The organism is Alphaproteobacteria bacterium (assembly GCA_004295055.1).
Taxonomy (GTDB): Bacteria; Pseudomonadota; Alphaproteobacteria; order SHNJ01; family SHNJ01; genus SHNJ01.
In genome coordinates this window covers 115,343-230,685 of the sequence record SHNJ01000031.1, presented here as the reverse complement: position 1 = coordinate 230,685, position 115,343 = coordinate 115,343, and the positions used below count along the sequence as shown (strand labels likewise).

113 protein-coding genes and 3 tRNA genes (2 of these 116 running past the window's edge) are annotated in these 115,343 nt (G+C 48.6%); 34 read left to right on the top strand and 82 right to left on the bottom strand.

The window, feature by feature from the left end:
- The 4 genes in view from EYC62_08715 to EYC62_08700 are tightly spaced (at most 9 nt apart) and all read left to right on the top strand, a layout consistent with a single transcriptional unit that may run on beyond the window.
- Window positions 1-80, top strand: the 3' end of a protein-coding gene (locus EYC62_08715) for an SDR family NAD(P)-dependent oxidoreductase (protein ID TAH32803.1). The gene continues 643 nt to the left of window position 1, outside the view; the window shows 80 of its 723 coding nt (coding positions 644-723); the start codon falls outside the window, past its left edge; its stop codon occupies window positions 78-80.
- A gap of 9 nt (window positions 81-89) precedes the next feature.
- Window positions 90-1,247, top strand: coding sequence for an FtsX-like permease family protein (locus EYC62_08710; protein ID TAH32802.1), 1,158 nt, complete (start codon window positions 90-92; stop codon window positions 1,245-1,247).
- A gap of 4 nt (window positions 1,248-1,251) precedes the next feature.
- On the top strand, window positions 1,252-1,959 hold the full coding sequence (locus EYC62_08705) for an ABC transporter ATP-binding protein (GenBank protein ID TAH32801.1): 708 nt from the start codon (window positions 1,252-1,254) through the stop codon (window positions 1,957-1,959).
- An 8-nt stretch (window positions 1,960-1,967) separates the two neighbouring features.
- A complete protein-coding gene (locus EYC62_08700) occupies window positions 1,968-2,858 on the top strand; it encodes an efflux RND transporter periplasmic adaptor subunit (protein ID TAH32800.1) in 891 nt (296 codons plus the stop codon).
- Between the two features lie 220 nt (window positions 2,859-3,078).
- On the opposite strand, the gene EYC62_08695 is transcribed toward EYC62_08700, so the two are convergent.
- Entirely contained in the window at window positions 3,079-5,436 is a 2,358-nt protein-coding gene (locus tag EYC62_08695; GenBank protein ID TAH32799.1) for an OmpA family protein, read from the bottom strand.
- Window positions 5,437-5,639: 203 nt separating this feature from the next.
- On the opposite strand from EYC62_08695, the gene phaC reads away from it, so the two are divergent.
- On the top strand, window positions 5,640-7,400 hold the full coding sequence (gene phaC / locus EYC62_08690) for a class I poly(R)-hydroxyalkanoic acid synthase (GenBank protein TAH32850.1): 1,761 nt from the start codon (window positions 5,640-5,642) through the stop codon (window positions 7,398-7,400).
- Between the two features lie 83 nt (window positions 7,401-7,483).
- Here the strand turns inward: phaC and EYC62_08685 are convergent, their stop codons facing one another.
- The 5 genes from EYC62_08685 to EYC62_08665 form a co-directional block, all read right to left on the bottom strand.
- Window positions 7,484-8,068: a nucleosidase gene (locus EYC62_08685; GenBank protein TAH32798.1), complete on the bottom strand. Its 585-nt coding sequence runs from the start codon at window positions 8,066-8,068 to the stop codon at window positions 7,484-7,486.
- The gene (locus tag EYC62_08680) at window positions 8,069-8,590 is read right to left on the bottom strand and encodes a gamma carbonic anhydrase family protein (GenBank protein ID TAH32797.1); all 522 of its coding nucleotides are present in this window, start codon (window positions 8,588-8,590) and stop codon (window positions 8,069-8,071) included. It abuts the gene before it with no gap.
- A 72-nt stretch (window positions 8,591-8,662) separates the two neighbouring features.
- Window positions 8,663-9,151 carry a 30S ribosomal protein S9 gene (locus EYC62_08675; protein ID TAH32796.1) on the bottom strand — a complete coding sequence of 163 codons (489 nt, stop codon included), beginning with the start codon at window positions 9,149-9,151 and terminating at the stop codon, window positions 8,663-8,665.
- The gene (locus tag EYC62_08670; GenBank protein TAH32795.1) at window positions 9,151-9,624 is read right to left on the bottom strand and encodes a 50S ribosomal protein L13; all 474 of its coding nucleotides are present in this window, start codon (window positions 9,622-9,624) and stop codon (window positions 9,151-9,153) included. The genes EYC62_08675 and EYC62_08670 overlap by 1 nt, the downstream gene beginning before the upstream one ends.
- A 137-nt stretch (window positions 9,625-9,761) precedes the next feature.
- Window positions 9,762-10,082, bottom strand: coding sequence for a divalent-cation tolerance protein CutA (locus EYC62_08665; protein ID TAH32794.1), 321 nt, complete (start codon window positions 10,080-10,082; stop codon window positions 9,762-9,764).
- A gap of 84 nt (window positions 10,083-10,166) precedes the next feature.
- Here EYC62_08665 and EYC62_08660 point away from each other — a divergent pair, with 84 nt between their 5' ends.
- The 4 genes from EYC62_08660 to EYC62_08645 all read left to right on the top strand — a co-directional run bounded on the left by EYC62_08660 (window position 10,167) and on the right by EYC62_08645 (window position 13,360).
- Complete coding sequence (locus EYC62_08660; protein ID TAH32793.1) at window positions 10,167-11,267, top strand: response regulator; 1,101 nt, start codon at window positions 10,167-10,169, stop codon at window positions 11,265-11,267.
- A gap of 53 nt (window positions 11,268-11,320) precedes the next feature.
- A complete protein-coding gene (locus EYC62_08655; GenBank protein TAH32792.1) occupies window positions 11,321-11,821 on the top strand; it encodes a hypothetical protein in 501 nt (166 codons plus the stop codon).
- Between the two features lie 234 nt (window positions 11,822-12,055).
- A complete protein-coding gene (locus EYC62_08650; protein TAH32791.1) occupies window positions 12,056-12,490 on the top strand; it encodes a hypothetical protein in 435 nt (144 codons plus the stop codon).
- Between the two features lie 33 nt (window positions 12,491-12,523).
- Entirely contained in the window at window positions 12,524-13,360 is an 837-nt protein-coding gene (locus tag EYC62_08645; GenBank protein TAH32790.1) for a hypothetical protein, read from the top strand.
- 5 nt (window positions 13,361-13,365) lie between these two features.
- Here the strand turns inward: EYC62_08645 and nuoI are convergent, their stop codons facing one another.
- From nuoI to EYC62_08575, 14 genes are all read right to left on the bottom strand, one after another.
- On the bottom strand, window positions 13,366-13,848 hold the full coding sequence (gene nuoI, locus EYC62_08640; GenBank protein TAH32789.1) for an NADH-quinone oxidoreductase subunit NuoI: 483 nt from the start codon (window positions 13,846-13,848) through the stop codon (window positions 13,366-13,368).
- A gap of 73 nt (window positions 13,849-13,921) precedes the next feature.
- Window positions 13,922-14,935 (bottom strand): NADH-quinone oxidoreductase subunit NuoH, encoded by a 1,014-nt coding sequence (gene nuoH / locus EYC62_08635; GenBank protein ID TAH32849.1) that lies wholly within the window; start codon window positions 14,933-14,935, stop codon window positions 13,922-13,924.
- Entirely contained in the window at window positions 14,935-16,974 is a 2,040-nt protein-coding gene (locus EYC62_08630) for an NADH-quinone oxidoreductase subunit G (GenBank protein TAH32788.1), read from the bottom strand. The genes nuoH and EYC62_08630 overlap by 1 nt, the downstream gene beginning before the upstream one ends.
- Window positions 16,975-16,977: 3 nt before the next feature.
- The gene (gene nuoF, locus EYC62_08625; GenBank protein TAH32787.1) at window positions 16,978-18,264 is read right to left on the bottom strand and encodes an NADH-quinone oxidoreductase subunit NuoF; all 1,287 of its coding nucleotides are present in this window, start codon (window positions 18,262-18,264) and stop codon (window positions 16,978-16,980) included.
- A 1-nt stretch (window position 18,265) separates the two neighbouring features.
- The gene (nuoE, locus tag EYC62_08620) at window positions 18,266-18,865 is read right to left on the bottom strand and encodes an NADH-quinone oxidoreductase subunit NuoE (GenBank protein ID TAH32786.1); all 600 of its coding nucleotides are present in this window, start codon (window positions 18,863-18,865) and stop codon (window positions 18,266-18,268) included.
- On the bottom strand, window positions 18,862-19,299 hold the full coding sequence (locus EYC62_08615) for a hypothetical protein (GenBank protein ID TAH32785.1): 438 nt from the start codon (window positions 19,297-19,299) through the stop codon (window positions 18,862-18,864). Before EYC62_08615 ends, nuoE begins: the two co-directional genes overlap by 4 nt.
- A 35-nt stretch (window positions 19,300-19,334) precedes the next feature.
- Window positions 19,335-20,552: an NADH-quinone oxidoreductase subunit D gene (locus EYC62_08610; GenBank protein ID TAH32784.1), complete on the bottom strand. Its 1,218-nt coding sequence runs from the start codon at window positions 20,550-20,552 to the stop codon at window positions 19,335-19,337.
- Window positions 20,552-20,890, bottom strand: a complete 339-nt coding sequence (locus EYC62_08605) for a hypothetical protein (GenBank protein TAH32783.1) — start codon at window positions 20,888-20,890, stop codon at window positions 20,552-20,554. Before EYC62_08605 ends, EYC62_08610 begins: the two co-directional genes overlap by 1 nt.
- Complete coding sequence (locus EYC62_08600; protein TAH32782.1) at window positions 20,890-21,324, bottom strand: hypothetical protein; 435 nt, start codon at window positions 21,322-21,324, stop codon at window positions 20,890-20,892. Before EYC62_08600 ends, EYC62_08605 begins: the two co-directional genes overlap by 1 nt.
- Window positions 21,324-21,965, bottom strand: a complete 642-nt coding sequence (locus tag EYC62_08595; GenBank protein ID TAH32781.1) for an NADH-quinone oxidoreductase subunit C — start codon at window positions 21,963-21,965, stop codon at window positions 21,324-21,326. The genes EYC62_08600 and EYC62_08595 overlap by 1 nt, the downstream gene beginning before the upstream one ends.
- A 10-nt stretch (window positions 21,966-21,975) precedes the next feature.
- Entirely contained in the window at window positions 21,976-22,449 is a 474-nt protein-coding gene (locus tag EYC62_08590; GenBank protein TAH32848.1) for an NADH-quinone oxidoreductase subunit B, read from the bottom strand.
- 74 nt (window positions 22,450-22,523) lie between these two features.
- A complete protein-coding gene (locus EYC62_08585) occupies window positions 22,524-22,889 on the bottom strand; it encodes an NADH-quinone oxidoreductase subunit A (protein ID TAH32780.1) in 366 nt (121 codons plus the stop codon).
- Window positions 22,890-23,292: 403 nt separating this feature from the next.
- Window positions 23,293-23,369, bottom strand: a tRNA-Asp gene (locus EYC62_08580).
- A gap of 86 nt (window positions 23,370-23,455) precedes the next feature.
- Window positions 23,456-24,772 (bottom strand): replication-associated recombination protein A, encoded by a 1,317-nt coding sequence (locus EYC62_08575; protein ID TAH32779.1) that lies wholly within the window; start codon window positions 24,770-24,772, stop codon window positions 23,456-23,458.
- A 131-nt stretch (window positions 24,773-24,903) separates the two neighbouring features.
- On the opposite strand from EYC62_08575, the gene EYC62_08570 reads away from it, so the two are divergent.
- Window positions 24,904-24,979: transfer RNA gene (locus tag EYC62_08570), tRNA-Val, on the top strand.
- Between the two features lie 96 nt (window positions 24,980-25,075).
- Here the strand turns inward: EYC62_08570 and EYC62_08565 are convergent.
- The 10 genes from EYC62_08565 to EYC62_08520 form a co-directional block, all read right to left on the bottom strand.
- The gene (locus EYC62_08565; protein TAH32778.1) at window positions 25,076-26,161 is read right to left on the bottom strand and encodes an adenosine kinase; all 1,086 of its coding nucleotides are present in this window, start codon (window positions 26,159-26,161) and stop codon (window positions 25,076-25,078) included.
- Between the two features lie 11 nt (window positions 26,162-26,172).
- The gene (locus EYC62_08560; GenBank protein ID TAH32777.1) at window positions 26,173-26,445 is read right to left on the bottom strand and encodes an HU family DNA-binding protein; all 273 of its coding nucleotides are present in this window, start codon (window positions 26,443-26,445) and stop codon (window positions 26,173-26,175) included.
- 292 nt (window positions 26,446-26,737) lie between these two features.
- Window positions 26,738-29,170: an endopeptidase La gene (locus EYC62_08555; GenBank protein TAH32776.1), complete on the bottom strand. Its 2,433-nt coding sequence runs from the start codon at window positions 29,168-29,170 to the stop codon at window positions 26,738-26,740.
- Between the two features lie 92 nt (window positions 29,171-29,262).
- Window positions 29,263-30,525, bottom strand: coding sequence for an ATP-dependent Clp protease ATP-binding subunit ClpX (gene clpX / locus EYC62_08550; GenBank protein ID TAH32775.1), 1,263 nt, complete (start codon window positions 30,523-30,525; stop codon window positions 29,263-29,265).
- Window positions 30,526-30,884: 359 nt separating this feature from the next.
- A complete protein-coding gene (locus EYC62_08545) occupies window positions 30,885-31,397 on the bottom strand; it encodes a hypothetical protein (GenBank protein TAH32774.1) in 513 nt (170 codons plus the stop codon).
- Between the two features lie 181 nt (window positions 31,398-31,578).
- Complete coding sequence (clpP, locus tag EYC62_08540) at window positions 31,579-32,232, bottom strand: ATP-dependent Clp endopeptidase proteolytic subunit ClpP (GenBank protein ID TAH32847.1); 654 nt, start codon at window positions 32,230-32,232, stop codon at window positions 31,579-31,581.
- Window positions 32,233-32,270: 38 nt separating this feature from the next.
- Window positions 32,271-33,695 (bottom strand): trigger factor, encoded by a 1,425-nt coding sequence (locus tag EYC62_08535; protein ID TAH32773.1) that lies wholly within the window; start codon window positions 33,693-33,695, stop codon window positions 32,271-32,273.
- An 18-nt stretch (window positions 33,696-33,713) separates the two neighbouring features.
- Window positions 33,714-33,950, bottom strand: a complete 237-nt coding sequence (locus tag EYC62_08530) for a GIY-YIG nuclease family protein (GenBank protein TAH32772.1) — start codon at window positions 33,948-33,950, stop codon at window positions 33,714-33,716.
- A 129-nt stretch (window positions 33,951-34,079) separates the two neighbouring features.
- Window positions 34,080-34,164 (bottom strand) — tRNA-Leu (locus tag EYC62_08525).
- Between the two features lie 107 nt (window positions 34,165-34,271).
- Window positions 34,272-34,628, bottom strand: a complete 357-nt coding sequence (locus EYC62_08520) for a septum formation initiator family protein (GenBank protein ID TAH32771.1) — start codon at window positions 34,626-34,628, stop codon at window positions 34,272-34,274.
- A 163-nt stretch (window positions 34,629-34,791) separates the two neighbouring features.
- On the opposite strand from EYC62_08520, the gene EYC62_08515 reads away from it, so the two are divergent.
- On the top strand, window positions 34,792-35,988 hold the full coding sequence (locus EYC62_08515; protein ID TAH32770.1) for a hypothetical protein: 1,197 nt from the start codon (window positions 34,792-34,794) through the stop codon (window positions 35,986-35,988).
- A gap of 4 nt (window positions 35,989-35,992) precedes the next feature.
- Here EYC62_08515 and EYC62_08510 read toward each other — a convergent pair whose 3' ends face one another.
- The 8 genes from EYC62_08510 to secG form a co-directional block, all read right to left on the bottom strand.
- Window positions 35,993-37,276: a phosphopyruvate hydratase gene (locus EYC62_08510; GenBank protein ID TAH32769.1), complete on the bottom strand. Its 1,284-nt coding sequence runs from the start codon at window positions 37,274-37,276 to the stop codon at window positions 35,993-35,995.
- Between the two features lie 77 nt (window positions 37,277-37,353).
- The gene (locus EYC62_08505) at window positions 37,354-37,815 is read right to left on the bottom strand and encodes a hypothetical protein (protein TAH32768.1); all 462 of its coding nucleotides are present in this window, start codon (window positions 37,813-37,815) and stop codon (window positions 37,354-37,356) included.
- A 341-nt stretch (window positions 37,816-38,156) separates the two neighbouring features.
- Complete coding sequence (locus EYC62_08500) at window positions 38,157-38,996, bottom strand: 3-deoxy-8-phosphooctulonate synthase (protein TAH32767.1); 840 nt, start codon at window positions 38,994-38,996, stop codon at window positions 38,157-38,159.
- Between the two features lie 107 nt (window positions 38,997-39,103).
- Window positions 39,104-39,991, bottom strand: coding sequence for a transporter substrate-binding domain-containing protein (locus tag EYC62_08495; protein ID TAH32766.1), 888 nt, complete (start codon window positions 39,989-39,991; stop codon window positions 39,104-39,106).
- A gap of 7 nt (window positions 39,992-39,998) precedes the next feature.
- Window positions 39,999-40,904 (bottom strand): transporter substrate-binding domain-containing protein, encoded by a 906-nt coding sequence (locus EYC62_08490; protein ID TAH32765.1) that lies wholly within the window; start codon window positions 40,902-40,904, stop codon window positions 39,999-40,001.
- Between the two features lie 3 nt (window positions 40,905-40,907).
- Window positions 40,908-41,918, bottom strand: coding sequence for a transporter substrate-binding domain-containing protein (locus EYC62_08485; protein ID TAH32764.1), 1,011 nt, complete (start codon window positions 41,916-41,918; stop codon window positions 40,908-40,910).
- Window positions 41,807-43,441: a CTP synthase gene (locus EYC62_08480; GenBank protein TAH32763.1), complete on the bottom strand. Its 1,635-nt coding sequence runs from the start codon at window positions 43,439-43,441 to the stop codon at window positions 41,807-41,809. Before EYC62_08480 ends, EYC62_08485 begins: the two co-directional genes overlap by 112 nt.
- 67 nt (window positions 43,442-43,508) lie before the next feature.
- Window positions 43,509-43,844, bottom strand: coding sequence for a preprotein translocase subunit SecG (gene secG, locus EYC62_08475; GenBank protein TAH32762.1), 336 nt, complete (start codon window positions 43,842-43,844; stop codon window positions 43,509-43,511).
- Between the two features lie 242 nt (window positions 43,845-44,086).
- Between secG and EYC62_08470 the strand changes: the two genes are divergently transcribed.
- Window positions 44,087-44,668, top strand: coding sequence for a hypothetical protein (locus EYC62_08470; GenBank protein ID TAH32761.1), 582 nt, complete (start codon window positions 44,087-44,089; stop codon window positions 44,666-44,668).
- Here the strand turns inward: EYC62_08470 and EYC62_08465 are convergent.
- The gene (locus EYC62_08465) at window positions 44,665-45,414 is read right to left on the bottom strand and encodes a triose-phosphate isomerase (GenBank protein TAH32760.1); all 750 of its coding nucleotides are present in this window, start codon (window positions 45,412-45,414) and stop codon (window positions 44,665-44,667) included. The two genes, EYC62_08470 and EYC62_08465, sit on opposite strands and share 4 nt — an antisense overlap.
- A gap of 165 nt (window positions 45,415-45,579) precedes the next feature.
- Between EYC62_08465 and EYC62_08460 the strand changes: the two genes are divergently transcribed.
- The 3 genes from EYC62_08460 (at window position 45,580) to EYC62_08450 (ending at window position 49,626) form a co-directional block, all read left to right on the top strand.
- Window positions 45,580-47,472 carry a hypothetical protein gene (locus EYC62_08460; protein ID TAH32759.1) on the top strand — a complete coding sequence of 631 codons (1,893 nt, stop codon included), beginning with the start codon at window positions 45,580-45,582 and terminating at the stop codon, window positions 47,470-47,472.
- Window positions 47,473-47,528: 56 nt separating this feature from the next.
- Window positions 47,529-48,248, top strand: coding sequence for a hypothetical protein (locus tag EYC62_08455; GenBank protein ID TAH32758.1), 720 nt, complete (start codon window positions 47,529-47,531; stop codon window positions 48,246-48,248).
- Window positions 48,249-48,327: 79 nt separating this feature from the next.
- Window positions 48,328-49,626, top strand: coding sequence for a hypothetical protein (locus EYC62_08450; protein TAH32757.1), 1,299 nt, complete (start codon window positions 48,328-48,330; stop codon window positions 49,624-49,626).
- A 175-nt stretch (window positions 49,627-49,801) separates the two neighbouring features.
- On the opposite strand, the gene EYC62_08445 is transcribed toward EYC62_08450, so the two are convergent.
- The 4 genes from EYC62_08445 to EYC62_08430 all read right to left on the bottom strand — a co-directional run bounded on the left by EYC62_08445 (window position 49,802) and on the right by EYC62_08430 (window position 54,306).
- On the bottom strand, window positions 49,802-50,386 hold the full coding sequence (locus EYC62_08445; protein ID TAH32756.1) for a hypothetical protein: 585 nt from the start codon (window positions 50,384-50,386) through the stop codon (window positions 49,802-49,804).
- A gap of 76 nt (window positions 50,387-50,462) precedes the next feature.
- Window positions 50,463-51,428 carry an acetyl-CoA carboxylase carboxyltransferase subunit alpha gene (locus EYC62_08440; GenBank protein ID TAH32755.1) on the bottom strand — a complete coding sequence of 322 codons (966 nt, stop codon included), beginning with the start codon at window positions 51,426-51,428 and terminating at the stop codon, window positions 50,463-50,465.
- Window positions 51,429-51,475: 47 nt separating this feature from the next.
- Window positions 51,476-52,468, bottom strand: coding sequence for a site-specific tyrosine recombinase XerD (gene xerD / locus EYC62_08435; protein ID TAH32754.1), 993 nt, complete (start codon window positions 52,466-52,468; stop codon window positions 51,476-51,478).
- A 2-nt stretch (window positions 52,469-52,470) separates the two neighbouring features.
- The gene (locus EYC62_08430) at window positions 52,471-54,306 is read right to left on the bottom strand and encodes a hypothetical protein (GenBank protein TAH32753.1); all 1,836 of its coding nucleotides are present in this window, start codon (window positions 54,304-54,306) and stop codon (window positions 52,471-52,473) included.
- 412 nt (window positions 54,307-54,718) lie between these two features.
- On the opposite strand from EYC62_08430, the gene EYC62_08425 reads away from it, so the two are divergent.
- Window positions 54,719-56,044 (top strand): HlyC/CorC family transporter, encoded by a 1,326-nt coding sequence (locus tag EYC62_08425; GenBank protein TAH32752.1) that lies wholly within the window; start codon window positions 54,719-54,721, stop codon window positions 56,042-56,044.
- 177 nt (window positions 56,045-56,221) lie between these two features.
- The gene (locus tag EYC62_08420; GenBank protein ID TAH32751.1) at window positions 56,222-56,680 is read left to right on the top strand and encodes a CBS domain-containing protein; all 459 of its coding nucleotides are present in this window, start codon (window positions 56,222-56,224) and stop codon (window positions 56,678-56,680) included.
- Window positions 56,681-56,716: 36 nt separating this feature from the next.
- Here the strand turns inward: EYC62_08420 and EYC62_08415 are convergent, their stop codons facing one another.
- Together EYC62_08415 and EYC62_08410 are read right to left on the bottom strand one after the other, a co-directional pair.
- Entirely contained in the window at window positions 56,717-57,064 is a 348-nt protein-coding gene (locus tag EYC62_08415; GenBank protein ID TAH32750.1) for a hypothetical protein, read from the bottom strand.
- A 232-nt stretch (window positions 57,065-57,296) separates the two neighbouring features.
- Entirely contained in the window at window positions 57,297-57,554 is a 258-nt protein-coding gene (locus tag EYC62_08410) for a BolA family transcriptional regulator (GenBank protein TAH32749.1), read from the bottom strand.
- A gap of 77 nt (window positions 57,555-57,631) precedes the next feature.
- Here EYC62_08410 and EYC62_08405 point away from each other — a divergent pair, with 77 nt between their 5' ends.
- The 3 genes from EYC62_08405 to EYC62_08395 are packed head-to-tail and all read left to right on the top strand — an operon-like array spanning window position 57,632 to window position 61,012.
- On the top strand, window positions 57,632-58,234 hold the full coding sequence (locus EYC62_08405) for a J domain-containing protein (protein ID TAH32748.1): 603 nt from the start codon (window positions 57,632-57,634) through the stop codon (window positions 58,232-58,234).
- 9 nt (window positions 58,235-58,243) lie between these two features.
- A complete protein-coding gene (locus EYC62_08400; protein TAH32747.1) occupies window positions 58,244-59,209 on the top strand; it encodes an AAA family ATPase in 966 nt (321 codons plus the stop codon).
- A gap of 15 nt (window positions 59,210-59,224) precedes the next feature.
- A complete protein-coding gene (locus tag EYC62_08395) occupies window positions 59,225-61,012 on the top strand; it encodes a cobaltochelatase subunit CobT (protein ID TAH32746.1) in 1,788 nt (595 codons plus the stop codon).
- 1 nt (window position 61,013) lies between these two features.
- On the opposite strand, the gene EYC62_08390 is transcribed toward EYC62_08395, so the two are convergent.
- The 4 genes from EYC62_08390 to EYC62_08375 all read right to left on the bottom strand — a co-directional run bounded on the left by EYC62_08390 (window position 61,014) and on the right by EYC62_08375 (window position 63,705).
- Window positions 61,014-61,424 (bottom strand): hypothetical protein, encoded by a 411-nt coding sequence (locus EYC62_08390; protein TAH32745.1) that lies wholly within the window; start codon window positions 61,422-61,424, stop codon window positions 61,014-61,016.
- 61 nt (window positions 61,425-61,485) lie between these two features.
- Entirely contained in the window at window positions 61,486-62,136 is a 651-nt protein-coding gene (locus EYC62_08385; GenBank protein TAH32744.1) for a uracil phosphoribosyltransferase, read from the bottom strand.
- Entirely contained in the window at window positions 62,137-63,336 is a 1,200-nt protein-coding gene (locus tag EYC62_08380) for a tRNA guanosine(34) transglycosylase Tgt (GenBank protein ID TAH32743.1), read from the bottom strand. It lies immediately after the preceding gene.
- A gap of 66 nt (window positions 63,337-63,402) precedes the next feature.
- Window positions 63,403-63,705 (bottom strand): 50S ribosomal protein L28, encoded by a 303-nt coding sequence (locus tag EYC62_08375; protein TAH32742.1) that lies wholly within the window; start codon window positions 63,703-63,705, stop codon window positions 63,403-63,405.
- A 299-nt stretch (window positions 63,706-64,004) separates the two neighbouring features.
- Here EYC62_08375 and EYC62_08370 point away from each other — a divergent pair, with 299 nt between their 5' ends.
- Window positions 64,005-64,625 (top strand): hypothetical protein, encoded by a 621-nt coding sequence (locus EYC62_08370; GenBank protein ID TAH32741.1) that lies wholly within the window; start codon window positions 64,005-64,007, stop codon window positions 64,623-64,625.
- A gap of 59 nt (window positions 64,626-64,684) precedes the next feature.
- A complete protein-coding gene (locus tag EYC62_08365) occupies window positions 64,685-65,431 on the top strand; it encodes a hypothetical protein (GenBank protein TAH32740.1) in 747 nt (248 codons plus the stop codon).
- A 2-nt stretch (window positions 65,432-65,433) separates the two neighbouring features.
- Here the strand turns inward: EYC62_08365 and EYC62_08360 are convergent, their stop codons facing one another.
- On the bottom strand, window positions 65,434-66,591 hold the full coding sequence (locus EYC62_08360; GenBank protein ID TAH32739.1) for an EAL domain-containing protein: 1,158 nt from the start codon (window positions 66,589-66,591) through the stop codon (window positions 65,434-65,436).
- Entirely contained in the window at window positions 66,592-67,677 is a 1,086-nt protein-coding gene (locus EYC62_08355) for a quinone-dependent dihydroorotate dehydrogenase (protein ID TAH32738.1), read from the bottom strand.
- Window positions 67,678-67,953: 276 nt separating this feature from the next.
- On the opposite strand from EYC62_08355, the gene EYC62_08350 reads away from it, so the two are divergent.
- Window positions 67,954-68,178 (top strand): hypothetical protein, encoded by a 225-nt coding sequence (locus EYC62_08350; protein TAH32737.1) that lies wholly within the window; start codon window positions 67,954-67,956, stop codon window positions 68,176-68,178.
- Between the two features lie 4 nt (window positions 68,179-68,182).
- Here the strand turns inward: EYC62_08350 and EYC62_08345 are convergent, their stop codons facing one another.
- Genes EYC62_08345 through EYC62_08335 form a run of 3 tightly spaced genes read right to left on the bottom strand, consistent with a single transcriptional unit; the run spans window position 68,183 to window position 71,822 of the window.
- Window positions 68,183-69,583, bottom strand: a complete 1,401-nt coding sequence (locus EYC62_08345; GenBank protein TAH32736.1) for a phosphomannomutase/phosphoglucomutase — start codon at window positions 69,581-69,583, stop codon at window positions 68,183-68,185.
- Entirely contained in the window at window positions 69,576-70,925 is a 1,350-nt protein-coding gene (locus tag EYC62_08340; protein TAH32846.1) for a UDP-glucose/GDP-mannose dehydrogenase family protein, read from the bottom strand. The genes EYC62_08345 and EYC62_08340 overlap by 8 nt, the downstream gene beginning before the upstream one ends.
- 6 nt (window positions 70,926-70,931) lie before the next feature.
- Window positions 70,932-71,822: a UTP--glucose-1-phosphate uridylyltransferase gene (locus tag EYC62_08335; protein ID TAH32735.1), complete on the bottom strand. Its 891-nt coding sequence runs from the start codon at window positions 71,820-71,822 to the stop codon at window positions 70,932-70,934.
- Window positions 71,823-72,047: 225 nt separating this feature from the next.
- Here EYC62_08335 and EYC62_08330 point away from each other — a divergent pair, with 225 nt between their 5' ends.
- Window positions 72,048-73,133 carry a Glu/Leu/Phe/Val dehydrogenase gene (locus EYC62_08330; GenBank protein TAH32845.1) on the top strand — a complete coding sequence of 362 codons (1,086 nt, stop codon included), beginning with the start codon at window positions 72,048-72,050 and terminating at the stop codon, window positions 73,131-73,133.
- A gap of 59 nt (window positions 73,134-73,192) precedes the next feature.
- On the opposite strand, the gene bfr is transcribed toward EYC62_08330, so the two are convergent.
- From bfr to EYC62_08300, 6 genes are all read right to left on the bottom strand, one after another.
- Window positions 73,193-73,675, bottom strand: coding sequence for a bacterioferritin (bfr, locus tag EYC62_08325; GenBank protein ID TAH32734.1), 483 nt, complete (start codon window positions 73,673-73,675; stop codon window positions 73,193-73,195).
- Window positions 73,676-73,726: 51 nt separating this feature from the next.
- The gene (gene putA, locus EYC62_08320) at window positions 73,727-76,900 is read right to left on the bottom strand and encodes a bifunctional proline dehydrogenase/L-glutamate gamma-semialdehyde dehydrogenase PutA (GenBank protein ID TAH32733.1); all 3,174 of its coding nucleotides are present in this window, start codon (window positions 76,898-76,900) and stop codon (window positions 73,727-73,729) included.
- Window positions 76,901-76,918: 18 nt separating this feature from the next.
- On the bottom strand, window positions 76,919-77,164 hold the full coding sequence (locus tag EYC62_08315; GenBank protein ID TAH32732.1) for a hypothetical protein: 246 nt from the start codon (window positions 77,162-77,164) through the stop codon (window positions 76,919-76,921).
- 97 nt (window positions 77,165-77,261) lie between these two features.
- Window positions 77,262-78,230 carry a nucleoside-diphosphate sugar epimerase gene (locus tag EYC62_08310; GenBank protein ID TAH32731.1) on the bottom strand — a complete coding sequence of 323 codons (969 nt, stop codon included), beginning with the start codon at window positions 78,228-78,230 and terminating at the stop codon, window positions 77,262-77,264.
- Window positions 78,227-79,903: a thiamine pyrophosphate-binding protein gene (locus tag EYC62_08305; GenBank protein ID TAH32730.1), complete on the bottom strand. Its 1,677-nt coding sequence runs from the start codon at window positions 79,901-79,903 to the stop codon at window positions 78,227-78,229. The genes EYC62_08310 and EYC62_08305 overlap by 4 nt, the downstream gene beginning before the upstream one ends.
- A 45-nt stretch (window positions 79,904-79,948) precedes the next feature.
- Entirely contained in the window at window positions 79,949-80,557 is a 609-nt protein-coding gene (locus EYC62_08300; protein ID TAH32729.1) for a hypothetical protein, read from the bottom strand.
- Window positions 80,558-81,067: 510 nt separating this feature from the next.
- Here EYC62_08300 and thiO point away from each other — a divergent pair.
- The 5 genes from thiO to EYC62_08275 all read left to right on the top strand — a co-directional run bounded on the left by thiO (window position 81,068) and on the right by EYC62_08275 (window position 85,152).
- Window positions 81,068-82,183 carry a glycine oxidase ThiO gene (gene thiO / locus EYC62_08295; protein TAH32728.1) on the top strand — a complete coding sequence of 372 codons (1,116 nt, stop codon included), beginning with the start codon at window positions 81,068-81,070 and terminating at the stop codon, window positions 82,181-82,183.
- Between the two features lie 9 nt (window positions 82,184-82,192).
- Window positions 82,193-82,405, top strand: a complete 213-nt coding sequence (gene thiS, locus EYC62_08290) for a sulfur carrier protein ThiS (GenBank protein ID TAH32727.1) — start codon at window positions 82,193-82,195, stop codon at window positions 82,403-82,405.
- Complete coding sequence (locus tag EYC62_08285; GenBank protein ID TAH32726.1) at window positions 82,406-83,188, top strand: thiazole synthase; 783 nt, start codon at window positions 82,406-82,408, stop codon at window positions 83,186-83,188.
- 244 nt (window positions 83,189-83,432) lie between these two features.
- A complete protein-coding gene (locus EYC62_08280) occupies window positions 83,433-84,770 on the top strand; it encodes a citrate synthase (protein TAH32725.1) in 1,338 nt (445 codons plus the stop codon).
- A gap of 136 nt (window positions 84,771-84,906) precedes the next feature.
- Complete coding sequence (locus tag EYC62_08275; protein TAH32724.1) at window positions 84,907-85,152, top strand: hypothetical protein; 246 nt, start codon at window positions 84,907-84,909, stop codon at window positions 85,150-85,152.
- 9 nt (window positions 85,153-85,161) lie between these two features.
- On the opposite strand, the gene lpxB is transcribed toward EYC62_08275, so the two are convergent.
- The 13 genes from lpxB to EYC62_08210 form a co-directional block, all read right to left on the bottom strand.
- Complete coding sequence (lpxB, locus tag EYC62_08270) at window positions 85,162-86,442, bottom strand: lipid-A-disaccharide synthase (GenBank protein ID TAH32723.1); 1,281 nt, start codon at window positions 86,440-86,442, stop codon at window positions 85,162-85,164.
- Window positions 86,439-87,272: an LpxI family protein gene (locus EYC62_08265; protein ID TAH32722.1), complete on the bottom strand. Its 834-nt coding sequence runs from the start codon at window positions 87,270-87,272 to the stop codon at window positions 86,439-86,441. Before EYC62_08265 ends, lpxB begins: the two co-directional genes overlap by 4 nt.
- Window positions 87,273-87,283: 11 nt before the next feature.
- The gene (locus EYC62_08260; protein TAH32721.1) at window positions 87,284-88,117 is read right to left on the bottom strand and encodes an acyl-ACP--UDP-N-acetylglucosamine O-acyltransferase; all 834 of its coding nucleotides are present in this window, start codon (window positions 88,115-88,117) and stop codon (window positions 87,284-87,286) included.
- A 4-nt stretch (window positions 88,118-88,121) separates the two neighbouring features.
- Window positions 88,122-88,610 (bottom strand): 3-hydroxyacyl-ACP dehydratase FabZ, encoded by a 489-nt coding sequence (gene fabZ, locus EYC62_08255; protein TAH32720.1) that lies wholly within the window; start codon window positions 88,608-88,610, stop codon window positions 88,122-88,124.
- A 52-nt stretch (window positions 88,611-88,662) separates the two neighbouring features.
- A complete protein-coding gene (gene lpxD / locus EYC62_08250) occupies window positions 88,663-89,697 on the bottom strand; it encodes a UDP-3-O-(3-hydroxymyristoyl)glucosamine N-acyltransferase (GenBank protein TAH32719.1) in 1,035 nt (344 codons plus the stop codon).
- A 5-nt stretch (window positions 89,698-89,702) separates the two neighbouring features.
- Window positions 89,703-90,287, bottom strand: coding sequence for an OmpH family outer membrane protein (locus tag EYC62_08245; protein ID TAH32718.1), 585 nt, complete (start codon window positions 90,285-90,287; stop codon window positions 89,703-89,705).
- A gap of 2 nt (window positions 90,288-90,289) precedes the next feature.
- Window positions 90,290-92,641, bottom strand: a complete 2,352-nt coding sequence (gene bamA / locus EYC62_08240; protein TAH32717.1) for an outer membrane protein assembly factor BamA — start codon at window positions 92,639-92,641, stop codon at window positions 90,290-90,292.
- A gap of 27 nt (window positions 92,642-92,668) precedes the next feature.
- Window positions 92,669-93,799: an RIP metalloprotease RseP gene (rseP, locus tag EYC62_08235; GenBank protein ID TAH32844.1), complete on the bottom strand. Its 1,131-nt coding sequence runs from the start codon at window positions 93,797-93,799 to the stop codon at window positions 92,669-92,671.
- A 45-nt stretch (window positions 93,800-93,844) separates the two neighbouring features.
- On the bottom strand, window positions 93,845-95,050 hold the full coding sequence (locus EYC62_08230) for a 1-deoxy-D-xylulose-5-phosphate reductoisomerase (protein TAH32716.1): 1,206 nt from the start codon (window positions 95,048-95,050) through the stop codon (window positions 93,845-93,847).
- On the bottom strand, window positions 95,028-95,720 hold the full coding sequence (locus tag EYC62_08225; protein ID TAH32715.1) for a phosphatidate cytidylyltransferase: 693 nt from the start codon (window positions 95,718-95,720) through the stop codon (window positions 95,028-95,030). Before EYC62_08225 ends, EYC62_08230 begins: the two co-directional genes overlap by 23 nt.
- Window positions 95,713-96,471 carry a di-trans,poly-cis-decaprenylcistransferase gene (gene uppS, locus EYC62_08220; GenBank protein ID TAH32714.1) on the bottom strand — a complete coding sequence of 253 codons (759 nt, stop codon included), beginning with the start codon at window positions 96,469-96,471 and terminating at the stop codon, window positions 95,713-95,715. The genes EYC62_08225 and uppS overlap by 8 nt, the downstream gene beginning before the upstream one ends.
- A 77-nt stretch (window positions 96,472-96,548) precedes the next feature.
- Window positions 96,549-97,103, bottom strand: a complete 555-nt coding sequence (locus tag EYC62_08215; GenBank protein ID TAH32713.1) for a ribosome recycling factor — start codon at window positions 97,101-97,103, stop codon at window positions 96,549-96,551.
- A gap of 12 nt (window positions 97,104-97,115) precedes the next feature.
- A complete protein-coding gene (locus tag EYC62_08210) occupies window positions 97,116-97,859 on the bottom strand; it encodes a UMP kinase (GenBank protein ID TAH32712.1) in 744 nt (247 codons plus the stop codon).
- A 164-nt stretch (window positions 97,860-98,023) separates the two neighbouring features.
- Between EYC62_08210 and EYC62_08205 the strand changes: the two genes are divergently transcribed.
- Window positions 98,024-98,644 carry a hypothetical protein gene (locus tag EYC62_08205; protein ID TAH32711.1) on the top strand — a complete coding sequence of 207 codons (621 nt, stop codon included), beginning with the start codon at window positions 98,024-98,026 and terminating at the stop codon, window positions 98,642-98,644.
- Window positions 98,645-98,823: 179 nt separating this feature from the next.
- Here EYC62_08205 and EYC62_08200 read toward each other — a convergent pair whose 3' ends face one another.
- The gene (locus EYC62_08200) at window positions 98,824-99,753 is read right to left on the bottom strand and encodes an elongation factor Ts (protein ID TAH32710.1); all 930 of its coding nucleotides are present in this window, start codon (window positions 99,751-99,753) and stop codon (window positions 98,824-98,826) included.
- A gap of 108 nt (window positions 99,754-99,861) precedes the next feature.
- Window positions 99,862-100,632 carry a 30S ribosomal protein S2 gene (gene rpsB, locus EYC62_08195; GenBank protein TAH32709.1) on the bottom strand — a complete coding sequence of 257 codons (771 nt, stop codon included), beginning with the start codon at window positions 100,630-100,632 and terminating at the stop codon, window positions 99,862-99,864.
- A 258-nt stretch (window positions 100,633-100,890) separates the two neighbouring features.
- Between rpsB and EYC62_08190 the strand changes: the two genes are divergently transcribed.
- The 3 genes from EYC62_08190 (at window position 100,891) to EYC62_08180 (ending at window position 103,745) form a co-directional block, all read left to right on the top strand.
- Window positions 100,891-102,099, top strand: coding sequence for a hypothetical protein (locus EYC62_08190; GenBank protein ID TAH32708.1), 1,209 nt, complete (start codon window positions 100,891-100,893; stop codon window positions 102,097-102,099).
- Between the two features lie 4 nt (window positions 102,100-102,103).
- Window positions 102,104-103,153: a hypothetical protein gene (locus EYC62_08185; GenBank protein TAH32707.1), complete on the top strand. Its 1,050-nt coding sequence runs from the start codon at window positions 102,104-102,106 to the stop codon at window positions 103,151-103,153.
- A gap of 316 nt (window positions 103,154-103,469) precedes the next feature.
- Window positions 103,470-103,745: a hypothetical protein gene (locus EYC62_08180; GenBank protein TAH32706.1), complete on the top strand. Its 276-nt coding sequence runs from the start codon at window positions 103,470-103,472 to the stop codon at window positions 103,743-103,745.
- Window positions 103,746-103,800: 55 nt separating this feature from the next.
- On the opposite strand, the gene EYC62_08175 is transcribed toward EYC62_08180, so the two are convergent.
- Entirely contained in the window at window positions 103,801-107,259 is a 3,459-nt protein-coding gene (locus EYC62_08175; protein ID TAH32705.1) for a DNA polymerase III subunit alpha, read from the bottom strand.
- 227 nt (window positions 107,260-107,486) lie between these two features.
- On the opposite strand from EYC62_08175, the gene EYC62_08170 reads away from it, so the two are divergent.
- Window positions 107,487-108,110, top strand: a complete 624-nt coding sequence (locus EYC62_08170; protein TAH32704.1) for an amino acid transporter — start codon at window positions 107,487-107,489, stop codon at window positions 108,108-108,110.
- Here the strand turns inward: EYC62_08170 and EYC62_08165 are convergent.
- The 6 genes from EYC62_08165 to EYC62_08140 form a co-directional block, all read right to left on the bottom strand.
- Window positions 108,064-108,771: an ABC transporter ATP-binding protein gene (locus EYC62_08165; GenBank protein ID TAH32703.1), complete on the bottom strand. Its 708-nt coding sequence runs from the start codon at window positions 108,769-108,771 to the stop codon at window positions 108,064-108,066. The genes EYC62_08170 and EYC62_08165 overlap by 47 nt on opposite strands.
- A gap of 105 nt (window positions 108,772-108,876) precedes the next feature.
- The gene (locus tag EYC62_08160) at window positions 108,877-110,130 is read right to left on the bottom strand and encodes a lipoprotein-releasing ABC transporter permease subunit (protein ID TAH32702.1); all 1,254 of its coding nucleotides are present in this window, start codon (window positions 110,128-110,130) and stop codon (window positions 108,877-108,879) included.
- Between the two features lie 52 nt (window positions 110,131-110,182).
- On the bottom strand, window positions 110,183-110,899 hold the full coding sequence (locus tag EYC62_08155) for an alanyl-tRNA editing protein (protein TAH32701.1): 717 nt from the start codon (window positions 110,897-110,899) through the stop codon (window positions 110,183-110,185).
- A 65-nt stretch (window positions 110,900-110,964) separates the two neighbouring features.
- Entirely contained in the window at window positions 110,965-112,275 is a 1,311-nt protein-coding gene (locus EYC62_08150) for a proline--tRNA ligase (protein ID TAH32700.1), read from the bottom strand.
- Between the two features lie 65 nt (window positions 112,276-112,340).
- Entirely contained in the window at window positions 112,341-113,669 is a 1,329-nt protein-coding gene (locus tag EYC62_08145) for a hypothetical protein (GenBank protein ID TAH32699.1), read from the bottom strand.
- A gap of 281 nt (window positions 113,670-113,950) precedes the next feature.
- A protein-coding gene (locus EYC62_08140; GenBank protein ID TAH32698.1) for a TIGR00730 family Rossman fold protein crosses the window boundary here: on the bottom strand, window positions 113,951-115,343 show its 3' portion. 110 nt of this gene lie beyond the right edge of the window; 1,393 of the gene's 1,503 nt are visible here — the last part of the coding sequence; its start codon lies beyond the right edge, outside the window; its stop codon occupies window positions 113,951-113,953.

Below are 115,343 nucleotides of genomic sequence, written 5' to 3'. Positions count from 1 at the left end.
TTTATGTGCAATTGGCGCTGGATTCTTGCACCAGCAATGGTAAAAAATACTACGCGCACAAGGATATCAAAGCCGCCTAGGATTCCATCATGAATTTAATCGCACTGAAAATGCTGATGGGCGATAAATTAAAATATTTTTCGCTGATTTTCGGCATTGCCTTTGCGACCCTATTGATTGCGCAACAAGCATCCATTTTTCTTGGCCTAATGTACAATACCGGCGCGAGCATCCGCGATACGGTCGGCCCGTATGATTTATGGGTCATGGATCCCGAAGTGCAAATGAGCGAGGAATATAAACCCCTGCCCGATACCGCGCTCGACCGGGTGCGCAGCGTTTCCGGCGTTGAATGGGCGGTGCCATTAATGCGTATCCGCACCAATTGTCGCCTGCCCGATGGCAAAACCGTGACCTGCTTGATGGTGGGCGTCGATGATGCGACACTGGTGGGTGGCCCCGCCAAAATGGTGCAAGGCAAATTGACCGATTTGCGCCGCGATCAGGCTATTATGGTGGAAATAAAGGAATTGGATCGCACGTTGAAATTAAAACCGAATCCAGATGGGTCGCAGCCAGTTTTACAGGTCGGCGATTCGATTGACATCAATGACAACCAAGCGATTATTACCGGATTTTTCGAAGTGGGCCGGAAGTTTTTCTGGGAACCTTTGATTTATACCACTTATAACCGCGCGCTTTCCTATGCGCCAAAAACGCGTAAAATGCTGACCTTTATCCTGGCCAAGGCAAAACCGGGCCAAAATATTCAGCAAGTCGCCGACAACATTCAGCAAACCACCGGATTGAAAGCATTGACACGCGAACAATTCCAGGAACTGACCAAACAATATGTGATGACCAACACCGGCATTCTGATCAATTTTTCGATTTCGATGGCGCTTGGGTTTGTAATCGGTTTGTTGGTTTGCGGACAGATATTATACAATTTCACTTTGGATAATCTTAAATATTTTGCGACATTAAAGGCATTAGGCGCGACCAATGGACGGTTGTTCCGTATTGTGGCAACCCAAGTCGTTGTCGTCGGCAGCATGGGATACGGCATTGGGCTTGGGGCGGCGGCGCTATTCGGCACGCTGATGAGCGGTTCCCGCCTCGCCTTTTTAATGGTATGGCAAATTCCGGTTGTCGCCGCTGGCGCCATTTCCATAATTTGCCTGCTGGCCGGATTTTTGAGCCTGCTAAAAGTCTTGCGCCAGGAACCTGGCATAGTATTCCGGTGATGACATGAAAGATGTAGCCGTCCGATGCCATAATCTGCAAAAAAACTTCGGCTCCGGAGAAACGAAGGTACCGGCGCTGCGCGGCATTGAACTGGAAATATACAAGGGTGAATTGTTGATGCTGGTCGGCCCGTCCGGTTGCGGCAAGACAACATTAATTTCGGTCATCGCCGGGATTCTTAACCGCGATGATGGCGAGTGCAAAGTATTAGGCGCGGACTATAAAAACATGAGCACGCGGGAAACCACCATGTTTCGCGGCAAAAATATTGGTTTCGTTTTTCAGTCGTTCAATTTATTGCCTTCGCTAAGCGCGGCGGAAAATGTGGCCGTTCCTTTATTGCTGCAAGGCATGTCCCAGTCCAAAGCGATAAAAAAAGCAACAGAAATGCTGGGTGAAGTTGGCCTTGGCGATCGTGGACGCAGCCTGCCCGGACAATTGTCCGGCGGCCAGCAGCAAAGGGTTGCTATTGCCCGGGCGCTGGTGCATCAGCCAAACATTATCGTTTGCGATGAACCCACATCGGCGCTGGACAATCAGACAGGGCAAAAAGTGATCCAATTGTTAAAACAAACCGCAGCCAATCACAACAAAACCTTGATTATCGTTACTCACGACAATAGGATTTTCCAATATGCCGACCGGATCGCGCAATTGGATGACGGACGGGTCGTGAAAATTACAACCGACTATAAAGAAATTATTCATTAGGTGCCGCCATGCGTAAATATATACTTCCCGTATTAGCCATTATTGGTGTCGTATTCGCCGCCAATTTCGTCGCCAAGCAACGCAAGGATGTCCCCAAACCCCCGGCGGAAATGTCGGAACCCGCACCGGCGCCATTCGATCAAACGATATCCGGAACCGGCATTATCGAGGCCAGCAGCGAGAATATTGAAATCGCATCGCCCATCGGCGCAATTGTAAAATATGTCAAAGTTCAAGTCGGGCAAATGGTAAAGACAGGCGATATATTATTCACTTTGGACGATCGCGAGGCGACAGCGAATGTCGATATCAAACGCGCGGCGTTGGATGTGGCCGAAGCCGAACGCCTGGACGCGCAACAAAAATTCGACCGCTGGAAGAAATTAAGCGATATGCAATCGGTCAGCAAGGAAGAATTTAAATCGCGGCAATATGCGGCCCAATTGGCCAGCGCCAATGTCAAACGGGCGCAAGCGGAACTGGCCGCCGCGCAAACAGATTTGGAAATTCGCAGTATTCGCGCCCCAATTGATGGCGAAGTATTAAAGGTCGACGTTCGGCCAGGGGAATTTGCCCCGGCGCAAGTCGCCAATAACCCACTGATTATTTTGGGCAGCACCGATTTGTTATATATTCGCGTCGATATTGATGAAAACGATGCCTGGCGGGTAAAGCCGAATACCAAGGCCCATGCCAGCCTGCGCGGCAACAAGCAAATCCAGACCGATTTGAAATTTGTGCGGATTGAACCTTATGTCGTGCCGAAAAAATCCCTGACGGGACAGAGCACCGAACGCGTGGATACACGCGTATTGCAGATCCTATATTCCTTCCCTAAAGGCGCGATGCAAGCCTATGTCGGGCAATTGGTGGATGTGCATATCGATGCCGGGAAGTAAGAACTAATTATTGTTATTATAAAAATATTCCCTCCCCCTTGTGGGGAGGGATAGCGTAGCTTATTTGCGAAGCAAATTAGCGAAGCTTGGGTGGGGGTAATTGCTATCATCGCGCACCCCCACCCAAGTTATTCTAAGACGCTATCGCGTCTAAGAATAACTAACCCTCCCCACAAGGGGGAGGGCTGTTTTGGAAATTAATAAAGACTTGGGATTTTGCTTAGAACATATCCCAATAGATCTCTACGCGGCGATTCCAAGCCTCGCCCGATGGCATCGATTCGGAATAGGCTTTTTCGGTATCGCCATGCGCGCTGACAATCACGCGGTCTTTTGGAACGCCTAATTTTTGCAAACGTTTGGCAACATTATCGGCGCGGTCTAACGATAATTTATAATTGCGTTGTTTTTGTTTGTCCGGATCCATGTCCGCGGTGCGGGCGCTGGAATGGCCCACGACTTTCAAACCGCCGCCTTTGCCTTGGAACCAATCGGTCAATTGCTTCAGAACCTTATTTTCCTCAGCGCCTAAATTGGAGTTGTCGCCGTGGAAATAAATCGTTGCAACCGGTTTATTGGTATCAAACGCACCGATTGGGGTTGGATATTGGCCGGTACCGGAAGGAATGCTGGCGGTATTCGACGCAACTTGCGTGCGATACGGCGATCTTGCACCCTGCCAGTTACCAAAACCGGAATAGCCATACGGATAATATGGAGCGCCAGTGCCAGATGTGTATGGAGCCGATTGCATCATGCGATCGGTATATGCTTGCATCGCGCCGCCATTATAGCTCCATGGGGTCGCGCCGGTAATTTCAGCCGGTGGAACCAAACCGCCTTGGCCGGTCATGTCAGACCAGGAATAATAATTGCCTTGCTGTACGGGAGGAACAAACGGAGCCGGCATATTCATAGGCGCCATTTCCGCCATATTGGTTACAGATGGCTGATATCCTGCAAATGGCGATGCGGCAATCGGTTGTTGAGCAAACGCATTGGATGGAGGTTGCAACGGCATGCCCTGCAGATTATTGGCAGAGTTATAATAGCTGTCGCCAACCCAAGATGGTTGCGCCATGGCCGGTGCCGGAGTGCCTTCGGCCGTCATCATCAGACTTAGATCGCGTGGATTCAAATATGGAGTCGCGGGAGTCATCGCGGCGGCATTCGATGCCGGCGCTGCCGCTGGCGCTGTCCAGTTTTGTTGTGCCGTTACCGGTGCATCCGGCTGCGCATTGCGTTGATAGGAATCGCCTGTGGTGATGTACACATTGCCATAGGAAATAATCGACGGTTGTTGCGATGTTGCCTGTTGCTGCATCGAAGCCGATGGCGCAACTGGTGTTGTCGCTGGCGGCACTTCGTTCCAAGCCAGATCATTCGCGCCTTGATAAGAATTCTGGCTGTATGGCGTCGTTGGTGGAACCAGCGGCGTGTTATTATCAAAACCGCTGTTATTTTCCATCACGTATAATGGCGTTTTTGGCCAGTTTTGCGTATCGGCATTATGGACCGTTGGCGCGTTGGATGCCTGCGGCGATTCCGAACGCACTGGTTGCGCGGCACGGTAGGAATCAACATTTTGCTGGGTCACTGGCGTTGCCATTTTTTGTGGAACCGGAACAGCCGTTTGCGACCAATTTGGCGTTGCCGCCGGCATTTCGGCTGGCGATGGCGCTAGGGCTTGTTGTGGAACCATTGGGAATTCTTGGATGTAATCGTTCGACGGCTGTGCCCAGTCTTGTTGCATGGCTTGTTGCGCGGCCGCGTGATCGGCTTGCAATTTACGCGCCCATTCGCCGCTGGATTGATCCTGCAATGGCTGCATCGGCACGGACGACAAATTTGGATAGGAATTCATCGGCGCGGTTTGCGCTGGCGCGCGCAAAGGTTGTTCGACAGGAGCGCCAGCCGCGCGTTTTTGCGATTGGTTGAAATAATCCTGCTGGCTGGCTGGATTCAATGCCGGGGCGGTCGATGCGGATAAAGACGGACCTGCGTTATTATTCTGGGCATTCGCATTGTAATCCGATGGCGGCGTTAAAGGCATCGAAGAAAATGCATTGTTTGGCGCAGCCGCTTGCGGTTTTTGTGCAGGCGGTGTGATCGGATTCCAATTAGGGGTATTCTGAGCTGGTGGAGCATATTCCGAAAATTTTGGCGGCGCGAATCCAGGGATTGCAGCCTTTGCCGGTTCCGATATTGCGGCCGGTGCGGCTGTCTTTACCGGAGGCAGCGGTGTCGCGGCGCTTACTGGAACTGGTTCGCCTTCGTTACGAAAGAAATTCTGCGCCTTGTTATACCAAGCTGGCGCATTGGCGGACGGTGGTGCGGACATCGGCTTATTTGCTGCGATGTTATTTACAGCTGGGGAGTTTTGCTGCGATGCAGCATTTTGCGGCTTGATTTGATAGGAAACGCCGCTATCGCCAAAAGCCAAAGCCGAGTTAGTTTGCAGGTGCAAAAAAACTGCCGCTAACAACATACAAACCGAGATACGCCATAGTGTCCGAGACATCGCTAAACCCTTTGATTCTATTGCCTTTATTGAATTGACTATTTTCCCAAGGGGCATATATGGTATAAATACCTTCCCCCAAAGGCGTAGTTATGCATCACTGCCTGTGTAATTGCAACTAACCTTTTATTCACTTCTATGCGCTATCCTGAACATCTCTAAGTCCTTGTTTTTTCCATTGTTTTCCTGAGGTTATTATGTCCCAAAATGCCGAGCAAAAAACGTCCAAAAACTTTGACCCAAAAGAATGGTCCAAGATCATGACCAGCATTGCCGAACAGTCGCAAAAACTGGTCGGTGATTTTGTCAAACAACATTCCAAAGGTGGCGGCGAAGCGATGAACGGCATGGGCATGGGCGATCCCGCCAATGTGGGCAAAGCATTTTTTGAAATGACCCGCCGCATGTTGACCGATCCAACCAAATTATGGAAAGCGCAAATGGATTGGTGGCAGGATTATATCACCTTGGTGAATAACACCTCCCGCCGCTGGCTGGCCGGAACGCCATCGGCACCAGTTATTGAAACGCCGGCCGGAGACCGCCGGTTCAAAGACGAAGCCTGGCAACAAAACGCCATTTTCGATTTTATCAAACAATCTTATTTATTGACCGCGCGCACCATTCAAAATTCGATCAAGGAAATCGATGGTTTGGACGAACAAACCGCGCGCAAAGTGGATTTTTACACCCGCCAGTTCGTAGATGCGATGGCGCCATCCAATTTCGTGATGACCAATCCCGAAGTATTGAAAGCCACCATCGATTCCAAGGGCGAGAATCTGGTTCGCGGACTTAAAAATATGCTGGAGGATTTGGAACGCGGCAAAGGCAATTTGCGCATCCGCATGACCGATGAAAAAGCATTCCAAGTCGGCCGCGATATCGGCGTGACACCGGGCAAAGTTATTTTGCAAACCGATTTGATGCAATTGATTCAATATTCGCCATCGACGGAAAAAGTGCACAAAACCCCATTGCTGATCATTCCGCCATGGATCAACAAATTTTATATTTTGGATCTGCGCGCGAAAAATTCGTATGTCAAATGGCTGGTCGATCAGGGCCATACCGTGTTCATGATTTCCTGGGTCAATCCGGGCAAAGAACTCGCCGATAAAGGCTTTGACGCGTATATGGAAGAAGGTCCGTTGGCGGCATTGGATGCGATGGAAAAAGTCACCGGCGAGAAAGAATTCAACGTCGTTGGATATTGCCTTGGCGGTACATTGCTAGCCTCCCTGCTCGCCTATATGAAGGCGCAAAAGGATGAACGCGTAAAATCCGCGACTTATTTGGTCACGCTGGTTGACTTCACCGAAGCGGGCGAATTATCCGTCTTTATCGACGAAGAACAATTAGCGGCGCTGGAAAAACGCATGAACAAGCGCGGCTTTTTGGAAGGCTATGAAATGGCCACCACGTTCAACATGCTGCGCGCCAACGATTTGATCTGGTCGTTCGTGATCAATAATTACTTGCTGGGCAAAGAACCGTTCCCATTCGATTTGTTGTATTGGAATTCGGATTCTACCCGCATGCCGGCCGCGATGCACAGTTTCTATCTTCGCAATATGTATCAGAAAAACCTGCTGATCCAACCGGGTGGCGTCAGTTTGAAAGGCACCAAGTTGGATTTGCGTAAAATCGACACGCCGACTTATTTGGTAGGCACCAAAGAAGATCATATTTGCCCGTGGAAATCGGTTTACTCCGCCACGCAAATTTACAAAGGCGACGTGGAATTCGTTCTGTCGGGTTCAGGCCATATTGCCGGCGTCGTCAACCATCCGGATGCCAATAAATACCAGTATTGGACCAGTTCGCGTCTTGAAAAAAGCGCCGACGATTGGTTCGATGGCGCCAAGGAACATCCCGGTTCCTGGTGGCCGCATTGGCAGCAATGGATCAAAGAATATGCCGGCAACAAAATCGACGCCGACAAACGCATCCCTGGCAAAGGCAAATTAAAAGCCATCGAAGACGCGCCAGGAACGTATGTGAAGTTTAAGGTGGTTTAATATCCACCCCATACTATATCAAGCCAGGAAAGTAAAATTTCCTGGCTTTTCTTATGCTTAAAAGGCATTCACAATCTAATAAATTAATTTAAGTTGTCGAATGCCTGGCGCAACAATTTCGCGCCCTGATCCAGCGCCTGCTCCCACACTTCTGCGGCTTGGCCATCGGCGCCGTCGCTGATGAATTTCAAACAGCCGAATGGAATATTCTCCCGGTGGCAGAATTTGGCCAATGCAAATGCTTCCATATCCATCACTTGCCATGGGTGCGTGCCAGCATCGTCGACAAAATGATCGCCAGTGCCGCAAACGGCTTCGGGGTAATCGGCGTAACGATTGCCATAAACCAACGGCGATGGCGTTTCATCGAATGGCGCTTGGAACGGCGCGAACCCAAGCGGCGTTACATCCATATCGCGCTCGATAAACGATGTACAATTGATAATGCTTCCGGCCTTGAATACCGGGCTGCCCGCACTGCCAAGATTCAAAATCAATTCGGGATTTGCACCCATTTTCCTGCGCCAATCGTTCAGCGCGCGCATCAATCCATAAGTCGCATTGATTTTACCAACGCCAGTATAACAAACGGGAAAATGTGAAAATAATCCGCGCGCCTCGGATTCCAGCGCAAAAACGATTAAAATGTTTTTTGCGTCCCACGCCATTTATAAATAATCTTTTGCCAGCCTTACATAATGCTGCGCCGACCAGGATAAATGTTTGCGCTCATCCGCCGTCAATTCGCGCACATACTTTGCGGGACGGCCCGCCCACAATTGACCGGTTAAAACTTTTTTGCCTGGAGTTACCAATGCGCCAGCCGCGACAATCGCTTCGTCGCCCACGCTCGCGCCATCCATGATACAGGCTTGCATGCCGATCAACACGCGATTGCCAATGGTGCATGCATGCAGTAACGCCTGATGCCCAATGGTACAATCATCCCCGACGATGGTTGGGATATCGCCGTTTTCTTTGCTGGCACAATGAATCACCACACCGTCTTGAATGTTGGTACTTGAGCCAATGCGAATATGATTCACATCGCCGCGCAAAGTGCAGCCATACCAAACGCTGCTTTGATCGCCTATTTCAACATCGCCAATAATCGCCGCGGTTTCGGCGATAAAAACATTCTTGCCGATTTTCGGAGTGATTTTTTTATATGATCTAATTACAGCGGACATAATTTCCTACTAAAAAAAAAGAGGCAGCCGAAGCTGCCTCTTTGATAGCATAGAATCCAAAGACTCGAAAGACTAACGTTTCGAGAATTGGAAACGACGACGTGCCTTGGCACGGCCGTATTTTTTACGTTCTACCACGCGAGGATCGCGGGTCAGGAATCCACCCGACTTTAACAAGCCGCGCAATTCCGGTTCGAAAAAAGTCAACGCCTTGGACAAACCGTGACGCAACGCGCCGGCTTGGCCGGACAAACCGCCGCCAGTGATGGTGCAATCGATATCGAATTGACCTTCGCGTTTGGTGGTTTGCAATGGCTGATTGATCAACAGACGCAACACCGGACGGGCAAAATAAGTCACATGGTCGCGGCCATTGACGGTGATTTTGCCTTTGCCTGGCTTAATCCATACACGGGCAATAGCGTTTTTACGCTTGCCGGTCGCATAGGCGCGGCCTTGTTTATCCAATTTTTTCTCGCGCACTGGCGCAGCAGCGGTCGCAGCAACAGCCGGAGCCGTTTTCGCTTTTAAATTAGAGAGGCTTTCCAAACCTTGTGCCATTATGCTGCACTCCTTTTATTCTTGCGGTTTTTCGATGCAACATCGACCATTTGCGGTTGTTGCGCGCTGTGTGGATGCTCGGTACCGGCATACACATATAAATTTTCCAGCATTTGATTGCGCAAAGGACCTTTGCGAATCATGTTTTTCACCGCGTCTTTGATTACGCGATCGGCATGGGCGCCGGTCAAAATCTGTTTTACAGTGCGTTCTTTTACGCCGCCTGGAAAACCGGTGTGCCAACGGTACACTTTGCCTTCCATTTTATTGCCGGTCAGCGCTACTTTTTCCGCGTTGATGATTACGTATTTATCGCCGGTCAAAACGTTCGGCGTATAAGTCGCCTTCAGTTTGCCGCGCAAGCCGGACGCCACATAGGCGGCCAAACGGCCCAATACCAAATCCGTGGCATCAATCATGTACCACTTGGCTTGGGTCTTCATATCTGCTTCCTTAGCCGTGTAACTTTTCATGGTTTTATTCCTGTTTAAAAATGAGGCACTGTTATAACCCATATGCCACCGATGTCAAATGAAAATGATATGGCAAGCATATCATTAACCATATGAAATAAAACGATAAAATGAACTACATACAATTGTATGTGTGTTTAAAGTGGCTTTGTGTTATCCTCTATCCATTGCAGGAAGGGGCTATGGCCCTTTTTAATTTCAATCGCCACAAAGGCGGGAACATCATACGAATGCAGCGCGCGGAAGGTTTTTTCAAGCTCACCCAGCCGATTTTCGGTGGTCTTGATAATCATCGCTATTTCTTCGCTGCTCTGAACCCCGCCCTGCCAGCGATAAACCGATTCCATTTTTGGAAAAATATTGACGCACGCCGCAAGGCCTTTTTCCACAACTGCGCGCGCAATGGCCTGCGCCTGATCGATATCCGCGGCTGTGGCATAAACCAACATTTTTGTCATGTTTTTGCTCCCCTACAGCATATCGGCTTGCCAGGATCGCGGCAAACCGCCACAATAGAAACTTAATTACATGAGTATAAGCCGGTGAATCTATACAATCTAGAAAAACTAAGCGTTTTGGTTGCCGATGACGATGAATTTTCGCGCTCGACCCTGTGTTCTGTCTTGCGCGGCATGAAGGTTGGCAAATTGGTGGTCGCGCGCGATGGCGGCGAAGCCATCAATCATCTGAAAATGGCTGGATTCACGGCCACTAAGCCCGGTGAAATCGGTATCGATATTATCATGTGCGACTGGTTGATGAGCCCGGTTTCCGGTGCGATGTTAATTCGTTGGCTGCGCAGATCGGAAGAATCGCCGGATCGCTTTATCCCTGTTATTGCTGTATCCGGCGCGGTCGACATACATAACGTTCAGGAAGCACGCGATTTGGGCGTTAACGAATTCCTGACCAAGCCCTATTCCACCAAATCGGTGGCGGCAAAGATCATGTCGATTATCGACCAGCCCCGCCAGTTTATTTATAACGGGGAATATTTTGGCCCGGACCGCCGCCGCCAGGATTTGCCTTACAAAGGATTTGACCGCCGCAAAATCGGCATGGCGGAGATGGAAATTATTCAAACTGGCAAGCGTCCGGAATCGCTTAATACCAAGGCAAAAATCTGGCTGTTCGACCTGCCAAACAAATTAAAGGCGAAACTGGGCGTCAAGGATGCCGATGCCGGATCGATCGATCCAACCCTGCTCCGCGTTGCCGAACAGCAATTGCAGGATATGAGCGACGATTACAGCGATTGGGTTCGCGGCAATTTGGCGCAATTGCAAATGAATTACGAGCAACTGACCGCCAACCCAAAAAATCCCTGGAAATACATCCAGAACATTCACAATATCAGCCACGAATTGCGCGGCCAGGGTGAAACGTTCGGGTACAACCTGATTACGATTTTCTGTAAATCTTTGTGCGACTTTACCGAAGCCAAGAATGTCGAAATCGACGAGCGTTTGATGGAATTGATCAAGGCCCATATCGACGGTATCCAAGTGGTCATCCGCAGCGGCGTCAAAGACGATGGTGGTACTGTCGGCGCCGAATTGTTATCGACGCTGGATGAGGCAAAAGATAAATTCTATTCCAAAGCCAAGAAAAAAAGCCCAGTAACCATACGCAAACTGAAGTAATTCTGGACAAACCCATTCTGTTTTTGTAAAAGAAACATAACAGAGGTGCGGTTATGAAATTGCCTAAAAACAGAATTTTGCGTTGGAGCGCCGTTATACTTTCCGGCGGAATAGTTTCCGCGCTTGCCTTTACAGGCATTCACGTCGGAACTGCGGGCTACCGCAACGAAGTGACCGAAGTTACCAAAGTATTCCAACCTGCGACCGATAACTTACACTCCATGGCAGATAGCATCCGTATATCTGGCGACAGCGGATTTGGATATACGCTGGCCCAACCAATATATGGCAGCAGCGATTGGAACGGCAAAATGGGCGGCATTGTGGGCGCCTTATCCAAACCAGCCAACGAAATTTATAACTGGCCTAAATTAACCAGCACTGAAATTAGCGATGCGCTGGTCTACATAAAAGACAATGTACATGAAAATGCGCGGCGGAAATTCCCAATACAAGCAGGGCTTCAAAGACAACGGGTGATTCTTTCCTTTATTCCCGGATTTTTAATTGGTCTTGCATTAAAAGGGGTTCTATTACCCGGGAAAATCCGTTAGTTTTAATAGCATCCGGGATTTTGCGTCAGGTTTATTGACAATCGCAAAAACATATGTTTTAATCAATTCATGCTGCAAGCATTAACCATTGCTTCTTCCTTATTAAAAGCGCGTATTTCCGCCGCATGCAGCATTATTGCTATTAACGCGATTATTATTGGCGCCTAGCGCCATACACCCCTATTCCCAAAATATTTTCTGACCTGACTCAATCCAAAAAATTTGGTGGTGACGATGCGCGTAAATGAATATGGCTTGCCGGGAAGTATAACCCCGATGCAGAATTATCTAATCACGCAGGCCCATAGATGCTTTGCAACGATATACGATCTTGCCAACACATACCCCGAACAAGAATTATTAGGCATGCTGGCAGAGTTTGAAACTCGTCCAGACCCGGCAGCAAAAAAATGGCCTGAACCCAATACCGTACAAAGCGCTTGGTTGGCGGTTCAATATCCTAAACGAGGAGAACCTTGTACCCACCATGAACAACCAGAGCCTTTTCCACATACAGAAATAACAACAAAATTCGTTCAGGACGTGGGATTGCATCTGGCGCTTTCACGTTTGTTTGACCTGATGCGTTATGTGCAACCTGGAGCAAAGGCTTTAACGATATCCCCTGAGATGTTAAGACGGGCTCTTCAGGTGCAAATTGTGCCGTAAATTATGGAACGATCAAGAAAAGACTGGTGAATAATGGTAACAACTATCCGCCTGATGACCGAAGACGAATTGCGAATTTGCGCAAGCACCGCAAATAGACATGGCATGGATCGCGGCGAAGCGCTGGACATATTGTGGCAGCAGGCCCGGATTTTTTCCAGCAATACCGGCCGCACAGTTCCTGATAATATTGCGCTTTTCTTTTTGTTAGACGCACCGGTGGATTGCATGCCGGATTGGGAATCGGACCGGTTGCCGATTTTAAATCGGGCGTTGTCTGGAAATTCTTCTGCCGCCGTGCGCCAGGCCGCTATTGAACAATATACGCTCAATAACCCGGATTTGAACGGCACGGATACAGATCAAATTTGCGCCTGGATCGATCGGGCTGGTGGAAATTTGCCTGAAGACACCCGTTCCGGTTTAAAAACATACGCGCATGAATATTTGGAAAAATTGCAATCCCAGCCCCCCGATGAAAAAGAAGCAACTGGGTTGTGCATATTTGAAATGCCGGACGATGAGTGTGGGCTTGTGGAAACAATGCCCACCGATCCCAGTCAATCTTCGGAAGACGCCGGACATGATTTCGGTGCATTTGAACTGTTGGATTTATGCAATGATGCCACCCAGGACGATCAAAGCGGCAATTACGGTATCATGGACTTGCCTGTGCCGGAAGACAGCCCGGGAGATTTGGCTGTAATTGGCGACAATGAATCTCTTTTCGAAGATCCCCCGCCAAAATCGCGCTTGCATCCCGCCCCGGCCCGGACGCCAACATTTGGTGCAACGCCTTTTTTGCGGAATATTATCACCATAGGCGCGGCAAGGATCGCCGATTTAAAACAAAGATGGTTGGGCCGTTAATAATCTTACCGGTATGGCGCGTCGAGTTGCAGATTTTGCGCGATTTCAGCTTCCCAGCGGTCGCCATTGGCCAACAATTTTTCTTTGTTATAAAACAGCTCTTCGCGGGTTTCGGTGGCAAATTCGAAATTTGGGCCTTCGACAATCGCATCTACCGGGCAAGATTCCTGGCACATGCCGCAATAAATACATTTGGTCATGTCGATATCGTACCGCGTGGTGCGGCGGGATCCGTCGTCGCGCGGCTCGGCCTCGATGGTGATGGCTTGCGCGGGGCAAACCGCTTCGCATAATTTACAGGCGATACAGCGTTCCTCACCATTGGCATAGCGGCGCTGCGCATGTTCGCCGCGAAACCGGGGCGAAATCGGGCCTTTTTCGAATGGGTAATTGATGGTGTATTTCGGCTTGAACATATATTTAAAGGTCAGGGCAAGGCCGCGCAATATCTCGGTCAAAAGAAAGCTTCGTGCGGTGCGGTTTAACATACATAACTCCTAAGGGTTTTGGGTATTGGGTTTTGGGTTTTGGAAAATTTCCCTAAACCCAAAACCCAAACCCCTATAACCCAGTTACTTTCAAATAAGCTGCGGTAACGATTACCCAGAATAACGACAGCGGCAAAAACACTTTCCAGCCTAAACGCATCAATTGGTCATACCGATACCGTGGCATGGTCGCCCGTACCCACAAAAACAGGAACAACACAAAGGCGACTTTCAGCGCAAACCAGACAGCGTCTGGAACCCAGGTAAATGGTTCCAGCGGCACCGGGCAATCCCAACCGCCCAGGAACAAGATCGATGCCATGGCCGACATCAAAATCATCGCCGCATATTCACCCAGATAAAATAGCGCGAAACTCATGCCCGAATATTCGGTGAAATAACCCCCGACCAGTTCCGATTCGCCTTCGGGTAAATCGAATGGCGAACGGTTGGTTTCGGCCAAAGCAGAGATGAAGAATACAACCGCCATCGGCAGCAGTGGCAATAGATACCAATTTTGAATGCCGCCCGACTGTGCCTCGATAATTTTGGTTAGGTTTAATGATCCCGCGCACATCAATACGGTGACGATCACAAATCCAATGGAAACTTCATACGATACCATTTGCGCCGCGCTGCGCAGCGATCCTAAGAACGAATATTTGGAATTGCTGGCCCATCCGGCGATGATAATGCCATAAACACCCAGGGACGAGACCGCAAATAAGTACAAAATACCGACATTAATATCGGCGATAACCATTCCCGCGCCGACCGGAATCACCGCCCAGGCGATTAAGGATAGGGAAAATGTAATCACTGGCGCCAGCAAGAACAAAAACCGGTTCGCCCCGGATGGAATAATCATTTCCTTCATCAGCAATTTCAAACCATCGGCGAATGGTTGCAACAGACCGAATGGACCGACGACGTTCGGCCCCTTGCGCAACTGGATCGCGCCGATCACTTTGCGTTCCGCCAATGTTAGAAATGCTACCGCGACCAGCAATGGCACAACGAACATTAAGATTTTCGCCGTGGTCCACGCGGCGGGGATTACATAGGTTTGAATGAATGCGTCGTTCATCATGCCGCCACCTTTTTCTGTTGCACGAATTCTTCGGCGCATTTGGCCATGGTCACCGAATTGCGCGAAATGACATCGGTCATATAATAATTCGGCATCGGCAATATAAATGGGGTGTTGGCAATCGTTCCGGCCATGCCGAAATTTCCCCACGATGCCCTGGTTACATCCCCGATGGTCACGAATATCGGATGATCCTTGCCTAATTGCAGGCGCAACTCATCCAGTGTATTGAACGGCAAGGTTTTGCCCACATGTTCCGACAAGGCGCGGACGATTTTCCAATCGTCTTTCGCCTCGCCTGGCGGCAGGATCGCGGCAAAGGCTTGTTGCGGACGGCCCTCGGTATTGACATAAATCGCGTCTTTTTCGGTATAGGCTGCGCCAGGCAGAATCACGTCCGCGCGGCTGGCGCCCACATCGCCATGATGGCCTTGGTAAATTACAAAAGCCTGGCCCAGTTTTTTGGTGTCGATTTCATCGGCGTTCAGCAAATAAACGACTTCGAGTTTACCATTCAGCATGCCAGCGACATCGAATCCGCCTTTTTGCGGGACAAACCCGACATCGAGCGCCCCCACGCGGCCACCCGTTAAGTGCAAGACGTTAAATCCATTCCAATCCGGCTGAATCATATTGCAAGATTCCGCCAATTTGCGGCATTCGGCCAAAATCGCCGCGCCATCGGCGCGTTGCAATGCGCCCATACCGACAATAATCATCGGTTTTTTTGCCGATTTCAATTTTTCGGCGTATGGATGACGGCCAGCCGCAATTTGTTCGATAATATTGGCGTCTTGGCTGATGTGTTCGAATTTCACTGTCAAATCGACGCGCGGGCCGATCAGGCTTACCGGCATGCCGGTCTGCAAATAGCGTTTGCGGATGCGCGACATTACCAACGGGGCTTCCTTGCGCAAATCCGCGCCGACGATCAAACATGCATCGGCTTGTTCGATACCGGCAATAGTGGTGTTAAAAATATATCCCGCGCGTTGCGATGGATCGATCTTTGCGCCATCTTGGCGGCAATCCATGCTGGTCACGCCCAGCGACGATAATAATTTTTTCAATGCATAGGTGGATTCGACATCCACCAAATCACCGGCAATCGCGCCGATTTTATCCGGCGATGTGGATTTCAATTTTTGTGCGACAACACTCAGCGCCTCTTGCCAAGATACTGGCTGTAATTTTCCGCCCTTACGGACATAAGGCCGATCCAAACGTTGGCGTTTCAATCCGTCATAGGCAAAGCGTGGCTTGTCCGCCAGCCATTCTTCGTTAATCGATTCATTCAGGCGCGGCATAATACGCATAACTTCGGCCCCGCGAGCATCCACACGGATCGCCGATCCGCATCCATCTAACACGTCTATGGATTCGGTTTTTTTCAATTCCCAGGGGCGCGCGGTAAAGGCATAAGGTTTCGATGTCAACGCGCCGACCGGGCAAAGATCGATAATATTGCCGGACATTTCGGATGTCAGCGCCTTTTCAACATAAGTCGTGACTTCCATGCCTTCGCCCCGGCCGATGCCGCCAAGTTCAGGCACGCCCGCAACCTCATCCACAAAACGAATGCAGCGCGTACAATGGATACAACGGGTCATTTCGGTCGCCACCAGCGGACCCATATATTTGTCCTTAACCGCGCGGCGCATTTCCTGCGTCCGGCCGCGATCATATCCATAGGCCATGGCCTGATCCTGCAAATCGCATTCACCGCCCTGATCGCAAATAGGACAATCCAGCGGGTGGTTCAGCAGTAAAAATTCCATCACGCCTTGACGCGCCTTGATCACTTGCGGCGTCGATGTTTTGATCACCATCCCATCGGCCACCGGCATCGCGCAAGACGCAATCGGCTTTGGCGCTTTTTCCATTTCAACAAGGCACATGCGGCAATTGCCAGCAATGGCAAGCCGTTCATGGAAACAAAAATGCGGCACTTCGACGCCAGCGTCGCGGCAAGCCTGGAATACTGTTCTTCCGGCTGGGACTTCGATTTCTTTTCCGTCGATGGTTATTTTTGGCATAATTTACTCCGCCGCTATGGGCATATGACGTTCATTGATGCGCCGTTCGACTTCATGCCGGAAATGGCGCATTAAACCTTGAATTGGCCAGGCTGCCGCATCGCCAAGGGCGCAAATCGTATGGCCTTCGACTTGTTTGGTGATATCCAATAACATATCGATTTCGCGGATTTCCGCATCGCCCTTGACCAGGCGTTCCATAACCCGCCACATCCAGCCAGTGCCTTCGCGGCATGGTGTGCATTGGCCGCAAGATTCGTGTTTGTAAAATTTCGACAGGCGCGCGATCGCCTTTACAATATCGGTGGATTTATCCATCACAATCACCGCCGCCGTGCCAAGCCCCGATTGCACGCCGCGCAGTGAATCGAAATCCATCAACACGGTATCGCAAATCGATTTCGGCAACATCGGCACCGACGATCCGCCCGGAATAATGGCCATTAAATTGTCCCATCCGCCGCGCACGCCGCCCGCGTGTTTTTCAATCAATTCTTTTAATGGGATACCCATTTCTTCTTCGACATTGCACGGCATGTTGACGTGGCCGGAAATGCAAAACACCTTGGTGCCTTCGTTTTTTGGTTTGCCCAATTTTGCAAACCATTCGCCGCTGCGGCGTAAAATTTCGCCAGTGACCGCGATGGTTTCGACGTTATTGACCGTGGTCGGGCAGCCATATAATCCCACACCCGCCGGAAATGGCGGTTTCAATCGCGGCTGGCCCTTTTTACCTTCCAAGCTTTCCAATTGCGCGGTTTCTTCGCCGCAAATATAGGCGCCCGCGCCGCGATGCATATAAAGGTCGAAATCATAACCCGAACCACAGGCGTTTCTGCCAATCAAGCCGGCCTCATACGCCTCGTCAATAGCGGCCTGTAAATGCTTGGCTTCATTATAAAATTCGCCGCGAATGTAAATATAACAAGTCTTCACGCCCATCCCGACCGAGGCGAGCAAACAGCCTTCGATCAAACGGTGCGGATCGAACCGCAAAATGTCGCGATCTTTGCAGGTGCCTGGTTCGGATTCATCGGCATTGACCACCAAATAACTGGGGCGGCCATCCGGAGATTCTTTTGGCATAAACGACCATTTCATGCCCGTTGGAAAACCCGCGCCGCCACGGCCGCGCAGCCCCGATTTCTTCACTTCTTCGACGATCCAATCGCGGCCTTTTAAAATCAAATCCTTGGTGCCCGACCAAACGCCGCGGCGCCTCGCGCCAGCCAGTTTCCAATCGTCTTGGCCATATAGATTTGTAAAAATTCTGTCTTTGTCCGAAAGCATTTTATTTTTTGACCTCTGTCAAAGTTTTAGCGCCGCCGATTGGCGCGGAATTTTGCCGGCCAATTTGCGTACCGACAACCGGTTTACGCCCGGCCGATAAATCGTCCAGAATTTTACCCATGCTGGAGGAATCCAGATCTTCGTAAAAATCGTCGTTGATTTGCACCATTGGCGCATTCACGCACGCGCCCAAACATTCAACCTCGACCAATGTGAATTTGCCATCCGATGTGGTTTCGCCCATGCCGATGCCCAATTTTTTCTTGCACGCGCCGACGATTTCATCCGATCCGCGCAACCAGCACGGCGTTGTGGTGCAAACCTGAACCAGATTTTTGCCAACCGGATTCAAATTGTACATCGTATAGAAACTCGCGACTTCGTATACGCGAATCAATGGCATTCCCAAATAGTTTGCGACGTAATCCATAGCTTCTTTCGGCAGCCAGCCGCCCGATTGCCGTTGCGCGATATCCAGGAGGGGCATCACGGCCGATTGCTGGCGGCCTTTCGGGTATTTGGCGACATGATATTCCGCCAGTTTTTTGTTTTCCGGCGTAAATTCGAACGGCGCGGATTTTTGCGCAACAGCTGTTTTCATCGTACATTCCCCTCGATCATCACCGCCTGGGCCACGCCATTACCGGCGCTGTTGGCCCCAATATCATTGTGGATTTCGGCAAGACGTGGATTATACATCACAAAATATTTGGCCAGATCGTGAAAGAACAGATCGTTGGCCATGGCCCTTATGAACAGGCGTACATCGCCTGGCACACGTTCGCGTAAAAACCGGTCGCCGCATTCAATAACCATCCGTTCAAACTCCGCTGCATTCAAGCTTGCCAGTTCGCAAGCAGTACCGCCCAAAAGTGCCTTCGTCCCACCAGGAGGGGCCATATAATTATAAGCATGCAAATACAGCGCCAGCACACGACAATCCTGATAGAATCCCGCATCCAGCACCCCGGGCAATTTAGCCTCATTAAAATTTTCCCGGTCCATACCAAACAAGCCAAGCTTGAACAGGTCCATGATCGCTCTTTCGTGTTTGAGCACCAATTCCGCACTCATCGATCAATCTCCCCAAACACGATATCCATGGAACCGATAATCGCTACTACGTCGGCCAACATATGCCCACGCGACATAAAATCCAGCGCCTGCAGGAATGCGAATCCCGGCGCGCGAATTTTGCAACGATATGGACGATTAGTGCCATCGGAAATTAAATAAACGCCGAACTCGCCCTTTGGCGCTTCGACGACGGAATAAGTTTCACCGGCGGGAACATGATAGCCCTCGGTATATAATTTGAAATGGTGAATCAACGCTTCCATGCTGCGTTTCATATCGCCGCGCGTTGGCGGGGCGATTTTATGATCGTTCACTTTGATCGGACCGCCCGGCATTTTATCTAAACACTGTTTCATAATGCGCAAGCTTTGGCGCATTTCTTCGATTCGCACCAAATACCGCGCATAGCAATCGCCGGTTTTACCGGTTGGAATATCGAATGCCATATCGGCATAGACATCGTATGGTTGCGATTTACGCAAATCCCACGGCGTGTTCGATCCGCGCAGCATCGGACCGGACAGGCCCCAATCCAACGCCTGTTTGGCGGTGATAACGCCAATATCCACGGTGCGCTGTTTGAAAATGCGGTTGTTGGTCAAAAGACCTTCAATATCGTCGATAATTTTCGGAAAATGATCGATGAATTGATACATGTCTTCGACCAATCCGGCCGGTAAATCCTGATGCACGCCGCCTGGACGGAAATACGCCGCATGCAGGCGCGCGCCGGAAACGCGTTCATAAAATTCCATCAAGGTTTCGCGTTCTTCGAACGCCCACAATAACGGCGTCATCGCGCCAACATCGATGGCAAACGTAGTGATATTCAACAAATGGTTCAAGATCCGGCCAATTTCGGAATACAGCACGCGGATATATTGCGCGCGTTTTGGCGGCGTGATACCCAGCAATTTTTCAACCGCCAATGCAAAGGCGTGTTCCTGATTCATCGGCGCGACATAATCCAAACGGTCGAAATACGGTACGACCTGTAAATAGGTTTTATATTCGATCAGTTTTTCGGTACCGCGGTGCAGCAAACCGATATGCGGATCGGCGCGTTCAATCACCTCGCCATCCATTTCGAGCACCAAACGCAATACGCCGTGCGCGGCCGGATGTTGCGGGCCGAAATTCATGGTGAAATTTTCAGAACTCGGCGCCTCGCCCGGATTGGTTTTGGTTTTTGTTTCGATATGAACGGTCATTAGGCGGCACGCTCCATACTAAATCTTTGTGCCCGGGCGATAGTGGCTGCGGCTGACTCTTGCGGCACTACTATTATGTTGCCACTGTTACAAATTCCTTCAATTGCAGAGTCGCCTAAAAAAGCTTCCTTTATAGCAACGCCTATGTCACGAGCCATCTGTACAACTTGTTCTGCTCCAAGCCCCAATCCTTCATCAATATCTACTTTTACAAAACCTTTGCAACTCAACGCGATGCCTTCCGCAAATTGAACATTGGCAAAAATAGTTCCTGGCTGACCTTTCCGTTCCATAATCGCGGCAGCAATTCTTTGTTCTGTGCCAATATGAATAGACATTATGCGACCCTAACCTTTCCGGTGTTTCCAGAAGCAACGAGGGCGGTTACTACCTGCGGCAATGTTACCGACGTTATAACCGCTTTTCTATTAATAGCTTCGGTCGTGCCAACTGTGTCGTACTCCACAAATACCGCCAGACCTGTATGCTTTATGGCATCTTGCGCGGCAAGACGAAAAGCCCTTATGTCATCCGGTCTAGCTAAATTTCTTGGAATGGATAATACAACAGAGGGTCTTTGGTTGCGATAACCGGGGGCCATGCCACAAATATCAGGAATCTTATGCTGCAATCTTAATGGTTCCAATTGTGCCGCAATCGTTGCCAATTCTCCGTGACTCAATCCCGGTCGGTGATCAACAAATGTTTCTAGCTGTACCGTTACAGGCTTTGGGCGTCTGGGTTTAAAAAACCGGGTGAAAAATTCAAACATTATGAACCCACCTTTCTTTTGCCATTGCTAGCAATCGGTTGATGCACGATGCCGGCCTTTTCATCGCCAGGCAGCAATTTATCAAGCCCTTCCCATGGCGATAAATAATCGAAATTGCGGAAATCTTGCGCCAGTTTTACCGGTTCATAAACAACGCGTTTTTGTTCGGTGTCATAACGCACCTCCACAAAACCGGTTAGTGGGAAATCCTTGCGCAACGGATGGCCTTCGAAACCGTAATCGGTCAACAAGCGGCGCAGATCGGGATTGCCCGCAAATAAAATACCGTATAAATCCCACGCTTCGCGTTCAAACCATCCAGCGGCGCTGTATACGCCAACAATCGATGGCACGGGTGTTGTTTCATCGGTCTGAAGGCGCACGCGGATACGTTCGTTTTTGGTAACCGACAATAAATTATAAATCACTTCAAACCGGTCGGCGCGGCCAGGAAAATCGGCGCCGCATAAATCGCACAACATTTGGAACTGACATTCCGCATCATCGCGCAAAAATGTCAGCACATCGATAATCGATTCGCGTTTTACATCCAACGTCAATTCGCCATAGGCAATTTTGCTGGCATTGATATGGTTGCTTAGTTTTCCGGTTACATATGTTTCTAAATTTGCCAGAGCCATATTTGCCTGCCTACGCCGCGATCAAACTGCGGCGGTTGATTTTTTTCTGCAATTGCAGAATGCCGTACAACAATGCTTCGGCCGTTGGTGGGCAGCCAGGCACGTAAATATCCACGGGAACGATCCGATCGCATCCACGCACCACCGAATAGGAATAATGGTAATAACCGCCGCCATTGGCGCAGGAACCCATCGAAATAACCCAGCGCGGTTCCGCCATTTGATCGTAAACCTTGCGCAATGCCGGCGCCATTTTGTTGGTCAATGTTCCGGCCACAATCATCACGTCCGATTGGCGCGGCGATGGGCGAAACACAACGCCAAACCGATCCAAATCATAACGTGATGCCGCGGTTTGCATCATCTCCACCGCGCAGCACGCCAAACCGAATGTCATTGGCCATAACGATCCTGCCCGCGCCCAGCGTACCAATTTATCGAGCTGCGTAACGACAAAACCCTTGTCGTTATATTCTTGGCTGATGAATTGCGCCTCGGCTTGATCTTTTTGAATATCGGCCTGGGTCAAACCGCCGCCGATCATCACATCGCGATTGTTTATTCCCATTCCAACGCCCCTTTTTTCCATTCGTAAATAAATCCAACGGTCAAAATGCCTAAGAAGACCATCATCGACCAAAATCCGAACCAGCCAATTTCCTTGAACGTAATCGCCCAGGGAAATAAAAACGCGACCTCGAGATCGAAGATAATGAATAACAACGATACCAAGTAAAACCGCACATCGAATTTATGACGGGCATTGTCGAATGCCTCGAATCCGCATTCATAAACGGAAACTTTTTCCGAATCCGGCTTGTGCGGCGCAACAAAAAACGAGGCAATTAAGATGACGGCGGATAGACCCACGGCAATGCCGAGGAAAATCATAATAGGATAATAATCTACCAAATAGTCGGTCACGTAAACGAACCCCTTGGAAAAACCCTGTAGGAATAAATTAGAATGATTCTTATGTAGCGCAAATATGCGCCAAACCCTGCATCCGGGCAAGGAAAATTAAGAATTTACACCGCTAATGTTAACAGCTGTGCAAAGCTTATTCTAAATTGTAAGTATCTTATTAGCTTCTGAATATAGTTCATAAGTATATGATATATAGCCGCAGTGATAACAATAAAGATAAAGTAGCAGTTGCCCTAATAATATAACTAATACACCGACGACTGTCTCAAACGTATTTCTACAAACGCTCGATCAAAAAAGATTGAAAAGTCCCGCCGAAAGTCACGCTATTAACGTAATTATTAACTGGAGAAATTTTTATGAAGAGCAAAAAACCGTTGTCACATAGCGGCTTAAATAATGGCGGGAGCGACGGGACTCGAACCCGCGACCTCCTGCGTGACAGGCAGGCGTTCTAACCAACTGAACTACACCCCCGTTTAAGGGAGCACCTTATTAATCATTATTGCCTGTAATGTCAATATACGTATTGCGCGACAAAAAACCCTTTATTTCCTGGGTTTTTAAGAGCTTACGGCTTTTTTCCGGCGTAAATCGGCCCAATAATCGATGCGTTCTTTGATGGTTTTTTCATACCCCAAACCTTTGGGCTGATAAAATTGTTCACGGTGCATGGTATCGGGAAAATAATTCTGGCCGGAAAAACCTTGTTCGGCATCATGGTCATATTCATACCCTTTGCCGTAACCGATTTCCTGCATCAATTTAGTCGGCGCGTTCAGAATATGTTTGGGCGGCATAGCAGATCCGGTTTGCCGCGCCGCGCGCCAGGCGGCCCCTTGCGCAATATAAGCGGCATTGGATTTCGGCGCCGTGGCCAAATAAATTGTCGCCTGCACAATCGCGAGTTCACCTTCGGGCGATCCCAAACGATCAAATGTTTCCCATGCTGCGATACATTGGGTTAGCGCATTTGGATCGGCGATACCGATATCCTCGGATGCAAAACGCGTCATCCGGCGCAGTACATAATGCGGATCTTCGCCCGCAGTCAACATCCGCGCCAACCAGTATAAGGCCGCATCCACATCCGATCCGCGTAGCGATTTATGCAAGGCGCTGATTAAATTATAATGGCCTTCGCGGTCCTTATCATATAATGGCGCGCGTTTTTGCAAGAATTGCGTCAACGCCGCTTTGTCCATCGGTTGTTTTGGGTTCTGGCCGAATAATTGTTCCGCCATATTCAAAATATATCGCCCGTCCCCATCCGCCATCTGCACCAATAATTCCCGCGCATTTTCATCCAGCGGCAATTTTTTATTCAAATATTTTTCCGCGCGCTGCAACAGCGTTTCCAAATCTTCCGGCGTTAAGGCGTTTAAAACCAGCACCTGACAACGCGACAATAACGCGGCGTTCAATTCAAACGATGGATTCTCCGTGGTCGCGCCCAGCAATGTAATCGTGCCATCTTCGACATAAGGCAGAAATGAATCTTGCTGACTGCGGTTGAAACGGTGAATCTCGTCGACGAACAGCAAGGTTCCCATGCCGTCTTGTGCCCTCGCCCGCGCGGCTTCGAACACTTTTTTCAAATCCGCGACGCCGGAAAACACTGCCGATAATTGTTCGAAATATAAATTGGCTTTTTCCGCGATCAGCCGCGCGATGGTGGTTTTGCCGCACCCGGGCGGACCCCAGAAAATGATCGATGGCAATTTGCCGGCACTCAAAATTTTGGTCAGCGTGCCATCCGGCCCCAATATATGATTTTGGCCGACGATGTCTTCCAGCCGTTGCGGGCGCAATTGGTCTGCCAGCGGCGTTGTTTGCGCCGATTTTGCAGAAAACAAGGTTTTGGATTGGGGTTTGGCCATGGCCCATAATATAGGCCGAATAGAACAAAAAGGAAACTCTTTAACCCTTTGATTTAGGCGTGAAACTATAGTGATTATCCCGCTTGATTTTGAATGGCTTTTGCTTTAATAAAGCAACTCCCTTTGGATAAGGGCGCTTAGCTCAGCTGGGAGAGCATCTCGTTTACACCGAGAGGGTCGGCGGTTCGATCCCGTCAGCGCCCACCAGTCTTCACGCAGCGAAGACTGTCGCGCCGAAGCCCTTTAGGGCGAAGGCGGACTAAAGCACCTCGTGCTACAACTAGGCAAGCCACGCCCCTTTTATTACCGCCCCTCATCCTTTCTTAGAAGTTCGCGTGGGACACCACCTCCACCACCATCATTCTCCACCGCCACAAAATTCTTCCAAGGCCTGATTGGCCTTGCGCCTTCGGTGACGATAATATCGGTTGCGCAGCGATGACCCAGCAAAGCGGATTTTTTCCAACCCCAATTGCGCGCCATGCCATATAACAATCCGGCCGCGAATGCATCCCCCGCCCCGGTGGTGTCCGTAACTGTTGCCACGGGTGTCGTCGGAATAAAATGTACTTCCACCCCGCGAATATGAACGCCATCGCCACCGCTTGTTTCACACCAAGTAATAGTGTGTGGCCATTTGGCATGCAATTCGGCACTGTCGGCGAAACCTAAATTATTCGACAAAGCTTGAAATTCGGTGCGATTACCGATAACGATATCGACTTCGGCCAGTAAAGCGCGGGTAAAATCGGCGGACCGGATCGATGGATCATAGGATTGCAGGTTGATGACTTTGCGTGCCTGCCGCGCAAGACGGGCGGCATGGCGCAAGACCGGTAAATGGGATTCATGCCAAAACGGCAGACCGAAAAACACAAATTGGCCGCTAGATAGCAGCCCTGCGGGCATATCGTTTACACCAAGGTCCATCGATACGCCTTGATTGGTGATAAAGGATCGCTCGCCATCCGGCGTGACCAGCACCAAGCAACAGGCCGTATCGCCCCCCTTGATGACCGTTTTGTTTTTGTCCATGAACACATTGCGTTGACGGTAATCGTCTTGAAATATCCGGCCGCGCGCATCGTCGCCATATTTGCCGATAAACGCCCCCCAGCCGCCAAGATTGGCGATCCCCGCAATCGTATTGGCCACAGGCCCGCCTGCAATCTTCCGGCCCGGGGGAAGCGAAGCGAGAATACGCTCGATCTCATCGATGTTCGCGGGGCGGGAACCGCATTTAGTTAGGCCAAGCCTGGATAAATCGGCATCAGAAACCCGCACCCATTCATCGGTATACGCTTTGCAAATTCCAACGACGTCGTACTGCATAATCCTGCCTAACATGAAAAAAGGCCGGTCATTGGACCGGCCTTTGGAATTTCGCATGCCTTTAACGATTAGGCAACAGCATCTTTCAAACCTTTGCCGGATTTGAATTTTGGCTGTTTGCGAGCTTTGATTTGGATGGTTTGGCCGGTGCGTGGGTTGCGGCCGGTGGTTGCGGCGCGTTTGGTGATGTAAAACTTGCCGAATGGGGTCAAGTTGACATCATCGTTGCTTTTCAGCGCTTTGGTAATCACGTCGCTGCACACTTCCCAGAATTTCTGGCATTGGGCTTTTGACAGGCCGGATTTCTTCGACACGGCTTCGATAAATTCACCTTTATTCATGATAGTCCTCGTGGAGGTTAGGGTTGCGAGTGCTTAAAAGGCCTGGAAGTCAGGGGTTCTCGCAAACGGCTCGGTTTAGGAAGCGTTCGGAAATCCCATAAAAACCAGCGTTACATGAAATTAAAGGCCCTATTTAAAAACCGGTCAAGTCCACAAATGCTGATTTTATAGGGCTTTCCTGCTTTTCGGTGGATAAAAATGCTGGAAATATTGGGGTTTTCGAGGGGTAAAAAGCAATTAAGCGTATGATTGCAAATGCAAAAATACGCTTAATCCTTGTCCGTGAATTTTGTTAATGCGCGGTTACGCCATCATCCGCCGGGCCATCTTTTTTGGCCGTGGTGGGTTCAATCACGTCTTCCGGCCATTCGATAGCAACGGGTTGACGGATCAAGGCATGTTTCAAAACTTCGTCGGCAATGGACACTGGAATAATTTCCAGCGACTTTTTGACGTTGTCCGGAATATCCGCAAGATCTTTTTCATTTTCCTGGGGAATCAAGACGGTTTTAATGCCGCCACGATGCGCCGCCAGTAATTTTTCTTTCAGACCACCGATGCCCAACACGCGGCCACGCAATGTGATCTCGCCAGTCATGGCGATATCTTTGCGCACCGGAATACCGGATAACACCGATACGATCGATGTGCACATCGCGATACCGGCCGATGGGCCGTCTTTCGGCGTGGCGCCTTCGGGAACGTGAATATGAATATCGCGTTTTTCAAACAAAGGCGGTTTGATGCCATAAGAAAGCGCTTTGGAACGAACGAACGAGGCTGCGGCTTGCACCGATTCCTGCATCACATCGCCCAATTTGCCGGTGATTTGCATTTTGCCCTTGCCGGGAACCACGACGGCTTCGATCGACAATAAATCGCCGCCAACTTCGGTCCAGGCAAGGCCGGTCGTCACGCCGACTTGGTCTTCGGTTTCAACCTCGCCATAGCGGAATTTGCGCACGCCAGCGAATTTTTCTAAATTCTTGCTGCTGACATCCACCTTTTTGACGCCTTCGATCATGATTTCTTTGACCGATTTACGGGCCAGGGTCATGATTTCGCGTTCCAGGTTCCGCACGCCAGCCTCGCGGGTGTAATAACGGATCAAATCGGTAAGCGCCGAGTCTTGAACTTTGAATTCGTCGTCCTTTAACCCATTTTCTTTAATTGCCTTGGGTAGCAAGTGACGGCGCGCGATTTCGATTTTTTCCTGTTCGGTATAGCCCGGAATGCGGATGATCTCCATCCGATCCAGCAACGGCTGCGACATACGCAGCGTATTGGCGGTGGTAACGAACATAACATCCGACAAATCATAATCGACTTCCAGATAATGATCCGCAAAAGTGCTGTTTTGTTCTGGATCCAGAACTTCGAGCAAGGCAGCCGCCGGATCGCCGCGCCAATCCGATCCCATTTTGTCGATTTCATCGAGCAAGAATAATGGGTTGGACGATTTGGCTTTTTTCATGCCCTGAATCACTTTGCCGGGCATGGATCCGATATAGGTTCTGCGGTGACCGCGTACTTCGGCTTCATCCCGCACGCCGCCAAGCGACATACGGACAAAGTTCCGGCCTGTGGCCTTGGCAATCGATTTGCCCAGCGAGGTTTTACCAACGCCAGGAGGGCCGACGAGGCACAAGATTGGACCGCGGATTTTTTTGGTGCGGGTTTGCACCGCCAAATGTTCGACAATGCGTTCTTTGACTTTTTCCAAGCCATAATGATCGGAATCCAGAATCGATTTTGCGTCTTTAAGATCCGATTTAATGCGCGATGGTTTTTTCCATGGAATCGACAGCATCCAGTCCAAATAATTGCGCACCACGGTCGCTTCGGCGGACATTGGCGACATGGTTTTCAGCTTTTTCAATTCGGCGCCGCATTTTTCGCGCGCTTCTTTGGACAGGCGCGTTTTCTTGATCCGTGTCTCCAGTTCCTGAATCTCGTTGGTACCGTCTTCGGATTCGCCCAATTCTTTTTGAATTGCCTTCAATTGTTCGTTCAAATAATACTCGCGCTGGGTTTTTTCCATTTGCTTTTTGACCCGGCTGCGGATTTTTTTGTCCATTTGCAGAACGCCGATTTCGGCTTCCATGTACGCGAATACTTTTTCCAGACGCTTGGAAACATCCATGGTTTCCAGCAATTCTTGCTTTTCAGCGATTTTCAGGCCGAATTGCGTTTCGGCGTTTTTAACCGGCAAGTGAGATGCGATCGAATCGGCCAATTTGCTGGCGCCTTCGATTTGGTTGATCGAAACCAATACTTCCGGTGGAATTTTTTTGTTCAGCTTGACGTAATTTTCAAACTGCGTCGATACCGCGCGCGCCAAAGCCTCGGTTTCGTTCTGATCCGGAATTTCGTCTTTGATCGGTTCGATCTTGGCTTGGTAATAATTTGGATGATCGATGTATTCGATAATTTTCGCCCGGTAAACGCCTTCGACCAAAACCTTTACGGTTTCATCCGGCAATTTCAGCATTTGCAGAATTGTGCCCACGGTGCCGATTTTGTAAATCTCGTCGGTTTTTGGATCGTCTTGGTCTTTATTGATTTGGGTTGCGAGCAGAATTTGCTTGTCATCCAACATGACTTCTTCCAGCGCCCGAACGGATTTTACCCGGCCTACGAAAAGCGGCACGATCATATGCGGAAACACCACAATATCGCGCAACGGCAAAACTGGGATTATCTGATTACGGCTGGATTCGGTCATTAAGCACCCTTTGGCTTGTATATTTATGGACTAAAGATTCCACGCGATAGCATGGTCTATTATATAGTAAATAGGTTAAAATAAGCAAAAATCTAGCTGGCTGCCGCCGCGCTGTCCTTTTTCTTATCCCCATAAATATAGATAGGCTGACCCTTGGTTTCAACCACCTCGCGGTTAATGACGACCTCGTTTACATCCGTCATGCCAGGCAGATTATACATGGTTTCGAGCAATATCGATTCCATGATGGTCCGCAAACCGCGTGCCCCGGTATTGCGCTTGATCGCCTTTTCCGCGATCGCCTTTAATGCGTCTTCCTGGAAGGTCAGTTTTACGCCTTCCATGTCGAACAAACGGCCATATTGTTTGCACAATGCGTTTTTTGGACGGGTAAGAATTTCGATCAATGCGTCGACATTCAAATCTTCCAGCGTGGCGATCACCGGCAAACGGCCGATAAATTCTGGAATCAATCCGTATTTCAGCAAATCTTCGGGTTCCAATTCGCGCAAGATCGCGCCGGCACGCCGATCGTCCGGACCACGCACTTCGGCGCCGAATCCGATGGCACTGCCCTTGCCGCGAGTCGAGATAATTTTTTCGATCCCGGCGAACGCGCCGCCGCAAATAAATAGAATGTTGGTGGTATCGACTTGCAGGAACTCTTGTTGCGGATGTTTACGGCCGCCCTGCGGTGGAACCGACGCGGTCGTGCCTTCCATCAATTTCAACAAGGCCTGCTGTACGCCCTCGCCCGAAACGTCGCGGGTAATGGACGGGTTATCCGATTTACGGGAAATTTTGTCGATTTCGTCGATATACACGATACCTTTTTGCGTGCGCTCGACATTGTAATCGGCCGCTTGCAATAAGCGCAGGATAATATTTTCAACGTCTTCACCGACATAACCGGCTTCGGTCAATGTGGTGGCGTCGGCCATGGTGAACGGCACATCCAAAATGCGCGCCAAGGTTTGCGCCAATAATGTTTTGCCCGAACCGGTCGGACCGATCAGCAAGATATTCGATTTGTTGATTTCGATATCGTTGCTTTTCGCGGCGGCGGCAAGACGTTTATAGTGGTTATGCACCGCAACCGATAAAACTTTTTTAGCGAAGTCCTGACCGATCACATAATCATCCAAAATTTTGCGGATTTCGACCGGGGTTGGAATCGTATCGCCGGATTTGACCAGCGCGGATTTGCTTTCTTCGCGAATAATGTCTACGCATAATTCAACGCATTCATCGCAGATGAATACGGTTGGCCCGGCGATTAATTTGCGAACTTCGTGTTGTGATTTTCCGCAGAACGAGCAGTACAAGGTGTTTTTGCTATCGGCATTTTTGCTCATGAAAACTGACGCGGACCGCGCCCCCTAGGTTCGTTGCAACAAGAAAGAACATCTTGTTACCAGGATCGCCTGAATGTGGTTAATATTCTATGTATAGCATAGCGGTTAGGCTTGGTTTTCCGCGCTATTTCCTTTCGAATATCGGCACAAAAATTATCCATAGTCACTTGATTGGCACAGAAACCACAAACACCACAGACAATATCACAGTTATTGGTTATGTATCTCTAGCGGCGCTTATTGCGAGCGGCATCCCCGGCAGTGTGTTGCCGGAATATACAAGGCGGCGCGAAAGAATCGCCGTTTTGTATGAACGGCGCCAGCTTGTAAAATTGGCGGACGGCGCCGGTATGCCATATTTATTTATGATTTTGAGGCATCTTGGCTTGCTTTAAAAAATTTTCGCGGGAAATTTGACCCTGTCTTGTAGCCAGGTTTTTTTCAACGCGGCCCAAAAATTCTATAGAGGTTTTATTGAAGGTTGGATTCGTTTCTCTTCTGTATTTTAAAAGCTGTTGGGTCGCCGCTAAAGTTCTTTGCAGCAAATAGGCTTCTCTTCCTCCAAACTCTTCCCAAGTCTTTTGATGACGCGGGGGCCCAAGATCGTCGAAAACCACAGTTTTTATAGCCTCTTCCAGCACTATCGTCGCTTCAATCTGCTGTTTGTCGGGACGCTGACCTTGTACGGGGGGCTGGATCGCGTCCTTTATTAAGGCCGCAACTTTGTCCAATGGCGCGCCTTCCGCTTGATAGTCACGAAGAAGGGGATGCTCTTGAGCTTGAGCACCTTCCATATAAGCCATCACGGCTGCCAAGAATTCTTTGTTAACTTTCAATCTTTGATCGAAATGCTGAGTTTCCACGGTCTGCAATGCCTTCGCCCCTTATGATATAATTGTTCTTACGATAGAATATGCTTATTATATCATATCCCAAAACAATATGGAAGGGCGCATTGCAAACATTTTATTGTTTATTTTCAACAACATTCATGCTTTTCCCAAGCCGAACAAGCCCGAGATTTTATGAATTGCTTTAAGAGGCGGTAAGGCGTTAAGCCGCTTTCTTGCCTTCTTCTTTGGATTCTTTTCCACCCGGGCGTTGTTCGACCACTTGGTCGATCAGGCCGAAATCTTTAGCCTCTTCTGGATTCATAAATTTATCGCGTTCCATCGACGATTGGATCAGATCCAATTTCTGGCCGGTGTGTTTGACATAGATTTGATTCAAACGTTGGCGCAGCGATAAAATTTCGCGGGCTTGAATTTCAATATCGGTTGCCTGGCCTTGCGCGCCGCCCGATGGCTGGTGAATCATCACCCGCGCATTTGGCAAGGCGAAACGCTTGCCTTTTTGACCGGCGGTCAGCAATAACGAACCCATCGATGCCGCCTGGCCGATACATACGGTCGAAACGTGGCAACGGATATATTGCATCGTATCATACATAGCAAGGCCCGAGGTAACAACGCCGCCTGGCGAGTTGATGTACATAAAAATGTCTTTGGTTGGATTTTCCGATTCCAAGAACAGCAATTGCGCGCAGATCAGGCACGACATAGTGTCGTTAACAGGGCCAGTCAGGAAAATGATCCGTTCTTTCAACAGGCGGGAGAAAATATCAAAAGACCGTTCCCCGCGTGCAGTTTGCTCGATAACGATAGGAACCAAGTCATTATACACTTCGATTGGATCGCGATCACGGATTAACATGGGGAACTCCTTTGATGATACCGCAATAAGATTTATTCTTTTTTGGCTTTCTTCGCTTTCGGCTTTGCTTCTTCCGCATCGCCGCTCGATTCAGCCTTCTTACTAGATTTAGCAGATTTCTTGCCGGAAGACTTCCCGGAATCATCGGCTGTGAATAAATCTTCTTTAGTGATTGATTTTACGGTGACATTGGCCACCTCGAAAATGAAATCGATCACTTTTTCTTCCAGTAATGGTCCCCGGATGCTCATCAGGGCCTGTGGCTGAGTGCTGTAAAATTCCACCACTTTTTGTTCCTGGCCCGGGTACCGTTGCGCTTCGGCGATAATGGCGCGGCGCAATTCATCATCCGATACTTCGATTTTATTGTGGCTGCCGATTTCCGACAATAACAGGCCCAGTTTTACCCGGCGTTCGGCAATGTCGCGCAATTCTTTTTCCATATCCGCGTCCGATTTTTCTTTGTCTTCGGCGGCGACTTGGTTGTTTTTCTTGGCTTCTTCGAATTGTTTCCAGATGGATTTGAATTCATCTTCGAGCAAACCTTGCGGCAATTCGAAATCGAATTCTTCGTGCAACACGTCAAACAGCGCCTTTTTATTTTTCTCGCGCGCGACGGCATCATATTCACGGCCGATTTGGGTTTTAGCCGCTTCTTTCAAATCATCCAGGCTTGGAAAGCCCAGGCGTTTAGCCAATTCATCATCGATTTTGGCTTCCATTTCTTCTTCGATCTTGTGCACGGTAATGGTAAAGGTCGCGGTTTTACCGGCAAGATTCGGCGCATGATATTCCGCCGGAAAACCGACTGGAATATCTTTGCTTTCGCCGACACTGATGCCGACAACGCCGCTTTCAAAATCCGGCAAGAAATTGCCTGATCCCAAATGCAATTTGTATCCTTTAGCTTCGCCGCCTTCGAATGCAACGCCATCGACCTTACCCAGAAAATCGATCGTTACATGATCGCCGGTTTTCGCGGCGCGTTTTTCGGTCAATTCGCGTGAAGCCTTGTGACGTTCGGACAAAGTTTTCAATGCTTCATCGATGTCTTTGTCGGTAACGTCGCACTTAATTTTTTCAAATTTTACTTTATCAAGGCCTTTGACTTTGATTTCCGGCATGACTTCAACGTCAAAAGTGTAAACCAAATCTTTGTCATCGCCGAATTCTTTAATTTCCACTTTTGGTGCAGCCGCAGCGCGCAGGCCCTTTTCCTCAAGCGCTTTGGTATAGGAATCGCGTACGGTGAAATCAACAACCTCACCCATGACCGAACCGCCGTATTTTTGTTTTAACAAAGTTGCTGGCGCCTTGCCTGGACGAAAACCAGGGATGGTCACCTTTTCGCTGATTTCCTGCAATTTGGTTTCAATATTTTGATTGATCACCGAGCGCGGAATTTTTACTTCGAAGCTGTGTTTCAATCCTTGTTTTTCTTTTTGTACGACTTGCATGATGATTCCTAAAATTTGTTATAATCGCTTTTTTGCAAATGCTCTACCTGAAGCTGTTTTAAGATATTTCTCAAAATTAATTGCTTGTTGTTTGTCTGCAAATGCTAAATAAGTTTTGATAATCCAGGGTTTATATTTGGCGGTATGTGGAACACTGCCTTCATTGTGATTTCTTACTCTAGTTTCTATATTTTCTGTGCATCCAGTATAATAATGATCTCCGACTTGACTTTTAATAATATAAACATAGTGCATTCTGATCCAGCCCGTCTACGCTGCTTCGCAGCTTCGACGCGACAGCCTTCTTACCTTTTATACTATCACCGCGAGCGTTGACAGAACAAGATCCGGCATGCCGAGCCGTAGCTCCGTAGGAGCGAAGGCTGGTGCGGGTAGAGGGGGTCGAACCCACACATCTTTCGATACTGGAACCTAAATCCAGCGCGTCTGCCAGTTCCGCCATACCCGCGTGCCATTGGACATAGCGGATGCCGCCCATAAGGTCAATATAAAGCGTCATTATTAAGTTATTGGTTTGTTTGATAAAATCAAGCCAAAGGGCCCAAAAAGCCGGTTTTATTGAATACGGGACAATTCAGGCCGCGTTCCATCGCCATTTTCCGGCAATAAAATCATCACTTCGTTAGGCGCCGCATACCCCAAGGTAGAACGCGCTTTTTCATCCAGCATGTCTTCGTCGATATGCGCGGGGTGCAACAACTGCACATGTTTTTCCATATCCAGCCGCTGATGGCGCAATTGCACCAATTGATTTTCGGAATAATGCAATTGCGACTGCAACCGCAGCATAGCCAAAATCCCTCGATCGCCCTGCACCAGGTGATAGGTAAAATAGCCGCAAATCAGCAGCCATAAAACGCTGCTGAACAAGGACCGTTCAGGGTCGCGGTGAAAGGATGAGAGTAATCGCATTACTCTTTAGAGGACCATATTTGTATGCAAGGGTCAAGGATTACAAAGAGTTGAAGCATAAAATGAATTTCCAAAAGTGCCGCGCGGATACGATTCACGACAGCCATTTGTGATTCCTTTTTGTCTCTTCGCGTGATATATTCCTATAGGATACGAGATAGAAATGAGAAGAACATTAACCTCCATCGGAGCAAGTTTTCTAGCGCTTAATTTAGCGGGTTGCGGAACGCAATCCGTTTTTGGTCCGCCAGCAACCGAACGGCAAGGTCCGGATGCTGGATTAGTGATCGCTGATACAACACAGATCAATCCCGACAATTCCGAATCTCTGACAGCACAAGATTTTTACAATTTTTTTTATAATTTGTCTGATGACGACTTGTTGCTGACCGCTATTTGGGCCGGAGATCAGGCAAATAAAAACAATAATTTACCCCCTGAATTGTGGGATGGAATGCACAAGGCAATCCAGGCAAAAATCCACCGCCGCCCCTCTTTTTTAAAAGATGAGATTCGATATCACCCTTTGCGCAGCAATAGCGATACGAACTTGTTGGTAGCCACCAACCATAAAGACAAGGATCTTTTTGTTTCCATACCGTCTTTTGACAGCGCACAAAAAAACATATCCAATTCCTTAATTCAACAAGCTGGAATGAATTGGCTTGCGGGAAACTGGATCAGCCTGATGTCTTATTTATCCAGGATCAAGGCACTGGGCAATCTGGCATCCTGGCCGGAATGTGGCGATTCTTATTTAAAAGACCCTTATGCCATTTTAAACCGGGTGATGGACCCCAATGCATCTGTAGTATGCGGAATCCCTAATTATTACCTTAAAGTAATTTACAACGCCGGCATGTATGAACAGGCCAACCAAGTGGCAATATACCCAAATGATGGAGTCAAAGTAGTCCAGCAACTAGGAATTGACTTGGAAAATTACGATTGGGATCATGCCACCGACGGTGCGCTGCTTGGCGACTATAATGTCGAAAGAGTGTCATTTGAACTCATCGACAATCAGATTGTTAGAAAAGTCAAACGCACGCCACATCCCATAACCTTTACCAGAACGGTTCAGCATGGCGTTTCCGTTCCTGCAATTTCTTTTACCGTTGATTACGATCAAATATATTCCGTTCCAACGTTAAAAATAATGGTCGGTGAACATAACCGAGTCGCGGCCATATTACAGGCTTGCGAAGCCAATCAGCGAAATGCTTTTGCGGACCCCGCCGTTCAAGCCGACTTGCAGCGCATAAAAATTCCGATGAGAAAACCGCGTACCGAGCTGGCAAAGGACACCAGCTCCGCTCTTTCAGAAATATCGAAAGCGGTTACAGAACGAACGCGATAATTTTCTACTGTTCGCTGCGTAAAATGCTGCGGCCGGCATATTTCGCCGATATACCCAATTCTTCTTCGATACGAAGCAATTGATTATATTTCGCCATACGATCGGAACGGCTTAGCGATCCGGTTTTAATCTGACCGCAATTGGTGGCAACCGCCAAATCCGCAATGGTGGTATCTTCGGTTTCGCCGGAACGGTGCGAAAATACCGATCCATAACCGGCATCGCAAGCCATCGATACGGCCTGCATTGTTTCGGTCAAAGTGCCGATTTGATTGACCTTGATCAGAATCGAATTGGCGCATTTTTTCTGAATACCTTCGTACAGGCGTTTTGGATTGGTGACGAATAAATCGTCGCCGACCAATTGCACCCGCTCGCCCATCGATTTGGTCATGTATTCCCAGCCCTTCCAATCGTCTTCGGCCAGACCATCTTCGATCGATACGATCGGGTAATCGGCAACCAGGCGGCGATACATAGCGACCAATTCCTCGCTGCTTAAAATTTTGCCTTCGCCTTCTAAATTATATTTGCCATCTTTGAAAAACTCGGTTGCGGCGACATCCAGCGCAATCATCACATCGTTGCCCGCCATATAGCCCGCGTTTTCAATAGATTTCATAATAAATTCAAGTGCTTGTTCAGCAGACTTCAAGTTTGGCGCAAAGCCGCCCTCGTCCCCCACATTGGTGCTGTGGCCCGCTTTTTTCAATTCCGATTTCAAGGCATGGAATACTTCCGATCCCATTTGCAAAGCCTTGGCAAAGGAATCCGCACCAACCGGCATGATCATGAATTCCTGAAAATCGATGGAATTGTCGCCGTGCGCGCCACCATTGATGATATTCATCAACGGCACCGGCAATGTGGTGGCAAAACGTCCGCCAATATAATGGTACAAAGGCTGGCCGTAATGCCCCGCCGCCGCCTTGGCGCAAGCCAGGCTGACGCCCAATGTAGCATTCGCGCCCAAACGTTCTTTGTTGGGCGTACCATCCATTTCAATTAAATTCGTGTCGATTAAAACTTGCTCTTCGGCTTCAAGCCCAATCAACGCATCGGCGATTTCATTATTCACCGCACCAACCGCCTTTAACACGCCTTTGCCGCCATAACGGTTAATGTCTTTATCGCGCAATTCCAATGCCTCGTGCGCGCCGGTGGATGCGCCCGATGGCACCGCGGCCCTGCCCCGCGCCCCGGATTCCAAAGTCACATCGACTTCGATAGTTGGGTTACCGCGGCTGTCTAAAATTTCGCGGGCGTGGATATGGGTAATGGTGGTCATGGAAACTCCGGATAAAATAAGAAAAACAACAGGGATTCATAGTCATAAACGGATTTTAATCCGTCGTCCACGGATTTTTAACGGCCGGCGCTAAACAATACTAAAGCAAGGCTATGTCGTTCCATTTGGCGTCTATGACTAGCCGCTCCTCGTTTTTGTCGCCTTTTAATTGCGGATTTTTCTTTCCATCGCTGCATTTTAACCGGCATGATTTTTCGGGCCACAAAATAAGGCGCGTTAATACAGCCAAAAAATATTTTCTTGCCGGCTTGTGCGGCGTATTGGGTGCCGGGCGGCGCGGCCATTTGTACATTTAAAAAGGCCGCATAACGATGGGCTTCCAATTTGGCGGCCACACGACCAACGGTGGTGGGTTGGCGGCATAAGCAATTCCATTTTACCTTATCGCGCCGGTACCGGCGGTAACAGAAATTGTAAATTGGCCTGCCAAGCAAGGATAACCACAAAAGACCTTTTGCAAGAAAAAATACAAAGGCACTGCCCAATATCCCGCCGGCAATTTTCAGTAAATCGTCCATGCATTATTTTTAGCCCAGTTTTTCCGAAGAAAAAAGCGGGTTAAAATCGCAAAATGCCTAGTTTAGAATCGGAATAAATAATGATTAATATTAAAAATTATGTCCGAGCGCGAACTGGTGTACCCATTCCTGCCTAAAGCTCCCTTACAGTTCTAGGAGCTACTTTAGTTACAGGCGCGGGGCTACTTGGAGTTGCGGCTGGATCAACCGATGCCGGTAAAGTTGATCTGGGATTTCTTGGCAAACCCCGTCTGCTGGCTTGGCTTCGTACTCGCCCCGGCAGGCCACCCTCAATAAGGGCACATTTATCTTCCCATTTACCCATCCAACACCCCTTATTTTTATGCTGCTAATGACAGCGGATTTTTCTTAGCCAAACGGTCGAATTCCATCAAATTGGCCAGCAATTCTGGCATTTGTTTCAATGGCACCATATTCGGGCCGTCCGATGGCGCGCAATCCGGATCTTGGTGCGTTTCGATGAACACACCCGCAACGCCCACGGCGATGGCCGCACGCGCCAGGATCGGTACGAATTCGCGCTGTCCGCCGGATGTTTCGCCCTGCCCGCCCGGTTGTTGCACGGAATGGGTGGCATCGAAAATCACCGGATATCCGGTTTGCGCCATGATCGGCAAGGACCGCATATCGGATACCAAAGTATTATATCCAAATGACGCGCCGCGTTCGCATAACAGAATTTTGTCGTTACCGGTCGAAGCAATTTTCGCCGCGACGTTTTTCATATCCCACGGCGCCAGGAACTGGCCTTTTTTCACATGGATCGCCGCGCCGGTTTTTCCAGCGGCTAGCAATAAATCTGTCTGGCGGCACAAAAACGCGGGTATTTGCAACACGTCTACCGCTTGCGCCGACGGGGCACATTGCGCGGCATCATGAACATCAGTCAGAACAGGAACTGAAAATTTTTCGCGCACATCGTTTAAAATCTGCAAGCCCTGGTCCATGCCAATTCCGCGTGCGGATTTCACGCTAGTGCGGTTGGCCTTGTCGTAACTGGATTTATAAATCAGATTGATGCCCAATTTTTTGGTAATGTCGCGCAACGCACCCGCAATTTCCATCGCATGATCGCGCGATTCGATCTGGCATGGGCCGGCGATCAGGGTTAATGGCAAATCATTGCCGATTTTGTAATTCTTTAATGTAACGTGTTTCATGCCGTTTTATATAGCATAATTGTCATTCTGAGCGAAGCGAAGAATCTCAGCCTCAAAACGCCTTTGTTGAACCAGATCCTTCGCCTACGGCTCAGGATGACAACTTATTATGGTGTTTGTGGGGCCTGATAAGGTCTGGTCACGCGGTATAAAGAGCCCGGATATTTTTCATATTTCTTGATGATCGATTCCAACACGCCGCTATATTGCAATTCACGCGTGGCGTTGTTGATCATGTTTTGCATTTCTATCTGACCCCGTTTTAATGACAAGGACGATCCAAATAAACGAATTGGTTCTGGCATTGTCACTTGGCGGATCTTACCCGGATTCTGCGCATTAAACCGATACCCAAGCGGCAATCCGGTAATTGTAGCATCCGCCTTGCCGGAAGCCACATCCATCAATGGCGCCATCAAATCCTGGCTTTCCGGATGGGTAATTTTTTGCGCTTTCGGGAAGTCGCGATTGCCAACAATGAATGGCGTCGTTCCTTCGACCGACGATAATTTTACCGATGCATCATTAAGCAGCGATAAGTTATGATCAAAACGCTTGTCATCCGCGCGCGTATAGACGCCGAGAGCTACATATAAAATTGGCGTGGTGTAATCGATATACCGGCCGCGCGCCGCATTTTGATAATCGCCAGCGCACATCATATCGAACCGGTCACTTTGCAACGCCTCGACATGTGGGCCAAAACCGGTTTCTTCGACCCATTCCACTTTCAGCGATAAGGTCTTGCCAATTTGATTCAGATAATCATAATAAATACCGGACATGGTTCCCGTATTGATATCCTTCATCAAAAACGGTTCCCAGATATGATACCCGCAACGAATAGTTTTTGTACGCATCACACGGTCGTAAACCGATTCTTTTGCAGATGTCGCACTTACCGAATTCTGCCCGCCAAACCAACCACCAATCGCAAACACAACCACCGCGACGGCGATGATATGGAGATAGAATGATAAGGTTGTTTTGGGCATAATGTTTTTACTGGGTCTGTGAAGCAATAGGTTGCGGAGATTTATAAGGATTATCGACGCGCAGAAAATCTCCGGGCGCAATTTCCCATTTCGCTAAAATATGATTGATTTGGCCGTTATTCAGCATTTCGCCGATAGAAGTATTGAACATGGCCGTCAAATCATGCTCGCCCGATTTAAAGGCAATTGTAAACGGAAAAATTTGCAAAGGCGCAATGCCGGGAATTTGCCGCAAGGCGCCCGGATTAGCGCGCAAATAATCATGCACGCCGTTGGTGTCCCATAATATAATGTCGGCTTTATTGTCGCCGACAATCATCGGCGCATCGCTGTAAGGCACGTTGGGCGACATGCTGTAAATACCAGCTTGCGGAAAAGCCTGTGCCGCAACAACCGTCAACAGATTGCCATCCTGCGTTACGATACGGGTCGAAGGTTGATTAATCGCCGCCGCATTATTATCGAATCTATGGTCATCCCCGCGCACCCATGGATAAACGGCGGCATAAAATAGCGGCTGGGTAAACACCGCCGCTTTGCTGGACTGCGCCATCGCCCACACGGGCGAGCAAAGCGCATCATACCGATTGGTTTGCAGACCTTGCCACATGGTCGGGAAATCAACCTTCTCTGTCCACTCGATTTTTAGATCCAGTTTCTTGCCGAATTCTTCCCATACATCTTTGGCAAAACCTTTGATCTCGCCCGTATTCGCATCCTGAGACATTACCGGCGCAAAAAGATAATACCCGCAACGAATAGTTTTGGTGCGCATGACGCGGTCATAAGCGGATTCGGTTTTTGCTACGCTACTATGATCCGATTTTTGCCCACCAACCCAATTGCCAATTGCAAATACGATCACCGCAACCGCGACGATATGGAGATAGAATGATAAAGTTGTTTTTGGCATTGATTATTGTCCCGCAAACGGTTTAGCTACCCGGACATATAGTTTTTTGTCTGGATCGTATTTATTTAAAATTTTGTCGATCGTGCCGTCATAAACCAGCTGTTTAGTGGTTTCTTCCAGCATATGTTTTAAGCGCTCTTGGTTCGGGGCAACTGACAAAGTAATGGCGATATGGCTAATCGGTTTATCCGGCGTTAAAAATTTTAAACTTTCCGGATTACTGGCCATGAATTGCTTGGCCGAAATCGAATCGACAATGGTAAAATCCGCCTTGCCGGTCGATACCGCCAAAAACAAATCCGAAACCTGGCCATTCCCTGGTACTTGCAAAGTTTTGGTAGCGGGGAAAAGTTTATCGCGCGTCATCGCGGAATTTTCACCATCCATAACCGCCGCAGTAAGGTCGGCGGAATTCAAATCTTCGATTTTAGAAAATCGATTATCATCCGCACGCACAAAAATATGATAGGGTAAAAAGAATACCGGCTGCAAATATTCGGCGAACTTCGCCCGGTGCGCGGTCGGCCAGCCGCCGCTGCATTCCACATCGAACCGGTTATTTTTTAAATCTTCTAAATAGGTGCCAAGATTGATTTCTTCCTGCCAGACAATTTCCAGATCCAGCGCCTTGCCCACTTCTTCCACATATTCGGTAATCGGCCCAGTCAATTTGCCGGTGGTCAAATCTTTTTCCTGCAAGGGAGGCCAGGTCAGAAATCCACAGCGTATTTTTTTGGCCGCCACAACGCGATCATAGACAGATTCCGTTTTTACCGATGCCGGTTGATCCGATTTCTGTCCGCCAAACCAGCTACCAATCGCAAACACAACCACCGCGACGGCGATGATGTGGAGATAGAAGGATAAGGTTGTTTTGGGCATAGCGGTCTCCTTGTGAGAGGTTACACCAACCGCGATTGCTCCACCGCGGCGCCGATGAACGACGTGAATAACGGATGCGGTTCGAACGGTTTCGATTTCAATTCGGGGTGGAATTGCACGCCGATGAACCATGGATGATCGCGCAGTTCGACGATTTCCGGCAAAACGCCGTCTGGCGATAAGCCAGAAAACCATAAGCCGGATTTTTCCAATTTTTCGCGATAGCCGATATTGACTTCATACCGGTGGCGGTGGCGTTCGGAGATCGTGTCGGAACCATAAATGTCGCGTACTTTTGATCCTTTGGCCAATTTCGCTTCATAGGCGCCAAGGCGCATCGTGCCGCCCATATTGTCGCCCACTTTGCGTTTTTCAACTTCGTTGCCGCGTTGCCATTCGGTCATCAAACAAATCACCGGATCGTCGCATGGACCAAATTCGGTGGAGCTTGCCTTGTTCAATCCCAAAACATGACGTGCACTTTCGACCACTGCCATTTGCATGCCAAAACATATGCCAAAATACGGCACTTTGCGCGTGCGGGCGAATTGCGCCGCGTTGATTTTGCCTTCAATGCCGCGAATGCCGAATCCGCCTGGAACCAGAATCCCGTGCGATCCGGACAGGGCCTGAATCACTTCGTCCATGGATTTATTTTCCAATTTTTCGGAATCGACCCAATCCAAATTGACTTTTACTTTGTTGGCAATGCCGCCATGCGCCAAGGCTTCGATCAGGGATTTATAGGAATCTTTCAAGCTGACATATTTGCCAACGATGGAAATTTTGACTTCGCCTTCGGGGTTATCGATCCGCTGCATAATATTTTGCCAGCGCGATAAATCGATTTTGCCAGGCGTAATGTTGAAATGCGCCAGAACTTGTTTATCCAAACCTTCTTCGTGATACCGTAACGGCACGCGGTAAATATTGTCGACATCCGGCGCGTTGATAACGTTTTGATCTTTGATGTTGCAAAACAGCGCGATTTTTTTGCGCGCTTCGGGCGATAATGGCAATTCCGTGCGGCACAATAACATATGCGGCTGAATCCCGTTCGATAACAATTCTTTGACCGAGTGTTGGGTTGGTTTGGTTTTCGCTTCGCCCGCCACATGTACAACGGGAACCAACGTCACGTGAATAAACAGCGTGCGCTCCGAACCCATTTCATTGCCCAGCTGACGAATCGCCTCGAGAAAAGGCAGCGATTCAATATCGCCCACCGTGCCGCCAACCTCGCACAATACGAAGTCAGCCTCGCCAGTATCGTTTTTTACAAATTCTTTAATCGCATCGGTGACGTGCGGAATAACCTGTACGGTCGCGCCCAGATAATCGCCGCGACGTTCCCGGCCCAACACCTCGGAATAAATCCGGCCGGATGTGACGTTGTCGGACTTGCGCGCCGAAACGCCGGTATAGCGTTCATAATGGCCCAGATCCAAATCGGTTTCCGCGCCGTCATCGGTGACGAACACTTCGCCATGTTGTTGCGGACTCATCGTGCCGGGATCGACGTTCAAATAGGGATCGAGTTTGCGCAGGCGTACTTTGAATCCACGGGCTTGAAGCAGCGCGCCCAACGAAGCGGAAGCAAGTCCTTTGCCCAGAGAAGACACCACACCACCAGTTATAAAAATAAATCTAGCCATGTGCTTGTCTTTTACTCCTTTATTTAGAAACTTATTTTACCGTCTACTGTCTACCGCCTGCCGTCTACTACTTCGGTAATGGAGCCGAAGGTTCGGAATTATTTTCCTTTGGCGCGGTTGCTGGCGCTTCTTGTGTGGTCGAATTTTGAATTTGATCGGCGAACGATCCGCCATTGGTGTGCGAGCTAGACAGTAATGCCAAAATGATCGAGGTCGCAAAAAACGCGATGCCCAAATATTTGGTGGTACGGGTCAGGAAATTGGCCGAACCGCGCGCGTTCATCAAACCGCCCATGCCGCCGCCACCCATGCCGAGCGCGCCGCCTTCACTGCGTTGCAACATAATAAAGCCGATCAAAAATACCGTAATCAATAAATGAATGACCAAAATAACCGTTGTCATAAGCTGCCTCTTTTTATTGTAATTTCTAAAATCCAAACAAAAAACCCATGGGCAAAACTGACCATGGGCTTGGTGGTCAGGATTTTTTACCTGAAACGCCCCCAGAAATCCAGCAAAAAATTTCGGCTTATCCTATTCCTGTGCAAGGATAATTTTGCCGGGAAACCCCTTTAAAATACTATTGTATACTGTATTCTTTAGGAATATAATTGAAAGCTTTTGGAAAATAGCGAGGGATACACATGACTATAAGATTCTTGACCAACGATGGTATGCCTGCAAAAGATTTGTCCAAAGCCAGTGGTAGATTGGTAGAAACATTTGATCCTAGCAATAAAATGGGCCGCGCGGAAAGAGCACGCGCCATGGTCACAGCAGGCATAGCAGTCACCAACAGCTGGTGCCCGATTTTAAAACAATGGAAATGCAGCGGCACGAATAATCCAATCATCATATTAACCTGCCAAAGCGTGGGAGACATCTCCCAACTTTTCCTTCCGGATTTGGGCAAAGAAAATATTGTACGCATGGCTGCGGTAGGAATTAAATATGTCCAGGCTCCTTTGGTCCAACTTAGACAAGATGATTTTGTAGAAGTACGTTTATGTAGAGGACCCACAACCACTACGACACAATTATTTCATGTGCATTATCCCCGGCCTAGACCGGTTCATTATAGCGCTCCCGCGCCTCTTTGGGTTCAGCGCCGCAGCGCAGGCGTCCCAGATTCCGAAGTTAAAACACGTCTTTTATTCCCCCGCAACAGACGGGATCTAGCCGAATATTTAGTCGGAGCAAACGGTGATTTAACGCGGGTTCGTTAAGCGGCCTGATAAATCGCGGTAAATTCATCCGCCTTTAAACTGGCGCCGCCGACCAAAACCCCATCGACACCCGGCGCCGATAAAATTTCTTTCGCATTCGACGCTTTGACCGAGCCGCCGTATAAAATAGCAATGGCTTGACCACCCTGTCCCAAGATAGACGTTAATTCTTTTTTGATGTGCGCATGCGCGGTGACAATATCATCGCCGGTCGCATTTAATCCCGTACCAATCGCCCACACCGGTTCATAAGCGACAATTAATTTCTTCGAATCAATGCCGGCAATCAAGCAACCTTTTAATTGGGTACTGAGAATCGCCATGGTTTTTCCGGCTTCGCGTTGATCCTTGGTTTCGCCAATACACAATACAACATTCAAACCCGATTTTTGTCCGGCGACTATTTTTTGGGCAATCAAGGAATCGGCTTCTTGATGATATTGCCGGCGCTCGCTATGCCCTACGATGACATATTCGCATCCGGCATCGTGCAACATGGTTGCGGAAATATCGCCGGTAAATGCCCCGGATTCTTTGTCCGAACAATCCTGGCCGCCCAATCCCAATTTCGAATCGTGCCTGGCCAGAAAATCGTGTGTCACCGGCAAATACGGAAACGGCGGGCAAATCACCATTTTTGCCTGAACATTGGTATTGGCTGCCAAAAACTGATGCAGATCCAGGGATAATTTCCAAGCCATATCCTTGGATCCATTCATTTTCCAATTGCCGATAATGTATTTCATGGGTTTCTATTATAAGGTTTCAGGGATTTCGTTATATTCGGACGAATATTATATAGCCTAAAACTATCGGGGCCGGTACCCCAAACCTTATCAAATCACTTGATTTTATGATTCTAACGCTTTATCCGTATCGGTTCTAAACTGTAATAATAAGAGGTAAGCGGTATGTTACAATTTTTGCGCAGCAAAGCGAGCTCGATTGTCGTCAAGGCATTATTCGTCGTTTTGATTCTAAGCTTTGCGATCTGGGGTATCGGCGATATTTTTCGCGGACGGGGCAGCGACACCACCATCGCCCGTGTCGAAGAAAACAATCTAAGCCCGGAACAACTGCGCAGCATGGTCGACCGTTACTTCCAAGCTTACAAGCAAATGACCAATTCCGGCATTGCCGACAATCCTCAAATACGCGCGGCCGTTGCGCAAAGCAATATTCAGCAATGGATTACCGAAAAATTATTCATCGAGGAAGCCACATCCATGGGCTTGGCTGTTTCTGACGAAGCGTTAAAAAGGCAAATCGCCCAAGACCGTTCCTTCGAAGACGAAACCACCCACAAATTTTCAGCGCAAAAATTCCGCACAATTTTACAGGCTAACGGCTGGACCGAATCGCAATATTTAGCCATGTTGCGCCGCCGCGCCGTAACCAGCCAATTGGGCTATGCCTTGGCGGACAACATCTATTTGCCCGAAGCTTTGCACAAAGCGATGTTCCAGTTCGATAATGAAACCCGCGATATGGCCTTGGCCGATATTCCTTATGCCAAATACGGGCAATTTGCCAAATTGCTGGGCAAAGACAAAATCGGCCAGCCTAGCGATACCGATCTAAACCAATTTATCGAAGCCAATAAGGAAGATTTCTCCACCCCTGAATACCGTAAATTATCGGTGTTGGTGCTGAATCCGGAAAATATCGCCAAAGATATCAAAATCAGCGAGGAAGAATTAAAGCAGGCTTATGAATCGCATAAGTCCGAATATGACTTGCCGGAATTCCGTACATTGCGCCAAGCATTGTTCACATCCAAAGAAAACGCGGACAAAGCCTATGCAGCGATTACCAAAGATAAAAAGTCGCTTGAAACAGCCGCAAAAGCGAACAATGGCAACACCATAGATCTTGGATCGATGCGCCGCCAGGATTTGCCAACCGAATTGCAAGGCCCGGCGTTTGACGCCAAGCAAGGCCAAGCCGCCGCGCCAGTGCAAACCAAATTGGGCTGGCATATCGTAGTGACCGAAAAAATCACCCCAGCAAAAACCAAAAGCTTTGCCGAAGTGAAATCGGAACTGGCGCAGAAATTGGCGTTGGAGCAATCGTCCGAACGCCTATATAAGCTATCGGATACTTTGCAGGATGAAATCGCCGGCGGCGCCAGCTTTGCCGAAATTTCTAAAAAAATTCCGGCCGAAATCGTAACCGTTTCATCGATCGACCGCGAAGGCCGCGATGCCCAAGGCAAAATCAACAATTTCGTGACCAAGAAAAACTTTTCGAAATTGCTGACCGTTGCGTTCAGCACCGACGCCGGTAAAAACAGCGGCCTGACCGAAGCGGATGAAGGCGGATTTTACGTTGTTCATGTCGATGAAGTCACCCCATCGCGCCTGAAAGCTTTGACCGAAGTGCGGGAGAAAGCATTGAAATCCTGGCAAGCCCAAGACATGGAAAAAACCGGGCAGGAAATTTACGTGAAATTGTCGGATCAATTCCGCAACGGCAAAACATTGAACGATATTGCCAAAGCCTATGGATTGTCCACACGCGAAATTAAAGGCGCCACCCGCACCGGTTCCGTAGGCGACAAGGCGGCAAAAGCGATTTTTGCCGTCGATAAAAGTCAATTGGCGCGTGTGCCAAGCCAAAACGGCCTGACCATTGCCCAGTTAACCGCCGTACATCCGACGAAAGAAAAGATGGAAGGCGAGATGGCTTTGGCCATGCAATTGAAAAAAGAATTATCGCAGGATATTTCCGATCAGTTGCAATCCGCTTTGCGTCAACGGTTTACCGTTCACGTGAACGAAAAGGCTTTGGAAACGTTATACTAAGCCGCGCTTGGATTTAGCGCATAAGCACGGCAATTATTTGCCGGATAGTTTGTAACATGAGCATATTGGATCAAATTGCCAGTCTTTTACGCGCCGATACGTCAGCGCGCGATGCCGATTGGTATAAACAATTTGAATCCGCCATCCTTGGCTTGCCCGTGCAAAAACCAAATCCATTGCAGCCGGAATTGATTACCGGGCCAGATGGATTGCAATATCTGCCAATTCGCAGCCCGGCCGCGATGCCAGATGCCGATTTCAAATCGATTCTGCCGGATTTGGTGGAAATTGGATGCGGCGTGGTATTCGATTTCGGCCAAAGCCATTATGTTCTGCATTACGGCGATGTCTGGTCGCTGCATGAATATGGATTTTTCTTTAAACCGCGCGGTGCCGGAGATGCCGAGCAAATCGGCACCGACGCCGATCAAAAATTAAGTCTGTTCAAAGTGCCCAACAGCGCGCGGATAATGATCGGCTGTCCCAGCGATCATTACCTACCCCATTATGTAAAGAAGAACATTGCCGGCCGTCTGAATCAGTTGGGCGTGCAAACGCCGGGCGTCGCGTCGGTCTATATCCGGGATATGAGCCCACGGCAAAACCTGGTATTTTCGTTAAAACAGCGCGATTTTGCCGCGCCGCAAGATTTCCAGAATGTGATGAATTACCTAGCCTGGAGCCTGCCAAAACATTATGGATTATTGTGGAATGAGTTAGAGGATGACAAACGCCCCTATCTCGTCGGCGACGCCGATTTTTACCCCCTAGTCTAAATTGAAATAAAATTAGTGTTTCTTTTTTAGTGAACGTTCGTTATGTTCACGGCCATAGTATTTTCATGAGGAGGACATTATGGCGTTAAAAACTTTGGCTGAACTAAATTTGATTACCAATATGGCCGGCGAATTGGATATTGCCACCAAAATTTCGGATGAAGCAATTATTCGCTCGGTTGTGGAAGCCATGCGATTAAGTCCTATCGAACGCTGGGTAGTGTTTGATAATGTGTTCCGTACCGCAGATCAAATTGGGACCGAAGCCGTCGCCATTCCTCCGGAACCGGTACCATCGCCGGAACCTGCCGCACAAACAGAACCTGTGGCACAAGCCGATACTGCTGCTACTGCGGAAGCAGCTACCCCTGAATCGGCTACCACTGAAACAGCGGCTCCTGAAGCAACTACTCCTGAAACACCGGCAACGCTGACTGCCCCTGCCCCATTGAATGATGCCGGCAAAAAAGCGCTTTCTGCAATGGTTGCATTTCTTATTGCTCCAAATTTGGTAAGACAAGTGAGAGAATTAAAAGGCGCTGAGGTGGCAGGAGAGCTTGCCGCTGCCATCGTTACAGATTGGCGTGCCAAAGCCGAAGTGATTAAAAAAGGAACTACGCCAAAAGAAGGCGCAACCGCCCCCGATAGAATTCGCAAAAGAATGGGCGAGTTAAGAACGATTCTATTAAAAAATGAATTGAATAACTGGACCGGAATTCATGCCTTGGTGGCTTTGCTTCGTTTGCCAAGACAAGATGGAAAACCGCATCTGTATAAAGACGACCCAGCGGCAATTATCACCGTCAGCAACGGCATTTTAGGAATTATGCAGAATGCCGAGGCGAGCGTATACGGACCTTTGCGCCAAGCAAAAGATACGGTTGATCGCGCCAAGGACGCCGTTACTCTTGCCGCCAAAGCAAAAGGCGACCAAGCCGCCGCAAACCTAGAAGCCAAAAGAAGCGAATTGACGTCTGCGGAACAAGCCGAAGAAGCATTGCAAAAGCGCCTTAAACCAACGACAGATTTGCTGGAAACTGTGGCTACAATCGCCAAGACTGCCGCAGAAGGCCTTATCAAGCAATTTGGCGGATCAGGCAAAGTACCGGGTGAAGTATTTAGCGAGTTTCAACTGGGTTTAGCCTGGCAATCGATTGGACAAAAAGCGCAAGAAAGAAAACTGAAAGCTGAAAAAGCAGCATTGGCTGCTGCTGCGAAAACGGCGGCACCAGCGGCAGGAAACGGCGCAACTGCTGCCGATGGATCGACTCCGGTTGCGGCCCCAGCCTCTGGAAATAGAGTTAGATTCGATCTGGTAAAAATTCTTACCTTCGGCTTGGCCGGCGGCAAAGGACCAAAAACTAAAGTTGGTAAATAATTACTGCATTCTTAAAACAAAAACCCGCTGTGTACAAACAGCGGGTTTTTTTACTAGGCGTCATTCTCAATTCAAAAGATCCTTCGACTTCGCTGCGCTACGCTCAGGATGACAAACGCCCCTATCTCGTCGGCGACGCCGATTTTTATCCGTTGACAAGTTAAAAAAGAAAAATCTAAGCGGCGGCGCGGCCACCGGTATAGACCAATCCGCGCGCAACGGCGAGCGTCAATGCGGCGTTTGTGATCCCCGCGCCGTTTTGCGGCGTTACACCATCCGCCGCCGGGCGAATATTTTGTACACCTGTGCTGACCGCAATACTTGCGATTTCCCTGGCATTATAATTTTTGGCGACAAACATGCGTACCTGGCCGTCGGTTGTCTGCAACCGTACATGCGCACGGCCATTAGGATTTTGCGAATCGACGCGGTCGCGCGGCGATCTTTGTTGTTGTGGCGGGTGCAAAATCACGTTGACCTTTTCGCGCCGGCCGTGCGCGGCACCGGCCAAAATCGCCAAACGCCGTTCCTCGACAAGGCGGTTGAATCTTACGGTCGCTTCGGCGTCATTGACGCTTTCAAGCTCCCTTTTCCTGCGCTGGGCGTCACGAAGCGCTTCATCATGAGTTTTGCCGATTCCGCGAACAGGGCCATAACGTGTTTCCAGCGTTACCATTACTCGGCCATAAGCTACGCCCTTAGCTTGAACTTTACCATTTAAGCCTTTGGGATTATATGATTTTTCAAGCAATACGGCCATTGAAGAATCCTTTAGAAAGAGAAAATATCCCCATCAGTATATGAATTTCTTGCGCCTTGTCAACAGAAAAACCAACTTATTTCGCGAGTCCCGGAATGCGGCGGCCCATGGCGAGGAATTTTTCGCGGCGGGATTTCAATAATTGATCGCCATTTTGCTGGCCCAGATAGCGCATCGCGCGGTCGATGGCGGCAGATAGATTTCCAATCGCTTCGGCCGGGGCGCGGTGCGCTGCGCCCAAAGGTTCGGCGACGATTTCATCGATTACGCCCAGCGCCAATAAATCCTGCGCGGTCATTTTCAAGGCTTCGGCGGCTTCGCGCGCTTGCGCGGCGCTGCGCCATAGAATCGACGCGCAGCCTTCGGGGCTGATCACCGAATAAACCGCGTTTTCATACATCATAATATGATTGCCGGTGGCGATCGCGATCGCGCCGCCCGATCCGCCCTCGCCGGTGACGGTTGAAATAATCGGAACTTTAATGGTCAGACCCATTTCAATACAACGCGCAATAGCCTCGGCCTGGCCGCGTTCCTCGGCATCGATGCCGGGATAAGCGCCTGGCGTATCGACCAATGTAATCACTGGCAGACCAAATTGATCCGCCATTTGCATCAGGCGGATTGCCTTGCGGTATCCTTCGGGTTTAGGCATGCCGAAATTATGCGCCAAACGCGATTGCGTGTCCGAACCGCGTTCCTGGCCCATTACCACAACCGCCTGCCCTTTGAACCGGCCAAGCCCGCCCATAATCGCGCGGTCTTCGGCAAAATTGCGGTCGCCAGCCAGCGGGGTGAAATCGGCAATCAAACCTTTTACATAATCTTTGAATCTTGGCCGGTCGGGATGGCGCGCCACTTGCACTTTTTGCCAGGGCGATAAATTGGTATAGACCGCGCGCAATACACGTTGCGTTTTGCGATCGATCCGCGCCATTTCTTCGGCCAAATTGCGGCTGCCATCGTCTGGCAGGCGTTTCAATTCTTCGGCCTTGGCGTGCAATTCGGATAAAGGTTTTTCAAAATCTAAGAAACTAGCCATGCGGGGGAGTGTATAATGCGGAATACCGGGTGTATAGAGGATTTTTATTATTTTTTAGCGGCCATTTTAGCCATGGGATGATAATTTTTAACCGTTTGTTGTAATCTATTGCTAACCACGTGCGTATAAATCTGGGTCGTTGAAATATCGGAATGACCCAGCATTTGTTGCAAAGCGCGCAAATCCGCGCCGCCTTCCAGCAAATGCGTTGCAAAGGCGTGGCGCACACGGTGCGGCGAAATTTTGCTGGGCGACAGGCCAGCGGCAACCGCCAATTCCTTTAATAGTTGCGCAAAACGTTGCCGGGTTAAATATCCGGTGGTCGAACGCGATGGAAATAAATGTGGGCTGGTAACATCCTTGGGTAAAAACACCGCGCGGATTTTTAAATATTCGGCAATGGCTTGTTGTGCCGCTGGCGTTAATGGCACCACGCGTTCTTTGTTGCCTTTGCCGCGCACCAATACATAATTTTGTCCGCGTACCACGGCGGATAATGGCAAACTGACCAATTCCGACACGCGCAGGCCGGCGGCGTACAGAATTTCCAGTAAACAGACCAACCGCTTGCCTTCTTCCGTTTTGTCGGCAAAGGCTGCGGACAATAAATTTTGAATCTCCTGCTCTCCCAAATATTTTGGCAATTGTTTCGGCAATTTGGGCGAGGAAATGGTTTGCATAGGATTCTGCGCGACGCGTTTTTCCGCAAGCAGAAATTTATAAAATTGGCGCAGGCAGCTTAGTTTGCGAGCCGACGATCTTGCGTTAATTTGCGACTTCTTATCCATCGCCACGCCATATTGTTCGACATCGCGCGCCGATAGGGTGCGAAAGTTTTTATTTTGGTTGGCAAGATAAGTAAAAAAACTTTCGAGGTCGGTGCGGTATGCAGTCAGCGTATTCGCGCTAACGCCCCTTTCCACCGTTAACATTTCCAGAAAATTTTCGGCATCGGGCACAAGCTCGTTACGCGCTTTTTTCGGGCGACCCGGCTTGGACTTTTGCTTAGTTTTTCTGGATTTTGCCGCCGCGCCTGACATGATTATAAACCGCTGGCCACAAGCGATTCCAAGACAAGATTACGCGCTTCTTCCTGTAAACCCAGATGGTTCAGGGATTCCACCGATTCAGCGACATTCTGAGCAGCGATATCCGCCAGATTATTCTGGCCTAACATGTAAATAACATAGGCTACCGATTCTGCCCGGCTATTGGCTTGCGCCGCCTGTTGCAACAAAATGCTGGCGCCTGGCGTTGCGGCCTTGTGCGTTGTTAATTTCAACATATCGGCGCTGAATCCTTTGGGCAGCGTATCCCGCGTCCAAATATTATCGCTCTCGCCTAATGCATTCAAATGCAAGGCCAGCATGCCCAAATATTCTTCCAATTTGCGCGGTGCGGATAATATTGTCCGCGCTATCCACTTTTCTTGCAATATTTTCGACTGTCCGTCCGACAAATGCAGAACACGAATATAGGGCCAGGCCTTAGCCGCGGTCGATTCATCCGATGTAGCAATTTCAAACCAGGCACGCGCCAATTTCGGTTCACCAAGCAAAATCAGCAAACGCCCCGCCGTTGGAGCAAACCAGATATAGTCGGTCGAAGGGATCAGCGATTTCAACCAATCCGCATGGGCCAGCGCCAACAAACGCCGTTCCTGAATTGCATCTAAATCTTCGTAAGAATCGTTGATCGCCGTGGCGCGTTGCACTGGATCGGCAATCGCATGAATATACAGCCAATTCGACCCGCGCCGCTGCGCATCGGATATTTTTGAATCTTCTTTACGAAGCAAAGCTTTTCCAGCCTTGCCATTCGACTCCAATTGGCTGTAAATGCCTGTCAATTTATTGGTATCGATTACGCCATGCAGCGCCAGTTTTTCCGCCAGCGCCGATTTTTTCTGCCATAGAATATTATCGTTCGATAACAATAACATCTGGGCGGCGACATCAATAGTGTCAACACCATCGGTATTTACAATCAAATCGGCATCGTTAACGATCAGCCAATGCAGCGTCGATAAATCTTTGGCTTTTACTTTTACATCGCGCGCATTGCTTTCAGCGGCGACCAACAGCTTATGCAGAATAGGATCGTCATTTTCGTATTTTTCCTGCCACAAATCATGCATTAGTTTGGCGACATCTTGCTTGCCAGAAACCATGGCGCAGTATATTTGCGCTTTTTGCCAGAACCGGTCAGGATTGTCCTGGCGCGAAAACTTGTCAACGCGCTCGCATCCGCCTTTGGTCTGGCCTAAAATCAATTGCAATAAAGCATAATTTTTTGCCAAATTTCCAGCAACCACATTGCCCGGCATAGTGGCCACCAAGTTCCCGTATTGTTGCCATTGGCCCATATTCCATAATTTCACCAAACGCTGGTCGATCAATAATTGATCGCCCAATTCCATAGATGAATCTTTTCTAGGTTGTTCCGCGGCGGTTAGCAATAAACGTATGGCTAAATTACGAATGGACGGAGATTCAATATCGGTTGGCAAACCGCTGACCAACCTGATGGCCAGACCGTGCGGCGTGTTTTGCCACATATTCGATCCCAGCGTTATTCCGCGATCGGATATGCCGGCAGAATCCAAAGCAATACCGGGCAATTCCTGACTGCTGACAATTACAGTACCAATAGCTGCAGAAGCGGTCGGCTCCACATTTAGAATGGGGCTGGATTCCAATGTTTGCTCGGATACTTCTTTGCCGTTCTTAGATTGGCTGATCAGTTCTTGCGTCTGCTCATTCTGTTTTTGGCGTTCGGCCTTGTTATAATTGTCCCCCTTGGTTGCCGATTCTTCCGCAACAGCGGCATGGCCGAATAACAGAGCCAGCCATAATACAAACGCAAAACGCAGCTTCATGTTAAAATCCGAATTGTTTACGATCCAAGGTTTGTTCCACCGGCGATTGCGGCGGCGATGCGGTGGCGCCGGCATATAAAATCGCCCCCACACAAACGACTGCTGCCAATACAATAACCAACCATAATTTTCCGATACCGCCCATTCACTCTCTCCAACTATTGCTATGCTGTTACAATCTGTAAAATATCCAATATTTTAAACCACTTACAGCAATTGCACTTGCTGTAAATTCGTGTAATGTAAGTCACCAATCTAAAACAACGCCTAATAATGGCAAGAGTTTGTTGAAGACCGACCCAATCACCTGTTGATGAATAAAGGCCGATGTAACCCATTCATTGTAACGCTTTCACCCGCTTTGGCTTAATCGCCGAAAAGCCTGTTTATTGACTTATAAATCTGGATAATTATGCAACTCCCAACTGGCACTGACGACGCAATAACTCAATTGGAACAATCGCAAATATGGTGGACCATTATATGGGTTTTCATCCTTACGATTTTATCGGCGTTTTTTGCAGGATCGGAAACAGCCTTAACCGGCGCCTCACGGTCAAAAATGCATACTCTAGCCAAAAGCGGCGATTGGCGCGCTAAGATCGTTGTCAAGATTCGTCACGACAGCGAGAATTTGATCGCAACTATTTTGTTGGTCAATACTTTACTGAACATCCTCGCCTCTTCTCTGACCACTAGTTTATTTTTAAATATGTTCGGCCATCATGGCGTTTTATACGCCACTATCGTGATGACGGCGTTGATTTTAATTTTTGCCGAAGTCTTGCCAAAAACAATCGCCATCAATAATGCCGATTGGTCATCGCTTACGGTGGCGGCGCCAATGCGATTTTTTATGCTGATATTCTCGCCCATCACAGCCGTTGTGCGTTGGGTAGTGAAAAAATCGCTGATAATCCTGCATATCAAGGCTTCGACTGGCCTTGGCCATGCGCTTGGGGACGAGGAATTGCGTGGCGCGATCGATTTGCACGGCCATACTGGCGAAGAAGCGCGTGATCGCAGCGTCATGTTGCGCAGCATTCTGGATTTAGCCGATATCGATGTTTCCGAAATTATGACTCATCGTAAAAATACGGTTATGGTCAATGCCGATCAAACCAGTTCGGAAATTGTCGACGAAGTCATGAACAGCAATTTCAGCCGCGTTGCGATATGGAAAGATTCTCCCGATAATATTGTCGGCATTTTGCACGCCAAACAATTGCTTCGCGCCCTGCGTTCACACGCCAGCAATTTAGATGAAATGGATATTCTGTCCAGCGCTTCGGCGCCTTGGTTCATTCCAGAAACCACATCCTTGTTGGATCAATTGCACGCCTTCCGCGAACGCCGCGAACATTTTGCCGTGGTAGTCGATGAATATGGAACTTTTATGGGCGTAGTCACGCTGGAAGACATTTTGGAAGAAATTGTCGGCGAAGTATTCGATGAATATGACGTCAACGTTCCAGGAGTGCGTCCGCAAGCGGATGGCAGCTTGATTGTAAATGGCAGCGTCACCATTCGCGATTTAAACCGTGAATTCGATTGGCATTTGCCGGACGAAGAAGCCGTGACAGTGGCGGGACTTGTTTTGCACGAAGCAAGGCAAATTCCGGATGTCGGCCAGGTGTTCAATTTTCATAATCTACGATTTGAAATTTTACGCCGCCAGCGCAATCAAATAATATCGGTGCGCATTACCCCGCCGAAAAAAATCGCCGCCGCATCATAAAATTTTAAATAAACCGTCAAAAAATAGTCATGATTGTAGGCTAGAAGGTTTAATGCGTTTTTTTCAACTTATCCGCACTGCGAGATAGTCTGAAAAAAACAGGTGCTTTTTTATATTTTTTACGATAGAATTCGTATAACAAGTTTAATATAATATTATTTGAATAGGGCTAATAAAATGCGCAATAAAGTTACTCGCTTTACTTCTCGTTACCCAATGGTGATCAAATTGCCGACACATGCGTCGGTTACCACTGCCTCCAAGTTGATGGCGGAGCATAACGTTGGCGCAATTATGGTTATCGAGGAAGGCCGTTTGACCGGCATCTTTACTGAACGCGATTTGGTTAAACGCGTGGTTGCCATGGGATTATCCACCGATGAAACCGTCTTGGGCGAAGTGATGACCCCAAGCCCGATTACATTGAAATCGGGCGAGAGCGTTCAATTCGCGTTAGAAGTAATGACCCAAAATCATATCCGTCATTTGCCAATTGAAGAAAACGGCGAAATTATTGGCATGGTTTCCTTGCGCGATCTGTTTGCGGCCATTACCGAAGAATTGAAAGAAAACATCGACACCAAAGATGCTTTCATATTTGGTGAAGTGTACGGGGCCACATCAAAAGCGGCATAGACCGTTTTAAATTCTCTATTGGTCTTTTTTATAAGGTCACGAAAATATTCGTTGTACGATATCGCTTAATCCAACCGGCTGAGTGGGTTGTGCCAAGGTACCGCTTTGTGGTGTATAAGAAGTGGTACCATCCACTGCTTGTTTGGGGCGGAATTGCACATTGTTATTTGCCGCCGCAAACCGGAAATAGGCCAAAATAAACACGCGCACTGCCGATGTAAGACTGGTGGACCCCCTGCTAGAATCAATCAGGGTACATATGTCCTTGATGCTGCTTTTCTCTCGGTTGCAGATTTCTGCAAGAGCATCCCACATTTCCGGCTCCAACCGCATACTAGTGCGGTTACCGGCGACAACGATGTTTTTATTTATCAGCGTGCTCATATAGACTCCCCCTTACGGTACTAAAAGGATATAACATTACTACCTTAGATTGTATATATGATCAACATACAATCTGAAGTTAAATACCCTTTTATACCTATAGTTGCAAAAAAAGCTGTTAATAACTAGGGGGTGTTTGCGCCACAAATTAACTTAGCACAAAGCGCAAGAATATTACGTACAATTTTAACAGCCTATCTTCTATGATTACTATGAAAGAGTAAAAAATTTATTAAACAATGACACGAATAGATAAGGCATGAAGGCCGGTTTCAAATTCTGATTTTAAAACCCGGTAGATAGCTTGTTGGGCCTGCACGCGCGGCAAACGGCTTAACGACTCTGCCTTAATTTCAAGATTATAATGGGTTTCTCCCCCTTCCCGCCAGCCTCTATGGCCTTGATGTTTCATGGAATCATCAATCAAATTCAATAAACTGGGCTGAAAAGCCGTTTCTAATATTTGACGCATCCGGTCGGCTCTGGACATAGAAAAATCCTTGGAAAGCTTGGTTTCTCAATAGAAAAATTAATAAATCGTGATATCCTTATACTTTAAGGTTGTTTATGGACAAAAAGAAAAAAACCAGCAGTTATTTCGACCCCCCGCCGGCTCAGCACAGCCGTTTTTGCGACCACCCAGGATGTCAGGGACATGGCGAGTTTAAGGCTCCTAAGGACCGAAGCCGGCTAAATGACTATTTCTGGTTTTGTCTGGACCATGTGCGCGAATATAACCTGCAATGGGACTATTATAAGGGGTTGAAGGATTACGAAGTCGAGGAAGAACGCCGCAAAGACACGGTTTGGGATCGTCCCAGCTGGCCATTTGGATCCAAAGCACAGTATAAAAAATTCCGCGCCAGTTTTGACCGTAAATGGGCCGAGTTTTCACAAAATTTTGGTATATTTGAAGAAGATAATCAAAATTCTTCTTATTCTTCTTCAACCTCTAGCAGTCCAACGACTATGGATTACCAAACCGTCCGCGCATTAAATACATTAGGCCTGACCCCGCCCATGGATTTCGAGTCCATTAAACGGCATTACAAGGGCTTGGTGAAAAAGTTCCACCCGGACCTGCACGGCGGCGATAAAGACGCCGAAGAACGGTTTAAATCGATCAACGAGGCTTTTCAAACGGTCAAACGCGCGTTTGACAGCATATAGGGAATTTTGATGCAAATCGAATCGGCCCACCGCGCCCATATTCTGCAAATGCCGGATATCAAAATCTCGGCCAGGCAAACATTCGGCATTGATTCCGATATGCAGGTCCCGGCCTTTAGCATACCAAGCGATTATGTCCCGGCCCGCGATGAAACTTATCAGTTCGACAAAAACACCACCCTCGCCCTGCTCGCCGGGTTTGCGTTTAACCGCCGGGTTCTGATCCAAGGTTATCACGGTACCGGAAAATCCACCCATATCGAACAAGTTGCGGCACGGCTGAATTGGCCATGCGTGCGTATTAACCTGGACAGTCATATCAGCCGGTTTGATTTGCTGGGCAAAGACGCAATCGTTTTGGAAGACCGCAAGCAAGTCACCAAATTCAAAGAAGGCATTTTGCCCTGGGCGATTCAAAACCCAGTGGCTCTGGTTTTCGATGAATATGATGCCGGCCGGCCAGATGTTATGTTCGTGATTCAGCGCGTATTGGAAGCCAGCGGCAAACTGACCCTGCTGGATCAGAACAAGATTTTACAACCACATTCTTCGTTCCGTTTATTCGCCACCGCCAACACGATTGGACTTGGCGATACGACGGGGCTTTACCACGGCACGCAACAAATCAACCAGGGACAGATGGACCGTTGGAATATCGTGGCAACGCTTAATTATTTACCCGCCGACGAAGAATTGGAAATTATCGCCGCCAAAGTGCCTTCGTTTCAGAATAAAAAAGGCCGCGAAGATTTGGCCATTATGATTCAAGTAGCGCACTTAACCCGCCAAGGATTTATTGCCGGAGATATTTCCACCGTCATGTCGCCGCGCACGGTAATTAGCTGGGCGGAAAATACCGAAATTTTTAAGGATAAAAATTTCGCTTTCCGCGTCAGTTTCTATAATCGCTGCGACGATGCCGAAAAATCGGTTCTGGCCGAGTATTATCAACGTTGTTTCGGTGAAGAACTGTAATCGGCGGGGTGCACCATGGCCGATTCATCCAATCATAATGACAAATTACGCGATAATTTTCAAAAGGCCACGGCGGCTGCCTTGCGCGCGGTTTCCGAAAAACCACTGACCGATGTCAGTTACGGTTTGATCCCATCGCAAGACGCGTCAGGCAAAGTACGCCTGACCAATTATATCAAGGGCGAATTGCCGCCTTATTATGAATTTCTGCGCGGTGAATCGGATTCCGCCGCATCGCGCCTGCGATTCCATAATCATAAATTGCACACGCATTTACAGCCGCAGACATACCAAGCGCGGGAATTGTTCGATGCGTTCGAATATGTGCGCGGCGAAGCGATGGCCGCCAGCGAATATAAGGGCGTGCGGCACAATATACAGCAACGATACGATCAATTTATCCGCAAAGATGCGTCGACCGACAACCCGCCATTATACCGTTTATTCCAAATGCTCGCCTGGCAAGCGCTCGATGGCAACGAAGAAATCAATGCGCAAATGGCGCAGGCGATTCATCCCGAATTGCCGCAAATTTTGCACAAAAATAGAAAATCATTATTGATCAGCCTGCCCGACCAGCAAAAATTCGCGGCTGTTCTGCGCGATATGCTGCATCAATTGGGATTAGAAAAAGACCATACCGACGAGGCCGAGGAAGAAGACAATATTAAAGGCGAAAATGACGAAGAATCCCAAGAAAACTCGCCCCAATCCGCCGAAGCGCAGCACGAACAAGAACAAACCGAAGGCCAGCAACCTTCGCCATCCGATGATATGGGTGCCAGCGAGGCCCAAGAAAGCGAACAACAAACCCAGCAAACCGATGCCAATTCCAAAGCGTTGAATTCCTTACCGCTAAGCCGGTATTGGGAAACCGAAGGCCAGTTTCAGTACAAAGCCTTTACCACCGAATATGATGAAATTATCAATGCCGAAAATTTGTGCACACCCCAGGAATTGCCGTTGCTACGCGCCAGTTTGGATCAATATCTGTCTTATATCCCGCCCATCGTCACTCGCCTCGCCAATAAATTGCAGCGGCGCTTATTGGCGCAGCAAATGCGCAGTTGGACCTATGACCAAGAAGAAGGGGTTTTGGACCCCACCCGCTTGCCGCGTTTAATTATGAATCCGATTGCGCAAAATTATCATATGCGGGAACGGCAAACCGATTTCAATGATACGGTCGTCACCTTATTGCTCGACAATTCTGGATCGATGCGCGGTCGGCCCATTATTCTTGCTGCGCTATCGGCGGATATTCTGGCGCGCACGTTGGAACGATGCGGCGTAAAGGTGGAAATTTTGGGCTTTACCACCAAATCCTGGAAAGGCGGCCAGCCTTATGAAAAATGGATTAGCGCTGGAAAGCCGGGATCGCCCGGCCGGTTGAATGATTTGCGGCATATTATTTACAAAGGCGCAGATGCTAGTTATCGCCGAACCAAGCAAAATTTGGGCGTGATGTTGAAAGAAGGGTTATTAAAAGAAAATATAGACGGCGAGGCATTGTTATGGGCGCATGGCCGTCTGATCGCACGGCGCGAGAGCCGCAAAATTCTGATGGTGATTTCCGACGGCGCACCGGTGGATGATTTAACCACATCCGCGAATGGCGGCATTTATTTGGAACAACATTTGCGCGGCGTGATCCAATGGATCGAATCCAAATCGCCGGTGGAATTGGTCGCCATCGGCATCGGCCACGATGTAACGCGGTATTATCAAAACGCGGTAACGATTGGCGATGTAGAACAATTAGGCCCAGTCATGCTGGGCCAGTTGGGTAAATTGTTTGAGTAAATTAAACGCGCGCTACTCGTCCGCCCATTACATGAACTAGCAATGCAGTTGTTAAACTTTCCCCATTATTGACATGCTCTAATACCGTAGTATTAGGTCCGCCCAACTGTGGATTCACTTTTGTTTTAACATCAGCAAATAAAATTACAGGAACAGGCCCCATTTCTCCACGTGTTTCAGCACGAATGGTACCCCAATCTTGGTCAACAGTAGTTATATTCGCATTATCTACCACCACCATATCCGGAGTAAATTTCAAGCCGCGCAATCCTAAACTCGATCGAACACAATGAAGCTCTAAATCTGCTCCTTCCCCTTGCAAAGCATTTACTGCATGTCCAACAATCGCTTGTTGAACAGGAAATTGGCCTACATAGACAACGTGCAGTATTTCTCCTAATCCTTTGGTCATCTTAACCCTCCAATTTTAATTTTGCCGTAATTTATCCTATAAAGAAACAAAAATCAAGCGCTTATTTCGTCCCGAAAATGCGGTCTCCGGCATCGCCTAAACCCGGCACAATATAGGCATTTTCGTTCAAATGCGTGTCTAGGGAAGCGGTATAAACCGGCACTTTGGGATGAGCGGCTTGGAATACGGTTACGCCTTCGGGTGCGGCGACCAGGGATAGGAATCTGATATCTTCGTCCTTGATCCCATGTTTATTCAGCACATCGACCGCATAGATCGCGGAATAACCGGTTGCCAGCATCGGATCGCAAACAAAAAATGGCCGCGCTGCTTCGATGGGCAATTTAATATAATATTCGACCGGTTTTTTGGTGTCATGATCGCGGTAAATGCCGATATGACCTTCGCGTGCTTGCGGCATTAATTCGCGCAAACCTTCGGCCATGCCTAAACCCGCGCGCAGCACCGAAATAATCGCCATATCCTGTCCCGCCAAAACCGGCGCCTGCATCGGCGCTAGCGGCGTTTTAATCGATTGCGTGGTCATTGGAATATTGCGGGTGATTTCATATCCCATCAACAAGGATATTTCGCGCAACATCTGGCGGAACGTCACGCTGGACGTTTCCACATCGCGCATATGCGACAATTTATGTTGCACTAGCGGATGATCGACAATGTGCAAATTTGGAAAACGCGGATCTTGTTTCATTTAAGCGGCCTGTATGGAATTTTGATTTTGCAACCATTCGCGTTTGGTTGCCTCGTACCTGTTTTCGCGGATTGAAGCGCGAACTTCGGTCAGCAAATAATTCATAAAAGCGATATTATGTAAAGCCAAAAGTTGCAAACCCAATATTTCCTTGGCTTTTAGCAGGTGATGAATATAGGCGCGGGAATAACAGGATGCTTCGGATTCAATCGTTTCATCGATCGGTCGCGGATCGTCGCGAAACTGGGCGTTGAATAAATTCAAACGGAAATTCGGCGCGGTTTTTGATAACGCGCCACCATGCCGCGCCAAACGTGTTGGCGAAACGCAATCGAATGTATCGATGCCAAGTCCGGCCAAATGCCAAATATCATCGACATCGCCCACGCCCAGCGCATGCACCGGTTTGTCGTTGCGTAATGGTTTGCGCGCAGCCTCGAACGTGGCCAGTAATTCCGCCTTGTCCTTGCCGAACGATCCACCAATTGCATGGCCGAAGAAATTCTGGCTGTTCAACCAATCGGCGGCATATTTGCGCAAATCGGCATGGGCGCTACCCTGGCTAACGCCATATAATGCTTGTTTGCCATCGGCGGTATCAAAGAAACGTTTTAAACCGCGTTCGCCCCAACGATGGGTACGATCGACCGAACGCGCGGTGTAATCCTTGGTTTCATAATAAGACGTGCATTCATCGAACATCACAATCAAATCCGCGCCGAATCCGCGCTGTAAATCAATCGCGCTTTCCGGCGTGATGGTGTGCAAGCTGCCATCCAAATACGACTTGAATTTCACACCCTCTTCTTCGATTTTTAAAACCGTATTGGGGCGATTTTGATTCTGGCTGCTGCCGATAATTTCACCTTTTTTGCCGCCATGCGCCAGGCTGAATACTTGAAATCCGCCCGAATCCGTTAACATCGGTCCGTCCCAACCCATAAATTTATGCAAGCCGCCATGCCGTGCAATTAATTCGTGCCCGGGTTGCAGCATCAGATGATACGTGTTGGACAAAATAATCTGCGTTTTCGCCGCGCGCATTTGTTTGGGCGATGCGATTTTGATCGCCGCCTTGGTACCGCAAAAAATAAACGCCGGCGTTTCGATAACGCCATGCGGCGTCGTCAATTTTCCAAGCCGCGCGTTCGACGACGCTTCTTGGTGAGTGATTTCAAAATTGAAATTCGGGTACTGCAATTCACACCTTTATTCAATAAAAAAGCCCGCTTGTTCCAGCGGGCCTTTTGAATTCCACGATCGCAATTAGGCCGCGGCGGCAGCGCGTTTTTTCTGTGCCGACGAAATGCGTTTTTTCAATTCCGCGCCTTCCGGTGGCAATTTCGACACCGGGGTTTTCAGCAAATATGCGTCCAAACCGCCCGCATGATCGATGGTGCGCAAAGCGCCAGTCGTTAAACGAATGCGGATCGAGCTGCCCAAAATATCGCTATACAGCCATTTATTTTGCAAATTTGGCATGAAGCGGTGCTTGGTTTTGGTGTTCGAGTGCGAAACCCGGTTACCTACCAAAATCGATTTTCCAGTAATGCTGCAACGGCGTGTCATGATGCCTCTGCCTTTCCTCTAAATTCTTAATTCTTTTTGTTTTAAAAACGAACAGTTTGTTTACTGGATTTATCCCACAAGGTCAAGCAATTCTGCCGAAATTATGCTGGCAATTCCTAAGCCGGGTTTTAGCCAAAATCCACTGTATCAGATGCTAATATTGCATCGCACGACAGCTATCTTGTGTAATTTTATAAGTTTGATACAATAGATAGATATAAGGTTAGGTTCGTTCTTTACCTTAAAAAATCATTGAATTTTGAAATAAAATTACAATTTTGAACAGCGGAAGCAGGCACATGCAAATGTTTTGGGACATCAGTCCCACCAACTCCATACCAACCAGCAAGGACACTACCGAGTCGGTAAATAATACTGCACGCCGTCTGATGCACGCAACTTATTTATTGACCCAGGCCATTGACGAAGGTCCGTTCCCATCGGCATCAACCCGGGAATCGATTTTGCGCTGGGCTTCGGAAGAAAATGCCAGTGGTCGTTATATTGGCCGGTGCCGCGTTCTAGATATGCGCGCTATTCCGCATGTTATTCGCCCACAACATTTAGCGCCAAATTTATTCGGCAAAGTCAGCCGCGTGGTGATTAAAACGCGCAGCGAATTACACGACAGCCAACCAGTATTGACAGCCGATTCCGTAAAATTGCTTGCGAGCTGCGGCGTGAAGTTAATCGGTGTGGACATCGCCTCGCTGGATGCGCCAAATTCCGCGACACGCGAAGCGTATAAAACCGCTTTGCAATTAGGTATTTCAATTATGCTGAATCTGGCATTGGATGATGTCTCCGCCGGCGATTATGAATTAATTGCCCTGCCTGCCGATGCCGACAGTATCAAAGCCGGCACATTCCGCGATCTGGAAATTCAATACGCCAAATCGCTGACCACCCGCGCCGCTTAGTGTCTTGATCGCTGTATATTAAATGGATATAATGCATCCCATAATAATGGGGCATTTGGGTGCGGGAATATATTCAACGTCTAGGTGAAAAATCGGAACGTGGTGCGGCTGCTTGGTGGCGGTTGCATCCTTTATTGCTGATTGCATCTGGAGTTTCTTATTACTCCATCCCTCGGATTGCAACCGGCATTTTTCAATCTGTCGCCGATTGGATCGGATATCGGTTTGGTAAAAATGCCCAAGGCGAATCAACCTCGGCTGATAATCCTATTTTAAATTTTATTGCGCATAACGGATTCCGAATTCAACAAAGTCTAGGTGTATTGGCCGGATTAAATTATGCCATTTCTGGTTTTATCAAAGAAAGACCTATGGAGTCAGTGGCTGGAATTGCGGTTACTTTAGGATATGGATTGCATGCTGTAATCGAACAAAAAGCGCAACCTTACGTACCTACCATTGCCCATGATTCTTATTTTGTTACTAATAACGCCTTAACCAGAGTTGGCGATAAAGCGTTTTACGCGATGGATGTGATTGAAACTTTACTACAGACTTCCGTAGAACCTTTTTTATCTTTAGCCTACCGTGCATCGCATGACCCTTTGGGCGCAATAGAAAAATTCAAACATGAAATTTGGAATAATCCCAGACGATATGGGGTGCCACTTTTACAAACGGGATCGGTTGGCACCTTATTGGCGGGAATTATCGCATTAGATCCATTCCAAACATGCGCCGGGATTGCCCGTGTTATCGGCAATGAAAGATTGCGTCAAGCCAAAGTGGCCGAACGAGCGAAATAGAACTAGGTTTTGCTCAATCGCGGTTCGCCGAATAAATAACCTTGGCCGAAATCGATATCGTATTCCAACAGCTCCAGCAGCATATCTTCGCTTTCGATCCGTTCGATAATCAGATCGAAATTATAGCTGCTAAGCACGCGGCGATAAATGACCCAGTCGAGCGGCGGCGTGCCTTTTAACGCGGCGAGCAATACCGGCGCTTCGATTTTAATATATTTAAATTTGCAGCGGTCCAATAAATCCGCATCGATTCTGACATTGGTAACCGATGCCAGCGCCAAACCACAGCCCATTTGCGCCAACAACATCAATAATTGTTCGCGCGCGGGATTGCGTTCATCAAAGTCGCTTTGATTGACTTCGAATACCAGCCGGCTGGCGAGTTCCTGATTTTCCGACAGGAATTCCAAGAAATCTTCGAAGAAGTCCATATCGTGCAATGTGTGTTTCGACAAATTGCAGAAAAACGAACCATGAAAATTATTGATCATGGTACGGCGAAGCAATTGAATGCAGCGGAACAATAACAAATTGTCTACTGCCGCCATCATCCCGGCTTGTTCGGCAACCTGCACGAATTGTTCCGGCAATACGATGGCGCCATCTTCGTCGCGTATGCGCGACAGGCACTCAAAATGGCGGATTTTCCGCTGTGGCAGGCTGACGATCGGTTGAATATATAAATCCACCCGGTCTGCCTGCAGCCCGGATTCGATGATTTCCAGAATTCTTTCCGGGCTGTAATCGGTGCGGATAATCGGCTCTTGCGCTGGAACCGCTGCATGGCTCTTTCCGGCTTTGCTGATCTTGGTGGCAATCCCCCCGCCAACCGCGCGAGTTTTGGCCAACTGGCCGACAATGTTTTGCAAAATCTTGACTTCGGCGGCGACAGCCTCGACATCCGCTTTATGCGCGGTTTTAGCGGCTTTGCCCAAATCGCCTAATAATGATAAAATCGTTTTGTTGTTTTCTTTGTTGCTTTGCAATTCCGCTGCAACCAACCCCAATTTTTCAGCAACATCCGTTTGCTGCCGCTGCATCGTCGAAAGCCTGCTCCACAAAGCTTCTTGTTTGCGGCGCGCGATCAATAGCAAAACAGCGACCGTAATCAGGAACAAATAGGACAAAAATAACAATAAATAATTCAGGTCAATGATCATTTAGCCATTGTCGTCGAATTTACCGTCACTCTCAACCCCCACTGCCTGGGCAATGGATGTAAAGCCGTCGGCGCGTAACAATTCTGCCAGTCCTTGGTTAATATCCCGCGCAACATACGGTCCCGAATAAATCATACCGGTATAAAGCTGCACCAACGATGCGCCAGCCTTAATCTTGCGATAGGCGTCTTGGGAATTCGATACGCCGCCTACCCCAATCAATGGAACCTGACCTTTGGTGAAACGGTGGAATAGACGTAACGCTTTGGTCGACGGACGAAACAATGGCCGTCCGCTTAACCCGCCTTGTTCCGTATGCCAGGCGCTTTCCAATTGTCTTGGGCGGTCGATAGTGGTGTTGGAAATAATAATGCCATCCAGTTTTTTATTAACCGCAACTTCGGCAATATGTTCCAATTGGTCATAGGTTAAATCCGGCGCCAGTTTGAATAGAATAGGCTTTGAAGCTGCTGGATCTATGTCGCGCCGTGTTTGTTGCGCGGTATCGATCATACGCACCAACGCATCGCCTTCCTGCCAAGCGCGAAGACCGGGAGTGTTGGGAGATGAAATATTCACCGTAATATAGTCCGCCATCGGATATACGCGCCGCAAACATTGATATATGTCGCCGGTTGGATCGGGCGACTCTTTATTAATGCCAATATTGGCGCCTATGACTGCTTGCTGCGGTTTGCGCGCATGAACATGACGCAAATGCATTTCAAAGAAATCCAGCCCCTTGCCGTTGAATCCCATACGGTTGATGACGGCCCTATCCTCGATCAAACGGAAAATACGCGGCCGCGGATTACCCGGTTGCGGACGCGGCGTCACCGTTCCCATTTCCACAAATCCAAAACCGAATCGAAACATCTTGTGCCCGATTTCAGCATTCTTATCAAAACCGGCGGCAAGACCTATTGGATTCAGAAAATTAATATTCCAGACTTTTTGATGCAAGGCCGGATCATGCTCGGGCATTTGACCGATAGGAAATAACTTCAATGCCGCGATGGTTAATTCATGCGCTTGTTCAGGATCGATACGAAATAAAATATTTTGGGCAAAAAAGGAATAGGACATCGGACATATATAACCAGAGATTCTTTTGCTTATATAGGGAGTTGTATGGCCTGTCTTGCAATTTCTGATTTGCAATTTGCAAAATATCCCGTTTTCTACGACTTGCAATTTGCAAAATCAAAATGGAAAAATACATAAAATTTGATGCAATTTACATCCATAGATTGCAAATAATTATTACAAAACAAATACTTATATGTTTTTTCTAAAGTTGGCACGCGACTTGCTCCTTTACCAATACAAGTACAAATAAAAATAAAATTGGGAGGATAGGATATGGGACACGAAGTAAATTTAAAAAACGTAAAAGTGATGGCAAACGAAGCAAGCTCTCCGTTGCAGTTGGCACTTAAATTAGTCGAGGTCTTAGGCAAGGCAGAGATGGTGGTCATCCCCCGGCTACCATCTCTGGAATTACTCCAGGTGATTGCTATTGCCGGCGGCATTGAACTTGCCACCGCGCAAGAAATTTATACGGCGCTGGTCACGGCTGTTGGCTGAACAGCTAGTGACTGGCGAACTTTAAGGGCACACCCGATTGTTTTAATTGCTGTTCTATTTGTGATTTCAATTTCTCAAGGCCTTGTGGCGAATTGCTTTCCGCGCGCAAGGCCAGCGCGGGCTGGGTATTAGAAGCGCGTAAAATCCACCAGCCTTCTTCGGTCATCACGCGCACACCATCGACATCCGAAAAACGGCTTCCCGCCAACTGCAGGCGCTGGCGCACTTCGTCGATCACCTTGAACTTGCGTTCCTCGGCGCATTCAATACGCATTTCAGGGGTGTTGTAAATTTCCGGCAAGCCATCGCGCCATTCCGCCAAATCTTGCGGCAAATTTTGCAAATGCTGCATAAACCGAATCGCGGCATAAATACCGTCATCATATCCGTAATATTGATCTTTGATGAAAATATGGCCGCTCATTTCCCCCGCAAGTGGCGCGGATAATTCCGCCATTTTCGATTTAATCAGCGAATGGCCGGTTTTCCACATCACCGGCTTGCCTCCCAATTTCGCCACGGCATCGAACAAAATCTGGCTGCATTTGACATCGCCAATCACGGGCTGGCCGGGATTGCGCGCGATAATATTTTCGGCCAAAAACAATAAAATCTGATCGCCCCAAAATACGCGGCCCATATTATCAACCACGCCGATACGATCGGCATCGCCATCAAACGCAAACCCTGCGTCCAATTTCTCGCGCGTTACCACATCGATCAGTTGTTTTAAATTTTCTTCCACCGACGGATCGGGATGATGGTTTGGAAAATTACCGTCAACAATTTCATTTAATACGATATGTTTTCCCGGAAGCAATTTTACCAATTGCGGCAATACGCGGCCAGCCGCGCCATTACCTGCATCCCATGCTATTCTCAATTGTTTCTCGCTGGCAGGATAATTTGCCGCAAGGCGCGTTACATACCCATTCAATACATCGGTGGTTTCTGCTTTCCCACTGCCGGAATTGACCGGAAGATTTATTCCCGCGGCTATTTTTCCCAGCTGCTGAATTTCGGAACCGAACAACGATGTCTTGCCGATCATCATCTTAAATCCATTATGATCTTTGGGATTGTGCGATCCGGTGATCATAATGCCGCCATCTTCATTTCCATCGAAGACGGAAAAATACAGCATCGGTGTCGGGCCAAGCCCAATCAAACGCACATTGATTCCTTCCGATTTCAGTCCCGCGATTAACGGATCCAGCAAAACAGGCGTTGACAACCGCCCATCAAAACCGACATTTATTGTATAGGAATTCTTTGGCGTTTTTTGTTTCAGCAACTGTGCATAGGCAACGCCAATCCGCACCGCGTCGTCCGGAAATAAAGTTTGGTTATATACGCCGCGCACATCATATTCGCGGAAAATAACCGGATTGATTGGCTTAGGCATGTTTGGCTAATTTTTCCTGCATTTGCGGCAGGATATCCGCGCGGCCGACGGAAACATAGTGGAATCCATGTTGTTTCATTTGCGCCGGATCGAATATGTTGCGCAAATCGATCACTAACGGTTTTTTAAGCAGCGAATAAACTTTGTCCAACGCCAGATCACGGAATTCCGGCCATTCGGTCAATATCACTGCCGCATCCGCGCCCTTAATGGCGGAATAAGCATCTTCTGCCAAATCAATGAAAGGCAGCATTTCTTTCGCCGCCATCATGGCTTTGGGATCATAACAACGCAATTGGGCGCCTTTTTGATGCAGAGCATTCAAAATATCGATCGAAGCGGCATCGCGCATATCATCCGTTTCCGCCTTGAACGCCAGGCCTAAAACCGCAATGGTTTTACCGCCCAACAATCCGCCGCCACATGCCTCGGCAACTTTTTGCGCCATGGCGCGCTTGCGTTGCGTATTTGACGATATGACCGCCTCGATAATGCGCATATGCACATGATGATCCGATCCTGCGGTCGCAAGTCCTTGCGCATCTTTCGGAAAGCACGACCCGCCATAACCCGGGCCCGGATTTAAAAATTTATTGCCGATGCGCGCATCCAAACCCACGCCTTGCACCACATCGGTAATATTGGCGCCGCATTTTTCAGCCAGATCTGCGATTTCATTGATGAATGCAACTTTTGTCGCCAGCAAAGCGTTAGCCGTATATTTGATTAATTCGCTGCTTTCCAATCCAACGGCAACAACCGGCACGCTTTGTTGGACCAATACTTGATATAATCCGGTTACCTTATCCAAAGTTTTCCGGTTATCTGCGCCGATTACAATGCGTTCAGGCTTCATAAAGTCGGCAATTGCCGATCCTTCGCGCAAAAATTCTGGATTGGACGCCACGCTGAATTCCAACGATGGATTCATAGTTTTAATAATGCGCTGCACCTCGCGGCTGGTCCCCACCGGCACTGTGGATTTAGTCACTACCACCGCGCCCGATTTTAAATGCAAGGCGATATGTTCCGCCGCCGCATAAACATAAGACAGATCAACGCGTTTATTTTTGACATCGGTAGGCGTTCCAACCGCCAGCATTACAATATCGGCGTTTTTGACGCCTTGCGCCGTATCGGTGGTAAAAGAAATTTTACCGGCTTTTTTGACTTGGTCCAACAATACATCAAGCCCAGGTTCATAAATTGGAATCTCGCCAGCCAATAATTTTTGGACCTTGGTTTCGTCTTTATCGACGCAAATCACGTTGTGGCCAAACTTGGCAAAACATACCGCCGTAACAAGCCCAACATATCCCGTACCGATAATGCCTATATTCATGCCCATTTATGCCGCCATCTTACTATGTTGTGCCAATAAGCGCTGAACATCTGTTTTCATATCCGGGCGTTGCAACGCAAATGCCAAGTTCGCTTCCAAAAATCCTATCTTGCTGCCGCAATCGAAATGCTGGCCGGGAATGGTTAATGCCTCAACGGTTGTTTTACCAATATGCGCGGCAATGGCATCGGTCAATTGAATCTCCCCGCCCTGACCGGCGCGCGCCGATTCTAAAATATCGAAAATACCCGCTGGCAAAATGTAACGGCCAATCGCCCCCAAACGTGAGGGCGCATTTTTTGGATCCGGCTTTTCAACCAATTGTTCGACCGTGGTGATGTTGCCTTTCACCTGTCCCCCGACAATCCCATATCGTCCGGTCAAAGAAGCATCGACCGTCATCACGCCAATCATGCAAGATGTTTGACTGCGGTTATAATGCTCGCTGAGATATTGCAATCCTGGTTTTTCCGATTGAATCAGAATATCGGCTAAAATTACGGCAAATGGCTCGTCGCCGACCAACTTGCGCGCGCACCAAACCGCGTGGCCAAGACCCAATGGTTCCGGTTGGCGCGTATAGGCAATTTGCCCGACACCGGGCAAGGATGCCTGAATCGATTGCCAGGTCTGATGTTGGCCACGGCTTTCTAATAATGATTTTAATTCCGCGTGTTCGTCAAAATAATCTTCAATCGCGCCTTTTCCCCGGCCGGTTACAAAAATAAATTCCTCAATCCCCGCTGCCCGCGCTTCTTCAACCGCGTAATGTATTAAAGGTTTATCAACCACGGTAAGCATTTCTTTTGGCATGGATTTTGTCGCAGGGAGAAATCTTGTTCCCAATCCACCTACCGGAAAGACAGCTTTACGCAGTTTCTGTGCTTTTTGTATCATTTAATACTCAACCTTGTCGTGCAGTGCAGCAAATGCTTTTAATGCTGTAGATTAACAGATATTCGAGTGCTGCCAAGGTTTTATCCTTTTTTATTGTGCAGCGCAAATGATTCTTTGTTTTTGCAATTTAAGTAATCGTTAGCTAAATATTGCGTATAATTAAGGAGATAGAGAATGTCTCAATCATCTGCGTTGAGGGTTTACGAGCAAGTAGAGGCCGAGCCAATGTCATTATTTTCTGCCAAAGACTTTGACAACCACGAACATATTTCATTTTTTTGTGACCCGAAAACGGGTTTGAAAACCATTATTGCTATTCACAATACCAAACGTGGTCCTGCTTTGGGCGGTTGCCGCATGTGGTCTTACGCTAGCGAAGAAGAAGCGATCACCGATGCGTTACGTTTGTCCAAAGGCATGACGTACAAAGCCGCGATGGCGGACCTGCCGCTGGGCGGCGGCAAATCGGTTATCATCGGAGATTCAAATAAAGATAAAAGCGCCGCGTTGTTCGAGAAAATGGGCGAATGCGTCCAATCGTTGAACGGTCAATATATTATCGCCGAAGATGTCGGCGTTACCACCGACGATGTCGCGCATATGGCCAAGAAAACCAAATATGCCGTTGGTCTTGCCAAGAAGTCGGGCGACCCATCGCCAGTCACCGCTTATGGTGTCTACAAAGGATTAAAGGCTGCGATGCGTACGCGGCTTGGCCACGAAAATGTGCGCGATGTAAAATTCGCCCTGCAAGGCGTTGGCCACGTAGGAATGGAAATTCTGAAACTGCTGTTTGAAGACGGCCTCCTGGCCCGCAACGGCCAGCAAGTTTATATCTGCGACATCAATGAATCTTATGTGAAAAAAGCCGTCGACAATTACGGCGTCATTCCGGTACCAACCGATAAAATTTACGATCAAAATGTGGATGTGTTTGTACCTTGTGCCTTAGGCGCCATTATTAACGATCGCACCATTCCTCGCCTTAAAGCATCCATCGTAGCCGGTTGCGCCAATAACCAATTGGCGGAAAATCGTCATGGTTCGATATTGCGGGAAAGAAATATTCTATACGCGCCGGATTATGTAATTAATGCCGGTGGTCTGATTAACGTTTATCATGAGTTGAACGATCAACCGCATTATAACCGCCAAAAAGCGTTGGATCATGTGCTTGGCATTTACGATACGCTGCAAGAAGTGTTCGAAATGTCCCAAAAACAGAGCATGCCAACCAACCAAGCAGCCGACATGATCGCTGAGAAACGCTTCAAACAACCGCCATCCGGCGGCGGTTTGGCGGCAGCCTAATCGAACATAAAAATAACAAAAAAGCCCACATTTCGCGGGCTTTTTTTATTTCCAGTATTCTATTTCTGATCCGCGGTTTTCATATGCATACGGGTGAAATTTTCAAGGCCGATCAGTTTAATCTGCATTAGCATCGTTTCAATATGGTCGACATGACCTTCTTCTTCGTGCAGCAATTCTTCGAATAATTCCGACGATACGTAATCGCCGATATCTTCGCAATATTGTGCCGATTTACGGTACATATGCACGGCTTGCAATTCCAACTTCAAATCGTTCTCTAAAATTTCTTTAACATTTTTACCGATCAGCAATTTGTCAAACTCGCCAACATTGGGCGTGCCTTCCAAAAATAAAATGCGCGCCATCAGCTTATCGACATGGCCGCGTTCGTCGACAATTTCCGCGGCTTCGAAATCAGCCAGCTTGGCCACGCCCCAATTACGCAATAAATGCGAGTGCATTAGATATTGTTGAATCGCGGTGATTTCCGATTTCAACGCCTGGTTTAACAACGCCAATACTTTTTTATCGCCTTTCATGAAATCCTCCGTAATTAGGTTTGGTCAAAGATAACCCTATAATCGCCAATGTCAATCGTTGGCGATTTTTTCCTCACTTAAATTCAACAAAGTGGCGTTACCGCCAGAAGCCGTTAGATCTACAGTCACTGTTTTTTCAAATGCAAAACGGTGCAAATAATTTGGACCGCCGGCTTTTGGACCAGTACCGGATAAACCCATACCACCGAATGGCTGACTGCCGACAACCGCGCCGATCATATTGCGGTTCACGTACACATTGCCGGCCTGCACGCGGTTGGTAATAAAATCGATGGTTTCTTGAATACGGCTGTGTACGCCGAAAGTCAGACCAAATCCGGTGTTATTGATGTCATCGCAGATCCTGCCCAGATCCTCGGATTTGTAACGAATCAAATGCAGGAACGGACCGAAATATTCGCGGTCCAATTGGCTGATCGAATCCAACTTCACCACCGTTGGGGCAAAGAAACTGCCATTTTTGCAGTCGGCAGGCAGTTCCGCGGTAAATAACACGCGGCCTTGTTGTTGAAACTGATCGCGGTGCGCGCGCAAACTATCGCAGGCTTCTTTATCGATTTGCGGACCAATATCGGTGTTAAAATTGGCCGGGTTGCCAATCACCAATTCTTTGGATGCGCCAATCAGCATATTTAAAATTTTGTCATAAGTATCGTCTTGCAGATATAAAACCCGCAAAGCGGAGCAACGCTGGCCGGCCGACTGGAAAGAAGATGTTATTACATCATTGACGACTTGTTCCGGCAAAGCCGAAGAATCGACAATCATGGCGTTTTGTCCGCCAGTTTCGGCAATAAATGGAACAATCGCGCCGTGATTTCGTTCTGACAAAGACTTATTGATCAATCGCGCTGTATCTGTCCCGCCAGTAAAGGCAACGCCGTCAATCAGCGCGCTGCCGGTTAGAGCCGCGCCAATAGTTTCACCTGGCCCTGGAATCAAATGCAGCACATCCGCGGGTATGCCGGATTGATGCAGCAATTCGGCCGCCAATGCCGCAATCAACGGCGTCTGTTCCGCAGGCTTTGCAATAACGCAATTACCGGCAACCAAGGCCGCCGTAATCTGACCCAGGAAAATCGCGAGCGGAAAGTTCCACGGGCTGATGCAAACAAACACCCCGCGCCCATGCAGCGATAATTGATTCGATTCACCCGTCGGACCCAGCAATGGGCGCGGCGTGAATTCGCGTTTGGCATTGGCCGCGTAATAATAACAGAAATCGACCGCTTCACGCACCTCACCTAATGCATCGTTCCAAGTTTTGCCGCCTTCGGCAATTAACAACGTCATCAATTTATCGCGATTCTGTTCCAATTTGCGCGCCATGACTTCCAGACAAGCGGCGCGTTTTTCTACCGGTGTTGCGCCCCAAGACGCACAGGCGCGTTTCGCCGCCTGCAATGCCTGACGCACATGATCCAACGACGCGTTGGAACAATACCCGACAATATCGTCGTTGTTCGCCGGATTAACAATCGGCGATGATGGCGCGGTCAGTAATTTCTGGCCGGATACGATTGGTCCCGCATAGTATTTCTCCGCGCGGAATTTCTGCATCGCGGTTTGAAACTGCACAACATTTTGCGGATTGCTTAGATCGAGTCCCATGGAATTCTCCCGCTCGGGTTGCAATAAATCTTTTGGCAACGGAATGCGTGGGTGTTTTTTGACTTCCAGCGATTCCACATAACTCACCGGATCATGGGCCAAATCCTGCACCGCGACCGATTTATCGACGATTTTATAAACAAACGACGTATTGGCGCCATTTTCCAGCAAGCGCCGCACCAAATACGCCAGCAAATCTTCATGGCTGCCGACGGGCGCATAAACACGGCAGTTTTTCTTGTAATGCGGGCCGCAAACTTCGCCATATAATTCATCCGCCATGCCATGCAGGCGTTGAAATTCGAAATCACGATTGCCAGCCAATTCCAAAATCGCCGATACGGTATAGGCATTGTGCGTGCCAAATTGCGGGTAAAAAACACCATCGCCGCAGCCCAGAATTTTCCGCGCGCAAGCAAGATAGGACATATCGGTCGTGGCTTTGCGCGTGAACACTTCGTACGCCGGCAATCCGCGTTCTTGGCTTCGTTTTACCTCGGCATCCCAATAAGCGCCTTTGACCAGGCGCAACATCATCAACCGGTCATTGCGGCGCGATAATTCCGCCAGCCAGTCGATCGCGGAATAAGCGCGTTTCGAATAGGCTTGCAATGCCAAGCCAAATCCGTACCAACCTTGCAATTCGCGGCTGGAAAAAGCGCGCTCGATGACATCGAACGATAAATCCAGGCGCTCCGATTCTTCGGCATCGATGCATAAATTAATATTATGTCTTTTGGCGGCGGAACATAATTCGACCAATTTTTCAGTCATTTCCCGCAGCACGCGTGTGCGTTGGGTAAATTCATAGCGTGGATGCAACGCCGATAATTTGACCGAAATACCAGGCCCAGCAATCGGCCCACGACCTTTGGCAGCCGCGCCCACCGCCTCGATCCCGCGGCGATAGGCATCGAAATAACGTTCTGCATCTTTCGCGGTTTTTGCGGCCTCGCCCAGCATGTCATACGAATAACGATACATGCGGTTATCGCCGATTTCGGCGCGGTGCAACGCCTCGGCAATGGTTTCACCCATTACGAATTGCTGGCCCATCACCTGCATCACTTGTTCGACCGCCGCGCGAATGACGGGCTCGCCCAATCGCGCTACCGCATGGCCCAGCGCGGAAATCATTGGCGCGGTGGTTTTACGCAAATTGACAACGCGCCCTGTCAGCAACAAACCCCAGCTGGAAGCGTTGACAAAAAACGATTCGCTTTTCCCGGTATATGATCCCCAATCGCCGCTGCCGATTTTATCGCGAATCAATTTATCGCGTGTTTTGGCGTCGGGAATGCGCAGCAATGCCTCGGCCAGGCACATCAAGGCAATACCTTCGCCGGTCGACAATTGATAGGTTTGCAAGAACGCGCCAAGGCCGGTCCGTTCCGAAGCTTTTTGCCGGACGACTTCGATCAAATCGACCGTGCGGGATTTTATTTTTTCTAAAGATGCAGCATCGAATTTGGCATGCGGCAATAATTGACGCACTACTGTCTCTTCGTCCGCGCGATAATAACCAAGCATCTTTTGACGCAACGGATCGTTAAAGATCGAATCGTAATTTTCAATCTTGAACGATGTGGCCATACGGCATTACTCGCGGGTTTATTTCAACAGAAGAATCAGAAAGGCGGTGCCAAGAATGGCGATACCCATCGCCTGCAACGGTTTTTCCTGAATATAATCGATCAGTTTTTGTTTCCAGGTGTCAATCGCCGCATCGCTGAAAATGCTGGCGGGCGCGTGGCGCGGTTGATCCATATCCAGTTCCAGATCTTCTACCCGCTTGCTAAGCGCCTGTAATTTTTGTTCTAAGGAATTTACGCGATCGGTGACGTTTGAATCGGTCATGAGATACCCCTTGGGAAGAAGCGCATTTAAGCCGATAAGACTCTAAAAAACAATAGTTTTTTAGTGCGCTGCAATCGGCAAAACGGGGGATAAATCCCTAGCTTAAAAGGCTTTTCCGGATCACTGCAACAATATCCGATGCCGCCGATGGCATCGATTTACTGGCTAAGAAATTAATCGAATCGTCAAGCATATACGCTTGATTTTGATTGATTAATTGCCGATGCAGACGTTCATGTTTTACTGGAACCATACCCTTTGGGCTATAGATATATATAGGTTTTCCGGTGCCGCAAGCCTCGGTAATCATGCCGGTGGAATCGCCGCTGACAATTACCGCTTCGGCGCTAGCCAATATGCCCACATAAGGGTTATTGCCGCCTGACTGCCAGTCATAAAAATAATACGGCACCGAAACAAGGCTGGAAATTTTACCGGCAATGGATTGTGGTGTACGCCGGCTGCTGGAAATCAGCAAACTGGCCTTATATTTTGCCGCAAGATTATTGGCCTGCTGTAACAGATCGACGGCACGGCCTTCCGTCAAGCCCCTGCCTTTGCTTTCCCCTCCCAATAAAACGCCAATGCGCGGTGATGGTAAAACTGCAAACATATTTTGCCATTGCTGTTTGGCATCGGACAGTTTTTCTGGCGTTAAACGATGCGGATTGCCAATCGTGCGAACAATATTTTTATGCCGCGAGCGAAAATTATCATGCGCCGGAATGGCCAGCAAATCAAAATAATCATAACAAAATCCAGGATCCATAATTTGCGCGATCTTTGTTTTTGGCGAACGCCGCTTTATCCAAGCCGCCACATACGCAGCGCGGCGTCCGGCGGAAATAATCAAATGGGGCGATGGTCCATTCAGAATTTCTGGATTCATTAACGCCAAACAATTTTTAGAAAATATATTTAGCGCGCAAAGGATAGAATTGGGCAGCTTCGCGAAACAGGAATAATCGATATTTTTTAATTCAAACGGCAATCCCAAGGATTCCGCAACCGCCAGCGCTTGATTTGCGGTACCTGGACGGTGGTCACACAATACCCAGATTATCATTTTCCAGCGGCCTTGCGGATCGCGGAAATGGTGGTGCGATTGGTGATAATTTCCGCTTCGGTTTGAATTTCAATCAAGGCCAATTTGCCGCTTTGTTTCGCCTCATCGAACGCTTTGGCAAAATCTTCGGTCTTTTTTACAACCGCGCCAAACGCGCCATAGGATCTTGCCAGCGCCGCAAAATCGGGATTATGCAAATCCGTCGCAATGGTACGGCCAGGATAATATTTTTCCTGGTGCATTCGAATCGTGCCATACATGCCATTATTGACAACACAAATAATCGGCTTAGATCCATGTTGAATGGCGGTGGCCATTTCCTGACCCGTCATCATAAACCCGCCATCGCCAACAAAACCGACAACGACTTTGTTCGGATGAACCAGTGACGCGGCAATCGCCGCCGGAACGCCATATCCCATCGCGCCATTACCAGGACCAAGCTGTGACGGATATTGCTTCCACTGATAATAACGATGTAACCAACCCGCATAATTTCCGGCATCATTCGCAATAATTGCATCCTTCGGAAGATTTGCATTCAAATGCTGCATAATCTGCGCTAAATCGACTTGCGGCGCTGGATCGAATTTGGTTGGCTGCAAAGCGGCTTCGTACCCCTTGCGGCATTCTGCCGCCCAGTTTTGCCAAGCCTTTCCATTTAATTTCAAATCGCGCACAGCGGCGCAAAACTCCGGCATAGTGGCGGCAATCGCCACATCGGCGCGATAGACATGATTCAACGCATCGGGATTTGGCTGCACATGAATCAATTTCTGACCCATTTGCGGGATGGAAAAAGCGCTATATTCGCGGCTGGTGACTTCGCCAATACGGTCGCCAATCGCAAAAATTACATCGGCCTCTTTCATTCGCGCTACCAGCGCTGCATCCGCGCCAAAATTGATATCGCCGATATAGGATGGCGAGTTGTTATCTATCAAATCCTGACGGCGAAACGCGACCGCGACAGGCAAGTGATTCGATTCGGCGAATTTTTGGAAATCCGATACAGCGCGCGCGGTCCATCCGCCACCACCCAAAATAACAAATGGTTTTGTGGATTTATTCAACAAATCCGTCATTGCCGCGATAGATGATTGATCCGGCGCTGGCGCTGGAATTGGCGCTGGTTTTGTAGCCACCGCGCCGGTTTCATCCGACAATACATTTTCTGGCAATGCGATGACAACTGGCCCAGGACGCCCAGTTTGCGACAATGCAAATGCCCGGTTCATCATTTCTGGAATACGATCGGACGATTCAATTTGCGTTGCCCATTTCGCCAGCGCGCCATACATCACGCGATAATCGACTTCTTGGAATCCTTCGCGGCCAATCACATCGCAACCAACCTGGCCGATCAGTAAAATTAGCGGCGTTTGATCTTGGAACGCGGTGTGAATGCCGATGCTGGCGTTACAAGCCCCAGGCCCACGCGTGACAAAACAAATGCCTGGTTTGCCGGTTAGTTTGCCGTACGCTTCGGCCATAAAGGCCGCACCAGATTCATGCCGGCAAGTAATGACGGTAATTTTGTCGCGCACATCATACAACGCATCCAGCGCGGCGATATAACTTTCCCCTGCGACGCAAAACACATGGCTGACGCCATGTTGAACCAATGTATCGACTAAAACCTGTCCGCCGGTGCGGGATGAAGAATGTTTCATCCCGTTAATAAAGCTTTTTTATTGCAAAAAAACAAGATAATTCAATTAATAAGAACCGCCACGCTGCCTTGCAACAAAAACTGTTAATAGGCCATGAAAATTACCAGTAGATAATTCGTATCCTGGCTTGCCAGCTTTGGCGATTGGTCCCGCGCCTGGATTCGTACATGGCGGTACTTCACCAACCACGTACATTGCCGTATAAAGACCGCCGATAGTATTATCGATAATATCCCTATCCGGAATTCTTGTTTCTTGGATAGGATTGGAGCGCAATTCTAACCATTCCATTTGCTTAGTACTCGTCGCACAAGGCACACGTACAATCGGTGCTGACTTCGGTTTAGCAGTGCGTTTAGTATGCAAATCGTCCAACAAATAAAATAATGTTGGATTTTGCGGATCCGCACCCTTTGTCGGTGTAATAATATCCAAAGCTTGTTTTAAAAAATCTACAGACAATTTAGCTGGATCTAACAAATTCCTGGTGCGTGTAGGCGGCGTACGGTTTTCATATAAATCCCTGGCATCATCGTATAATGCCTTTTCTAGCGCTTCCAAAAATGTTGGCACATGCCCATAAACTAATGGGGCGAAAGTTACAGCAACTGTAGCTGTGCTTGGTTCTACCAAACCCGTTGGTGCGGAAGTCATCTCTCTTCTCCTTAAAGTTAGTTATATTTTCCTATTCAACTCGCCGTTTTGCTTGGTCTTATAAATACATAAACATATCTTTATGTAGTTATCTATAGGAGCCTTGCGGGAAAAAAGCAAGCCTATTTTTATCGTTGATTTAAAATAAAAAAATAGCCGGTTGATTGATCAACCGGCTGTATTTGGGCTTGTAAAATTATCGACAGCGTCTGCGTCCACATAATAAGCCTTGTTTTACCGCTGGAGGTAAATCAAGCTTTTGTCTTGGTTGGGATGCAGATGTACATGGGCGCCTGGAATAGCCAACGTCACGAGGGCCAGGCAGATATATATCTAAGAAAGCGTCGGTTGAATCAATATGCATAGTCTCTCTCCTTGGTTGGGGTTGAAGCCGTAGTAAACATAACTATATAAATATATGTTTATATATTTATGTCAATGGAAAAAGCGACATACAACAGAAAATTTTTAAATCATTGATTTTTATAGAAAATATCCTATCTTCTTTTTATGAGCACAAAAATTTCTATCATCGGTGGCGGAATTGTGGGGCTTGGAATTGGCTGGTATCTCGCCCGTGCCGGATATGAAACCCATATTTTCGAACGCGATGTGGCAGGGCGCGCGGCGTCTTGGGCGGCGGGTGGGATGTTGCCGCCGGAAATTGAAACCGAACCGACAGAAAAAAATCTTTATTCCCTCTCCGCCGAATCCCTAAATTTGTGGCCGGAATTTGCAGCGCAATTGGAATCTGCATCGAGTGCAAAAATTCATTTTCAAAAAAATGGATCGATGATGGTCGCACGCGATGCGGATGATATCGAACGCCTGAAATTTTTACACAAACTGCATCAGGATTATGGATTAGATCCAGAATATTTATCGGGATATGACGCCCGCAAATTGGAACCGCATTTGGGACGCAATATCGTCGCAGCTATTCACCACCCGAACGATGCCCATGTCGACAATCGCGCCTGCGTTAAGGCCTTGATTACCGCATTCCAAAAATCCGGCGGCAAATTGCACGAACAAGCGTCTATAGAATCGGTGGAAATCGAAAATAACCGCATCACTGGCCTTGTTTGCAAGAGCGAGAAAATTAAATCGGATATCATTATCAATGCCGCCGGTGCCTGGGCAGCGGAAATCCAGGGCCTGCCGGAACACACCATTCCGCCGGTGCGCCCGGTAAAAGGCCAAATGATCGCGCTGACCACAACGCCGCATACGCAATTGATCCGCAAATTGATATGGAGCCCGGATGTGTATTTAATTCCGCAACCTGGGCGTTTGTTAATTGGCGCGAGTGTCGAAGAAATGGGATTCAATAATGATCTAACCGCCGGCGCGCAGATGGATTTGCTGAACGAAGCCTATCGTATTTTGCCAGGCATCTATGATTTGCCGATTCTGGAATCCTGGACTGGGTTTAGACCCACCAGCCGCGACGATGCGCCGATTCTGGGCCCAACCGAAATCGACGGTTTGATTTTAGCCACCGGCCATCACCGCAACGGTATTTTATTAGCCCCGTTGACGGCTCAATCGATATTTTCCCTAATTCACAACGGGCAAATGCCGGCCGAGATTCAAGACTTTACTATCGCCCGTTTTGCAGCGTAAAATAAGACCATGAACAATCTTCAAATCATCATCAACGGCGAGAAGCGCGAGTATTTCCAAGAATCGCTGTTGTTTTATATGCAGGCCAAAAATATTACACCGACGACTGGCGGCGTTGCGGTGGCAGTGAACAACAATGTCATCCCGCGCAGCCAATGGGCCAGCTTCATTCCAAAGCCCAGCGATACGATTGAAATTATCACCGCAGTTAGCGGAGGCTAAGTGAGCGATAAACTTACCATCGCTGGAAAATCTTTTTCATCGCGTTTGTTGATGGGCACTGCTCTTTATCCAAATCAACAGACTTTGCTGGATGCGCTTGATGCCAGCGGATGCGAAATTACAACGGTTGCAATCCGCCGCGTTAGCGTCGAAAACAGCCGCGAGAATTTATATCAGTTATTGAAACCTAAATATCATTTATTGCCCAACACCGCCGGATGCTATACCGCGCGCGATGCGGTTTTGACAGCGCAATTGGCGCGCGAAGCATTGCAAACCAATTGGATCAAACTTGAGGTGATTGGCGATGACGATACGTTATTGCCGGATGTCGAACATTTATTGTCCGCCGCATCGGAATTGGTAAAAGACGGTTTTGTGGTTCTGCCTTATTGCAACGATGATCCGATTACTTGCCAAAAATTAGAGGATATGGGTTGTGCCGCGGTGATGCCGCTGGCCGCGCCAATTGGGTCGGGCGCCGGGATTCGCAATCCATATAATCTGGAAATTATCCGCGCGCGTATTTCCGTGCCATTGATTGTCGATGCAGGAATCGGCACAGCGTCTGACGCCGCATTAGCCATGGAATTGGGATGTGACGGGATCTTACTGAATTCCGCCGTTGCCCGCGCCAAAGATCCCGTGCAAATGGCAAAAGCGATGAAATTGGCGATTGAATCGGGACGATTAGCCCATCAAGCCGGACGCATACCCAAGCGTCTTTATGGCGAACCATCCAGCCCCATGACCGGCCGGATTGGAAAATCAAAAGCATCCTAGATTATTACTTAATCGAATCATTAATAAAAAATTTAGCAGTTTCAATAAATTGTGATCGGACAATCACGTACTGAATAAAGCATATGGAAAATTGTGTTTCTGGAACTTTATTAACTATTTTCCAACCTTACTTGACTATTATTATTTGTGCAGCGCAAAAGAATTGGCGTAAGATTGTTCCACCAATCCTTCCTGTTGTTGTTCCAAAAAGTTCCAAATTTTTCTGATGTAAAGGATATTTGCCATGAACCCGCCAGCCTCTGCTATCGCCGAGAAAAAAGCTGACCCTGCGAATAAACAAACCGCCACTTTGCACGACCCTGTTACCGGCAAAGATTTCAATCTGCCGATGATGCATGGCACCGTTGGCCCAAGCGTGGTCGATGTTCGCAAATTTTATGCGGAGTCCGGATATTTCACTTACGACCCAAGCTATTCTTCTACCGCGTCATGCGAATCGAAAATCACCTTTATCGATGGCGATAAAGGCGTATTGCTGCATCGCGGTTATCCAATCGATGAACTCGCTGAAAAAAGCACCTTCTTGGAAGTAGCCTATTTATTGCTGCATGGCGAATTGCCAAACAAAAAAGAACATGACGATTTCAATTTTTCGATCACCCACCACACCATGGTGCACGAACAATTGCAATTATTTTATCGCGGTTTCCGCCGCGATGCGCACCCGATGGCCGTTATGTGCGGCGTTGTCGGCGCACTGTCGGCGTTCTATCACGATTCGCTGGATATTCGCGATGCACAGCAACGCGAAATCGCTTCGCATCGCCTGATCGCGAAAATGCCAACCTTGGCCGCTATGACATATAAATATGCCATCGGCCAGCCATTCGTATATCCGCGCAACGATCTGGATTATTCCAGCAATTTCTTGCGTATGTGCTTTGCCGTCCCGGCGGAAGAATACAAGGTCAACCCGATTCTTGCCAAAGCCATGGATCGCATTTTGATCTTGCACGCCGATCATGAACAAAACGCATCCACATCGACCGTGCGGAACGCCGGTTCGTCAGGCGCCAATCCTTTTGCCTGTATCGCTGCCGGTATCGCATCTTTATGGGGTCCTGCCCATGGCGGCGCCAACGAAGCGGTGCTGGATATGCTGGCTCAAATCGGCAGTAAAGATAAAGTCGCCGATTACGTCAAACGCGTCAAAAACAAAGAAGACGGCATCCGTCTGATGGGCTTTGGCCATAGGGTTTACAAAAATCACGACCCGCGCGCGACCGTAATGCGCAAAACCTGCCACGAGGTTTTGGGTGAATTGGGCATCAATGATCCATTGCTGGATCTGGCCATGGAATTGGAACGTATCGCCCTTCAGGACGATTATTTCATTGCCAAGAAATTGTACCCCAACGTCGATTTCTATTCTGGTATTATATTAAAAGCGATGAATTTCCCGGTAAGCTTGTTTACCGTTCTGTTCGCCCTGGCCCGTACATCCGGCTGGATCGCGCAATGGAAAGAAATGATCGAAGATCCGGAATTCCGCATTTCCCGCCCACGCCAGTTGTACACTGGCGCAACCAAGCGGGCTTATGTGCCGATGGATAAAAGGTAATGGGTTTAGGGTTTTGGGTACAGGGTTTTGAAAATTTTGACCCAAACCCCAGAACCCAAAACCCCATATCTTTAACGATTTATTGACCAATTTCACGGTAAACTAAAAATAGCTAGGTAAGCAAAGGGTTTATGAGATGAGCAACAACGTTACACCCCTCCGTCGGGCCAAAAAGTCTTGGAAAAGCAATTATTTGCCCCGTGTTGAACGGGAAGCCGCCACCAAGGCTATCCGCCGCCTTTGCCACCGTCCAGCAAATGATAACCAAGCCACTTTGTTGCAGGCAGTCAAAACCAGTCTGATCCGGTATCAAGCCGCGTTCACCATGGGTTTTATCACCATTGCGACTATCATTATCACCGCCACACAGGCGTTAAGCTAATAATCTAATTTAAGAATGCGCGGCGATCGCCTTTGGCGATTGTTTTCCCGCATCTTTAAGTATATCCAATATAATGGCCGCCGCCGCGCCGGATGAACTTTCGCCGATTGGCGCGGCCAGCATAGTCAGCGCATCCTGCCCGGCCTGAAGTTGTTTTTGCCGGGAAATTTCATTTTGCATCAAATCTTCAATTGCGGTTGCCAGATTTTCCGGCGTCGCCCGTTCTTGGAAAAATTCTGGAATTGCCGGACGATTCAATAAAATATTGGTCAGGGTAAAATATTTCAATTTTACCAGCATGCGTGCGATCAAGGCCGATAGCGGACTTACTTTGTACGCTACGACTGTTGGAATCCGCGCTTGCGCCAATTCCAAGGTGACCGTGCCGGAAGCGGCCAGCGCCACACTGGCCGAAGCAAATACGTCTTTCTTATTAGCCGGCGTGGTTTCATACAAAAAGAACCGGGTGACTTTATCCTGATATTCCCACAATAATCGCGACATTGGCGAAAATGGTTCTACATCTCCGGTTTTTCCGGATTCGGTTTTGGTTTTAACATCGTTCAAATAATCTTTGTCTTTTTCCGCATCGATATTGGAAAATACCGGAATCATAATGGGTAGCGGCCCATATTTATCCTCGAGGATTTTCGCCGCCTGTAAAAATGTGGGAAGCAAACGGCGCACTTCGCCGATCCGGCTGCCGGGCAGAATCATCAACATAAAATCATCCGGCAATAAATCTATTTTCTGCCTGAATTCGCTGCCATTGCCATCGCCCAAATCGGAATCCGTTACCGGATGGCCGATAAAGGTTGCGGGTAAACCTTCTGCTTGAAAATAAGGCGGCTCGCACGGGAATAGACACAATAAATGATCGAACAATTTCGCCATGGTTTTAGCACGGCCCGGACGCCAGGCCCAAACGCTGGGTGCTACATAATGAATCAGCGGGATTTTGCCTTTGCCCAATTTTTTGGCAACCCGCTTATTGAATCCGGGCGAATCGATAGTCACAACCGCATCGGGTTGCCAGTCGCGAATGGTTTTGACGGTTTCACTGATACGACGCAGCAAGTGCGGAATATGCGGGATGATTTCCGTAAATCCCATCAACGAAATTTCGTGCATTGGAAAAATACTTTGCAAGCCCTGCAAAGCCATCAGATCGCCGCCAATGCCGCGAAATTCTACCTCTCCATGCCGCTCACGCAAAGATTGCATTAATCCCGCGCCCAATACGTCGCCGGACATTTCGCCTGCTATGATGAATATTTTTAATGGCTTCATGCCAAATCGTCCGGCTGAAAGCCGTACAAGAAAATTCCCGCTTTGTCGGCTTTGGTTTTGCTAAGATCGTGTTCTAGAATCAAAGTTCCATTCGCCTCGACCGCAATACCGGAAAATCCGGCGGCTGCGGCATTATCGACCGTGATTGGTCCAACTGCCGGCAAATCCGCACGGCTTTCCTGGCCAAGTTTGCGCATCTTTACCAGCACCGCACCCTCGCCAGGACGCTGCAATCCCTGGCAGCGTTTGATCAAGTCATCGGTGCCTTCCGCCGCCTCAATCCCAAGCACCATGCCGCCTTGAACGACGACTGCCTGGCCGACATCCATTTTCGAAAGGCTGCGTAAAACCTCAATGCCTTTTTTAATATCTTCCTTAGCGGCATCGGTTGGTCCGGTTTTGCCCAACACACCTTTACCGGTAATCATTTGCGGCAAAATATCTTCGATACCGATAACTTTGAATCCTTCGGATTCCAATTCCTTGATCACCGCTTTGAACAAACCGTCATCGCCGAGACGCCAGCCGATTTTAGCGAGAATTTTAGTGCCGCGCCAATCCGGCGCAAGGCTGGATAATGGCGGACGTTTCATGGAACCAACCAGGATCAGTTCACTGACGCCTTCGCGTTTTAAAGTGGTGATAATGTCGTTGGCCGCGCCTAAACGCGCCCATTTATGCGGCACGCCAACGATTAATTCGGGGTCGGTTTGGCCCTCGAACGCCAAAACAAAATAAGGGCGCAACGTATCGTTGCAGGCCTGCATTACCGCCTTTGGCAGAGATCCGCGTCCGGCCAAGATTCCGAGTTTCGATGTAACGGATGGCATAAATATACTTTCTACTCGCCGCCGGATTTTGGCTGACAAATGGCGCGGTTGGAATCTTTGCGGATAAATTCGATAATGTCGCTAATGGCTTTATGGTCTTTGAACAACTCGGCCACGTCTTCGATCCGTTCGGCCAAGGTGCCTTCTTCGGCGAACAACAAACGATACGCATTGCGTAAAGAATGAATATCCTCGCGTTCGAAACCGCGACGTTTCAATCCAACCAGATTCAAACCGGCCAGATGCGCGCGTTCACCGGCAACCAAGCCATAGGGGATAACATCGTTTTCAACGCCCGACATGCCACCAATCATCGCATGCGCGCCGATGCGTACAAATTGATGCACAGCGGATAATCCGCCCAAAATGGCAAAGTCGCCGACCTGCACATGGCCAGCCAACGTGGCGTTGTTGGCCAGAATGACATTGTTACCCACTTTGCAATCATGCGCGACGTGCGATCCCACCATAAACAAACAATTATCGCCGACACTGGTCATCATCCCGCCGCCTTCGGTGCCCGGATTCATGGTTACATGTTCGCGAATCACATTGTTTTTGCCGATAATCAATTGCGATTTTTCGCCTTTATATTTCAAATCCTGCGGCGGATGACCAATGGATGCAAACGGATAGATGGTTGTGCCAGCGCCAATTTTTGTCCGTCCAGCAACCACCACATGCGATGTTAAACGCACATTATCTTCGATAACGACTTCTTCACCGACCACGCAAAATGGGCCGATTTGCGCGGAAGCGGCAATTTTAGCGCCTTGTTCCACCACCGCGCTTGGATGAATGTTGCTGCCGACCGTAATATTGGATTTAATTTGCGGATGCGCCATTGGATTATTCCTTGCGATCCAGAATCATCGCCGAATAAGTCGCTTCGGCCACCAATTGATCGCCTACGTTGGCTTCGGCACTGAATTTCCAAATATTGCCGCGGCTGCGTTCTTTTTTCACATGCAACATTAACTGATCGCCAGGCACCACCGGTTTGCGGAAGCGTGCTTCGTCAATAGTCATAAAATAAACCAGCTTGCCTTCGGATTCCGGACCCAAGGTGCGCACCACCAGAATTCCGGCAGCCTGCGCCATGGCTTCGATAATCAAAACGCCAGGCATTACCGGATGGTTTGGGAAATGCCCTTGGAAATAAGGTTCGTTAATCGATACGTTCTTAATTCCAGTACAGCCGACATCGGGCACCACATTGATCACGCGGTCGATCATCAGGAACGGATAGCGGTGCGGAATCATGCGCGTGATTTGCGCATACTCGATCACTTCTGGAGCAGATTCTTTCATTTTCAACACATTCGATTCACTGGACATATCAACCTCTTTATACCTTTTGCCCGGAGTCTCCGCAACCAGGGCCAAAACCTCAGGAATCCGCGGTTTTCTTGTGCTTGGTTAACTGGGTCAGGCTGGCGGTCTGGCGATGCCATTGTTTAATAGGCACAGCCGGATACCCACCTACTGCCTCGCCCGGCGCGATATCGCGCATAACACCGGCCTTGGCGGCAACCTTTGCACCTTTACCAATTTTCACATGGCCAGCAATGCCTGCTTGGCCGCCCAGTTGTACATAATCGGATAAAATTGTACTGCCGGAAATTCCCACCTGACTGACAATCACACAGCCGCGCCCGGTACGTACATTATGGCCGATCTGCACCAAATTATCGATCATGGTGCCAGGGCCGATGACCGTATCGCCCAGCGCGCCGCGATCAATCGTACTGTTCGCGCCGATTTCCACATCGTCTTCGACAATCACGCGGCCCAACTGTGGCACCTTTACCGGGACAGCCGCATCCGGCGCAAAACCGAACCCTGGCTGGCCCAAGCAAACGCCGGGATAAATCACCACCCGGTTGCCGACCAAACAATGGCTAATCGTTACATTGGACATAATATGGCAATCGGCACCAATCACGACATTGTTTTTGACCACTACATTTTCTTCAATCAACGTGCCGGCGCCAATTTCAACCCCAGCGCCAATCACCACACCCGCGCCAAGCGAACAAGGCGAAGCGATTTTCGCGGATGGATCGACAATCGCCGATGAGTGGCGGTAAGATTCTGTGACGAGTTGTTTCGGATAAAAAGCCTGTGCGATACGGGCATAGGTTTTGTAAGGATTATTGGAAATCAACAATTCCATACCCTTCGGTCCACGTCCGACAAAATCCGGCGAAACCACGCACGCGCCAGCCTTCGATTCCAAAAACAAGTTTTGATATTTGCGATTATCGAAAAAACTGACCTGTTCCGGACCGGCATCCTGCAAGGTCGCCACATCCAAAAATTGGCGATCCATATGCGCTTCGGGCAAAAGCTGCGCCTGCCCTAACCTTGCAAGATCGGCAAGAGTAAATGGGCCAACATTACGGTGAAAGCGCGAGTCAGCCATGAATCTTAATTGGTCTTTGGTTTTTCGGCCGCTTTTGGCGAAGCGCCCAAAGTTACCGGAATTGCGGTTACTTGCGCATCCAAATTCGCGATCACGTCTTTGGTGATATCGGCGGTGCGTTGCGCCAAAAATACCTGACTGCGGGTCAATACCAAGGTTACGCCTTTATCTTCGGCGATTTTGCCGACAATCTGGAAAATCTTGCCTTGCAGTTCCTGGGTTGCCTTGCCCATGGCCATTTCCAATTGCTTGCGCTTGTCTTGAGCCGAACGCTGTGCGTCAGCGACGCTTTTTTCGAATTCACGGCGTTTTTTGGCAAAATCGTCGGCAGAAATCGAAGCGCGCTGTTTGTTCAATTCCTGATCCTGGCCGCGCAATTTTTCTTCTTGCTTGGCGAATTCATCCTGAAAGCTTTTGCGTAATTTATCCAATTGATCTTGGATATTCTTGCCTGCTTTGGAATCTTTCAATACGGCCTGCAAATCAACCACCGCGATTTTTAGCGGCTTTTCAGCAGGCGTATCGGCGGCTTGCGCCAATACTGGCGACAACAAAAACACAGCCATCAATAGAACAATAATCTTTTTCATTTTTAAAACCTCGTGCCAAATGTAAATCTAAATGTTTCTTTTTTATCCTCTGGTTCATCCGCAACCGGAGCCGCAATATCGACCCGGATAGGGCCGAACGGCGAACGCCAGGAAACACCAAAACCAACCGACGCGCGCAACGAACCAGAATCAGCAATGCCAGGGCCTGATTGATCGACCCCGGTCAATGTACCAAAATCCGAAAATACAGCCCCCAACACACCTAATTCTTCCGGCAAACCAAGGGGGAATTTTAATTCCACGGTACCGGTGGCGTATTTATTGCCGCCCAAAGCATCTCTTGTCGCCAAGTCGCGGGGGCCAATACCGGATGACTGAAACCCGCGTAAATTGCCGCCACCGACGAAAAACCGGTCGGTAATTCGGATATCCCGGCCAATCTTGGCAATATAGCCTGCTTCAGCACTGATTCCAAGTATCCAGTTTTCGGCAATTGGAGTGTAATATCCGGCACCGAAGTCAGGGCGTACATACCGGGAATCACCGCCGAAACCCGCTAAATCAGCCCCAAAACGCAGGAAATAGCCGTTGGATGGATCTTGGCGGTTATCCAGTTTGTCATAGTACAGAGTCTGGGTAATGGCTGATGTGGTATTCACGCCTTTTTGCTGCTGGATGTATACGGAAGCATCGCTGTCGATATTGCGAACTTCGACGCGTTTTGCACCGTATTTCCATTCTTGGGACAGGGCTTCGTTAATATTGTATTTAAAGCGCAATGCACCGCCAGAACGGGTTTCATCATAAGAACTTTGGCGTTGATTTTCACGGGTGATGTGGAACAAATCCACGCCAGCGGATAAGTTACGATCCATAAAATAAGGTTCGGTAAATCCAATATCGAATTCGGTGCGGCGGGTGGACAATGTGGCGGCTACTTTTAAATCTTGCCCTTTGCCAAGCAGGTTGCGTTCGCGCAAACGGATATCGCCGAGCAATTGTTCGGAAGTAGAGTAACCCGCGCCAAACGAAATCTCGCCAGTCGACTGTTCGGAAACCTTAACATTCACTTTGGTTTTATCCGGTGTCGAACCTTGTTCGGTGGTAATTTCAGTCTTTTCAAAATAACCTAGATTCTGCAAGCGCTGCTTGGTGCGGCGGATCTTTGCGGCGTTGAATGGATCGCCTTCCGCCACTTTAAATTCACGGCGAATGACGCGGTCTTCGGTACGCACGTTACCGATGATATTAATCGATTCCACAAATACGCGCGGACCTTCGCTGATCACAAAACGGACGTCGATGGTACGATCTTTGGTATTTTGCTGAATAACCGGATCGACATTGACAAATGCGTATCCAAGCGCGCTGACTTCGGTTGTCAACTCATCCGTGGTTCTTTCCAAAGAACGGGAATCATACCAATCCCCTTTGTCGAAATCGACATAGTCATAAAGCGGTTTTGGGTCCAAACCTTTTAATTTTGGATCGAAGCTGACATCGTTGAACTTATAACGCTCGCCTTCATCGATCGTAAAAGTGATATAAAAATCTTCTTGGTTAGGCGCCAGTTCCGCAACCGCCGATACAACGCGGAAATCGGCATAGCCTTGGCGCAAGTAAAAGCGGCGCAGCAATTCTTTATCCGCATTCAGACGGTCTGGATCATAGCTGTCATCCGAGCCAAAGAAACGGTACCATGCGGTTTCGCGCGTAGCTACCTCGTTACGCAAAGTGCCATCGGAAAAATTTCTATTTCCAACAAAGGTAATGCGCGCAATGCCGTTTTTCTTGGCTTCATCAATTTCGAACACCAAATCGACGCGATTTTGATTCAGCGATATAATTTTCGGTTCCACCTTTGCGGCATAGCGGCCAGAGCGGCGGTAAATTTCCTGAATCCGAGTTACATCGGATTGAACCTTGGCGCGGGTTAACACATTGCGTGGCTTTAATTGAATTTCATTGCGTAAAGTATCGGCTTCGATCTTTTTTGCGCCTTCGAAGGTAATGCGGTTGATAATTGGGTTTTCTTTGACTGAAATCACCAAAATCTGACCGGTACGGCGCAGGCGGACATCCGCAAACAAGCCTGTATTATAAAGCGCCTTTAAACCCCTATCCAAAGGACGATCGGCGAAATTATCGCCTGGTTTTAGACCCAGATAGGATTTAATGGTAACAGGATCGATACGCTCCGCCCCTTCAATCTGAATATCGCTGATCGGATCAGCAGCGGGAGCCGGCGCCGCAGATGGCTGAGGCAGTTGAGACAATTGGACAAAGACGGAGTTATTAGAACTACCGGCACTACCGCTGCTTTGCGCGGCGGCAATAAGCGGCAGGCTTAGAAAAGCCAGCAGCAAAAACAATAGCTTCGCGGATTTGGACAATGGTAATACCCTGGTAGGATGTCGATTTTAGCTAAAGATTTTTGCCACAAAATCAAAGAATTTGAAATAGGACAAATCGTTATAAACAGCCATAAGCATCAACCCACCGACAATAAAGACACCGATCATTGCGCTGGCGTTCATAATTTGCTCCGATGGCGGCTTTCCGCGCAAGGCCTCGATACCGTAAAACACCAAATGTCCCCCATCCAGCAACGGAATGGGAAAAAGGTTAATAAGTCCCAGATTGATCGATAACAGGGCGATTAGACCGACAATAGCCGGCAAATCTATCTGAGCCGCCTGGCCGGACAATTGAGCGATGCGTAAAGGTCCACCCAATTCCTTAGGACTGCGGATTCCAGCGATGATCTGACCAAGCGCGCGTAAAGTGGCAACCGATAAATTATAAGTTTCTATAACCGCATATTTGACGGCCGGAAACAAATCGCGTTTTTCATATTCCAATTTGGTGCTCATCACACCCAGTTGCGGCAATTGATGCACATTGCCAAACCGGTCGGTAATTTCCCGAATTTGCGGCTTGATGTTGATTTCAACATTTTTTCCATCGCGCTCAATCAACAAATGCATTGGCAATCCAGCGCCAATTTGCACGGTGCGCTGAATGTCTTCGAACCGATCAATCGTTGTTCCATCAATTGCCAATACTTTATCGCCAGCTTTGATGCCAGCGTCCAAGGCGGCGCTTTTTTCAGCAACCGATTCAATAATCGGCGCGGTATAAGGCTGGCCCCATGCCATATACATTCCAGCCAATAAAATAATGGCAAAAATGAAATTGACCGCTGGCCCGGCAAACACAATCGCGGCACGCTCGCCAACGGATTGGTTTGGAAACGCAAAAGGCCTATCCGATTCCGGAATTTTTTCCATCGATGCGCGGGATGACGCCGCATCCATATCGCCCAACATTTTTACATATCCACCCAATGGGATCAGGCTGAATTTCCAACGTGTGCCGTCGCGCGCGGTACGGCCAAACAATTCAGGGCCAAAACCGATGGAAAAAGTTTCCACCTTTACTTTGCACCAGCGGGCGACTTGATAATGGCCCCATTCATGGACAAACACCAAAACCGTCAACACGATCAGAAATGGAATCATATAATTCCAAATAATATCCAGGTGCGACATCCAATATTCTAACATTGATCTTCCTTATGCTTAGTTTCAGGCGTTTTAGGCTGTGGCCAGGCTTGCCGTCGATTTGGGTTGCCAGGATTTCGATTGTTCGCGAACCCAAGCATCGAACTCTATCATATGATGTAGATCGGTTGGGTTTTGCGACCATTGCGGTTTGGCAGTGGCCAATTCTAGCATATCTGCCACCAAAGAGAAAATATTAATAAAATCAATATCTTGGGATAAAAACCGATCGACCGCGACTTCATTGGCCGCATTTAAGGTCAACGGCGCCATGCCTTTCTGTGCCAAAGCCGCACGGCATAGGTTCAAAGACGGAAAACGTCCATGGTCTGGCGGCAAGAAATTCAACCGCGATAATTTAGCCAAATCCAACTTGGCATGCGGAAATTCCATGCGGTTGGGATAAAACAGCGCATAAGAAATTGGAATGCGCATATCGGGCGGACCCATCTGCGCCAAGGTTGAACCATCTTGATAGGAAACCAACGAGTGTATGACGCCTTCGGGATGTATGACTACATCAATTTTCTCAGATGGCAGGGCGAATAAATAATGCGCCTCTATAACTTCGAGACCTTTGTTAAACAAAGTAGCGGAATCGACCGATATTTTCTTGCCCATGCGCCAAACGGGATGGGCAATGGCTTGTGCCGGTTTGATCGCGCGCAATTGTTCGGATGTGAACCCTAAAAATGGTCCGCCCGAAGCGGTCAACGTAATCTTATCGATAGCAGCGCGATTATTGTCCTCGATCAATTGGAAAATGGCGCTGTGTTCGGAATCAGTTGGAATTATCTCGCAATTATTCTTGGCTGCTTCGTTCAAAAACAAATCGCCAGCGCACACCAGACATTCCTTGCTGACGAATGCAAGACGTTTTGCAGCCTTTAGCGCGGCAAAAGTCGGCGCAAGCCCCGCAAATCCAACAATACCCGCAACACAAACATCAACAGCGCGCGAAGCGGCCGCCAATACGGCATCCGGCCCTGCTTCCACGAGAATTCCTAACGGCTTTAGTTCTTGTTCTAATTTGGCTTTATTCGCCGCATAAGCGCTGACAACCAATTTGGGATGTAACTGTTTGGCCTGTGCGATCAACAATTCGATATTATTGCCAGCAACCAACGCTTCGATCTGAAAGCGTCCTGGATTGGCCAGCAGTACGTCGACGGTTTGCTGCCCCACAGATCCAGTCGATCCAAGGATCGTGATTGTTTTAAAAGAGGATGGGAATATCATGCAGCGATACCACCAAAGCCCCTAAATAGGCCGGTAAAGTTAAAACCAAACTGTCGGTGCGATCCAACAATCCGCCATGGCCTGGAATAATTTTTCCAGAATCTTTTACGCCGAAAATTCGTTTGAATTTCGATTCCAATAAATCGCTTACTTGCGACAGTAACGCCAGCGCGCCGCCAAAAAATCCGATCAGCGCGGTCAGTTCGTTGGGTAGAAAATCCAAATACCCAAAATGCTGCATGGCGATGGAAAATACCGCGGCGCTGATAATACCGACCACAAATCCCGACCAGGTTTTTCCAGGGCTGATCGATGGCGCCAATTTTGGTCCGCCAATGGTTCGCCCACCGACATAAGCCATGGTATCGGTTACCACCACCAGCAATAGCGGATACAAAATCACATCGAAACCGAATTCGCGCAATATGTATAACGCCACAATCGGCGCGATCACCCAAACAATGCCCAGCGCGCACCACCATAACCGGCCCAATGCCGCCGTGCGCGGCGAGATAATCGAATACCATTCATAGGCCATAATGAAAGCGGCAAAAGCCAACAAAACATACAGCGCCAAACCGCCTAAATATAAAATATAAAGAACGATGGGAAATAAGATAATCGCGGATAAAAGGCGGGTAAAAAAGTTTTTATCGAACAATTTACCCATGCCGCACCTGCCCGAATCTACGGTCGCGTCCATGGAAATTTTCAATCGCGGCAACCAAATGCTCTTCGGCGAAATCCGGCCACAATACGTCTAAAAATTCAAATTCGGCATAGGCCGATTGCCACAACAAGAAATTACTAAGACGTTTTTCGCCGGAGGTGCGAATAATCAAATCTGGATCCGGCAATTCTGCAGTATCGAGATATTGCGCGAATGATTCATCATCCAAATCCCAAGGCACCACCGGATTGGCCGTGCCTCCGCGGGGATGATCGGTCATTTTATCCAGCGCCATGGCCTGAAACGACTGAAATAAAATCCGCGAAATAGCACGCAGAATTTCCTGGCGTCCGCCATAATTCAAAGCGATGGTTAAATTCAATTTATTGTTCGCTGCCGTCAGACCTTCAGCCTGTTCCATCATTTGAATAATATCTTGCGAAAATTTACGGCGATCGCCGATGAAACGTAAACGCACGCCCTGTTGATGCAGGTGCGCGGTTTCGGCCTGTAAATAGCGTTTCAATAAACCCATCAATTCACCGACTTCTTCGGCCGGGCGCGACCAGTTTTCGGACGAAAAACCAAACATGGTCAAATATGGAATATTATGCTTGATCGCGGCCTCGACTGTGTGGCGAACCGCCTCTGCCCCGCGCACATGGCCTGCGGTTCTCGGCAAACCGCGCGCCTTGGCCCAGCGGCCATTGCCGTCCATAATAATGGCGATATGTTTTAGTGGTTGAGTCATTTTTAATGGGTTCTGGGTATTGGGTACCGGGTTTGAGGAGTTGCATAGCCCTATACCCAAACCCCAACCCCCTAATTTCACACTTGCATAATTTCTTTTTCTTTGCTGGCCAGCATCTCGTCAATTTTTTTGACGTGATCATCGGTCAGTTTCTGAATTTCTTTTTCCAAACGCGCCAAATCATCTTGGCTGATCTTTTTGTCTTTTTCTTGTTTCTTCGCCGATTCCATGCCATCGCGGCGGACGTTACGCACGGCAATACGCGCGGATTCCGCGTATTTACCGCCAAGCTTGGTCAATTCCTGACGGCGTTCTTGGGTTAAATCCGGCAAGCGCAAACGGATCGTGTTGCCTTCGCTGGATGGATTCAAACCTAAATTCGCTTCGGTGATCGCTTTTTCAACCGCGCCCACCAGACCTTGATCCCAAACTTGTACGGTGATCAAGCGCGGTTCCGGCGTATTCACGTTGCCCACCTGCGATATTGGCATGCGGCTGCCATAAGCATCGACCACCACCGGATCCAGCAATTGCGGACTGGCGCGGCCAGTGCGCAAACCGCCCAATTCCTTGCGGTAAGTTTCGATCGCACTATCCATGCGTTTTTTCATATCATCGACGACTGCATTCATGGTGAACCTCGCTTATCTTTCTTCGATCAATGTGAATTTGCCTTTGCCTTGCAACACTTCGCCCATGGCGCCATGCGTTTCGAGGTTAAAGACAATAATAGGAATTTTGTTTTCGCGGGACAAAGAAATCGCCGCCGCATCCATCACTTTTAAATCTTTGCTGAGCACTTCCAGATACGTCAATTTGTCGAATCGCGTTGCCTTGGAATCTTTTTTCGGATCAGCGGAATAAACGCCGTCAACCTTGGTCGCTTTCAACAACACATTGCAATTCATTTCCGATGCGCGTAACGCAGCGGCGGTATCGGTTGTGAAAAACGGATTGCCGGTGCCGGCCGCGAAAATTACCACGCGGCCTTTTTCCAAATGACGTTCGGCGCGCAGGCGAATATAAGGTTCGCAAACGGACGGCATGGCAATCGCCGATTGCACGCGCGTGGTCGTTCCCATTTTTTCCAAGGCGTCTTGCAAAGCAAGGGCGTTGATCACCGTCGCCAGCATGCCCATATAATCGGCCGAGGCGCGTTCCATCCCCGCGCTGGCGCCGGAAATGCCGCGGAAAATATTGCCGCCACCCACCACCATGCATATTTGCGCGCCCATTTTGTGAATTTCGGTAATTTCCGCCGCGATACGCTGTACCACCGCTGGGTCCAAGCCATAATCTCCGCCACCCATCAAAGCTTCGCCCGATAATTTCAGCAATACGCGTTTATATTGAATTTTGGTTTTTAGTTTCACGGCAACATCCGGCATAGTTACTTCCCCATTTATAGGCATTTGTTTTTACAGGATTTTTCCGGCAAAATAAAGGCCAAAACCTGAAATGCATGAACACAGGGATAAATTACAATCTTGATCTTATCACGATACGCCATTAGAAAGTTTCCTAATTAAATACAATACTTGAGGGTGAATTAGTGAGCTTTATAACATTACCAACAAACCAACGAATCACCGTTTGCGGCGTCGACGAACTTCCAGACAGAATCGCTGCATGTTCTTCGCCACCTGCTGTTTTATCGATCGAACATCCAGAGGCGCAAGAAGGCAAAGGTAAAGCCCCCGATCTTACCGGCCGGGTTTATGCGCAGAATGTTCAGGTGTATTTCGATATAACCCAACCGCTTAAACCTCTCTCGCCAACAGTTGCTATGGTTGCACAAGGTTTAAGTTTTTTACGCGCACATCCTCATCAAGACTTAATTGTACATTGTCAACATGGGATGGCGCGCAGCACGGCGATGGTTGCTCTCTTTATGGCCGGTATTTACGGCGATGGACATGAAAATCAAATCATAGAAGCATTATTGGGCATCCGTCCTATCGCGGCGCCAAACCCCCTTATGATTTTGAAAAGCAGAAAGCTTGTTCTGGCCAAGGCATTAGTCAACCATCCCACCATATTTGCAAATATGGAAACAGCGCACCAACACAGGCTTGCCTGGCTTGCCAGGAATCCAAAAATGGTTGAACAACATTTTGCGGGACGCCAACTCAGACCGTTGCACGCGCATCTGCGGAAATTATTTTCCAGATAATACCAATAAAAAACCCCGCCGAAGCGGGGTTTTTCAATACTCAAAACGCTTAGGCGGTTTTTGCCATCCTCCTGCGCCAAGGCTTCGGAGGACGGGCCATAAACCATCAAACAGCTACGCCGTTTTTGCCATCCTCCTACGCCAAGGCTTCGGAGGACGGGCCATAAACCATCAAACAGCTACGCCGTTTTTGCCATCGCGGCGACTTCGGCGGCAAAGTCTTTGACTTCTTTTTCTACGCCCTCGCCCAAGGCAAAGCGCAGATAGCCGCTGATCGAAACCGGCGAGCCAACGTCTTTGGCGGCGTTCGCCAAAACCTGGCTGATTTTGGTTTCGTTGTCGATGACGAAAATCTGCTCCAGCAAGCAAACTTCTTCGTAATATTTACGCAAACGGCCTTCGACCATTTTGCCGATAATATCGGCTGGCTTGCCGGATGCTGCGGCTTGTTCGCTGAACACCGCTTTTTCGCGGGCAACTAATGCCGGATCCAATTTATCCGACGATAAGGCCAATGGATTTGCGGCCGCGATGTGCATCGCGATTTGTTTGCCGACCGATTCCAATTTCGCTTTGTCGCCTTTGGATTCCAGCGCAACCAACACGCCGATTTTGCCCAATTGCGGGGCAATCGCGCCGTGCATATAGCTGCAAACGATGCCATCCGTCGCAGACAAAGCGGCCGCGCGGCGGAAATTCATATTTTCGCCGATGGTTGCGATTTGATGGGTAATTTCATCCGCAACGGTGCGCGAAGTGCCTGGGCAGCTTGCCGCGTTGATATCGGCCAAAACGCCTTTTTTGGCAATCGCGACAGCGGTAATATTGCGTACCATGTTTTGGAACTGCTCGTTACGCGCAACGAAATCGGTTTCCGCGTTGACTTCGACCAACGCGCCGGTATTGCCGGATGTGGCAACGCCAACCAAACCATCAGCCGCAGCGCGGCCGGATTTTTTCTGTGCGGTCGCGATGCCTTTTTTGCGCAACCAATCGATGGCTTCATCGATATTGCCTTTGGTTTCAACCAAGGCTTTTTTGCATTCGCCCATTGGCGCGCCGGTCTTTTCGCGCAACTCGCTGACCATTTTTGCTGTAATTTCTGTCATTCTGTCCTCTAAGGGGTTTGGGGTTTGGGTTCTGGGGTTTGGGATAACGGACTCGGGGCAAAATCCCCTAAACCCAATACCCAATACCCAAAACCCTTGTTTTCACTTTTAGGCGCTGACGGCAACCGGTTGATCGTTTGCGGCATCCGCATCCGGCTTCACATCGCGGCCTTTGTTGCCACGATCGACTTCGGCGGCAAGACCATCAAGCACCGCTTGGCCGAACAATTCGCAATACAAATTGATCGCGCGCATCGCGTCGTCGTTGCCAGGAACCATGAAATTGATGCCATCTGGATTGCAATTGGTATCAACGATCGCAACCACTGGAATATTCAAACGGCGCGCTTCGGCAATCGCGATTTCTTCTTTGTTGGTGTCGATCACGAACAAGATGTCCGGCAAACCGCCCATGGTTTTAATACCGCCCAAGGCTTTTTCCAGTTTTTCATATTCGCGTTGCAAACCCAAAATTTCGCGCTTGGTCAAACCGGCCGCTTCGGGTTTTGCCAATTTTTCTTCAAGTTCTTTTAAATATTTGATCGATTGCGATACGGTTTTCCAGTTGGTCAACATGCCGCCTAACCAGCGGTGATTGACATAAAACTGGCCGCAACGTTTGGCAACTTCGGCAACCGGTTCTTGCGCGGTGCGTTTGGTGCCAACGAACAATACGCGGCCGCCGCCGGCAACGGTGTCACGCACGGCTTTCAACGCCGCGTGCAACATCGGCACGGTTTTTTCCAAGTTGATAACGTGCACGTTGTTGCGTTCGCCGAAAATATATTCTTTCATTTTCGGATTCCAACGGCGGGTGTGGTGACCAAAGTGAACGCCAGCTTCTAACAACTGGCGCATGGTGAAATCATTATAAGCCATAGATTTACTCTCTTCTGTTTGTCAAAAACAGAAAGCGGCATTTCATTCCGAATGGGAATTAAGGGCAACTTACTGTTTCTTCCGGTTAAACCTCCGCAAGGGCAAGTAACTGGGCCAATCCCAATCACCGGAAGCGAAGCCAGTCACAGACCGGCACGCCATCCTTGCGTGTGAATTTAGTGAGGTGTTTATAATAAAATTAGCCCACGAAAGCAAGTCTTTTTATTACTCAAATTCCGCTTGCCAACCCCCTAAAACATGACTATTTTCCGTATTCTTAAAAGAAATACAGGAGGTTTTATGTCCAAACTAATTCTATCCATCCCCAAAGAAACCCAAGAAGACGAAACCCGCGTTGCTTTAACTCCGAAACATGTTCGCGGTTTGACGGGATTGTTCAAAGAAATTCGCGTACAAGATGGCGCGGGGAGCAGAGCCGGTTTCACAAACGGAGATTTCAGACGTGCGGGAGCAAGGATTGTTAGTAAGCTGGGAAGATTATTGGGTGGCACCGATATTGTTTTACAAGTAAAACGCCCCGACCCGCGCATGGAAAAAGAACATGTTAAGCTTTATCCAGAAAAGGCGGCGGTAGTCGGATTCTTAGATCCTCAGGTAGTAAACACTGCCCATTTAGGCGCTTATGCCAAATTTGGCGTTACTGGTTTCAGTTTTGAATTAATGCCGCAAACTTTGCAAACACAGGCGATGCATGCCACTGCCGCAATGAGCCGCGTAACTGGTGAAGTCGTAATCGCGGAGGCCGCTGGACATTTTGGTGATTTAAAAGGCAAAAATGTTTTGGTGATTGGCTTGGGCAATGCCGGATTGGCCGCCGTCAAACATGCAAAAAGTCTTGGGGCCAACGTTAATGCATTAAGCACATCCACCACCCACAAAGCCGAACTTGAAACATTGGGCATTACATTCGAATTACTGCAAGATGAACGCGGTAAAACTATATCAGCCGCCGATGCCTTGAATTTACAACGCAACCGCATTGCCGAATTCTTAGCAACCCAAGTCCAAGATGTAATTGTTTGCGCTGCGCGCCGTGTTGATCCGCAAACAACGCCCTTGTTAATTACCGAAGATATGCAAACCGAGATAATCCCGGGAACCTTGGTATATGATTTAACCAAAAGTTCTGGTGTTGGGAATTTTGAAGGCGGAGAATATGGCGAAGATTCCACCATCGGAAATGGTATCTTGTTCCGTAGTAAAAAAGGTTATCCGAAGGCTGTTCCAGAGGTTGCCAGCCCCTTGTATGCTGCCTGCGCATCCAAATTCTTACGCGCATTACTGGCATGGAAACCAGCAAAAGAACGCACTGAAGCTATATTGAAAACTTGCGTAACCGCAGGCGGTTTGATTAATCCGGTTTGCACCGGACGCGTCCCGGCAAACCAATTTAATACTGCCGCGTTGCTGACATTGCACGAATTACGCGAACGCGCGCGGGCATAGAGATATGACTGTCCTGGGTCTTGCACTCAGTACTGCCAATGTGCCGCCAATGTCAATTCCGGCATTGCCCTATAATGTTGAAAAAGGGACAGGGCAACTTGGCAGTCTTACAGGTACTGTGTTGGTTGAACCTGGCCTTGGTTCGGGAATAGATATTGCCGACCGGGATTATACAGCAAGCGGTGCAATATTAACGCCGCGCCGCGCATTGTTAGGTTTTAGCGATATCGTGATTAGCACCCAGGAAATTCCCGTTGCTGAATTAAGTCTATTGCCCGATGGAGCGACTGTTATTCAAATCTTTCCGGCCAAAACCCCGGATTATTACCGGCAAGCACCGGCGGGGGTAACTTTTTTCTGTCAAAGACAATTGCCACGGAATGATACGACACGCGCCTTTCACCCCTATACCATCGAGGAAAGAGCAAGAGCGACCGCAATCATTAAAATCATTTCTGATAGAATCAAGCAATCCAAAAAAAATCCGCATGATTGCCGTATGCTTTATATCGGCAATGACCCCAGTCATTATCAAGCCATGTTCCAGTTAACCGAATTAGGATTTAATGTTGAAATAATTCGAGAGGAAAAGAAAAACACGGTCAATCCTCGTGAACTGAAAGAACTTCTTAAACAACAATTGACCGATGGGTCCGGCGAAGTTTATGACGCGATAGTGTTGCTCAACGATTCTACTGGCCGAACAGCAGCGGAAATAATTGCCGGGAATTGCGCGCCAAAATTGCGATATGCGCATGCGATTAATTTAACCTCAACCGCCATTCCAATACAAAATACAGCCCGCGGCGCGGCTTTAACGTGCGATGCTTTAAAGAATATCAGTGTTGAGCGTCCTGGTTTTGTCACCAGCCAAATCGCAACGGGATTGCAGCGATGGTTAAATGGCGTAAAATCTTTCGGGCCAGGCAGCTTGTGTGATTCTTTTCCCGAAACTTGCATTGCGCACAAAGGAATCGTTGCAACCCAAGGACAAGTTCATCCCCATGGGTTATTGGCCATGCGCCGCTTGCGCGACCGGCTGAATAATAAATAACTAGACCTCCGCCGCCTACCCTATTATTTCCTCGTAATTTTATTACATCTCCTATCCATATTTTTTCTTATTTGTGCTCTTGCATCTCAGAATTATTTTCTATATTACTAAAAATCATTTTTATAGAAGATACACTATGGTGAAAATTTGTAGCGGATCGAATCTATAAATTTATTTGTTATCAACTTTTCAGGAGGTTTATATGGCACGGCAAAATGGTTGGGGTTCTCACAATTGGGGCAGAAGAGACACTGATCCAGTAGCATCCACAAAACCCATAAGGCCAATTAAGTATGCCATCGTAGAATCACGGGGCATGAGCGGGGATTCAGTACAATGGGTCAAAGTGGATCGGGTAACTTTTAATTCTATTCATGGAAGAACCAAGAAAAACAAAGGCGGCACAGCAGAAGAAAGCGCCAGCTATGCTTTTGGAAAAGTATGCGGAAGAAATCCAGATGGATATGCCTCTAATGTTGGCATCGGCCATATTGATAATACTGGCAGAATATTCCAAGTCACACAGTGCCTTCGTCAAGTAGATCTTATGGCTTTTAAGCAAGGATTTGATAGTGTACGTGGCACACGGTAGTATTTTTCAATAACACAAATAAAAGCCGGAGAATTTAACCTTCTCCGGTTTTTTATTAGACCTCTTCCACCCGCACACCGGCGATGGCCGAAATATCGGCCGCCGCCGGACCGACGGGAATTGGGTATCCCGGCAAATCGATTTCGATTTCATGCAATGGCAAATGCAAAAATAGTTTCAATTGCTTGCCAGAACGACCGCCCTTGCCATTCAAAGATTGTTTGTAAGAATTTAAATTCTGCGCCAACGGCTCGATGGCTTCGGGCATACTGACTATAATATTCATATTGCCTTTATGTTCCGCCGCGACCGACGCCAAATCCCGCACCGATTGCGCGGTCATGCGCGATGTTTCGCCATCCATCTGATAATCCGCCGTCAGCAACAATGGCTTGCCGGATTCAAGCAATTCGCGCGACGACGATAGGATCTCGCTGAAAAATGTCAATTCAAACGATCCCGACGCGTCGGTGAATTCAACAAACGCGTATTTATTGCCCTTGGCCGACCTGCGTTCTTTTTTCGACAGCATCACGCCAGCCAGCGTCAATTTGCCAGTGCGTTTTTCCATAACTTTAGTTGGAATTTCCAATGCCGAGGTCACATGCAAGCGGCGCAGCAGCGCGGTATAAGAATCCAGCGGATGCGCGGTTAAATAATATCCAATCGCTGAAAATTCTTTTTGCAACCGTTCCAGCATGTTCCAGTTCGGCGATTTTTGCAGTTTGAATTTGTCTTCGGCCCCGCCGCCCCCGGCAAATAAATTATTTTGGTTGCTTTCTTGTTCGGCGCGATTGGCCTGGGCCTGGCGCAATATCGCCTCTAAATTCAGGGATAATTCCGCGCGGTTTGCATGCAAAGAATCAAACGCGCCTGCATTGATCAAAGATTCCAATTGGCGTTTGTTCAAAATGCGCGAATCCATCCTGCGGATGAAATCGTCGAGATTTTTATACTCGCCCTTATCCGCCCGTTCGGCGCACAACGCCTTCATCGCCTCTAACCCAACGCCTTTTAACGCCGCCAGTGCATATCGCACCGCGCCATTTTCCACCGCGAATTTAGGCATGGATTTATTGATATCCGGCGACAGCAATTCAATTTTAAGGCGTTTTAATTCTTCGCGGAATTCCGACAATTTGTCGGTATCTCCCATTTCCAGCGTCATTTGCGCGGCCATGAATTGCGCCGGGAAATTCGCCTTTAAATAGGCTGTCTGATAAGAAATTAACGCATAGGCGGCGGCGTGCGATTTGTTAAAACCATACCCGGCGAATTTATCCACGAGATCAAAAATATGATTGGCGTAGTCGGGCTTCAATCCGTTGGTGTTGACCGCGCCGGCCACGAAACTTTCGCGCTGCGCATCCATCTCCGCCTGGATTTTTTTGCCCATCGCGCGGCGCAGCAAATCGGCATTGCCCAGCGTATAGCCGGATAGAATTTGCGCGATTTGCATAACCTGTTCCTGGTAAACGATAACGCCATAGGTTTCACGCAAAATCGTTTCCAGTTTTGGATGCAGGTAATCCGGCTTTTCGATGCCTTGCTTACAGGCGATGAATTTCGGAATATTGTCCATCGGACCCGGACGATACAGCGCCACGATAGCGGTGATATCCTCGAACCGGTCGGGTTTCAGTTTTTTCAAAACCTCGCGCATGCCGGAACTTTCCAGCTGGAACACGCCGGTCGCCTCGCCCTGCCCCAACATATCGTAAGTTTTGCGGTCATCCAACGGGATCGTGTCGATATTGATATCGATGCCTTGTTGTTTTAACAATGCGACAGTGCTTTGAATGACAGTCAGGGTTTTCAAACCCAAAAAGTCGAATTTTACCAGACCCGCCTTTTCGACGTATTTCATCGAAAATTGCGTCACCGGAATGTCGGACCGCGGATCGCGGTACATCGGTACCAATTGTTGCAATGGCCGGTCGCCGATCACAACGCCCGCCGCATGGGTGGATGCGTGACGATATAGACCCTCTAATTTCAGCGCGATTTTGATCAGACGGGAAACAGCCTCGTCATCCTTGATCATTTGCTGGATCAACGGTTCGCCATCCACCGCCTGTTGCAAGGTCACTGGCGCGGCGGGATTATTCGGAATCATTTTACAGATTTTATCGACATGGCCATAGGCCATCGCCAGCACGCGGCCAACGTCGCGTACCACCGCACGGGCCTGCAATTTACCAAAGGTGATGATTTGCGCGACTTTGTCGTTGCCATAACGTGTTTGCACATACCGGATCACTTCGTCGCGGCGGTCTTGGCAAAAATCGATATCGAAGTCGGGCATCGATACCCGTTCCGGATTCAGAAATCGCTCGAACAGCAAGCCCCAGCGCAAGGGATCTAAATCCGTAATCGTTAACGCCCAGGCTACCACCGATCCGGCGCCGGAACCCCTGCCAGGACCTACCGGAATTCCATTCGCCTTGGACCATTGAATAAAATCGGCAACGATCAGAAAATATCCCGCGAAACCCATTTTAACAATAACATCCAGCTCGAATTCCAGCCGGTCTTGATATGGTTTCAGGGCATCGCCGGCAATATTGGCGGATTGCATCCGCACGGTAAGGCCTTCGCGCGCTTTGCGGCGTAAAATGTCCGACTCTTCCTCGTCATTTTCGCCTTCGAAATGCGGCAATAACGGATTGCGGCCTTTTAAAATAAAGCTACAACGTTTGGCGATATGGATGGTGTTATCGCAGGCTTCCGGCAAGTCGGCAAACATAGCGCGCATTTCAGCGGCCGATTTAAAATAATGATCCGGTGTTACTTTGCGCCGGTCCGGATCGCCGACCACTTTGCCTTCGGCGATACATAACAATGCATCATGCGCTTCGTACATGTCAGGGGTTGCGAAATAACATTCATTGGTCGCAACCAATGGAATATTCAACTGATAGGCCAAATTGATCAGCGCGGTTTCGCAGGAATTTTCTTCCGCTAAATTATGCCGCTGAATTTCAATATAAAACCGGTTGCCGAAGGCATTTAAAATCGTCCTGCAGAACTCAATCGCTTTGTCCGGTTGATTGGCGCGGATATGGCGCGCCGGCGCGCCCTTCGCCCCGCCGGAAAGGCAAATCAATCCGGCATTATGGCTTAAAATTTGATCGATGGTGATATGCGCCGCTTTGCCAGCGGCTACTTGTTCGTATGCCAGCGCTTGCAACGCCAATAAATTCATATAACCGGCTTCATTTTGCGCGATCAGCACGATTTGATCGTATTCGACGAGGCCAAATTGCTTGCCGCCTTTTTCCTCCCGCGCCAGGGAAAACTGGCTGCCAAAAATCGGCTGTACGCCGGCCTTGACCGCGGCATCGGCAAATTCGATCGCGCCGAACAGATTATTGGTATCGGCAATCGCCACCGCCGGCATATTTTGTTTTTTGCAAAGTTCCGCCAAATAATCGATCTTCAACGCGCCTTCGGATAACGAATACGCGGTGTGATTGCGAAGATGGATAAACCCTTTATTATCTGCCTCTGCCATAAGTTTAAATTAGCGTTTTTTGGCAAAAAAAGAAAAATAAACTTATCGCAAAATCGCCTTGTTATATCAATATTGCCAAGAATTTTATTGAAAAGTGGGGATAAAGTTTTATACTCACTCTAATGAATCAAATCATCTCTTCATATTTGGAAAAGATCGTCCGACGACGATAACGGATTGGAAGTTAATTTTCTTATTTTTCCAATTTCCACTGAAGAGGTATTTTCATGTATTTCAACGCCTTTACGCAGGGTTTCACCCTGCTTTTAACGCTTATTGTCGCGATCGGACCACAAAATCTGTTTGTTTTAAAACATGGGATTACCAAGCGGCATGTCGGTTTTACCAGTATGGTCACAGGATTGTGCGACAGTGTGGTGCTAGCCATTGGTGGGCTTGGCGCCGGATATATTTTCGCCAGCCATGAATGGCTAAAAACCGCGATTTTATGGGCGGGAATAGTATTTTTATATACCTATAGCCTACGTTGTTTTTACAAAGCCTGGCGGCCGGGTGAAATTCGCGTCGATTTAAGCGCGCCAGCGGAAAATGAAAAACGCTGGCCGATTTTCTTGGCCGCCGCTGGATTTACGTTCTTAAATCCGCAAGCCTTGCTGGATCTATTCGTTATTATTGGCGGCGTTGCCGCGCAATATCCCTTGCCGGAACGTTACATTTTTGTATTGGGCAGTATCGCGGGCAGCAATCTATGGTTCTTATGCCTGGGTTATGCTGGAAAAATCATGTCCAAACTGTTTGTCAGCCGCCGTGCGTGGCAGATTTTGGATATGCTGATTGGCCTGACTATGCTGGCGCTTGCGAGTAAACTTTTAATGATGGAGCTTCCATAAGTTCTACGCGGCCTTGGCGAATCGTGTAAATCCGGTCCATTTTCTTGGCCAGATCCAGATTATGCGTGACGATCAACGCCGCCATATTGCCGTTCTGCACAAAGCCACGCATCATATCGAACACCAGATCGCCGGTGGCGATATCCAAATTGCCAGTCGGTTCGTCCGCCAGCAGAATTTTTGGATCATTGGCCAGCGCACGCAAAATAGCAACGCGCTGTTGCTCGCCGCCCGACAATTGCATCGGCCGGTGCGCGGCGCGCGCGCCAAGCCCCACCCGGTCCAATAAAATAGCGGCACGTTGTTTAGCCATAGGCGAAGATATTCCCGCAATCATTTGCGGCAGCATAATATTTTCAATCGCGCTGAATTCCGGCAGCAAATGATGGAATTGATAAACGAACCCGATTTTCTCGGCGCGCATCGCCGACCGCTTGCGGTCCGATAAATTCGCGCAAGAAGCATTATCGATCATAATCTCGCCACTGGTCGGGGATTCCAACAATCCGGCGATATGCAGCAAGGTCGATTTACCCGTGCCACTTGGCGCCACCAGCGCAACCATTTCCCCGCGTTTCACATGCAAACTGGCGCCACGCAGAATTTCAAGGCTTTGATCGCCTTGGCGGTAGGAATGATGAATGTCGATGAGTTTCAGCATAAAAAGGGTTTTGGGGTTTGGGGTTTGGGGTTTGGGATTTCGCCAACGAGCACCGGGGGAAAGAAAAATTTTTCCCTGAACCCAATACCCAGTACCCAATACCCATTATTCATATCGCAACGCCTCGACCGGGTCCAATCGCGCCGCGCGCCAGGATGGATAAAGCGTGGCAAGAATCGACAATCCTAGCGACATTGCGGTTACCGATATCACTTCGGACCAATCGATTTCGGCCGGCAATTTCGATAAGAAATAAATTTCTTCGTTAAACAGGTTAGTGCCCGACAGGCTTTCGAAAAACTGGCGGATCGATTCGATATTATCGGCAAAGGCAATACCCAGAATCAGGCCGCAAATCGTGCCGACAACACCGATACTGACGCCGGATAAAAAGAAAATCCGCATAATCGACATGCGGCTGGCGCCCATGGTGCGCAGCACCGCAATCGACGATCCTTTGTCCTTTACCAGCATCACCAGGCCGGAAATAATGTTAAACGCGGCAACGACGATAATTAAAGTTAAAATCAAAAACATGACATTGCGTTCGACTTCGATCGCGTTGAAGAACGAGGCATGGGCGCGTTGCCAATCGGTCATTTGCGCATCATCCGGCAGAATCGGGAATATTGCCGTCTTAACAGGATTTAAATTGAACGGATCGTTGGTGGTAATTTCAATCGCGCTGACGCCGATGCCATAACCGAAAAAATCCTGCGCGTTTTTCAGCGACAGATACACTAACCCATTATCGAATTCATACATGCCGATATTGAATATCGCCACTACCGTAAAGCTTTGCAGTTTTGGCATGGTGCCGAATACGGTCACTTGCCCCTTTGGAGACAGCAAGCTGATTTTGTCGTCTATTTTAATACCCAGTCGCCGCGCCAGTTTTTGGCCGATCATGATCGTGCCTTCGGCCTCTAAATCCGCGATATTGCCTTGGGTCGAATGGCTGAAAATCGGGCGGGTTAGAAAATCGGCCGGATCATCGCCGCGCACCATAATTCCCTGGCTTTTGCCGCGGAACGATAACATCGCCTGGCCTTCCACGACTGGATAGGCGGAATCGACATGATCCATGGTCTGAATTTGTTTCAGCAACTTTTCATAATCTTGCAGCGGCGCGGTGCCCTGATCGGTTTGATGATAGATAGAAATATGGGGATTGAGGCCGAGAATTTTGGAATATAATTCCTGGCGGAATCCATTCATCACCGCCATCACGACGATTAACGTCGCAACGCCCAGCATGATGCCAAGAAAAGAAAACCCGGTGATGACCGACACAAACCGGTCCGACCGGCTGGGCCGTAAATAACGAAATGCGATAAGGCGTTCAAAGGCTGGGAACATAGCAAGAGTCTAAAGCCAAGATACCAGGCTGTAAAGAATATTAAGCCATCCCTTATTCAAAAGAATAGCTGATTTTGGTATTGCCTTTTTTGCCTTTAATTTTGGCAACTGTTACGGGACCCAATTCCGATAGGGATTTTACATGCGTGCCGCCGCACGGAACCGGTGGGAAATCGCCGATTTGCACCGCGCGCAGCGGTTTATCTTTGGGCAGATTGGCAGGCACATGCGGACACATTTGCCGCAATTCATCGAACGATAAGATCATTGATGTTACCGGCATATTGTCGTTGATGCATTTGGCGAGCTGCTCGTTAATCCTGGCAATCGCATTTTCATCAGATGGCGGTTCTACATTGGCGCATTCCACATGCGGGTCATCGGCAAAATGATAGCCTTTGGTGGCGATGATTCGCGGAAATAAGGATTCGGCTACATGTGCGACCAAATGCCCCGCCGTGTGTCCGCGGCAATTGCGGCGGCGTAGCAACTCATTCACCCGAATTTCAACCTTGGTTCCTGTTGGCGGCAATTGATTTCTATCGAAGTAATGCCGCACATGTCCGTCTACAAATCCCACAAATTTAACGGCCGCGATATTACCATCCCAAATCAATTCGCCTTGGTCGGCGGGCTGGCCACCTCCTTGGGGGTATAAGACGGTTTGATCCAGAGTCACATACGTACCGCGCTCATCTTCGCCGGTCTCGGTCACCGTGCCGGCTCCAGAAAAAATATAAGAATCTTCAAGGTATAATAATTGGGTCATAGGGCATTATATGGGAAGGCATTTTACCATCCGCAAGAGCATCCCCAAAAATAATTGGTTAATTTTTAAACCAATTTCGCCAAGGCTTGTTCCGGCAAGATTTCCTGGCGCTGGCCGGTGCGGCGGTTTTTCAATTCCACCATGCCCGATCCCACGCTGCGCGGGCCGACAATGACTTGCCATGGCAGTCCGATCAGATCCATATCCGCCAATTTCGATCCGGCGCGTTCATCGCGGTCATCGTATAAATATTCGATATTGGCCGATTCAAACAAAGCGGCCAATTTATTCGCCATCGCATCGCACGCCGCATCGCCCTGTTTCAAATTCAACAAGCCGACTTTGAACGGAGCGACCGATTCCGGCCAGATAATCCCGTCTTTGTCGTGGCTGGCTTCGATAATCGCCGCCACCAGGCGCGATACGCCAATACCATACGATCCCATTTCCAGAACCACGGGTTTGCCGTTCGGGCCATCGACGATAGCCTTCATGGGCAGGGAATATTTGGTGCCGAAATAAAATATATGGCCGACTTCGATGCCGCGCGATTTGATCAAATCGGCCGGCGTTACGGGACAATTGCCCGGATCATGTTTTTCATCCGTCGCGGCATACAGCGATGTCCAGCTTTCCACCTGGGCGCTTAAATCCGCATCGTAATTGACACCGCTGGTCAATGGATCTTTATCCAGCAGTTTCTTATCGAGGAAAACTTCGGATTCGCCGGTTTCGGCAAGAATAATGAATTCGTGGCTTAAATCGCCGCCAATTGGGCCGGTTGCCGCGCGCATCGGAATCGCCTTCATGCCCAACCGCGCGAAGGTGCGCAGGTACGAGATAAACATTTTATTGTACGAATGGCGCGCGGATGCGTAATCCAGATCGAACGAATAAGAATCCTTCATCAAAAATTCGCGGCCGCGCATTAAACCGAAACGCGGACGAACTTCGTCGCGGAATTTCCATTGGATGTGATACAGAATTTTTCCGGCGTTTTTGTATGTTTTAACCAGATCGCGGAAAATTTCGGTCAATTGTTCTTCGTTGGTTGGACCGTACAGCATTTCGCGATCATGCCGGTCGGTGATGCGCAACATTTCCGCACCATAGGCTTCATACCGGCCGGATTGTTTCCACAAATCGGCGGATTGAATCGTCGGCATCAACATTTCAATCGCGCCGGCAGCGTCTTGTTCCTCGCGCACGATTTGTTCGATTTTTTTCAAAACACGGAAACCCAGCGGCAGCCAGGAATAAATTCCGGCGCTGGCTTGTTTGATCATCCCGGCGCGCAGCATATAACGATGGCTGACAATCTGTGCCTCGGACGGGGTTTCTTTTAAGGTGGGCAGAAAATATTGAGATAGACGCATGAAATAACCTTGTGATTACAAGCTTTTAGTTATTTCATAAAAACCGGTAATTGTCCAGTGTAACGCTATCTTCCTCTACCCAAGGCTTGCACCACAGGGCGGCGCAGGAACCGGGATAACTCCCCTAATGTTTCAGGGGTTATTGTACGAATTTTTGAAGCATCCGGTATTGCTAAGTGCCTAATTTTCTCCTGCGGGGGTGGGGGAAAATGCGCTACGTTATATCGCCGCCCCTCCCCTATGCAAAATCTAGCAATTTCAGCGCCTGCCTCTTCGGGAGTACCTAATGTCGCAACCACATCCCAGGTTTTCTGATTCATGGTACCCATGCGAATCATAGTCTCAGACTGTTTTCTGGTATGCCTATGAACGCCGGAAGCGCGTGGATCATAAAGCCAAACTTCTTTTTTATTGAAAGTGGGATCTTTAATATTGGCATAGACCATCGCCTGCCACCAAACACTGAGAGCACGCATACTATGATCCAACGGAACAACGATATCCGCCATTTCCAAAAGCGCATGATCTAATACGTGCGCATTTGCTACCATTTTTGTGCTGCCGGAATCATGGATTAATCTAGCTCTATTACCATTTCCTTCACCTTGCAATCCCAGAGTTCTAATTCCTAAAGCCCGGCAATGATATACAATATCCCTTGTCAATTTAGTGTTCTCATTAACATAAAGGACTCGAACCCCTGGAGCATTTGCTTTTAATTGCTCTAACAATCCGCGAATATTCATTTTTTCTATCAATTCGTGGCGTCTTTTACGTTTAGCCGGATCTTTTTTATCAATAGGACGGCCTGTAACCAATGCTACTGTGGGTGTTTCTAGCGACTGTTTTAAATTGTTAACCCAGGATCTGTTTTCTCGGTTACCATTTTCCAAGTGCACAATATGTCCTGCCGATGCGCCCACATAATCCGGATAATATCGGCACATATCACGCAATATTTTTCTTGGTGTTCGCATCAAGCGTTCGTGCACAGCAACCGCGGCATTTTCACCATTACCACCTTGAATGATACGATTACAAAAACCTTCTGGCAGATATCCCAAAGCTTCGGATTCACTTAGGTGCCTCATCGTTGAGTTATAAAAGCCATGCCGATTGACCAAAGACAAAACAGTCCGTGGATGCATTTCGCCATAAACCATCGCTTCGATAATTTGTGTCAATTCGTCCAGTGTTCCAGGCCCAGCGCGATTGCAATGATGTGCTAACGCCAAAGAAAATCCGGCCTTGCGAATTGGAAAGCCGCCTTCTTCGGCGACGTAAACCATTTCCGGACCTGGATAAACGCCTTCAAAATTAATGATATAAGGAGTGGTAATAACCCACATTTTACCGCCCAGCGTTTGAAACGATTCGCATGCCAAATGCATCATACTGTCGAAAAATCCGCCGCCGCCAGTAACATGATTGCGGCAGCCTAATTCATAGGATACTCGCGAAAAATCCCTAGTATCTTGCTGGCATCTTGCATGATCAAAGTAAGCTTCTACAACACTCGGCCCATAACTGGCGGAGCCATAAACGGCCCATGGAATAGTTGCGGCTAAACGCGCGGTATCGGTCTTTCTGCCCATCTTCGTCCCTTATATTTCCCTAAGGGATTATCATGAGCAATAAAAAAACGCAACCTAAATTTATATGAAATTTATGGGACTTACGGATTCGCCTCTGGCGCGACTAAACCCAATGATATCATAAGCTTATTGATATTTTCTGATGTTAAGACATAACGCGGATATGGCGTGCCGGTGTCATGGGCCTTCGTCGGGTTATGTTCGGTTTGCAGCAATTTGATACCCTGTACGGCCACCAAATCGGCTTTGGTCATCAGGCTTGGGTCGGTTTGCGCGATGGGCCGTTTCAAAGCATCGATCACTTCGGCGGCTGTTTTCACAATCACCAATTTATCCAGCGCGGCTGGCGCGAAATATCCGCGGCTGATCAGATAGCGGAAATATTCCACCAATCCGTCATAATGTCCGTCGACGTTAAAGATGACCAGTTTTTGATTCGATTCTTTGATATCGACTTCGGTCAGGTAATCGGACAATTTTTCCAAACTGTCGATTGCTCCCGGACCGATGATCACAGCATCGACCAAATTTTTAATCGCAAATTCGGCCGATTGTTCGTTATCGGCGATCAGCAAACTATGCGCTTCGGTATCGGCCTGGCCGTTTTCTTCTAAAAAGCGGGTGGTTATGCCAAGATCGTATATTCCGTGCGCGCGGGCGAGCTGTCCGACCAAGCCTTTCAATCCGCCGATCTGGCCGGAATGAATCAGGCGCGGCAATTTTTCCGCCGCCAATAATTTCACAAGTTCCGCAATCGCTTTTTTATGGGGGTTGTTGCGCGGATCGTGCAACGCATCGTCGATACCGCCGCAAACCAAGGCTACGGAACCGGCGCCCAAGCTGCCTTTTGGATAGTTGTGACGGCCAATCGGCAATTTGCCCAAATGGCGGCGCACAATAATCTGATTGTGCTGGCCCAGCAAAGTTTCGCTGGATTTGTACAATTTGCGTTTTTTCAAATCGTGTTTTTTCGGATTTTCAAATTCCGACATGATCGCCGGCAAAATTTCCTCGGCCTTGTCGACCACGATCAACATGTCGCGCGCATCCGCCGTCATGTATTTGCGTTCGACCAGATGATCGAAATAATCCAGCAAGGGTTTGTAAAACCCATCGATATTGACGATCACCAATGGCTTGCTGTGTTCGCCATTTTCGCGTTCCAGCAAATATTCGGTAACTTCGTCAAATGTGCCGATACCGCCTGGAAAAATCACAAAAGCCCGCGACAGGCGCGCGAACGCCATTTTGCGCGATTGCATCGAATCGGCGATCAATAATGTGGTAATGCCTGGCTGCGCGCCTTCTTTGCCATTGACCAAATGTTGCGTGGAAACACCGACGGCAATGCCGCCGTGCTGAATGACCGAACGCGATACCGCGCCCATCAATCCGGTTTGCCCAGCGCCCCAGATCAACGGAATACCGGCCATGGCCAGAATCTGGCCGAATTTTTCAATTTCAATCTGGTGT

What these genes read in the sequence shown, in the direction of transcription:
- phaC (TAH32850.1), top strand. Translation starts at nt 5,640, where the DNA reads ATGACCAGCATTGCCGAACAGTCGCAAAAACTGGTCGGTGATTTTGTC.
- EYC62_08440 (TAH32755.1), bottom strand. Translation starts at nt 51,428, where the DNA reads ATGGCTAGTTTCTTAGATTTTGAAAAACCTTTATCCGAATTGCACGCC.
- EYC62_08265 (TAH32722.1), bottom strand. Translation starts at nt 87,272, where the DNA reads ATGCCATCCGTTACATCGAAACTCGGAATCTTGGCCGGACGCGGATCT.
- thiS (TAH32727.1), top strand. Translation starts at nt 82,193, where the DNA reads ATGAACAATCTTCAAATCATCATCAACGGCGAGAAGCGCGAGTATTTC.
- EYC62_08455 (TAH32758.1), top strand. Translation starts at nt 47,529, where the DNA reads ATGAGCATATTGGATCAAATTGCCAGTCTTTTACGCGCCGATACGTCA.
- EYC62_08165 (TAH32703.1), bottom strand. Translation starts at nt 108,771, where the DNA reads ATGCTGAAACTCATCGACATTCATCATTCCTACCGCCAAGGCGATCAA.
- EYC62_08595 (TAH32781.1), bottom strand. Translation starts at nt 21,965, where the DNA reads ATGGCTCTGGCAAATTTAGAAACATATGTAACCGGAAAACTAAGCAAC.
- EYC62_08655 (TAH32792.1), top strand. Translation starts at nt 11,321, where the DNA reads ATGAAATTGCCTAAAAACAGAATTTTGCGTTGGAGCGCCGTTATACTT.
- fabZ (TAH32720.1), bottom strand. Translation starts at nt 88,610, where the DNA reads ATGTCCAGTGAATCGAATGTGTTGAAAATGAAAGAATCTGCTCCAGAA.
- EYC62_08495 (TAH32766.1), bottom strand. Translation starts at nt 39,991, where the DNA reads ATGCCCAAAACAACCTTATCATTCTATCTCCATATCATCGCCGTCGCG.
- EYC62_08460 (TAH32759.1), top strand. Translation starts at nt 45,580, where the DNA reads ATGTTACAATTTTTGCGCAGCAAAGCGAGCTCGATTGTCGTCAAGGCA.
- EYC62_08335 (TAH32735.1), bottom strand. Translation starts at nt 71,822, where the DNA reads ATGATACAAAAAGCACAGAAACTGCGTAAAGCTGTCTTTCCGGTAGGT.
- EYC62_08405 (TAH32748.1), top strand. Translation starts at nt 57,632, where the DNA reads ATGGACAAAAAGAAAAAAACCAGCAGTTATTTCGACCCCCCGCCGGCT.
- EYC62_08150 (TAH32700.1), bottom strand. Translation starts at nt 112,275, where the DNA reads ATGCGTCTATCTCAATATTTTCTGCCCACCTTAAAAGAAACCCCGTCC.
- EYC62_08225 (TAH32715.1), bottom strand. Translation starts at nt 95,720, where the DNA reads ATGGGTAAATTGTTCGATAAAAACTTTTTTACCCGCCTTTTATCCGCG.
- EYC62_08230 (TAH32716.1), bottom strand. Translation starts at nt 95,050, where the DNA reads ATGATATTCCCATCCTCTTTTAAAACAATCACGATCCTTGGATCGACT.
- EYC62_08675 (TAH32796.1), bottom strand. Translation starts at nt 9,151, where the DNA reads ATGGCACAAGGTTTGGAAAGCCTCTCTAATTTAAAAGCGAAAACGGCT.
- nuoE (TAH32786.1), bottom strand. Translation starts at nt 18,865, where the DNA reads ATGAAAACAGCTGTTGCGCAAAAATCCGCGCCGTTCGAATTTACGCCG.
- EYC62_08645 (TAH32790.1), top strand. Translation starts at nt 12,524, where the DNA reads ATGGTAACAACTATCCGCCTGATGACCGAAGACGAATTGCGAATTTGC.
- EYC62_08370 (TAH32741.1), top strand. Translation starts at nt 64,005, where the DNA reads ATGCAAATGTTTTGGGACATCAGTCCCACCAACTCCATACCAACCAGC.
- EYC62_08385 (TAH32744.1), bottom strand. Translation starts at nt 62,136, where the DNA reads ATGAAACAAGATCCGCGTTTTCCAAATTTGCACATTGTCGATCATCCG.
- EYC62_08310 (TAH32731.1), bottom strand. Translation starts at nt 78,230, where the DNA reads ATGATAATCTGGGTATTGTGTGACCACCGTCCAGGTACCGCAAATCAA.
- EYC62_08360 (TAH32739.1), bottom strand. Translation starts at nt 66,591, where the DNA reads ATGATCATTGACCTGAATTATTTATTGTTATTTTTGTCCTATTTGTTC.
- EYC62_08445 (TAH32756.1), bottom strand. Translation starts at nt 50,386, where the DNA reads ATGGCCGTATTGCTTGAAAAATCATATAATCCCAAAGGCTTAAATGGT.
- thiO (TAH32728.1), top strand. Translation starts at nt 81,068, where the DNA reads ATGAGCACAAAAATTTCTATCATCGGTGGCGGAATTGTGGGGCTTGGA.
- EYC62_08260 (TAH32721.1), bottom strand. Translation starts at nt 88,117, where the DNA reads ATGGCGCATCCGCAAATTAAATCCAATATTACGGTCGGCAGCAACATT.
- EYC62_08350 (TAH32737.1), top strand. Translation starts at nt 67,954, where the DNA reads ATGGGACACGAAGTAAATTTAAAAAACGTAAAAGTGATGGCAAACGAA.
- EYC62_08305 (TAH32730.1), bottom strand. Translation starts at nt 79,903, where the DNA reads ATGAAACATTCTTCATCCCGCACCGGCGGACAGGTTTTAGTCGATACA.
- EYC62_08190 (TAH32708.1), top strand. Translation starts at nt 100,891, where the DNA reads ATGACTATTTTCCGTATTCTTAAAAGAAATACAGGAGGTTTTATGTCC.
- uppS (TAH32714.1), bottom strand. Translation starts at nt 96,471, where the DNA reads ATGACTCAACCACTAAAACATATCGCCATTATTATGGACGGCAATGGC.
- EYC62_08425 (TAH32752.1), top strand. Translation starts at nt 54,719, where the DNA reads ATGCAACTCCCAACTGGCACTGACGACGCAATAACTCAATTGGAACAA.
- EYC62_08555 (TAH32776.1), bottom strand. Translation starts at nt 29,170, where the DNA reads ATGACCGAATCCAGCCGTAATCAGATAATCCCAGTTTTGCCGTTGCGC.
- EYC62_08605 (TAH32783.1), bottom strand. Translation starts at nt 20,890, where the DNA reads ATGTCTATTCATATTGGCACAGAACAAAGAATTGCTGCCGCGATTATG.
- EYC62_08600 (TAH32782.1), bottom strand. Translation starts at nt 21,324, where the DNA reads ATGTTTGAATTTTTCACCCGGTTTTTTAAACCCAGACGCCCAAAGCCT.
- nuoH (TAH32849.1), bottom strand. Translation starts at nt 14,935, where the DNA reads ATGAACGACGCATTCATTCAAACCTATGTAATCCCCGCCGCGTGGACC.
- EYC62_08650 (TAH32791.1), top strand. Translation starts at nt 12,056, where the DNA reads ATGCGCGTAAATGAATATGGCTTGCCGGGAAGTATAACCCCGATGCAG.
- EYC62_08430 (TAH32753.1), bottom strand. Translation starts at nt 54,306, where the DNA reads ATGAAGCTGCGTTTTGCGTTTGTATTATGGCTGGCTCTGTTATTCGGC.
- EYC62_08485 (TAH32764.1), bottom strand. Translation starts at nt 41,918, where the DNA reads ATGGTTCATCGGCGTGCAATTCCACCCCGAATTGAAATCGAAACCGTT.
- EYC62_08560 (TAH32777.1), bottom strand. Translation starts at nt 26,445, where the DNA reads ATGAATAAAGGTGAATTTATCGAAGCCGTGTCGAAGAAATCCGGCCTG.
- EYC62_08535 (TAH32773.1), bottom strand. Translation starts at nt 33,695, where the DNA reads ATGCAAGTCGTACAAAAAGAAAAACAAGGATTGAAACACAGCTTCGAA.
- lpxD (TAH32719.1), bottom strand. Translation starts at nt 89,697, where the DNA reads ATGGCTGACTCGCGCTTTCACCGTAATGTTGGCCCATTTACTCTTGCC.
- EYC62_08410 (TAH32749.1), bottom strand. Translation starts at nt 57,554, where the DNA reads ATGTCCAGAGCCGACCGGATGCGTCAAATATTAGAAACGGCTTTTCAG.
- EYC62_08175 (TAH32705.1), bottom strand. Translation starts at nt 107,259, where the DNA reads ATGGCAGAGGCAGATAATAAAGGGTTTATCCATCTTCGCAATCACACC.
- EYC62_08490 (TAH32765.1), bottom strand. Translation starts at nt 40,904, where the DNA reads ATGCCAAAAACAACTTTATCATTCTATCTCCATATCGTCGCGGTTGCG.
- EYC62_08420 (TAH32751.1), top strand. Translation starts at nt 56,222, where the DNA reads ATGCGCAATAAAGTTACTCGCTTTACTTCTCGTTACCCAATGGTGATC.
- EYC62_08520 (TAH32771.1), bottom strand. Translation starts at nt 34,628, where the DNA reads ATGCGATTACTCTCATCCTTTCACCGCGACCCTGAACGGTCCTTGTTC.
- EYC62_08575 (TAH32779.1), bottom strand. Translation starts at nt 24,772, where the DNA reads ATGGCCAAACCCCAATCCAAAACCTTGTTTTCTGCAAAATCGGCGCAA.
- EYC62_08245 (TAH32718.1), bottom strand. Translation starts at nt 90,287, where the DNA reads ATGAAAAAGATTATTGTTCTATTGATGGCTGTGTTTTTGTTGTCGCCA.
- EYC62_08685 (TAH32798.1), bottom strand. Translation starts at nt 8,068, where the DNA reads ATGGCGTGGGACGCAAAAAACATTTTAATCGTTTTTGCGCTGGAATCC.
- EYC62_08170 (TAH32704.1), top strand. Translation starts at nt 107,487, where the DNA reads ATGTATTTCAACGCCTTTACGCAGGGTTTCACCCTGCTTTTAACGCTT.
- EYC62_08160 (TAH32702.1), bottom strand. Translation starts at nt 110,130, where the DNA reads ATGTTCCCAGCCTTTGAACGCCTTATCGCATTTCGTTATTTACGGCCC.
- EYC62_08315 (TAH32732.1), bottom strand. Translation starts at nt 77,164, where the DNA reads ATGACCGATTCAAACGTCACCGATCGCGTAAATTCCTTAGAACAAAAA.
- EYC62_08180 (TAH32706.1), top strand. Translation starts at nt 103,470, where the DNA reads ATGAGCGGGGATTCAGTACAATGGGTCAAAGTGGATCGGGTAACTTTT.
- EYC62_08145 (TAH32699.1), bottom strand. Translation starts at nt 113,669, where the DNA reads ATGATGCATTTGGCATGCGAATCGTTTCAAACGCTGGGCGGTAAAATG.
- nuoI (TAH32789.1), bottom strand. Translation starts at nt 13,848, where the DNA reads ATGTTAAACCGCACCGCACGAAGCTTTCTTTTGACCGAGATATTGCGC.
- EYC62_08450 (TAH32757.1), top strand. Translation starts at nt 48,328, where the DNA reads ATGGCGTTAAAAACTTTGGCTGAACTAAATTTGATTACCAATATGGCC.
- EYC62_08470 (TAH32761.1), top strand. Translation starts at nt 44,087, where the DNA reads ATGACTATAAGATTCTTGACCAACGATGGTATGCCTGCAAAAGATTTG.
- EYC62_08390 (TAH32745.1), bottom strand. Translation starts at nt 61,424, where the DNA reads ATGACCAAAGGATTAGGAGAAATACTGCACGTTGTCTATGTAGGCCAA.
- EYC62_08155 (TAH32701.1), bottom strand. Translation starts at nt 110,899, where the DNA reads ATGACCCAATTATTATACCTTGAAGATTCTTATATTTTTTCTGGAGCC.
- EYC62_08505 (TAH32768.1), bottom strand. Translation starts at nt 37,815, where the DNA reads ATGGACGATTTACTGAAAATTGCCGGCGGGATATTGGGCAGTGCCTTT.
- EYC62_08670 (TAH32795.1), bottom strand. Translation starts at nt 9,624, where the DNA reads ATGAAAAGTTACACGGCTAAGGAAGCAGATATGAAGACCCAAGCCAAG.
- EYC62_08700 (TAH32800.1), top strand. Translation starts at nt 1,968, where the DNA reads ATGCGTAAATATATACTTCCCGTATTAGCCATTATTGGTGTCGTATTC.
- EYC62_08665 (TAH32794.1), bottom strand. Translation starts at nt 10,082, where the DNA reads ATGACAAAAATGTTGGTTTATGCCACAGCCGCGGATATCGATCAGGCG.
- EYC62_08200 (TAH32710.1), bottom strand. Translation starts at nt 99,753, where the DNA reads ATGACAGAAATTACAGCAAAAATGGTCAGCGAGTTGCGCGAAAAGACC.
- EYC62_08340 (TAH32846.1), bottom strand. Translation starts at nt 70,925, where the DNA reads ATGAATATAGGCATTATCGGTACGGGATATGTTGGGCTTGTTACGGCG.
- xerD (TAH32754.1), bottom strand. Translation starts at nt 52,468, where the DNA reads ATGTCAGGCGCGGCGGCAAAATCCAGAAAAACTAAGCAAAAGTCCAAG.
- EYC62_08275 (TAH32724.1), top strand. Translation starts at nt 84,907, where the DNA reads ATGAGCAACAACGTTACACCCCTCCGTCGGGCCAAAAAGTCTTGGAAA.
- EYC62_08395 (TAH32746.1), top strand. Translation starts at nt 59,225, where the DNA reads ATGGCCGATTCATCCAATCATAATGACAAATTACGCGATAATTTTCAA.
- clpX (TAH32775.1), bottom strand. Translation starts at nt 30,525, where the DNA reads ATGAGCAAAAATGCCGATAGCAAAAACACCTTGTACTGCTCGTTCTGC.
- nuoF (TAH32787.1), bottom strand. Translation starts at nt 18,264, where the DNA reads ATGCTTTCGGACAAAGACAGAATTTTTACAAATCTATATGGCCAAGAC.
- rseP (TAH32844.1), bottom strand. Translation starts at nt 93,799, where the DNA reads ATGTCGCACCTGGATATTATTTGGAATTATATGATTCCATTTCTGATC.
- bfr (TAH32734.1), bottom strand. Translation starts at nt 73,675, where the DNA reads ATGAAAGGCGATAAAAAAGTATTGGCGTTGTTAAACCAGGCGTTGAAA.
- EYC62_08705 (TAH32801.1), top strand. Translation starts at nt 1,252, where the DNA reads ATGAAAGATGTAGCCGTCCGATGCCATAATCTGCAAAAAAACTTCGGC.
- EYC62_08375 (TAH32742.1), bottom strand. Translation starts at nt 63,705, where the DNA reads ATGACACGCCGTTGCAGCATTACTGGAAAATCGATTTTGGTAGGTAAC.
- EYC62_08415 (TAH32750.1), bottom strand. Translation starts at nt 57,064, where the DNA reads ATGAGCACGCTGATAAATAAAAACATCGTTGTCGCCGGTAACCGCACT.
- lpxB (TAH32723.1), bottom strand. Translation starts at nt 86,442, where the DNA reads ATGAAGCCATTAAAAATATTCATCATAGCAGGCGAAATGTCCGGCGAC.
- EYC62_08610 (TAH32784.1), bottom strand. Translation starts at nt 20,552, where the DNA reads ATGACCGTTCATATCGAAACAAAAACCAAAACCAATCCGGGCGAGGCG.
- EYC62_08355 (TAH32738.1), bottom strand. Translation starts at nt 67,677, where the DNA reads ATGTCCTATTCCTTTTTTGCCCAAAATATTTTATTTCGTATCGATCCT.
- putA (TAH32733.1), bottom strand. Translation starts at nt 76,900, where the DNA reads ATGGCCACATCGTTCAAGATTGAAAATTACGATTCGATCTTTAACGAT.
- rpsB (TAH32709.1), bottom strand. Translation starts at nt 100,632, where the DNA reads ATGGCTTATAATGATTTCACCATGCGCCAGTTGTTAGAAGCTGGCGTT.
- EYC62_08565 (TAH32778.1), bottom strand. Translation starts at nt 26,161, where the DNA reads ATGCGAAATTCCAAAGGCCGGTCCAATGACCGGCCTTTTTTCATGTTA.
- EYC62_08515 (TAH32770.1), top strand. Translation starts at nt 34,792, where the DNA reads ATGAGAAGAACATTAACCTCCATCGGAGCAAGTTTTCTAGCGCTTAAT.
- EYC62_08210 (TAH32712.1), bottom strand. Translation starts at nt 97,859, where the DNA reads ATGCCGGATGTTGCCGTGAAACTAAAAACCAAAATTCAATATAAACGC.
- EYC62_08615 (TAH32785.1), bottom strand. Translation starts at nt 19,299, where the DNA reads ATGGACCTGTTCAAGCTTGGCTTGTTTGGTATGGACCGGGAAAATTTT.
- EYC62_08630 (TAH32788.1), bottom strand. Translation starts at nt 16,974, where the DNA reads ATGCCAAAAATAACCATCGACGGAAAAGAAATCGAAGTCCCAGCCGGA.
- EYC62_08530 (TAH32772.1), bottom strand. Translation starts at nt 33,950, where the DNA reads ATGCACTATGTTTATATTATTAAAAGTCAAGTCGGAGATCATTATTAT.
- EYC62_08215 (TAH32713.1), bottom strand. Translation starts at nt 97,103, where the DNA reads ATGAATGCAGTCGTCGATGATATGAAAAAACGCATGGATAGTGCGATC.
- EYC62_08695 (TAH32799.1), bottom strand. Translation starts at nt 5,436, where the DNA reads ATGCCCCTTGGGAAAATAGTCAATTCAATAAAGGCAATAGAATCAAAG.
- EYC62_08680 (TAH32797.1), bottom strand. Translation starts at nt 8,590, where the DNA reads ATGTCCGCTGTAATTAGATCATATAAAAAAATCACTCCGAAAATCGGC.
- EYC62_08345 (TAH32736.1), bottom strand. Translation starts at nt 69,583, where the DNA reads ATGCCTAAGCCAATCAATCCGGTTATTTTCCGCGAATATGATGTGCGC.
- EYC62_08280 (TAH32725.1), top strand. Translation starts at nt 83,433, where the DNA reads ATGAACCCGCCAGCCTCTGCTATCGCCGAGAAAAAAGCTGACCCTGCG.
- EYC62_08330 (TAH32845.1), top strand. Translation starts at nt 72,048, where the DNA reads ATGTCATTATTTTCTGCCAAAGACTTTGACAACCACGAACATATTTCA.
- EYC62_08480 (TAH32763.1), bottom strand. Translation starts at nt 43,441, where the DNA reads ATGGCTAGATTTATTTTTATAACTGGTGGTGTGGTGTCTTCTCTGGGC.
- EYC62_08510 (TAH32769.1), bottom strand. Translation starts at nt 37,276, where the DNA reads ATGACCACCATTACCCATATCCACGCCCGCGAAATTTTAGACAGCCGC.
- EYC62_08710 (TAH32802.1), top strand. Translation starts at nt 90, where the DNA reads ATGAATTTAATCGCACTGAAAATGCTGATGGGCGATAAATTAAAATAT.
- secG (TAH32762.1), bottom strand. Translation starts at nt 43,844, where the DNA reads ATGACAACGGTTATTTTGGTCATTCATTTATTGATTACGGTATTTTTG.
- EYC62_08400 (TAH32747.1), top strand. Translation starts at nt 58,244, where the DNA reads ATGCAAATCGAATCGGCCCACCGCGCCCATATTCTGCAAATGCCGGAT.
- EYC62_08465 (TAH32760.1), bottom strand. Translation starts at nt 45,414, where the DNA reads ATGAAATACATTATCGGCAATTGGAAAATGAATGGATCCAAGGATATG.
- EYC62_08300 (TAH32729.1), bottom strand. Translation starts at nt 80,557, where the DNA reads ATGACTTCCGCACCAACGGGTTTGGTAGAACCAAGCACAGCTACAGTT.
- EYC62_08500 (TAH32767.1), bottom strand. Translation starts at nt 38,996, where the DNA reads ATGAAACACGTTACATTAAAGAATTACAAAATCGGCAATGATTTGCCA.
- EYC62_08185 (TAH32707.1), top strand. Translation starts at nt 102,104, where the DNA reads ATGACTGTCCTGGGTCTTGCACTCAGTACTGCCAATGTGCCGCCAATG.